The organism is Bradyrhizobium sp. SZCCHNS1022 (genome assembly GCF_032484835.1).
Classification (GTDB): domain Bacteria; phylum Pseudomonadota; class Alphaproteobacteria; order Rhizobiales; family Xanthobacteraceae; genus Bradyrhizobium.
In genome coordinates, this window is sequence record NZ_JAUETT010000003.1 from 230687 (window position 1) to 346029 (window position 115343).

The 115343-nt window shown below is 60.2% G+C and carries 118 protein-coding genes and 1 pseudogene (1 of these 119 cut by a window edge); 35 read left to right on the plus strand and 84 right to left on the minus strand.

The annotated features are described in order from the left end of the window. Positions 1-2932, minus strand: partial view of an autotransporter domain-containing protein gene (locus QX071_RS20495; RefSeq protein ID WP_315704492.1) — the 5' portion only. Its footprint begins 392 nt before the window's first position; the window shows 2932 of its 3324 coding nt (coding positions 1-2932); its start codon is at positions 2930-2932; its stop codon lies beyond the left edge, outside the window. A gap of 295 nt (positions 2933-3227) precedes the next feature. Between QX071_RS20495 and QX071_RS20500 the strand changes: the two genes are divergently transcribed. Then, positions 3228-4265 (plus strand): TIGR03032 family protein, encoded by a 1038-nt coding sequence (locus QX071_RS20500; protein ID WP_315730625.1) that lies wholly within the window; start codon positions 3228-3230, stop codon positions 4263-4265. A gap of 745 nt (positions 4266-5010) precedes the next feature. On the opposite strand, the gene QX071_RS20505 is transcribed toward QX071_RS20500, so the two are convergent. From QX071_RS20505 to QX071_RS20515, 3 genes and pseudogenes are all read right to left on the minus strand, one after another. Beyond that, the gene (locus tag QX071_RS20505) at positions 5011-5793 is read right to left on the minus strand and encodes an enoyl-CoA hydratase/isomerase family protein (RefSeq protein ID WP_315704494.1); all 783 of its coding nucleotides are present in this window, start codon (positions 5791-5793) and stop codon (positions 5011-5013) included. A 76-nt stretch (positions 5794-5869) separates the two neighbouring features. Continuing rightward, positions 5870-6604: pseudogene (locus tag QX071_RS20510) on the minus strand (esterase/lipase family protein); the annotation flags it as partial. 8 nt (positions 6605-6612) lie between these two features. Next, a complete protein-coding gene (locus QX071_RS20515; protein ID WP_315704495.1) occupies positions 6613-10032 on the minus strand; it encodes an acyl-[ACP]--phospholipid O-acyltransferase in 3420 nt (1139 codons plus the stop codon). A 232-nt stretch (positions 10033-10264) separates the two neighbouring features. On the opposite strand from QX071_RS20515, the gene QX071_RS20520 reads away from it, so the two are divergent. Continuing rightward, positions 10265-10567, plus strand: coding sequence for a hypothetical protein (locus QX071_RS20520; protein ID WP_315704496.1), 303 nt, complete (start codon positions 10265-10267; stop codon positions 10565-10567). Between the two features lie 167 nt (positions 10568-10734). On the opposite strand, the gene QX071_RS20525 is transcribed toward QX071_RS20520, so the two are convergent. Next, complete coding sequence (locus QX071_RS20525) at positions 10735-12822, minus strand: molybdopterin oxidoreductase family protein (protein WP_315704497.1); 2088 nt, start codon at positions 12820-12822, stop codon at positions 10735-10737. A 525-nt stretch (positions 12823-13347) separates the two neighbouring features. Between QX071_RS20525 and QX071_RS20530 the strand changes: the two genes are divergently transcribed. The 8 genes from QX071_RS20530 to QX071_RS20565 all read left to right on the plus strand — a co-directional run bounded on the left by QX071_RS20530 (position 13348) and on the right by QX071_RS20565 (position 22002). Further along, positions 13348-14034 carry a GntR family transcriptional regulator gene (locus QX071_RS20530; protein WP_315704950.1) on the plus strand — a complete coding sequence of 229 codons (687 nt, stop codon included), beginning with the start codon at positions 13348-13350 and terminating at the stop codon, positions 14032-14034. Between the two features lie 68 nt (positions 14035-14102). After that, the gene (gene dctP, locus QX071_RS20535; protein ID WP_315727712.1) at positions 14103-15101 is read left to right on the plus strand and encodes a TRAP transporter substrate-binding protein DctP; all 999 of its coding nucleotides are present in this window, start codon (positions 14103-14105) and stop codon (positions 15099-15101) included. Positions 15102-15149: 48 nt separating this feature from the next. Then, positions 15150-15662 (plus strand): TRAP transporter small permease, encoded by a 513-nt coding sequence (locus QX071_RS20540; protein ID WP_315704499.1) that lies wholly within the window; start codon positions 15150-15152, stop codon positions 15660-15662. 18 nt (positions 15663-15680) lie between these two features. Next, positions 15681-16970, plus strand: a complete 1290-nt coding sequence (locus QX071_RS20545; protein WP_315704500.1) for a TRAP transporter large permease — start codon at positions 15681-15683, stop codon at positions 16968-16970. 402 nt (positions 16971-17372) lie between these two features. Next, entirely contained in the window at positions 17373-18632 is a 1260-nt protein-coding gene (locus tag QX071_RS20550) for an ABC transporter substrate-binding protein (protein ID WP_315704501.1), read from the plus strand. An 84-nt stretch (positions 18633-18716) separates the two neighbouring features. Beyond that, positions 18717-19592, plus strand: a complete 876-nt coding sequence (locus QX071_RS20555; RefSeq protein ID WP_315704502.1) for a branched-chain amino acid ABC transporter permease — start codon at positions 18717-18719, stop codon at positions 19590-19592. Between the two features lie 2 nt (positions 19593-19594). Further along, positions 19595-20521, plus strand: coding sequence for a branched-chain amino acid ABC transporter permease (locus QX071_RS20560; protein ID WP_315704503.1), 927 nt, complete (start codon positions 19595-19597; stop codon positions 20519-20521). Next, complete coding sequence (locus QX071_RS20565) at positions 20518-22002, plus strand: ATP-binding cassette domain-containing protein (RefSeq protein ID WP_315704504.1); 1485 nt, start codon at positions 20518-20520, stop codon at positions 22000-22002. The genes QX071_RS20560 and QX071_RS20565 overlap by 4 nt, the downstream gene beginning before the upstream one ends. Positions 22003-22012: 10 nt before the next feature. On the opposite strand, the gene QX071_RS20570 is transcribed toward QX071_RS20565, so the two are convergent. The 3 genes from QX071_RS20570 to QX071_RS20580 all read right to left on the minus strand — a co-directional run bounded on the left by QX071_RS20570 (position 22013) and on the right by QX071_RS20580 (position 24057). Then, complete coding sequence (locus QX071_RS20570) at positions 22013-22744, minus strand: Crp/Fnr family transcriptional regulator (RefSeq protein WP_315704951.1); 732 nt, start codon at positions 22742-22744, stop codon at positions 22013-22015. 372 nt (positions 22745-23116) lie between these two features. Continuing rightward, entirely contained in the window at positions 23117-23248 is a 132-nt protein-coding gene (locus tag QX071_RS20575; RefSeq protein WP_315704505.1) for a hypothetical protein, read from the minus strand. A 95-nt stretch (positions 23249-23343) separates the two neighbouring features. Then, positions 23344-24057, minus strand: coding sequence for a helix-turn-helix domain-containing protein (locus QX071_RS20580; RefSeq protein ID WP_315704506.1), 714 nt, complete (start codon positions 24055-24057; stop codon positions 23344-23346). Positions 24058-24196: 139 nt separating this feature from the next. On the opposite strand from QX071_RS20580, the gene QX071_RS20585 reads away from it, so the two are divergent. Further along, positions 24197-24514, plus strand: coding sequence for a cytochrome c (locus QX071_RS20585; protein WP_315704507.1), 318 nt, complete (start codon positions 24197-24199; stop codon positions 24512-24514). A gap of 83 nt (positions 24515-24597) precedes the next feature. Here the strand turns inward: QX071_RS20585 and QX071_RS20590 are convergent, their stop codons facing one another. The 3 genes from QX071_RS20590 to QX071_RS20600 are packed head-to-tail and all read right to left on the minus strand — an operon-like array spanning position 24598 to position 27623. Further along, positions 24598-25701: an ABC-type transport auxiliary lipoprotein family protein gene (locus QX071_RS20590; protein WP_315704508.1), complete on the minus strand. Its 1104-nt coding sequence runs from the start codon at positions 25699-25701 to the stop codon at positions 24598-24600. A 3-nt stretch (positions 25702-25704) separates the two neighbouring features. Then, complete coding sequence (locus tag QX071_RS20595) at positions 25705-26484, minus strand: ABC transporter ATP-binding protein (protein WP_315704509.1); 780 nt, start codon at positions 26482-26484, stop codon at positions 25705-25707. 2 nt (positions 26485-26486) lie between these two features. Beyond that, positions 26487-27623, minus strand: coding sequence for an ABC transporter permease (locus tag QX071_RS20600; RefSeq protein WP_315704510.1), 1137 nt, complete (start codon positions 27621-27623; stop codon positions 26487-26489). 173 nt (positions 27624-27796) lie between these two features. Here QX071_RS20600 and QX071_RS20605 point away from each other — a divergent pair, with 173 nt between their 5' ends. Together QX071_RS20605 and QX071_RS20610 are read left to right on the plus strand one after the other, a co-directional pair. Further along, positions 27797-28072, plus strand: coding sequence for a hypothetical protein (locus QX071_RS20605; RefSeq protein WP_315704511.1), 276 nt, complete (start codon positions 27797-27799; stop codon positions 28070-28072). Further along, positions 28073-28546: a phage holin family protein gene (locus QX071_RS20610; protein ID WP_315704512.1), complete on the plus strand. Its 474-nt coding sequence runs from the start codon at positions 28073-28075 to the stop codon at positions 28544-28546. It begins immediately after the preceding gene. A gap of 36 nt (positions 28547-28582) precedes the next feature. Here the strand turns inward: QX071_RS20610 and QX071_RS20615 are convergent, their stop codons facing one another. After that, positions 28583-31276 (minus strand): bifunctional acetate--CoA ligase family protein/GNAT family N-acetyltransferase, encoded by a 2694-nt coding sequence (locus QX071_RS20615; protein WP_315704513.1) that lies wholly within the window; start codon positions 31274-31276, stop codon positions 28583-28585. Between the two features lie 267 nt (positions 31277-31543). Between QX071_RS20615 and QX071_RS20620 the strand changes: the two genes are divergently transcribed. Both QX071_RS20620 and QX071_RS20625 read left to right on the plus strand, forming a co-directional pair. Then, positions 31544-32533, plus strand: a complete 990-nt coding sequence (locus QX071_RS20620) for a zinc-dependent alcohol dehydrogenase family protein (protein WP_315704514.1) — start codon at positions 31544-31546, stop codon at positions 32531-32533. 4 nt (positions 32534-32537) lie between these two features. Next, positions 32538-34070, plus strand: a complete 1533-nt coding sequence (locus QX071_RS20625) for an AAA family ATPase (protein ID WP_315704952.1) — start codon at positions 32538-32540, stop codon at positions 34068-34070. A 27-nt stretch (positions 34071-34097) separates the two neighbouring features. Here QX071_RS20625 and QX071_RS20630 read toward each other — a convergent pair whose 3' ends face one another. Together QX071_RS20630 and QX071_RS20635 are read right to left on the minus strand one after the other, a co-directional pair. Next, positions 34098-35858: a PHA/PHB synthase family protein gene (locus tag QX071_RS20630; protein ID WP_315704953.1), complete on the minus strand. Its 1761-nt coding sequence runs from the start codon at positions 35856-35858 to the stop codon at positions 34098-34100. Between the two features lie 135 nt (positions 35859-35993). Continuing rightward, a complete protein-coding gene (locus QX071_RS20635; RefSeq protein ID WP_315704515.1) occupies positions 35994-36371 on the minus strand; it encodes a hypothetical protein in 378 nt (125 codons plus the stop codon). A 164-nt stretch (positions 36372-36535) separates the two neighbouring features. Between QX071_RS20635 and QX071_RS20640 the strand changes: the two genes are divergently transcribed. Next, positions 36536-37264 (plus strand): CBS domain-containing protein, encoded by a 729-nt coding sequence (locus tag QX071_RS20640; protein ID WP_315704516.1) that lies wholly within the window; start codon positions 36536-36538, stop codon positions 37262-37264. Between the two features lie 38 nt (positions 37265-37302). Here the strand turns inward: QX071_RS20640 and QX071_RS20645 are convergent, their stop codons facing one another. The 44 genes from QX071_RS20645 to QX071_RS20860 form a co-directional block, all read right to left on the minus strand. After that, positions 37303-38145, minus strand: coding sequence for a phosphodiesterase (locus QX071_RS20645; protein ID WP_315704517.1), 843 nt, complete (start codon positions 38143-38145; stop codon positions 37303-37305). Positions 38146-38149: 4 nt separating this feature from the next. Further along, positions 38150-39214, minus strand: a complete 1065-nt coding sequence (locus QX071_RS20650) for an ABC transporter ATP-binding protein (protein WP_315704518.1) — start codon at positions 39212-39214, stop codon at positions 38150-38152. Further along, positions 39211-39996, minus strand: a complete 786-nt coding sequence (locus QX071_RS20655) for an ABC transporter permease (protein WP_315704954.1) — start codon at positions 39994-39996, stop codon at positions 39211-39213. Before QX071_RS20655 ends, QX071_RS20650 begins: the two co-directional genes overlap by 4 nt. 4 nt (positions 39997-40000) lie before the next feature. Next, positions 40001-40816, minus strand: a complete 816-nt coding sequence (locus QX071_RS20660) for an ABC transporter permease (protein WP_315704519.1) — start codon at positions 40814-40816, stop codon at positions 40001-40003. Between the two features lie 52 nt (positions 40817-40868). Beyond that, positions 40869-41876 carry an ABC transporter substrate-binding protein gene (locus tag QX071_RS20665; RefSeq protein ID WP_315704520.1) on the minus strand — a complete coding sequence of 336 codons (1008 nt, stop codon included), beginning with the start codon at positions 41874-41876 and terminating at the stop codon, positions 40869-40871. 173 nt (positions 41877-42049) lie between these two features. After that, the gene (locus QX071_RS20670) at positions 42050-42616 is read right to left on the minus strand and encodes a flavin reductase family protein (protein WP_315704521.1); all 567 of its coding nucleotides are present in this window, start codon (positions 42614-42616) and stop codon (positions 42050-42052) included. Positions 42617-42625: 9 nt separating this feature from the next. Then, entirely contained in the window at positions 42626-43846 is a 1221-nt protein-coding gene (locus tag QX071_RS20675; RefSeq protein ID WP_315704522.1) for an acyl-CoA dehydrogenase family protein, read from the minus strand. A 138-nt stretch (positions 43847-43984) separates the two neighbouring features. Then, entirely contained in the window at positions 43985-45256 is a 1272-nt protein-coding gene (locus tag QX071_RS20680) for a CoA transferase (RefSeq protein ID WP_315704523.1), read from the minus strand. 181 nt (positions 45257-45437) lie between these two features. After that, positions 45438-45887, minus strand: coding sequence for a GNAT family N-acetyltransferase (locus QX071_RS20685; protein ID WP_315704524.1), 450 nt, complete (start codon positions 45885-45887; stop codon positions 45438-45440). Positions 45888-45918: 31 nt separating this feature from the next. After that, entirely contained in the window at positions 45919-46218 is a 300-nt protein-coding gene (locus QX071_RS20690; RefSeq protein ID WP_315704525.1) for a hypothetical protein, read from the minus strand. Then, on the minus strand, positions 46215-46598 hold the full coding sequence (locus QX071_RS20695; protein ID WP_315704526.1) for a hypothetical protein: 384 nt from the start codon (positions 46596-46598) through the stop codon (positions 46215-46217). The genes QX071_RS20690 and QX071_RS20695 overlap by 4 nt, the downstream gene beginning before the upstream one ends. A gap of 1 nt (position 46599) precedes the next feature. Next, positions 46600-46842, minus strand: a complete 243-nt coding sequence (locus QX071_RS20700) for a hypothetical protein (RefSeq protein ID WP_315704955.1) — start codon at positions 46840-46842, stop codon at positions 46600-46602. Positions 46843-46845: 3 nt separating this feature from the next. Next, positions 46846-47010: a hypothetical protein gene (locus tag QX071_RS20705; protein ID WP_315704527.1), complete on the minus strand. Its 165-nt coding sequence runs from the start codon at positions 47008-47010 to the stop codon at positions 46846-46848. Continuing rightward, a complete protein-coding gene (locus QX071_RS20710; protein WP_315704528.1) occupies positions 47007-47711 on the minus strand; it encodes a hypothetical protein in 705 nt (234 codons plus the stop codon). The genes QX071_RS20705 and QX071_RS20710 overlap by 4 nt, the downstream gene beginning before the upstream one ends. 913 nt (positions 47712-48624) lie before the next feature. Then, positions 48625-49641, minus strand: coding sequence for a phage tail protein (locus tag QX071_RS20715; protein ID WP_315704529.1), 1017 nt, complete (start codon positions 49639-49641; stop codon positions 48625-48627). A 129-nt stretch (positions 49642-49770) separates the two neighbouring features. Then, the gene (locus QX071_RS20720; protein ID WP_315704530.1) at positions 49771-49974 is read right to left on the minus strand and encodes a hypothetical protein; all 204 of its coding nucleotides are present in this window, start codon (positions 49972-49974) and stop codon (positions 49771-49773) included. Next, a complete protein-coding gene (locus QX071_RS20725) occupies positions 49943-50425 on the minus strand; it encodes a hypothetical protein (RefSeq protein ID WP_315704531.1) in 483 nt (160 codons plus the stop codon). Before QX071_RS20725 ends, QX071_RS20720 begins: the two co-directional genes overlap by 32 nt. An 8-nt stretch (positions 50426-50433) precedes the next feature. Continuing rightward, a complete protein-coding gene (locus QX071_RS20730) occupies positions 50434-50700 on the minus strand; it encodes a hypothetical protein (protein WP_315704532.1) in 267 nt (88 codons plus the stop codon). 25 nt (positions 50701-50725) lie between these two features. Then, positions 50726-51331 carry a hypothetical protein gene (locus QX071_RS20735; RefSeq protein ID WP_315704533.1) on the minus strand — a complete coding sequence of 202 codons (606 nt, stop codon included), beginning with the start codon at positions 51329-51331 and terminating at the stop codon, positions 50726-50728. A gap of 364 nt (positions 51332-51695) precedes the next feature. Further along, positions 51696-52154 carry a hypothetical protein gene (locus tag QX071_RS20740; RefSeq protein WP_315704534.1) on the minus strand — a complete coding sequence of 153 codons (459 nt, stop codon included), beginning with the start codon at positions 52152-52154 and terminating at the stop codon, positions 51696-51698. A 123-nt stretch (positions 52155-52277) separates the two neighbouring features. Further along, positions 52278-53489 (minus strand): hypothetical protein, encoded by a 1212-nt coding sequence (locus QX071_RS20745; RefSeq protein ID WP_315704535.1) that lies wholly within the window; start codon positions 53487-53489, stop codon positions 52278-52280. 69 nt (positions 53490-53558) lie between these two features. Then, positions 53559-54416 carry a tail fiber domain-containing protein gene (locus tag QX071_RS20750; protein WP_315704536.1) on the minus strand — a complete coding sequence of 286 codons (858 nt, stop codon included), beginning with the start codon at positions 54414-54416 and terminating at the stop codon, positions 53559-53561. 1203 nt (positions 54417-55619) lie between these two features. Then, positions 55620-56012 (minus strand): hypothetical protein, encoded by a 393-nt coding sequence (locus QX071_RS20755; protein WP_315704537.1) that lies wholly within the window; start codon positions 56010-56012, stop codon positions 55620-55622. Between the two features lie 187 nt (positions 56013-56199). Continuing rightward, complete coding sequence (locus QX071_RS20760; RefSeq protein WP_315727700.1) at positions 56200-56625, minus strand: hypothetical protein; 426 nt, start codon at positions 56623-56625, stop codon at positions 56200-56202. Beyond that, a complete protein-coding gene (locus QX071_RS20765; RefSeq protein ID WP_315704539.1) occupies positions 56615-56851 on the minus strand; it encodes a hypothetical protein in 237 nt (78 codons plus the stop codon). Before QX071_RS20765 ends, QX071_RS20760 begins: the two co-directional genes overlap by 11 nt. A gap of 55 nt (positions 56852-56906) precedes the next feature. Next, entirely contained in the window at positions 56907-57743 is an 837-nt protein-coding gene (locus QX071_RS20770) for a hypothetical protein (RefSeq protein ID WP_315704540.1), read from the minus strand. 244 nt (positions 57744-57987) lie between these two features. Then, entirely contained in the window at positions 57988-58302 is a 315-nt protein-coding gene (locus QX071_RS20775; protein WP_315704541.1) for a hypothetical protein, read from the minus strand. Continuing rightward, the gene (locus QX071_RS20780; RefSeq protein WP_315704542.1) at positions 58299-59771 is read right to left on the minus strand and encodes a hypothetical protein; all 1473 of its coding nucleotides are present in this window, start codon (positions 59769-59771) and stop codon (positions 58299-58301) included. Before QX071_RS20780 ends, QX071_RS20775 begins: the two co-directional genes overlap by 4 nt. 105 nt (positions 59772-59876) lie before the next feature. After that, complete coding sequence (locus tag QX071_RS20785) at positions 59877-60482, minus strand: hypothetical protein (RefSeq protein WP_315704543.1); 606 nt, start codon at positions 60480-60482, stop codon at positions 59877-59879. Further along, positions 60482-61516 (minus strand): hypothetical protein, encoded by a 1035-nt coding sequence (locus tag QX071_RS20790; RefSeq protein WP_315704544.1) that lies wholly within the window; start codon positions 61514-61516, stop codon positions 60482-60484. Before QX071_RS20790 ends, QX071_RS20785 begins: the two co-directional genes overlap by 1 nt. 1 nt (position 61517) lies before the next feature. After that, on the minus strand, positions 61518-61949 hold the full coding sequence (locus QX071_RS20795) for a hypothetical protein (protein ID WP_315704545.1): 432 nt from the start codon (positions 61947-61949) through the stop codon (positions 61518-61520). Positions 61950-61975: 26 nt separating this feature from the next. Further along, on the minus strand, positions 61976-62629 hold the full coding sequence (locus QX071_RS20800) for a hypothetical protein (RefSeq protein ID WP_315704546.1): 654 nt from the start codon (positions 62627-62629) through the stop codon (positions 61976-61978). Beyond that, a complete protein-coding gene (locus QX071_RS20805) occupies positions 62626-62958 on the minus strand; it encodes a hypothetical protein (RefSeq protein ID WP_315704547.1) in 333 nt (110 codons plus the stop codon). The genes QX071_RS20800 and QX071_RS20805 overlap by 4 nt, the downstream gene beginning before the upstream one ends. Continuing rightward, positions 62958-63269 carry a hypothetical protein gene (locus tag QX071_RS20810; protein ID WP_315704548.1) on the minus strand — a complete coding sequence of 104 codons (312 nt, stop codon included), beginning with the start codon at positions 63267-63269 and terminating at the stop codon, positions 62958-62960. Before QX071_RS20810 ends, QX071_RS20805 begins: the two co-directional genes overlap by 1 nt. Position 63270: 1 nt before the next feature. Then, positions 63271-63633, minus strand: a complete 363-nt coding sequence (locus tag QX071_RS20815) for a hypothetical protein (protein WP_315704549.1) — start codon at positions 63631-63633, stop codon at positions 63271-63273. A gap of 70 nt (positions 63634-63703) precedes the next feature. Further along, positions 63704-64660, minus strand: a complete 957-nt coding sequence (locus tag QX071_RS20820; protein WP_315704550.1) for a DUF5309 domain-containing protein — start codon at positions 64658-64660, stop codon at positions 63704-63706. An 840-nt stretch (positions 64661-65500) separates the two neighbouring features. Further along, complete coding sequence (locus tag QX071_RS20825) at positions 65501-65923, minus strand: hypothetical protein (RefSeq protein ID WP_315704551.1); 423 nt, start codon at positions 65921-65923, stop codon at positions 65501-65503. Positions 65924-66350: 427 nt separating this feature from the next. Beyond that, on the minus strand, positions 66351-66920 hold the full coding sequence (locus tag QX071_RS20830) for a hypothetical protein (RefSeq protein WP_315704552.1): 570 nt from the start codon (positions 66918-66920) through the stop codon (positions 66351-66353). A gap of 233 nt (positions 66921-67153) precedes the next feature. Next, the gene (locus QX071_RS20835; protein WP_315704553.1) at positions 67154-67435 is read right to left on the minus strand and encodes a hypothetical protein; all 282 of its coding nucleotides are present in this window, start codon (positions 67433-67435) and stop codon (positions 67154-67156) included. 7 nt (positions 67436-67442) lie between these two features. After that, positions 67443-69107, minus strand: coding sequence for a hypothetical protein (locus QX071_RS20840; RefSeq protein WP_315704554.1), 1665 nt, complete (start codon positions 69105-69107; stop codon positions 67443-67445). Positions 69108-69155: 48 nt separating this feature from the next. Continuing rightward, positions 69156-70187, minus strand: coding sequence for a hypothetical protein (locus QX071_RS20845; protein ID WP_315704555.1), 1032 nt, complete (start codon positions 70185-70187; stop codon positions 69156-69158). After that, positions 70184-70750: a hypothetical protein gene (locus tag QX071_RS20850; protein ID WP_315704556.1), complete on the minus strand. Its 567-nt coding sequence runs from the start codon at positions 70748-70750 to the stop codon at positions 70184-70186. Before QX071_RS20850 ends, QX071_RS20845 begins: the two co-directional genes overlap by 4 nt. Positions 70751-70793: 43 nt before the next feature. After that, positions 70794-71117, minus strand: a complete 324-nt coding sequence (locus QX071_RS20855) for a hypothetical protein (protein ID WP_315704557.1) — start codon at positions 71115-71117, stop codon at positions 70794-70796. Between the two features lie 213 nt (positions 71118-71330). Then, positions 71331-71681 (minus strand): hypothetical protein, encoded by a 351-nt coding sequence (locus QX071_RS20860; protein ID WP_315747640.1) that lies wholly within the window; start codon positions 71679-71681, stop codon positions 71331-71333. 560 nt (positions 71682-72241) lie between these two features. Here QX071_RS20860 and QX071_RS20865 point away from each other — a divergent pair. Continuing rightward, complete coding sequence (locus QX071_RS20865; protein WP_315704559.1) at positions 72242-72547, plus strand: hypothetical protein; 306 nt, start codon at positions 72242-72244, stop codon at positions 72545-72547. Between the two features lie 763 nt (positions 72548-73310). On the opposite strand, the gene QX071_RS20870 is transcribed toward QX071_RS20865, so the two are convergent. The 5 genes from QX071_RS20870 to QX071_RS20890 form a co-directional block, all read right to left on the minus strand. Next, the gene (locus QX071_RS20870; protein WP_315704560.1) at positions 73311-73886 is read right to left on the minus strand and encodes a hypothetical protein; all 576 of its coding nucleotides are present in this window, start codon (positions 73884-73886) and stop codon (positions 73311-73313) included. Between the two features lie 314 nt (positions 73887-74200). Next, positions 74201-74776, minus strand: a complete 576-nt coding sequence (locus QX071_RS20875) for a hypothetical protein (protein WP_315704561.1) — start codon at positions 74774-74776, stop codon at positions 74201-74203. Positions 74777-74820: 44 nt separating this feature from the next. Further along, a complete protein-coding gene (locus tag QX071_RS20880; RefSeq protein WP_315704562.1) occupies positions 74821-75279 on the minus strand; it encodes a hypothetical protein in 459 nt (152 codons plus the stop codon). A gap of 98 nt (positions 75280-75377) precedes the next feature. After that, complete coding sequence (locus tag QX071_RS20885) at positions 75378-75812, minus strand: hypothetical protein (RefSeq protein WP_315704563.1); 435 nt, start codon at positions 75810-75812, stop codon at positions 75378-75380. 278 nt (positions 75813-76090) lie between these two features. Next, the gene (locus tag QX071_RS20890; protein WP_315704956.1) at positions 76091-76987 is read right to left on the minus strand and encodes a M23 family metallopeptidase; all 897 of its coding nucleotides are present in this window, start codon (positions 76985-76987) and stop codon (positions 76091-76093) included. A 179-nt stretch (positions 76988-77166) separates the two neighbouring features. Here QX071_RS20890 and QX071_RS20895 point away from each other — a divergent pair, with 179 nt between their 5' ends. Continuing rightward, complete coding sequence (locus tag QX071_RS20895; protein ID WP_315704564.1) at positions 77167-77721, plus strand: hypothetical protein; 555 nt, start codon at positions 77167-77169, stop codon at positions 77719-77721. Here the strand turns inward: QX071_RS20895 and QX071_RS20900 are convergent. The 5 genes from QX071_RS20900 to QX071_RS20920 form a co-directional block, all read right to left on the minus strand. Then, positions 77658-78398: a hypothetical protein gene (locus QX071_RS20900; RefSeq protein WP_315704565.1), complete on the minus strand. Its 741-nt coding sequence runs from the start codon at positions 78396-78398 to the stop codon at positions 77658-77660. The two genes, QX071_RS20895 and QX071_RS20900, sit on opposite strands and share 64 nt — an antisense overlap. A 66-nt stretch (positions 78399-78464) precedes the next feature. Next, positions 78465-79751, minus strand: coding sequence for a PBSX family phage terminase large subunit (locus QX071_RS20905; RefSeq protein WP_315704566.1), 1287 nt, complete (start codon positions 79749-79751; stop codon positions 78465-78467). 107 nt (positions 79752-79858) lie between these two features. Beyond that, positions 79859-80917, minus strand: coding sequence for a hypothetical protein (locus QX071_RS20910; protein WP_315704567.1), 1059 nt, complete (start codon positions 80915-80917; stop codon positions 79859-79861). Between the two features lie 137 nt (positions 80918-81054). Further along, on the minus strand, positions 81055-81402 hold the full coding sequence (locus tag QX071_RS20915) for a hypothetical protein (protein WP_315704568.1): 348 nt from the start codon (positions 81400-81402) through the stop codon (positions 81055-81057). Positions 81403-81884: 482 nt separating this feature from the next. Further along, positions 81885-82157 (minus strand): hypothetical protein, encoded by a 273-nt coding sequence (locus QX071_RS20920; RefSeq protein WP_315704569.1) that lies wholly within the window; start codon positions 82155-82157, stop codon positions 81885-81887. Between the two features lie 737 nt (positions 82158-82894). Here QX071_RS20920 and QX071_RS20925 point away from each other — a divergent pair. Further along, complete coding sequence (locus tag QX071_RS20925; protein WP_315704570.1) at positions 82895-83080, plus strand: hypothetical protein; 186 nt, start codon at positions 82895-82897, stop codon at positions 83078-83080. 99 nt (positions 83081-83179) lie between these two features. Here the strand turns inward: QX071_RS20925 and QX071_RS20930 are convergent, their stop codons facing one another. After that, complete coding sequence (locus QX071_RS20930; RefSeq protein ID WP_315704571.1) at positions 83180-86977, minus strand: ATP-binding protein; 3798 nt, start codon at positions 86975-86977, stop codon at positions 83180-83182. A 233-nt stretch (positions 86978-87210) separates the two neighbouring features. Between QX071_RS20930 and QX071_RS20935 the strand changes: the two genes are divergently transcribed. Together QX071_RS20935 and QX071_RS20940 are read left to right on the plus strand one after the other, a co-directional pair. Then, the gene (locus QX071_RS20935; protein ID WP_315727695.1) at positions 87211-88515 is read left to right on the plus strand and encodes a divalent metal cation transporter; all 1305 of its coding nucleotides are present in this window, start codon (positions 87211-87213) and stop codon (positions 88513-88515) included. A 199-nt stretch (positions 88516-88714) separates the two neighbouring features. Further along, on the plus strand, positions 88715-90364 hold the full coding sequence (locus QX071_RS20940) for an NAD-dependent malic enzyme (RefSeq protein WP_409997622.1): 1650 nt from the start codon (positions 88715-88717) through the stop codon (positions 90362-90364). A 59-nt stretch (positions 90365-90423) separates the two neighbouring features. Here QX071_RS20940 and QX071_RS20945 read toward each other — a convergent pair whose 3' ends face one another. From QX071_RS20945 to QX071_RS20955, 3 genes are all read right to left on the minus strand, one after another. Beyond that, on the minus strand, positions 90424-92253 hold the full coding sequence (locus QX071_RS20945; protein WP_315704573.1) for a potassium transporter Kup: 1830 nt from the start codon (positions 92251-92253) through the stop codon (positions 90424-90426). 173 nt (positions 92254-92426) lie between these two features. Beyond that, complete coding sequence (locus QX071_RS20950; RefSeq protein ID WP_315704574.1) at positions 92427-93620, minus strand: DUF1501 domain-containing protein; 1194 nt, start codon at positions 93618-93620, stop codon at positions 92427-92429. Positions 93621-93642: 22 nt separating this feature from the next. Beyond that, positions 93643-95157 (minus strand): DUF1800 domain-containing protein, encoded by a 1515-nt coding sequence (locus tag QX071_RS20955; RefSeq protein WP_315704575.1) that lies wholly within the window; start codon positions 95155-95157, stop codon positions 93643-93645. A gap of 268 nt (positions 95158-95425) precedes the next feature. On the opposite strand from QX071_RS20955, the gene QX071_RS20960 reads away from it, so the two are divergent. Beyond that, entirely contained in the window at positions 95426-96244 is an 819-nt protein-coding gene (locus QX071_RS20960; protein ID WP_315704576.1) for a transporter, read from the plus strand. An 18-nt stretch (positions 96245-96262) separates the two neighbouring features. On the opposite strand, the gene rocF is transcribed toward QX071_RS20960, so the two are convergent. Next, complete coding sequence (gene rocF, locus QX071_RS20965) at positions 96263-97240, minus strand: arginase (RefSeq protein ID WP_315704577.1); 978 nt, start codon at positions 97238-97240, stop codon at positions 96263-96265. A 232-nt stretch (positions 97241-97472) separates the two neighbouring features. Between rocF and QX071_RS20970 the strand changes: the two genes are divergently transcribed. Next, positions 97473-97733, plus strand: coding sequence for a hypothetical protein (locus QX071_RS20970; protein ID WP_315704578.1), 261 nt, complete (start codon positions 97473-97475; stop codon positions 97731-97733). Positions 97734-97748: 15 nt separating this feature from the next. Here the strand turns inward: QX071_RS20970 and QX071_RS20975 are convergent, their stop codons facing one another. Next, the gene (locus QX071_RS20975) at positions 97749-98900 is read right to left on the minus strand and encodes an OpgC domain-containing protein (RefSeq protein ID WP_315704579.1); all 1152 of its coding nucleotides are present in this window, start codon (positions 98898-98900) and stop codon (positions 97749-97751) included. Between the two features lie 228 nt (positions 98901-99128). On the opposite strand from QX071_RS20975, the gene QX071_RS20980 reads away from it, so the two are divergent. Then, entirely contained in the window at positions 99129-99377 is a 249-nt protein-coding gene (locus QX071_RS20980; protein WP_315704580.1) for a hypothetical protein, read from the plus strand. Between the two features lie 503 nt (positions 99378-99880). Next, complete coding sequence (locus QX071_RS20985) at positions 99881-100201, plus strand: cytochrome c (RefSeq protein ID WP_315704958.1); 321 nt, start codon at positions 99881-99883, stop codon at positions 100199-100201. 82 nt (positions 100202-100283) lie between these two features. Here QX071_RS20985 and QX071_RS20990 read toward each other — a convergent pair whose 3' ends face one another. Beyond that, on the minus strand, positions 100284-100637 hold the full coding sequence (locus tag QX071_RS20990) for a phasin (RefSeq protein WP_315704581.1): 354 nt from the start codon (positions 100635-100637) through the stop codon (positions 100284-100286). A gap of 101 nt (positions 100638-100738) precedes the next feature. Further along, the gene (locus QX071_RS20995) at positions 100739-101752 is read right to left on the minus strand and encodes a GlxA family transcriptional regulator (protein WP_315704582.1); all 1014 of its coding nucleotides are present in this window, start codon (positions 101750-101752) and stop codon (positions 100739-100741) included. A 65-nt stretch (positions 101753-101817) separates the two neighbouring features. Between QX071_RS20995 and QX071_RS21000 the strand changes: the two genes are divergently transcribed. The 4 genes from QX071_RS21000 to QX071_RS21015 all read left to right on the plus strand — a co-directional run bounded on the left by QX071_RS21000 (position 101818) and on the right by QX071_RS21015 (position 104911). Beyond that, entirely contained in the window at positions 101818-102528 is a 711-nt protein-coding gene (locus QX071_RS21000) for a hypothetical protein (protein ID WP_315704583.1), read from the plus strand. Then, positions 102528-103820 carry an MFS transporter gene (locus tag QX071_RS21005; RefSeq protein WP_315704584.1) on the plus strand — a complete coding sequence of 431 codons (1293 nt, stop codon included), beginning with the start codon at positions 102528-102530 and terminating at the stop codon, positions 103818-103820. Before QX071_RS21000 ends, QX071_RS21005 begins: the two co-directional genes overlap by 1 nt. A 111-nt stretch (positions 103821-103931) precedes the next feature. Next, positions 103932-104594 (plus strand): YqcI/YcgG family protein, encoded by a 663-nt coding sequence (locus QX071_RS21010; protein ID WP_315704585.1) that lies wholly within the window; start codon positions 103932-103934, stop codon positions 104592-104594. Further along, on the plus strand, positions 104591-104911 hold the full coding sequence (locus tag QX071_RS21015; RefSeq protein ID WP_315704586.1) for a cupin domain-containing protein: 321 nt from the start codon (positions 104591-104593) through the stop codon (positions 104909-104911). Before QX071_RS21010 ends, QX071_RS21015 begins: the two co-directional genes overlap by 4 nt. Positions 104912-104922: 11 nt before the next feature. Here the strand turns inward: QX071_RS21015 and QX071_RS21020 are convergent, their stop codons facing one another. After that, entirely contained in the window at positions 104923-105105 is a 183-nt protein-coding gene (locus QX071_RS21020) for a hypothetical protein (RefSeq protein WP_315704587.1), read from the minus strand. A gap of 25 nt (positions 105106-105130) precedes the next feature. On the opposite strand from QX071_RS21020, the gene QX071_RS21025 reads away from it, so the two are divergent. Next, positions 105131-105316: a hypothetical protein gene (locus QX071_RS21025; RefSeq protein ID WP_315704588.1), complete on the plus strand. Its 186-nt coding sequence runs from the start codon at positions 105131-105133 to the stop codon at positions 105314-105316. Between the two features lie 223 nt (positions 105317-105539). Next, the gene (locus QX071_RS34100) at positions 105540-105773 is read left to right on the plus strand and encodes a DUF6894 family protein (RefSeq protein ID WP_409997627.1); all 234 of its coding nucleotides are present in this window, start codon (positions 105540-105542) and stop codon (positions 105771-105773) included. A 63-nt stretch (positions 105774-105836) separates the two neighbouring features. On the opposite strand, the gene QX071_RS21035 is transcribed toward QX071_RS34100, so the two are convergent. Beyond that, positions 105837-106199, minus strand: a complete 363-nt coding sequence (locus QX071_RS21035) for an isoprenylcysteine carboxylmethyltransferase family protein (RefSeq protein WP_315704590.1) — start codon at positions 106197-106199, stop codon at positions 105837-105839. Between the two features lie 99 nt (positions 106200-106298). Here QX071_RS21035 and QX071_RS21040 point away from each other — a divergent pair. Then, a protein-coding gene (locus QX071_RS21040) for an IS5 family transposase (protein WP_315704591.1) occupies positions 106299-107062 on the plus strand; the annotation gives its coding sequence in 2 pieces (ribosomal slippage) (positions 106299-106623 and positions 106623-107062; 765 coding nt in all). Here the strand turns inward: QX071_RS21040 and QX071_RS21045 are convergent. Together QX071_RS21045 and QX071_RS21050 are read right to left on the minus strand one after the other, a co-directional pair. Then, complete coding sequence (locus tag QX071_RS21045; RefSeq protein ID WP_315704592.1) at positions 107021-107350, minus strand: hypothetical protein; 330 nt, start codon at positions 107348-107350, stop codon at positions 107021-107023. The two genes, QX071_RS21040 and QX071_RS21045, sit on opposite strands and share 42 nt — an antisense overlap. A 57-nt stretch (positions 107351-107407) precedes the next feature. Further along, complete coding sequence (locus tag QX071_RS21050) at positions 107408-108460, minus strand: hypothetical protein (RefSeq protein ID WP_315704593.1); 1053 nt, start codon at positions 108458-108460, stop codon at positions 107408-107410. 235 nt (positions 108461-108695) lie between these two features. Here QX071_RS21050 and bamA point away from each other — a divergent pair, with 235 nt between their 5' ends. Continuing rightward, positions 108696-111023 carry an outer membrane protein assembly factor BamA gene (gene bamA, locus QX071_RS21055; RefSeq protein WP_409977800.1) on the plus strand — a complete coding sequence of 776 codons (2328 nt, stop codon included), beginning with the start codon at positions 108696-108698 and terminating at the stop codon, positions 111021-111023. A 67-nt stretch (positions 111024-111090) separates the two neighbouring features. Here the strand turns inward: bamA and QX071_RS21060 are convergent, their stop codons facing one another. The 3 genes from QX071_RS21060 to QX071_RS21070 all read right to left on the minus strand — a co-directional run bounded on the left by QX071_RS21060 (position 111091) and on the right by QX071_RS21070 (position 113015). Continuing rightward, positions 111091-111486: a hypothetical protein gene (locus QX071_RS21060; protein WP_315704595.1), complete on the minus strand. Its 396-nt coding sequence runs from the start codon at positions 111484-111486 to the stop codon at positions 111091-111093. Between the two features lie 351 nt (positions 111487-111837). Next, entirely contained in the window at positions 111838-112437 is a 600-nt protein-coding gene (locus QX071_RS21065) for a DUF6456 domain-containing protein (RefSeq protein WP_315704596.1), read from the minus strand. 56 nt (positions 112438-112493) lie between these two features. Continuing rightward, positions 112494-113015: a GcrA family cell cycle regulator gene (locus QX071_RS21070; RefSeq protein WP_315704597.1), complete on the minus strand. Its 522-nt coding sequence runs from the start codon at positions 113013-113015 to the stop codon at positions 112494-112496. A 151-nt stretch (positions 113016-113166) separates the two neighbouring features. Between QX071_RS21070 and QX071_RS21075 the strand changes: the two genes are divergently transcribed. After that, the gene (locus tag QX071_RS21075; RefSeq protein ID WP_315704598.1) at positions 113167-113799 is read left to right on the plus strand and encodes an XRE family transcriptional regulator; all 633 of its coding nucleotides are present in this window, start codon (positions 113167-113169) and stop codon (positions 113797-113799) included. A 161-nt stretch (positions 113800-113960) separates the two neighbouring features. Further along, a complete protein-coding gene (locus tag QX071_RS21080) occupies positions 113961-114236 on the plus strand; it encodes a hypothetical protein (protein ID WP_315704599.1) in 276 nt (91 codons plus the stop codon). 72 nt (positions 114237-114308) lie between these two features. Here the strand turns inward: QX071_RS21080 and QX071_RS21085 are convergent, their stop codons facing one another. Next, the gene (locus QX071_RS21085; protein WP_315704600.1) at positions 114309-115283 is read right to left on the minus strand and encodes a quinone oxidoreductase; all 975 of its coding nucleotides are present in this window, start codon (positions 115281-115283) and stop codon (positions 114309-114311) included. Positions 115284-115343 lie beyond the last annotated feature (60 nt).

Genomic DNA, 115343 nt, shown 5'->3' on the forward strand with positions numbered 1-115343 from the left:
TCCATGACCAACCTGCGAATGGTTCCACAAGAGCATCCGCGAGATTTAGACCATACCCGATCTCACCAAATAATTGTGAGCTGAGCGCGCCATAGCGCCCGGTCGCCTGTTCGAGAAAACCCGGATAGCTGATCGCGCGAGCGCTCCCAATCGTGCTGAAGCTCAGAAGTGCCCCTGATCGGATCTTCCAGGCCCCCACGCCGAAACCTGAATAGACGCCCAGATATGCGCTATCGACATCGGCCGAGCTCGCACGGACATCGATACTGGTCCTCGAATTGGTGTAGCCGACTGCGACGCCTGCCCGCCAGCTGTCGTCCAGCCTCCCGTCGACTCCGCTGAAGAAACCGCTCAGGCGTCGGCTCATACCAGCAGCATTCCCATCGCCGTGAAGCGCGCCCCAAGCCCCCACTCCCTGGGCCCACCAGGCAATGTCCCGCGATGTGGACGCGTTGGCCAACGACGGAATGCTGTCGGCCCGGAAAACGCGCCTGCCCGTATCGGCGTAGGCCAGATCTTTCGGCGAGGATGGATCGATGTCGCCGTAGGCCACCGCCGGACCTTCGGAGCCGAAACTCGCAAACGGCCCAAAACGGTCCTCGAAGGAAGTTTGACGCAAGCGTCCGAGGACGGCGTCCCGGGCGTAATAACCGTCTTCGACAACAGACGTCCGTGCGCTGGCATGAAGTTCGCCCGACAGCGCGTCGAACGCCTGCTGCGCGCCGGCCGTCGTCTGGAAGATCACGCTGCCGAAAAGCGGGCTGTCCGGCGAACTTTGCTGGAGAGCCGTGGCTACGGCCATTTGGTTTGCCGTCCGCGCGACGCTCGGAAAGAACGTCGACTGGCTCAACGAAAGGAACACGTTGTTGGCATCATAACTCAGGCTGGGAAACAGGAACGCAAAATTGCTGCTCACCCCAGAGAAGGCACCACTGATGCCATTGGCTGCACTGAGGATGGTGTAGGTGGTACGGAAGGCATAGGTACCGGTTTGCGGCAGGACGACGACATTGCCATTGAGGCTTGCCGCGCCGGTCGCCACGATCCGATCTGCGACCCCGCTGGCGTTGGCCTCGACTTCGTAGGTGGAGCCCGAAGCAAAGGATACGTTGCCGGAGACATTGAGCGTTCCGATCGAGTTGCCTGGAGCAACGACTCCGCTGCTTGCGACACCGAGGCCACCGATCGTGCCACTGCCCATGAGCCGGGCCCCGGAGTTGACGAGCACGGACGATGCAAGCTCCCCCGTGACGTCCAATATCCCGCTGTTGACCAGCGTCGGACCGGTATAGCTACTGTGTCCGTTCAGGATCAGCGTCCCGCTGCCGTTTTGCTCGACGGCACCCGAGCCCGAGATCGATCCGCCGAAGGTGTAGTTGTCGGAACGATTGAAGGCCAAGATACCGTTGTCGGTCACGTCACCGACGATCGAGCCGCTGGTGCCGCCATTGCCGAGTTGCAGCGTTCCGGCGCTGACGGTGGTGCCGCCCGTATAAGTGTTCGAGCCGGTGAAGATGGTCGTGCCGGAGCCTAACTGTTGGAATGCTCCGGTCCCGGAAGCGACACCGCCGAAGGTGTAGCTGTCGGAACGATTGATCGCAAAAATGCCGTTGTTGCTGACGTTGCCGCCGATCGAACCGCTGGTGCCGCCATTGCCGAGTTGCAGCGCGCCGCTATTCACGGCGAATGAGGCGTTTGGCATGTCACCATCGACCTCGAGCAGACCACCATTCACGCTGAAGCTGGAAATGAGAGAGTTAGTGCCGGTAAGGGTCCAGTGGCTGCTGCCCTCCTTGAGAAACGTCCCAAAGCCCTGATATTGCAGGCTGGAGCCGATCGCTGCGACGTCGAAGCTCGCGGTGCCGGTCCCGCCCAGCGCGAGGGTATCGCTGCCGCCGCCGAGAACGTTGCCGTTGATCACAGCGGTTGGATCAAGCTCTAACCTGTTCCCCGAACCGTGAAATCGAACTGCACCAGCAGCACCGCCATTAAGCGTACCAGCCACGGTCAGAGTGGTGGGGCTGACGACGAGACTCGACGTATCAATGGCGAAACTATTCGCCCCCGTACCATTGGAGGTCACGTGGCTTCCGGCATTGACCGTAATCGCAATCGATCCGCCTGTTCCACTTCTCGCATAGATGCCCCGGGCATTGCTTCCGGTGACGTCGCCGGCGACAGTAATGTCTACTGCGCCGTTGCCATCACTCTGCGCAAATATCCCGGTCTCCTGGCTGCTCACGGTCGTTCCGGCGGCTGTTGTCACCGTGACATTTGCGTTCCCTCTCGCGAGGAGGGCGAAATCGGTGCCCGTCGTGCCGACAGCCGTGACGTCGCCATTGGCCGTCACTGTCGTCGATCCCGTTCCGTAGTTGCGGCTCAGAATGCCGTATCGGGCGCCACTGACGTTGGAGCCTGCGCCGGTCGTCACGCTCAGATCGGTGCCGAAATTGATCGCCACGATTCCGCGCGATACCGCGGTTGTACCCGTGCTGACGACATCGCCATTGGTCGTGATGCTGAGCGCGCCGGTACCCTGGTTGCGGCCCCGAATGCCGTAATTGAGGGCGGTGATATTGCCGTTGGTGTTGACTGTGATGCTGCCCGGAACGCCGGCTGTCGTCGTCATATTGAGTCCGTTACCGTTGGTCGCGGTAAACGGAGAGAAGTTCGTATCGGTGTATGAAAGGTCGCCGGCGCCAGTGATCGTCAGGGCATTCGAGGAAACGGTCGTAATGCGGAAGCCCGACAACGCAGTCACGTGAGCGTTGGCGCCCGAAATCGTCTGGGCGGTGCTGGCCCCCGAGCATTCCCAATTGGAGCCGCCCACGTTGGCGCAAGCAGAGTAGGCCCGGCGACTATAGCCGAAGACTGCGCCCATCAGCATCGAAGACGACAGCACGAACTGCCGGCATAGAGACCGATCGGACAAGCGCCGCCCTCCTCCTTTGGGGTGGGAAATTCAACCTTTATATGTCAAAACTAAATAGACAACCAGTAGACGATTCCATATCGACCAGAGGGTCTTGAGCGGTCCCGCCTTTTCGAGGCGCTCACCTTGGACGCGCTGAAGAGGCCCTATCTCTTGTCGGGGTTCACTGCCGTTTGGAGCAGCGTCCATGGGCCATCGTGACGATACACCGACATTCGAATCAAACGAGATTCTGCCCGCCGATCGCGCTCCCGCGGACCAGGGCCAAGCTGGCACGCAGGCAATTCGGTATTCCATGTCGCCCGGACTGCCCGACTTTCTCGGTTCTCACCGCATCGCCATCGCAGGTTCGTCCTATCAATCCGGCAAGTTCTATCTGCTTGGCCAGAACGCCGACGGCGGGCTCTTGGTCCATGAGCGCCTCTTTCACAAGGCCATGGGACTCTGCATCGCGGACAGAGACACGATCCTGCTCGCCACGATGTTCCAGATCTTGAAGTTCAAGAACGTACTTGCGCCCGGGCAACGGATCAACGATCTGCACGATGCCTGCTATGTCCCGCGCCAGATCTTCACCACCGGCGAGCTCGATGCTCATGACGTCGGGGTGCTGAGCGATGGCCGCATCGTCTTCGTCAACACGCTTTACAACTGTCTTGCCTCTACATCGGAACGGCACAGCTTCACGCCGATTTGGAAGCCTTCCTTCATTTCGAAGATCGTCAAGGAGGACCGATGTCACCTGAACGGACTTGCCATCGAAGACGGCGTCCCCCGCTACGTTACGGCGATCAGCAGGTCGGACACCGTCGATGGCTGGCGCGACCGCCGCGCCGATGGCGGCATCGTTGTCGACGTGCATTCCAATGAGATAGTGATCGGCGGTCTCTCGATGCCTCACTCTCCCCGCCTTTATCGCGGGAGGCTATGGGTGCTTAATTCGGGTACCGGCGAGATCGGATGGATCGAACGATCAGCAGCAGGCGCAAAGTTCCACGTCCTGGCGTTTTGTCCCGGCTTCGTGCGCGGGCTCGCGTTTTTCGGCGACTACGCCTTCGTTGGCTTATCGAAGCCTCGCTACGAGCGTTTCGAGGGTCTCGCACTGGATCGCAGGTTAGCCGAGACCGATTCCGAACCATGGTGCGGAATCCAATTGATCAATCTCGACACCGGTACCTGCGAGAACTGGTTTCGAATCGATGGGGCAGTAACCGAATTCTACGATCTAGGCGTGGTGCCGGACGTGGTACGACCAATGGCGATCGGCTTCGCCACCAATGAGATCCTCGACTTCATCACCCACGATCCGATTGATCCCGCTCAGCGCGCTTAACCCACCGCCGAAGCGACCGCTTGGGATTGGGTCCTCGCGCCACGCATCAAGTTGCGAGCCAGCCGGGAACGCGCGCTGGCCGAAGATGGCGCGCAATTTTGCCCGTCGTGCCAATGTGTCGCACGATTTTCGAGTTGCGTCGTCGGGCAAATCACCGGCAGATTCTCCTGCGTCTCGGCCCTTTCAAGAGGGGCGCATCGCGATCGTCACGAGTGTTGGGTCCGGGATGCGATGGCTGCCGTTTCATCAGGCGCATTTGCGCAAGACGACTGATGCGACGGCGGACGGCGAAATCGTGTGGTCCTGATACCCCGACGCTGGTATCCCGCCCAACGCGCCTCGCGCGTTGTCGCGGACGCGACGAAGCTTTGCTTCGCGCGGATATGGTGGCCAACAAGCCCGGCGCACCAGGGAGATCACGTATAAGCCGTAAGCCCATCGCGCAGGGAAGGCCGGAGCATCGGCTGAAACCTGTGGTGACCGCCGCGTGCATTTTCTTTCGCACGCGGGCCATGGGTATCAGCGGATACCCGGCCTTCCCTGCGCCCTCTTCATTTCAGAGGGCGATGACGACCAGCACGGCTCGGACATTTGTGTCGCGAGATCGTGGACGTGCGTCTGCTCGGCTGTTTGACAATTGAAATCGCAACATTGATTGCTCGTCATTGCGGGGAGCGAAGCGACGAACAATCCAGATTATTTGCTCGGCCTCGATTGCTGCGCGTCGCCCGCAATGGTGATGCTCTCACTTCCCTGTCCACACCGGCTTGCGCTTCTCGGCGAAGGCCTTCAACCCTTCCCTGGCGTCCTCGGTCATCGCCAAAAGCGCGATCTGGCTTTCGGTGTAGGCGATCGCTTCGTCGAACGACATCGCGGCGATCGCGCGCATGGCATATTTTCCGCGGCGGATCGCGGTCGGCGACTTGTCGACGATGCGGGAAATCAGCCACTCCACCTTGGCATCGAGTTCGGCCGCAGGCACGACGTAATTGAGCAGCCCCGCGGCCTGTGCCGTCCTCGCATCGAACGGCTCGCCGGTCAGCGCCCATTCGTTGATCAGGCGCGGCGGCGCGATCCGCTGCAAAAGGCTCAAGACCTGCATCGGGAACACGCCGACCTTCACCTCGGGCAGGCCGAAGACGACGTTGTCGGCAGCCACCGCCATGTCGGTCATGCAGAGAAGACCCATGCCCCCGGCCATGCAGACGCCGCCGACCCGGGCGATCGCCGGCTTGGTCGCATTCTGCGACAGCCGCAAGAGGTCGGCGTAGTCGACATTGGGCCGGGAGAAATCCATCGCGAACGCCGCACCGGAGTTCTGCAGATCGGCGCCGGCGCAGAACGCCTTCTCGCCCGCGCCGGTCAGGACGATGATGCGGACGTCCGGATCGTCATGGGCCTGGCGATAGCCTTGCGCGATCCCGGTGATCACCTCGCCGTTGAGCGCGTTGCGCTTGTCCGGACGATTAATGGTGATCCAGAGAGCCTGTCCGCGCTTGTCGAGGATCACGCTTGGCGTGTCGGTCATGGCCTTGCCTATCTGCTGCTATCCGGAAGCGGAATTGTCGCCGGATAGCGACATCGAGCAAGGAAAACTTGCGCCAGGTCGCCGCGGGCCGGCCGATCTCGCGCTGGCCGGCGCGCCAGGTCGGGCGGCCGCGCTCGAACCGGCCGTCGCGCAGGAACGCGATCGTCTGCCGGAGCGCGGCCGGGTGCAGCAGCAGGCCCATATGCGAGGCCTTGACCGTGGTGTGGTCGGCCATGTCGGCGAGCTTGCAGCTCTCCACCGACACCCGGCCGTCATTCGGCCAGGGCAGCAGGAACAAGGCCGAGATCGGATCGAGAAAACGGTTACCGGCGATGACGCCGACCTCGTAGTCGAGCGGCGGCAAGGAGGCCAGGGTCACGTGCTGGGTGGTCAGCAACTGCAGGCCGGCGGGGCCGAAATATCTGCGATAGAGCGCGATGTCCTTCAGACGATCGGCGATCTCGCTGCCGCCATTCGGAGTACCGAGCATGACCACGCGGCCGAGCCGCGCCGGCCGGTGCCTTGCGATGTAGACCCGCGCGAGCAGCCCGCCCATCGAATGGGTGACGAAATGAACGGGCCCGCGCAGGTTCGCCGCAAAGCCTGCGATCGCCGGATGGATGTCCTCGGCGAGCTCTTCGAGCGGCTTCTTACGACTCTCATAATCCAGATTGAGTGTCGCAAAGCCCGCGCGCTGCAACGCTCTTTCCAGCCGTCGGAGCATCAAGGAGCGGCCGGCGATGCCATGCAGCAGGACCACCCCCGCGGTGCAGGGGCTCTCCTGTCGATCTCGTCGGCGCAATGATGCCATTGATGCCATCAGGCGACTTCCCGCTCCACCGGCTCAGGCGTAGCGCTGCCTGCAGCGGACTCCGCGAGCGCCTTCGCCGCAACATAGTCGGTCTTGCCGCTCCCAAGCAGCGGCACCTTGTCGACCACCATCACAGTTGCGGGAACGGCGAGCTCGGGCGCGCCTTGCGCCTTGGCCTGGCGTTGCATCGCGCTGCGCTCGGCTTGCTTCTCCGTGGTGAGCAGCACGATGCGCTCGCCCTTGCGCTCATCGGGAATCGACACCGCGACCGAGATCGCCTGCGGCCACACCGTGGCAGCGATCTGCTCGACCACCGACAGCGACACCATTTCGCCCGCGATCTTGGCAAAGCGCTTGGCACGGCCCTTGATGGTGATGAAGCCCTGCGCATCGATGGTGACGATGTCGCCGGTGTCGTGCCAGCCTTCGGGCAGAGCTTCCAGCACGCCGGGATTTTCGGCGCGCAAGTAACCGAGCATCACGTTCGGACCTCGCACCGACAGTCGGCCGCCCTCCTCGATCCCTGGCACCTTGTCCAGCCGGTATTCCATCAGCGGCGACAGCCGGCCGACGGTGCCGACGCGATTGGCCATCGGCGTGTTCATCGCCAGCACCGGCGCGGTCTCCGTGACACCATAGCCTTCGAGCACGCGAATGCCGTAGCGCTCCATATAGACCTGCCGGGTGCGGTCCTTGACCGGCTCGGCGCCGGCGATCACCAGCCGGAGCGTGCGGAAATCGTAGGAATGCGCCGAGCGCGCATAGCCGGTCAGGAACGTGTCGGTGCCGAACAGGATGGTGGCGCCGGTCTGATAGATCAGCTCTGGCACGATCCGGTAATGCAGCGGCGATGGGTACATATAGATCGGGATACCCGCCAAGATGGGCATCATCATGCCGCCGGTGAGGCCAAAAGAGTGGAACACGGGCAGCACGTTGAAGACGAGGTCGGTGGCGTTGGCATCGACGCGGGCGAGCGCCTGCGCCGCATTGGCCAGGATGTTGCGGTGGGACAGCACGACGCCCTTCGGCGTGCCCTCCGAGCCCGAGGTGAACAGGACCACGGCCGGATGGCTGGCATTGCGGGCGACGCGCGGATGAATGCCGTCGGCGAAACCCTTGATCTTGTCGAGGAGACCGACCGAAGCTCTGATGTCCTCCAGATAGACCAGCCGCGCCTGGCCTTCGATCGCGGCGATCAGCTTGTCGAGCTTGCCCTTCTCGATGAAGGCGCGCGAGGTCAGCACCGTCGTCACCTGCGCCGCCTTCATCGCGGCGAGCACGTTCACGGGGCCCGCCGAAAAGTTCAGCATCGCGGGCACCCGGCCGATCGATTGCAGCGCCATGAACACGACTGCAACGCCCGCCGAGTTCGGCAGCAGCACGCCGACATTTTCGCCGACGATCGTCCCCTGTTCCAGCTTCCGGCTCAGCACCTGGGCGCCGAGCAGCAGCTTGCGGTAGGTCAGCTTGGTGCCGAGCGGATCCTGGATCAGCACCTTGCCGGTGTCGCGGTCGCGATAGGCATGCGCCAGCGCCTCGAACAGCGTCTGGTCGAGCATCGCGTTCTTGACCATCGCATCGATCATGACGTCCTGCAGCGCAGCTCCTGCCGCATTGCGCCGGGTCTTTCCTTTGAGAGACTCGTCGACCTCGAGCTTCACCGGCGGCAGGATCGTAACGGTCACCTTCGGGAACCAGGAGCGTTTAATCTGGCCGTGCTTGAGATAGCTGAGATGCGAGCGCTGCGCGCCCTCGATGCGCACCGGCACGACCACCGCATCCGCCTTGTCGGCGATCATCGCGGTGCCATCGTAGACCTTCATCAACGAACCGGACACGGTGATGCGCCCCTCTGGAAAGATCACCACCGGCTCGCTCGCTGCAACCAGCTTGATCAGATCGCGCGCGCCGAGCGGCTTGGTCGGATCGATGGTGATGTGACGGACCATCTTCAGGAAGATCTTCGCCCACCATGCCTGCGCAATGCCCGTGTCCACCGCGAAGGTGGCGTCGATTGGCAGGATGGCGTGCAAGAGCGGCCCGTCGATCAGGCTGACATGATTGGGCGCGATCAGCATGCGCGTTCCCGCGGCCGGCAGGTTTTCCAGGCCTCTCACCTCTGTGCGAAACAGCGTCCGGAACAGCAGCGCGCCGAAATCGCGCACGCCTTCCTTGCCCCATTTGTTCAGCACGAACCAGACCGAGCCGAAACTGGCCAGTGCCAATCCGAAAAAGATCCAGGCAATCGAGAGGCCCGCTGCCTGCAGACCCGCGACGAACAGCGAGCCGACCACCATGAACGCCGCCTGCAGGATATTGCCCGCAGCGATCACCCGCGCGCGTTCGGAGGGCGCCGACCAGGCCTGCACGGCCGCGAACGCCGGCACCACGAACAGGCCGCCGCCGAAGGCGAACAGCGCGAAGTCGATCACCATGCGCAGGCCGGCCCAGGAGCCGATGAAGGCGAGCGGCGTGATGTCCTTCGCGGTTTCGGTCGTGCCGATGGCCCAGGACAGGTCGAGCCCGAGCACGCCCATGATGATGGCGCCGATCGGCACCAGCGCCAGGTTCGGCCTGACATGGCTGAGCTGGGCGGCAAACAGCGAGCCGATCGCAATGCCGATCGCGAAGATCGCAAGGCAGAGCGTGACGACGCCCTCCGTGCCGCCGACGACACCCTTGATCAGCGCTGGCAACAGCGACAGCACGACCGCGCCGGCAAGCCAAAACCAGGACACGATCACCATGCCGTCCCACAGCCGCGGCTCGGCATAGAGCGACTTCAGGAGGTGCGAGGTCGACGTCCACGGATTGGCGGTGACCCGCAACTCGGGCGCGGACGGCGCGGTGTGCGGGATCTGCGCGGCAGAGGCCCACGAGATCAGCGCGAGGCCGATGACCGCGAGCGACACCCAGCCCATATGCGAAGATCCGGAGACCAGCTGGCCGCCGGCGATGGTGCCGATCAGGATCGCGAGGAAGGTTGCACCCTCGACCAGCGCGTTGCCGGTCGCCAGTTCGCCGACAGTGAGCTGATCCGGCAACATCGCGTATTTCACTGGCCCGAACAGGGCGGCGATGATGCCGAACATCCCGAGCGCGACGAACAGAAGCGGGACCGAGTGCATGAAGAAGCCGAGCGCCGCGAAGCCGGCAGCAAAGATCTCGGCGAACTTCAAACGGCGGGCCACGACGCCCTTGACGTATTTGTCCGCAAGCTCACCGCCGAGACCGGACAGGATGAAGAAGGGGAAGATGAAGACCGCACCCGCGACCGTGACCAGCGCATCGCCATGCGCGGCGACCGCGCCATAGAGCAGCATGATGACGAGCGCATTCTTGAGGACGTTATCGTTGAGCGCCGAGCAGAACTGCGCCCAGAACAACGGGGCAAAGCGACGCGACGACATCAGCTGCTTGATCATTGTCATTTCCTGGTGTGCTGCGGGCGACGCCGCGAAACGGGATGCTGTGAACGTTGATGATCAAAGGAACGACTTTCCGGGCTTACAATGCCCGGGCTCGATGACGGACGCGCAAGCAAGCCGGGCTCGACGATGCCACGAAGCGGTGTGCGAAAGCCTTCGCCGCGGCCCGCGAACTGCTCAGCGGGCGCGGGATGTGGGGACATGGTAACCGGTTGTTTGCGCATGAGAGATGGATTTGAAGTTGTCAGGTCAGTTGGCTCAGATAGTGAAAGCAGCCCGACCGAGCGCGGCGGCGGGATCGGTGCCCGTCCCGAGCCGCGGCTCGATACAGCCCTGCGCCAGCCTGCCGGTCGGCGCGCCGCGCGGCCATGAGACCGGCGACATCGCAGGCCTCGGCGACCCGCTCGATCGGAGCCGTCACAATGTGAGACACGATCCGGCTGAAACCGTTCACCAGAGCGAGGGTATCGGCTGCAAAAAGATGCGGGATGCGGACGACACGGGTTTGCATCGTGGGAATCTCCAGATTTGAGCGCTGCTCAAATCTATTTACCGCGAAATTGAGCAACGCTCAAGAGATTTGTTTCTGCAATAGAAGATCGCCTAGCATGAGCGCGGCTCAGCGCGCAGGCGCCGGACGAAGTCGAGCCAAGCCGTTGAATAGAAACTATTTTTTTGAACTAGAAGTGACGAGCCTTGCTAAATCACCGCCTTGCGCAGCCAGACCTTGTTGTCGTGGAACGCCGCACCGCCGATCGGGGCGACCGTATCGGCTCCCGTAAGGCTATTGATGCCGCGGCCGCCGATATGAGCGCGATTGGGGTGAATCGATTCTGCGATCAGCACGCCGCGTCGTACGCCCTCAAACAGGCGCGCTGTCAGCGTGGTCTCACCCCGGGCGTTGCCAAGCCTCACCGCCTCGCCGTCGGCGATGTCGAGCGCGGCCGCGTCCAGCGGATGGATCATCACCGAGGGCGCCCCTTCCCTCGCCTGCGAGGACGGCGTTTCGTTGAAGGTGGTGTTGAGGAAGGAGCGCGACGGGCTGGTCGCTAGCCTAAACGGATGGTCCGCATCGGTCTCCTCGGTCACCGCCCACTGGTCCGGCAACGACGGCATCCGTTCCGGGTTGCCCATGATCCGGCCGACGGGCGGGCGCGTCCAATCCGCCCTGAAATGGAACTTGCCGTCCTTGTGCGCGAAGCCGTCGAGATAATGCGAGGTGCGAAAATCCGGCTGCAGATCGCGCCAGATGTCGGCTTCGAGCCCGGCGATATCGCCGTGTCCGCTCTTCTTCAGAGTCACGTCGATCAATTCGCGCGGCGTCATCTCAAAACCAGGATGAACGGCCCTGAGCCGCCGCGCCAGCCCCTGTAAGACTTCGTGGTTCGAGCGGCACTCGCCGGGCGGCTCGATCAGCTTCGGACCGACCGAAATGTGCTGATGGCCGCCGCCGTAATAAAGATCGTCGTGCTCCATGAACATCGTCGCCGGCAGCACGATGTCGGCCATCTGCGCGGTCTCGGTCATGAACTGCTCGTGGACCGCAACGAACAAGTCTTCGCGTGCAAAACCCTGCCGCACCAGGTTCTGCTCGGGCGCGACGGTCACCGGATTGGTGTTCTGGATCAGCATCGCCCTGACCGGCGAACCGCCGCACAGCGCCTGGCTGTCGCCGGTCAGAATGCGCCCGACCAGCGACTGATCCAGAATGCGCGTTCCGTGATCGATCGCATCATGGCCTTCGATGATGGATTCGTCGAATCGCCAAAGCGCGGCGTTGTTGAAGAAGGCGCCGCCGCCCTCATATTGCCACGCACCGGTCACCGCGGGGATGCACGACGCCGCATGCATCTGCGTGGCTCCATTGCGGCTGCGGGTGAAGCCATAGCCCAGCCGGAAGAAGGTGCGCTTGGTCTCGCCGACCGCGCGTGCAAACGCCTCGATCTCCGCCACCGGCACACCGCAAATGGAAGAGGCCCATTCCGGCGTGCGCGTCTTCAAATGCGCTTCGAGTTCTGCCGGACAGTCGGTGTAACGGTCCATATAAGCGCGATCGGCATAACCGTCGCGAAATAGTACGTGCATGACGCCGCAGGCAAAGGCGCCATCGGTGCCCGGACGCAGAATGATCTTGATGTCAGCCTGCTTCATCGTGTCGTTGTCGTAGATGTCGACGGCCGCAATCTTCGCACCGCGCTCCTTTCGGGCGCGAGAGGCATGGGTCATGACGTTGACCTGCGTGTTCACGGGATTGGTGCCCCAGATCACGATCAGATCGGAGACACCCATCTCCCGCGGATCGACGCCGGCGATCTTGCCGGTGCCGACGGCAAAGCCGACGCGTGCGACATTGGCGCAGATCGTCGAGTAGAAGCGCGAATACTTCTTCACATGGGTCAGACGGTTGATGCCGAGCCGCATGACCAGGCCCATCGTGCCGGCGTAGTAGTACGGCCATACGGATTCCGCGCCGAAACCGCGCTCAGCTCCGATAAAGCGTGCTGCAATCTCGTCCAACGCCTCGTCCCAGGAGATGCGCGCGAACTGGCCGGAGCCCTTCGGACCAGTGCGCCGCAGCGGATGCATCAGCCGCTCGGGATGGTGGATGCGCTCGGCATATCGCGCAACCTTGGCGCAGACGACACCGGCCGTATAGGTCTGCCGCTTCGAACCGCGCACCCGACCGATCGTGTTCCGATCGAGCACCTCGACGTCGAGTGCACAGGCCGACGGACAATCATGCGGACAGGTCGAATGACGGATCTGAATGCGAGGCTGCTGGTTCATGCCGTGATTGTTAACACCGAATTTCGTCTCGACCGAGTGCATTCGCGAGGCACTCGCATGAACAAAACGCAGGCGTCGTCGCGCCTACGACTCGGAACCTCGAACGAGGACATGTAGCGCGGGAGCGTACATCGATCATTGCGTCGCAGCGTCCAAGTCGGCGAACTGGTCGAGCGCTCTCCGGCCACCTCAACGCCCAACGCGCTGCCGATCACACATTTCGTGGTGCCAGAGGCAAGCTGCACAAGCCTCGGTCGACGCGCAGAGCGGACATCGAGCATGGCCTCCCGTCGAGCAAGGCTTCCCGAGACTGGAGCCGACGGTGCACATAGCGCCAAGCACGACTCGATTCTCCCAGAAATCGAACAGCCCGCAGCCGTCGGCTCCCATTCCCTCCAGCCCGCAAGGGTGGTGATTTTCGTTGCCAAGCGAAATTCATATACTAATATATCAATTGAGGAAACGCACATGATCGCCCGAGCGCCAAGGAAATTGGCCCCTGCCCCACGACCGATATCCGCCCGCGTGCGCCGCAACGAGCGGCCGCGGGGAACGAGGGCATCGTCCCAGATCTACTCCGATCTGAGGGCAGAATTGGTTTCGCTTGCCCGCCGCCCGGGCGAGATCATCTCGGAATCCCAGATCGCGACGGCCTATGGCGTCAGCCGAACCCCCGTTCGCGAGGCGATCCTGAAGCTTGCGGACGAGGGACTCGTCGAAATCTTCCCACAATCCGGCATTTTTGTCTCACGCATTCCGATCGCGGCGCTGCCGGAGGCCATCATCATTCGGAAAGCGCTGGAGGAAACCACTGCGCGGATGGCTGCCGAACGCGTGACCTCGAGTCAGTTGTTGAACCTGCATGCGATCCTCGAGCGACAGCGCGAGGCCGACACAGCGAGAGATCGCGAAGCATTCCACCAGGCAGATGAACTCTTTCATGCGGCCATTGCAGAGATCGCCGGCTACCCCGGAATCTGGACCCTGATCCAGCAGGTCAAAGTCCATGTCGATCGCTATCGCAGGCTTACGCTGCCTCAGGCAGGCCGCATGACCGAGGTGATTGCGGAACATGAGCCGATCCTGACCGCAATAGAAGCTCGCCACCCGAACGCCGCTCAGCTTGCGATGGCGCGCCATCTGGATCGTCTGCTCGGAGATATTTCCGCCATCCAGACGGTCAATCCGGAGTTTTTCGACCGATCGACGTAAGTCTCACGTGCCGAGAACCGCGAATCCAATGATTGCGGCTCAAACACCATAGTCCTGGGAGGGACGCCATGAAACGACGCGACTTCATCAAGCTGAGCGTTGGACTGACCACTGCAGCCACGCTCCCCCCACTTTCATCCGCGCTGGCGCAGTCCAAGGCGATTCTCAAGACCTCCGACGTGCAGCCTCCCGGCTATCCCACCGTCGCCGCAACAGAAAATCTCGGAAAGAAGCTGGCAGCCGCGACCAACGGCCGTCTGTCGATCCAAATGTATCCGTCCGCTCAACTCGGCGGCGAGAAGGAGACCATCGAGCAAACCCAGATCGGCGCGATCCAGATGTTACGCGTCAGTGCGGGCGCGCTCGGCCCCATCGTCGACGAGATCAACGTCGTCAACATGCCCTTCCTGTTCAAGAGCATCGAACATTCCGAGAAGATGATGGACGGCCCGGTCGGACAGGATCTTCTCGACCGGATCAGCGCCAATCCGAGCGCAAATCTCGTGGCGCTGTGCTGGATGAATTCGGGCGCGCGGAGCATCTACAACACCAAGCGGCCGATCAAATCGATCGAGGATATCAAAGGACTGAAGATCCGCGTGATCGGCAATCCGATCTTCATCGACATGATGAATGCCCTCGGCGGCAATGGCATAGCCATGGGATACGATCAGGTCTTCAGCGCATTGCAGACCGGCGTCATCGATGGCGCCGAGAACAACCCGCCCAGCTATGTCTTCTCCAACCACTATACGGCGGCGAAGTATTACTCGCTCACCGAGCATCTCGTCATTCCAGAAGTGCTCGTCTTCTCCAAGAGAGCGTGGACCTCGCTCTCCCCCGACGATCAGACCCTGATCAAAAAATTCGCCCGCGAGGCCCAGATGGAAGAGCGCGAATTATGGAAGGCCTATGAGCGTCAGGCCATGGAGAAGGCCAAGGCCGCCGGCTGCGAGATCAACGAGATCCCGGACAAGGCGCCGTTTCAGGCCGCGGTGAAGCCGGTGTGGGACAAATATGGTCCCAAATATCAGGAGATGATCAAGCGCATCCAGGCGATCGCGTAAGGCAACGCGGGCATTGTTTGCCAAAAAGACAAACAAGGAGAACGAGCTATGGCCGCTCTATATCGGCGGGCAATGGATGCACTTTATCTCGCCTGCGTGATCGTCGGTGCCACGGCATTGGTGCTGATCTCGGCTGTCATCCCGTATGCGGTTTTCACCCGCTACGTTCTGAACAGCGCCGCGTCATGGCCGGAGCCTTTGGCCGTGTTGCTGACGATCCTGTTGACTTTCATCGGCGCGGCGGCGGGCTACAGGCTCAATCTGCATATGAGCCTGTCCTACTTTGCCGATCAGCTGCCGACGCCTTGGCGTCGGGGTCTCGACATCATCGTGCAACTACTGATGGCCCTCATTGCGATCTTCATGATCGTCTGGGGCGAGCGGCTCGTCGAGGTCACCTGGCAGAACACCATCGCCGACTTCCCGTTCCTCTCGGTCGGCGTGACCTATCTGCCTATCCCGATCGGAGGGCTCTGCCTGCTCTTCTTCATCATCGAGCGGATATTCATCGGCATTCCGCCCGATCCGATCCCCCATAGCGATCGCGCGTCCTTCGATTAGGTCCGCAGAGAGAGATCCATGGATATTTTCATCCTGCTCGCGACGATGCTGGTCTGCTTCTTGATCGGAATGCCCATTGCGTATTCGCTCGCGCTTGCGGCCATCGTCGGCGCGCTCTGGATCGGCATTCCGCTCGAAGCGGTGATGCTGAAGGTCTCCGATGGCGTCAGCAAGGTCGCCATGCTGACAATTCCGTTCTTCGTGCTGGCAGGCGCCATCATGGCGGAAGGCGGCATGGCACGGCGGCTGGTCGCGTTCGCCGACGTGCTGGTCGGATTAACGCGACTTCGCGGCGGATTGTCGATCGTGAACGTGCTTGCGACCACATTCCTGAGCGGCATTTCCGGATCTGCGGTGGCAGATACGTCTGCGATCGGCTCGGTGATGATTCCTCAGATGGAGCGCTCCGGCTATCCGCGGGTGTTTGCCACCAATCTCACCATCAGTTCGTCCGTGCAGGCGCTGCTTGTGCCGCCAAGCCACAACGCCGTGCTCTATTCACTCGCAACCGGCGGCACGATCTCGATTAGCGCGCTGTTCGTGGCAGGCGTCTTTCCGGGGCTGCTGCTCGGCTTCTCGCTGATCCTGCTCTGCCTCGTGATCGCCTACCGCGAGCGTCATCCGACCGGGCATGTGGTGGCCACAAAGGATGCGATCAGGATCACGATCGACGCCGCCTGGGGGTTGATCACTCTGGTCATCATTCTTGGCGGCATCCTCGGGGGCGTCTTCACCGCGATCGAGGCCGGCGCGGTTGCCTGTCTCTGGGCTTTCTTTGTCACGATGTTCATCTATCGCGATTACCGCTGGCGCGATCTACCGGTTCTGCTCCACCGGACCCTACGCACCATCGCGATGGTCATGACCCTGATCGCCTGTGCCTCCGCCGTCGGCTACATCATGGCGCTCACCCAGATGCCGGCGAAGATGACGCAGTTCTTCCTGTCGATTTCGAGCAACAAATATGTGATCCTGTTCCTGATCAACATTCTCCTGCTGCTGCTCGGCACTTTGGTCGACATGGCGCCATCGATCTTGATCGCCACGCCGATTCTGCTTCCGGTGATGCAAAATTTCGGCGTCGATCCGGTTCATTTCGGAATGATCATGCTGCTGAACCTCGGGATTGGCCTGTGTCACCCGCCTGTCGGAGCCATCCTGTTCGTCGGCTGTGCCGTCGGCAAGGTGAGCATCGAGCAGGTCATGCGCCGGATCTGGCCATTTTACGCCGTGATGTTCCTGGTGCTGATGGCGGTGACCTACATCCCTCAGATATCGCTGTGGCTGCCGCGGCAGGTGCTGCACTGACACTGTGGCTCAAGATATCGCGACCATGTTGCGGGCGCCTTGCTGGCAGCATCGTCTCGGCCTTAGTGTCGCTCCCGATACTGCCTGAAACAAAACGCTGACGGCCGGCGCCGAACGCACGCGAGGGGCAGTGGTGCCGATAGAGCTTAGGGCGGTTCGATGGCCCGCAGACCGATCGACACGTCGGGCCGTTGCAGAACGATGTGCGAACCGGCCCGCCCGCCATCCATCCGAAGATCCGACACGTTGATCAGCAGCAGGGCCTCGCGGCCATAGATTATCGGGGGTTAAGTTCTGCTCACGGCCGAGGTCGGTTGCGCTGCGGCAATTTCCGTGACGCTTGCTGATCTCGCAAGCGGCGCTACAATGAAGAAAAACAAGTGAAATTCCAGGGAGAGAAATATGACGAAGGTTTCCCGCATTGCATTATCGTGGTCGGGGTGCGGCTTGCTCGCGCTGAGTGCAGCTGGTTTTCTGGGCGCGGCCTTGAGCCCTGCCAGGGCAGCCGATGCGCTTAAAATCGGCGTGATCGCAGAAGCGCAGGCCATCGCCGGCGCGTCCATCCCGCAGGCGGCGCAGATGGCGGCCGATGAGATCAACGCCAAGGGCGGTGTCGATGGGCGGAAGATCGAGATCGTCACTTATGACAATCACTCCTCCTCCGCCGATTCGGTTCGCGCGTTCCAGCGCGCGGTCAACGAAGACAAAGTCAATATCGTCATCGCAAGCTATATCAGCGAGGTGGTGCTGGCACTTGAGCCCTGGGCGTCCCGGCTGAAAACGCCGTTCATTACGCCGGGCGCGGCATCGAACGAGATCAGCAAGAGCGTGCATGCGGACTACGAGAAAAACAAATATACCTTTCATGGGTACCTGACGTCTGCGGCACTCGCGCAGTCCGTTTGCGACGCGGCCAAGGAACTCCTGGTCGACGGCAAGCACATGACGTCGGCCGTCATCATGAGCGAGGACGCCGCCTGGACCAAGCCGCTCGACGTTGGCTACGAGGAATGTCTACCGAAGATCGGGCTGAAGGTCCTTGACCACATCCGCTTCTCGCCTGACACCACCGACTTCACGCCGATCTTCAATAAGATCGAAGCGGCCAAGCCGGACGTGATCATCACCGGCATCTCTCACGTCGGCGTCCAACCCACCGTGCAGTGGAAGAATCAGCAGGTTCCGATCCCGATGTTCGGAATCAGCTCGCAGGCGACCAACTCTACCTTCGGCAAGGACACCAATGATGCCGCCAACGGCGTGCTCTATCAGGGTGTTTCCGGCACCGGTGTGGCCGTCACCCCGAAGTCCGTTCCCTTCTCGGAGGGCTTCAAGGCCAAATACGGCAACTACCCTTCTTACGCCGGTTACACGGCCTATGACGAGGTCTACTACATTGCCGACGCGGTCAAGCGGGCGGGCTCGACTGATGCCGACAAAATGGTCGAAGCGCTGGAGAAGACCGACTGGGAGGGGACGATCGGCCGCGTGCAATTCTACGGCAAGGATGATCCGTTCACGCATTCGATCAAATACGGCAAAGGCTTGATCACCGGGCTGATGCTGCAGTGGCAGGACGGACAGCAGGTTGCGGTCTGGCCCAAGGAGATCGCGAAGTCACCCATGAAGTTCCCGAGCTTCATCAAGGTCACCTCGAACTGATATCCAGCGCTATCCCGCTCCGATCGGGGCGGGACATTTTTGCCTCTCCTCTTGAAGACAGCTCTGCTGTCTCAGCCCAGGTCCATGCGTGCACTCCAGATCCTGATCGACGGCTTTGCCGTCAGTGCGCTCTATGCGCTAGGCGCAACCGGATTCACCCTGATCTTCGGTGTATCCGGGGTGCTTAACCTGTCCCACGGCGCCATCATGGTGCTCGCTGCCGTGGCGGCCTGGGCCGCCGCGAGCATTCTTCATACCGGCACCTACGCCGGCGCATTGATCGGCATCTTGGCCGCACTGATCGCGGCCTTCGCCACCTATTTTGCGGTCGTGCAACCAATCCAGCGGTCTCGGCGCATTCCGAATGAAGAGAAGGAGATCTTTGTCCTGACCGGGACCCTGCTCTGGGGCATCATGATCCAGGAGCTGATTGCCTATTTCTTTACGAACAATGCCAAAACCGTGTTGCCGATCGTCGAGGGCGTGGTCGATATCTTGGGCGTACGAACACCCAGCAATGAGATCTTCACCGCCATCGTCTGCTGTCTGGTCATCGCGCTACTCTGGGCGTTGGTGAATCGGACCCGCACGGGAAAGGCTGTGCTCGCGGCGTCCATGAATCCGCGCGGCGTGACGCTGCTCGGTCTCGAACTGACCAACATCTATATCGTGGTCTGGGCGATCTATGGTGTGCTGGCCGGCATCGCCGGCGTGCTGCTGGGGATGTTTCTTGGCGTCAGTTCCTATAGCGTCGGTCCGTTGACGGCGAGCGCCTTTTCGATCGTGGTGCTGGGTGGGCTCGGCAGCGTATCGGGATCCTTGATCGCCGCTTTCGTCGTGGGTTATCTCGAGACCTTGACGGCCTACCTGGTCTCGCCCGCTTACCGCACCATCCCTGCTCTGCTGCTCCTCGTTTTCGTGATGTATATCCGGCCGCAAGGCCTGCTCGGGAGGCGATGAGCATGTCGGGATTCTTCACATCACGCCTGTTCGTGATCTCGCTCGTCGTCGTTCTCGTCGCAGCAACCTTGCCGCTCTACGTCTCCGGCTACGTACTTGGCCTGCTGACCGTCGCTTATTACTTCGGCGTTTTCGCGATGGCTTGGGATCTGCTGTTCGGCTTCGCCGGCGAGGTCAATTTCGGCCCGACTTTCCTGATCGGCGTCGGCGCCTATACTGCCGGCATCGTCAACAACCAATATGGCTGGTCGGTTTACGTGTGTATCGTGCTGGGAGCCATCGCATCGGTCATCGCGGGATTTGTCCTGGCGCTGCCGGCGCTGCGAGTCCGCGGTCCCTATTTCGGCCTAACGACCCTGGTTGCCGTGCTGATGCTGCAGAATTTTGTCGTAGTGTTCGCCGACCTTACCGGCGGTGAGATCGGCTTGACGATCCCCGACGTCATTACCATCAGTGCCAATGCCAATTACTGGATCGCTCTCGGATTCATGACGATCAGCGCGGCGATCCTCTATGGACTGTCGCAATCGCCGCTCGGCCTGGTGCTGCAGGCCAGTGGACAAGACCCTGTTCAGGCGGGCGCGCTCGGCTTCAATATCGTGAAGCACAAGCTGTTCGCCTTTATCGTCAGCGCGTTCTTTTCCGGCCTATCAGGTGCGCTTTTGGTGTTCTACTTCGGCACCGCCTCGGTCGGAACCGTGGTCGACGTCGCCGTCGGCGTCAACGTGATTGTCGCCGCAGTGCTTGGCGGCCGACGGACCGTTCTGGGAGCCGCGCTCGGGGCAATCTTCCTGATCGTCGCCGGCGAGTTTCTGCGACCAACAGGAGAGCTCGCAACCTTTATCGTGTCTTTCGTGGCGCTGCTGGTCGTCCTGTTCTTCCCGGGCGGCTTCCTCGGCGCGGCCCTGTCTCGGGAGGCGCGCTCGTGACGGATGCAGGCACAACTTCGACGGCGCCCCTTCAGGTACGCGGCCTCGTGAAGCGCTATGGCGGATTGACCGCGGTGAAGAACCTCAATTTCGATCTGCATGCCGGACAGATCCTGGGGCTGATCGGGCCGAACGGCTCCGGCAAGTCGACGGCAATGAAATCGATCATGGGGATCGAACGGCCGACCGCCGGTGAGGTCATTTTCCAAGGAGAGAACGTCGCGGGTTTGCCGGCGCACAAGATCGCGCGAAAAGGCTTCGGCACGGTGTTCCAGCATTCGCGACCGCTGAACCGACAGACCGTTCTGGAAAACATATTGGTTGCGCTGCTGCCGGACAGCCTCTTGATGCTGTTTCCGGACAAGCAACTGACCGAACGGGCCAAGTGGATCGCGGACCGCGTCGGTCTTGGCGCGGTCATGAACCGGCGCCCGCCGACGTTGCCCTTTGCCGACCTTCGACGTCTTGAACTCGCGAAAGCGATCGCGCGCGAGCCCAAAGTCGTGCTCGTGGATGAGCCGTTCGCTGGCCTCACGATGGCTGAGGTCGGCACCTTCTCGGCTTTGATTCGTAGTTTTCGCGACGAGGGCCGCGCGGTGCTGCTGGTCGACCACAATGTAAAGAGCGTGGCAGCGCTGGTTGACCAAGTGCTCGCGATGTATCTTGGGGAAGAGATCGCCTTCGGGCGCGCCGAGGATGTCATGCGTAACGAAACGGTCCGCCGGGTTTATCTAGGTGGCGCGATCGAAACGTCAGCGCGCCCCGAGGTCAGCTTCAAGGACAAGGTCCCAGCATTGGAGGTGAAGAATCTCAGTGTCGTCTATGGCAAGGCCCAGGCCCTGGACGATGTCTCGATCCACGTCCATCATGGCGAATTCGTTTCCATTGTCGGTCTCAACGGCGCCGGAAAGACCACGCTGTTCAACGCCATCTCTGGCTTCCTGCCCTATAGCGGCGACGTCATTCGTGACGGCGCCCCGTTGCGCGGGATCAGCCCGGCGCGGATCGCGCGCGAGGGCATCGTGCAATGCCCGGAATCGCGCGAGCTGTTCGGCGAAATGACCGTGCGCGAAAATCTCGATCTCGGAGGCCAGCATCTTTCAGATCAAGAGCGGGCTCAGCAGCTGAGTTGGCTATTCGAGCTATTTCCGATTTTGAAGGATCGACAAAGCCAGCTTGCACAGACGCTTTCTGGAGGCGAGCAGCAAATGCTGGCCATCGGCCGCGCACTGATGATGCAGCCCAAGGTCCTGATCCTCGACGAACCGACGCTCGGGCTTGCGCCCGTCATCCTCGAGCAACTCTCCAAGGCTCTGGAAAAGCTGCGACAGACGACCCCGATCACAGTCGTCTTGGGAGAACAGAACGTCACCTTCGCACTTCCGCATGCGGATCGGGTCTATGTATTGGAGCACGCCCGCATCGTCTGGGAGGGCGATCCCGGCCGCTTCGCACTGGAAGCCGGCGCGGGCTATTTGTAATAGTCCGCGCTTACGCTTCGTGCTTTGAACCGGCCTCGGCCAAGGCCCGGAGCGGCTCCGGATTCAAGAGGACGATGGCGCCATGCTCGAGCCGGACCCAGTTGCGGGCTGCCCAAGCGCGCAGCTGCTTGTTGATACTTTCCCGGGTCATGCCGACCATTTCGCTGATTTCCTGCTGGGTGATCGCAATGGTCCGGCTGCCAGGTTCGAGCTTGCGCTTCTCGGTCAGGCCAAGCAGGGCGCTTGCGAGACGACGAGGCAAATCCTGCAGAATGAGCTGCTCGACCTGATCGCTGGTCCAGCGCAATCGATCGCACAAGAGCTCAATGAACTTCATGGCGAGTGCAGGCTGGCTTCTCACGAACGGCAAAAAATCGCGGCGATCAATGACAAAGATCTCGCAATTGGTGTTGGCCGTCGCATCGGCGGTCCGCTCCCCGCCATCGAGCACGGCGACCTCACCGAACAGTTCACCCGCGCTGATCAGGTTCAGGATTGCGTTCCGGCCGTCCGGCGACGACACGCTGATCTTGACGGTGCCGCTGATGACCGCATAGAGGCTGTTGCCCGAATCGCCTTTGGAAAAGATCGCGGCACCGCGCCTCAGCGTGGTGGGCTTGGCGTACCGACAAAGCTGGTCAAGCGCATCGGCCTCCAGGTCACGAAAAATCGGATGCTGGCGGAGCACAGAGAGTTTGCCGCTTGCAGAAGGCCGAGAGACCCCCTTCTTTTCGTCAATCACGCCGTTCCTCCAGCATCGGATCGCCGACCGGAAGATATTACCGTGACGCTGGCGGGGTGCTGACCCAAGGACGCAAGACAGGACGATTTGGTCACGCCAACAGCCATCGAACAAGCGGGAGGAAGCCGAAACTCTCAGGCCAGCAAGAGTGCCTGTTCGTTCCGCCTTTCGTACCGCTTCGGAATACGACAGATCGGCACAGGGAATCCGCCACAGTACAGCCGAGACCAAAGTAGTAAGCAATATGCCAGACACCTATAAGATGTCTTCTCGACAATGTCGATGCTGCTCCGCAGGCTGCGAAGGCCTCCTTAGGCGGCTGATGCCCGGCCAGGGCAGTCCTCCACCATCTCAGATGCGCGCTACGAGCGCCTATTTCCGACCTGAGATATCCTTCTTCAACTTCAGCGGGCTGGTCTGCGAATCGGCCCAGGCCAGCACTGCAGCGAACGCCACGAACACGGCCAATACGGCCAGACTGACCACCAAAGCGTCGAAAGGCATGCCTCTCCCTCCCCTTGAGTTTGGAGCATTGTCCTTTCGACAGCCGCTTAGGTCTTTGATCCGGATCAAACCGGAGCCAGCCGTCCCCCGCCCGATCAGGCCGCGGCGAGCGCTTCGGCGCGGGCAGGATCGCGCAGGCAGACGCCTCCTGGCACGATCTCGATGATCCCTTCTCTCTCGAGCTTGGTGAACGTCCGGCTCACCGTTTCGATCGTCAGGCCGAGGTAATCTGCGATGTCCTGCCGGCTCATTGGCAAGGGAACGATATCCGATATCCCCCTGAGTTCGGCGAGACGATCCCGCCAGCCCACGAGGAAGATGGCGACCTTCTCCTCTGCCGAACGACGTCCAAGCAAAACCATGTGGTCACGGGCTTGATTCAGCTCCTGGACGGTCAGATCGTTCATGCGCCGCAACAAGTTCGGCTTGTCGTCCGCAAAACGCGCGAACGGTGTCTTGGCGAACTGGCAGACTGTTACCGGACCGATTGCATCCGCCGAAAAGCAGTGTCGCTGCTCGGTCGTCATGCCTACGAAGTCGCCGGGAAGGGCGAACCCAACGATCTGCCTTCGCCCGTCGGGCAGAAGCTTGTAAAGTCGTACCACTCCGTCAAGCACATTGTAGAAATATGACGTCGTATCTTCCTGCGTAAATACGGTCTCACAGCTCGCGAACTGAACCCGTCGGCTCAGTTGTTCGAACTCCCGCATCTCCACCTTGTCCAGCGACGCACAGAGGCTGAATTGCCGCACAGCGCAGTCGGTACAGGCCTGCCCATTCGGGTCGACCGCAACCAGGGACATCTTCATGCATTGCTCCGAACGGCCGAGCCACCAACGTTTGCGGCATTCTAACCGATCATCCGCTCGGCAGTTGATGCAAATCAAATCGCCTCGCGTTGGGCCCAATATCTTGAGTTGAGGCGACCCTGCCGCCAACGGATTGCGAATGCTGCGCCTCACCTCGTGTCAGATTCTTCTGACCCTTGCCCTACTGTCTCCGGCTCTGGCTGCCCACACCGCGGAGCAACGCGGACGGACCTATGCGCAAGCCCATTGCGCAAGATGTCACGCGATCGGCAGGACGGGCGACAGCCCCCTCAAACCCGCGCCGCCCTTCCGCACGCTACACCAACGCTACCCTGTCGAATCGCTCAGCGAGGCCTTGGCGGAAGGAATTGTGACCGGTCACCCTGTGATGCCGCAATTTAAGCTCGCACCGGAGCAGATTCACGACTTGCTGTCCTATCTGAAGACCCTCGAATAACAGCGAGGAGTACGAAGCGCCCTCGCTGCCGTCTCATGATGCGGGCTTCGGAAGCAAAGCGCTAGCCCCCGAGCAAGTCCGGTCTAAAGCGCCTGTGTCGTCCACGCGATAACATCCTTGGCGAGACGGCCAAACGCGCCGTCAAAGCCGGAAACGGCCGCCGCCGGATCGAGCTCGCCGACTTTTTGGCTTTGCTCGAACAACCGCGAAGCGATCACCTTTCCATTCTTGTCGACCAGTCGTGCGGATACGCCGATTTCGGCGACGGGCTCGAGCTCGGTCGAGATCCGGAAGCGTCGGACATCAATCAAGAGCTGATAATCCGGCTGGCCGACGTCGGTACTCCGGAGCGGCGCGTGCGCGACGTCGAAGTTCTCAAAACTATCGATCAGCCGTGCCTGCAACAGCTTTGGAATGCTGTCAGCCCAGAGAAACTCGGCAAAGGCCGGATAATCTTTAGCCGGGAAGAACAGCATGCGCTGCGTCTGCAGCATGGCAACGGCCGTGGGTTCCGGGATCGCCAGCTGGCCTTTCCATATCTTGGTAGGACGCCCAAGATCACTCGGCGCCTGCAGATCATAGGTCACCTTCTGGGCTGGTGTGCCACCTCCGGTCAGCTTCTCAAGCCCGGCGACGATACCATCGAGTTTCCCGGTATTGCGCGCCAGCCCATCCGAGAACGTTTTGAAATTCCCGATGGTGTCCTTCAACGGTCCGGCATTTTCAGCGAGCACGGCGTCGACCCGGCGCAACGCATCCCTCGCAGCCTGCGTCATACTCTGGCCAGCTCCTGGCTCTGCGATCAAGGTCGGGATTGGACCGGACACCGTTACGAGCGTACCGCCCTCCAGGGCGATCACCGGAACGCCTGTCAAGCCCTGGAATTCGAGACCGACTTTGGTGTCCGCCCGGACCGGCGTCGCAGAAGCTACAGAGATCGTGGCGTTGACACGGCGTGGGTCCTCCGGTGCGAGCCCCAACTGGGTAACCTCTCCGACGCGGATCCCATTGAAGAGAACGGCGGCACCGACGAGCAATCCTGGGACCGAGCCCTCGAATTGCACATGATAGCTGGTCCGAGGCCCCAGTCCGCCGGTGTTGTTGAGCCAATAGACGAAGCCAAAAACGGCGACAATAGCGGCAAGAACGAAAGCGCCAATCACGGCAAAGGGAGCGCGGGTTTCCATCTCTCAACTCACTTTCGGTTGCAGCATCTGGGAACGCTTGCCGTGAAAATAGGCCTTCACCCAGGGATGCTCTGAAAGCAACAGCTCGCGCATCGGCCCGACCGCAACGATTTTGCCATCCGCAAGCGCCGCGACTCGATCGCAGACGACGTTCAGGCTCGCAAGATCATGGGTGACCATGAAAACCGTCAATCCCAGAGTTTTCTGCAGCGTCTTTATCAGCGCATCAAAATCGCCCGCCGAAATAGGATCGAGGCCCGATGTCGGCTCATCAAGGAACACGATTGCGGGATCGAGGGCGAGCGCGCGCGCCAGTGCAACACGCTTGGTCATACCGCCCGAGAGTTCAGCTGGAAATTTTTCGCCGTCCTCCGGGGTCAGGCCAACCATCTCGAGCTTCGCCGTTGCGATCTCATCCATCAATGACTGCGACATTTGAAGACTTTCCCGCAGCGGGAATTGGATATTTTGCCTGACGGTGAGCGATGAAAACAACGCTCCCTGCTGAAAGAGAATGCCCCAACGTCCCGCAACATCTTCCCTGTTCTGCCGCGCAGCAGCGCCGACAGGGATTCCCATCACTTCGATCGTTCCGCTTCGGCGTGGGATCAGACCGATGATCGTACGCATCAACACCGATTTGCCTCCGCCCGACGCACCGACCAGACCGAGGATTTCCCCCTTACGCACATCGAGTGAAAGATGGTCGAGAACGATCTGCCGTCCGAAGCCGACCACTAGATCGCTGACGTGAATGGCGACGGCTACTGCACTCTGCTCCATGGCTACATCCCGATGGACGCGAAGAAGACCGCAAACAGGCCATCGAGCACGATCACCAAGAAGATCGACTTTACGACCGAGGTCGTAGTCTGCAGACCGAGCGATTCGGCACTGCCCTTGACGCGCAACCCCTCGCTGCATGCAACGATGCCGATGACAAGAGCCATGAACGGCGCCTTGTACATGCCGACCTCGAAATGCGTGAGAGAGATCGCATCATGAAGCCTGGCAATGTAGATAGCCGGCGCCATGCCACCATAGAACTGCGCCACAAGACCTCCACCGTAAAGCGCTGCCATAGATCCGATGAAGGTCAGTATCGGAAGGGTCAGGATCAAAGCGACCACACGAGGCAGGATCAGCACCTCGATAGGGTCAAGGCCCATCGTCAGCAATGCATCGATCTCCTCACGCATCTTCATCGAGCCGAGCTCGGCCGTGTAAGCGCTGCCGGAGCGCCCTGCCACCATGATCGCCACGATTAGAACCCCGAGTTCTCGCAGAACCAGAATCCCCACCATGTCGACGACATAGGACTCGGCACCGAAGCGGCGAAAATGGAAGATTCCCTGCTGGGCGATGATCGCGCCGATCAGAAATGTGATCAGCATGATGATCGGGATCGCCTGCCAGCCGATCCGGTACATTTGATACACAAGCGACGTCAGTCGCAGCGAGCGCGGACGACGCAGCACGTTCGCCGTCGCCAGGAACAGCGATCCCAGCATCTCGAGAAACACAGCAAACTCGCTGACCGCCCCGATGCTGGATCGCCCCAGATCATCAAGCTTGGCCGCTATAGGAGATGCCTTGGGCGGGCTCACAACGGGCTCCCGGTTGACCCGCCGGACCTCCTCGATCAAGCCAACGTAATTGTCGGCAATCCCTACCATCTCGACGCCGCGTCCAACTGAACCGAGCCGCCGCGACAGCTTCTCTAAGAGCCAAGCGCCGAGCGTATCGAGTTCGCTTACGCCTTTCAGGTCCATCTTGACCGCCACAGGACGATCGGTGTCGGCCGCGACCGAATTCGTCAGGCGTTCAAGCACGGAGACATTTGCGGCGGTCCATGCGCCGCTCGGACGAAGCTCGAGCAAGCTTCCTGCGGCCTCAGCCGTCAATACTGGTTGGGTACCCAAAACGATGTCCTTCCCTCGCCTGAGGCCCGCGAGACCTCTTCCTTCCTAAGGTGCCTTCGAACACCAAAATTGACCTAGCTCAAACCGCCTTGCCAGTGACGCTGATTGAGCCAGATCAATCCCTGCACCGCAACACCTCCTAGCATTAGCAGGTGCAATGGGATCGGCGACCAATGTTCGATGCGAGCGCAATCAAAGATGAGCTGCAAGCCCTCAAGAAAGACCTCGCTGACGCCTTGTCAAAAAGGGGAGCATCCCTTCGCGAAAAGTCAGACGAAGAGGTGAGATCGGTGGCCGCCCAGATGAAGTCTACATTCCAAGAGCTGAGCGACGCACTGGAGCAGGAGGAAGCTCAGCTCGAAAAGCTCGTCAGTCAACATCCGATCGCATCACTTGGCTCCGCTCTCGCACTCGGCGTGGTCATTGGCCTGCTATTCAGGAGAAGTTAGGTGAACACGGACAACGTCGTCAATCATTTGCGCGTCCTCTGGCGGACGGACAGGATCATCGCCGATATCCGCCTTCGTCACCTGCTCTGGGGCTTCGGCTTGCGAGCACTTGCCGCTCTCCTTGCGGTATTCGGGCTTCTGATGTTCGAGCTAGCAGCGTATTTCTGGCTGATCCAGATCTGGTCTGCCATCACAGCGGCTGCCGTCTTAGGTGCCATCGACGTCGCTATTGCGGTAATCCTACTTGCGTTCGCCGCCCGCTCGCCTTCGGGACGCGAGCTCGAGCTTGCCAACGAAATTCACGGAGCTTCGATCGAAGCGTTACAATTCGAGGCACGAGCGTTTCAGTCCAACGTCGCTGGCGCCTTGAACAATCCTTTGGACGTCCTTGTACCGCATCTGCTCGTGCCGCTGATCGGCATCATCATAAGAACTTTGAGAGGCCACTCTTCCAGCGGCGCTAGCCACCCCTGATTGCCCGTCCCGTCCAAACGACATGCGAAGATCACGTCACAACCTTAGTCGTACGTTACAGAGATCGTGCTCCATGGGATCCGGCTTCACCTCGAACCCGAGCTGACGGCACATATCGAGCATGATGATGTTTTCCTGCAGCACGTCGCCCGAAATCATCTTGAGCCCTTCCGATTTTGCATACTCGATGATCAGCTGCATCAGGGCCCAGCCGAGCCCTTTCCCCTTCAAATCCGAGCGAAGCAAGATCGCATACTCACCGCTCTCATAGATCGAGTCGGAGTGAATGCGCACAACCCCAACCAATTCGTGGGTGGCTTCGTCGAAGGCAACGAACGCCATCGCTCGGGCATAGTCCAGCTGCGTCAATCTCGCGATGAATTCGTGGGTGAACTCCTTCATCGGGGCGAAGAAACGCAACCGCAGATCTTCACCGGTCACGTGTTTCAGAAATTCGTGGATCAGCGGCTCATCTTCCGGACGAATGGGACGAGCAAAAATCCGCCAGCCGTCCTTGATCTGAAGGTGACGCTCCCACTGGGTCGGATAGGCCCGAACAGCGAAATTCGATGGACCAGATCCCTTGAACTTCGGCTGCACCTTGCCGATCACTACGCGTGCATCGACCGCCAACACACCACTCTCGTCGGCCAACAACGGATTGATGTCGAGTTCGCGGACGTCCGGGAGATCGGCCGCCAGCTGAGCCAGCTTGACCAAGAGCAATGCGACCGCGTCCGGCTTGACCGCGGGAACATCCCGATAGCTGCGCAGCAACCGAGAGACCCGGGTACGCTCGATCAGATCGCGCGCCAAGTGCAGGTCCAGCGGCGGCAAAGCCAACGCCTTGTCGTTGATGATCTCGACCGCGGTTCCACCACGGCCAAACACAACGACCGTGCCGAAGGTGGGATCGTCGGCAAGCCCCATGATCAGCTCACGGGCCTTGGCGCGCACCACCATAGCCTGCACGATCACACCCGAAATCCGCGCATCCGGGCGAAGCTTCTTGGCTCGCTCCATGATGTCGAGCGCAGCCGTGCGGACCGCCTGCGGCGTCGTCAAATTGAGCACCACGCCGCCGACATCGGACTTGTGCACGATATCACGAGAGAGGACCTTCAATACCACTGTCGCGCCTTGACTAAATAACTCCGTCGCATAGTCGACCGCAGCATCAACATCGGCCGCGGCGAACGTTTGGACCATCGGAATGTCGTAGGCACCGAGCAGCCGCTTGATTTCGACCGGATCAAGCCAAGTCCTTCCGTCGGCCAATGCCGCGGAGATAATGCTGCGAGCGGTCTCGATATCCGGGACAAAGGAGTCCGGCATAGCCGGAGGCACCGCCGCGAGCGCCTCCACGACTTCCCGGTGACGAACCAGATGCATGAAGCCACGAACGGCATCGTCTTCCGTCGGGTAATTTGGGATCGACGCGCTGCTCAGGGTTTCCACGATGGCCTGGTCCGCGCCGATCCAGGCAGCGAGAACCGGCTTCGCCCAGCGTCGGTGCTGCTTACGGTATCCGCTCACCAATTCAGTGATCGTCACCGCGATCTGTTCGGCAGACGCGATCGCAGTCTGAACATTCATGACCAGTACAGCGTCATTGTTCTGATCGGCTAACAACACCTCGAGAGCGGCAGTGTAACGGGCAGCATCCGCGTCACCGACGATGTCGACCGGATTCGATCCAGACCAGGTCGGCGGCAGCACGGCATTGAGCTTCCCGAGGCTCTCAGACGAAACGACTGCGGCAATTCCTCCGAGTTCGACAAGGCGATCGACGGCAAGCACCCCGATTCCTCCTCCGTTGGTAAGGATGGCGAGACGCTTTCCCGTCGGCGATTCGACTCGTCCCAGCGTCTCCGCGCAATCGAACAATTCGCGCAAGTCGGAAACGCGCAAAATGCCAGCCCGTCGGAAGGCCGCATCATAAACGGCATCCGCCCCCGCAAGCGCACCGGTATGGGTCGCGGCAGCCATCGCCCCCGGCACGCCCCGGCCCGATTTGACGACCACGACCGGCTTGATCCTCGCGGCGGCCCGCGCCGCGGACATGAACTTCCGAGCGTCGTTGATGGATTCGATGTAGAGCAGGATCGCGCGGGTCTTGCCGTCCAATGCGAAATAATCCAGCAAGTCGGCGACATCGACATCGAGTTGATCACCGATCGAGACGATGCCAGAAAAGCCGACATCGCGCTGGGCCGCCCAATCCACCATCCCCGCGGCAATCGCCCCCGATTGTGATATCAGGGCGAGGCTGCCGGCGCAGGGCATGTGCGCCGCGAAACTTGCATTCAGGCCGACGTCCGGCATCATGATGCCCATGCAATTGGGCCCAACAAGACGCATGCCGTGCTTTTGAGCGGCTCGTTCCGCCTGCTCGGCCAAAGAACCCGGACCATGCCCGAGTCCGGAAGTGATGATCAGCGCTCCGGCAGTTCCCAGCCCCCCTGCCTGGTCGATCAACTCTGAAACAAATGCGCGAGGTGCGGTAATGACGATCAATTCCGGAACGAACGCCAATTGATCGAGACTCCGCGCCGCGGTAACGCCCGCGATTTCGCCATAACGCGGATTGACCAGCCCGAGGTTGCCTTTGAACCCGGACTTCCTGATGTTTTCGAGGATAGCTCGCCCGACGGAATTTCGGCGCGGACTTGCACCAATCAACGCGATCGAACGCGGCGACAGCACATTTTTGAGGCGATAGGTCGACATGAGCGAAGCATCCGACAATTAACCAAGCGGGTTTGGTGTTGGCTCTTGAAACGACTCACAACCCGAACCGTTCACCTCCCGGCTCGACATCATAATCCAGCATGGTGTTCGGGCTTGTGAACGATGCATAATGCCGCGAGCCGTTTGGCGGCGCCTTGAGCCATCATGTCATCATCGACATGGTTCCGCCTAGTACCTTGACAGATGTCAAAGGCAGATTGCGGCCGTCATTCTACTGGAGGATCCCAGTCACCTGGAGGTCGATCCATGCGTGCCATGGTGCTACGAAGAGAGGGCGGCCCTCTTCAACTCGAGGATCGAGCAGATCCCACCCCCGCCCCAGGTGAGATCCGCGTGAGGGTCAACGCCTGTGGGGTATGTCGGACCGACTTGCATGTGTTGGATAACGAACTGCCCAACATTAGATATCCGATCGTGCTGGGGCATGAAATCGTCGGACGCGTCGATCTGATCGGGCCAGGCGTGACGACGCATCGGCTCGGCGAGCGAGTTGGCGTCCCCTGGCTGGGACATACGTGCGGGGTTTGCCGTTTCTGCAGGGACGGCATGGAAAACCTCTGTGATCGTCCGTTGTTCACCGGCTATACGCGCGACGGCGGCTTTGCCACTCATACGATTGCAGATGCGCGCTACGCGTTCCCGCTTGGCGAAGGCGACAACGATGTCGCAATCGCTCCGCTTTTATGCGCCGGGCTGATCGGGTGGCGCTCACTCGTGATGGCGGGCAAGGCGGATCGCCTTGGCATCTATGGCTTTGGTGCGGCTGGCCACATCGTCACTCAGGTGGCGCGCTGGCAAGGCCGCCAAATCTACGCCTTCACCCGCAAGGGCGACGAAGCCGCCCAGAATCTCGCCCTTGAGCTTGGCGCCACATGGGCGGGCGCATCGGGTGAACTTCCGGATGAGCCACTGGACGCCGCCATTATCTATGCGCCTGCCGGAGAGCTGGTTCCCCTCGCGCTGCGCGCGGTCCGGAAGGGAGGTCGCGTGGTTTGTGCAGGCATCCACATGAGTGACCTGCCCAGCTTCCCCTATCGGCTGTTGTGGGGAGAACGACAGCTCGTCTCTGTGGCCAACCTGACTCGCCACGACGGTTTGGATTTCCTGAAAGTAGCCTTCCAAGCTCGCGTCCGTACCCACACCACGCCCTATCCGCTCGTGGAAGCAAATGAGGTGCTAGCCAAGTTGAAGCGCGGTGAAATCCTGGGTGCCGCCGTTCTTGTACCGGACGAATAGCATGATGCCGTCGTCATCTCCGAATGCGTTGCAAGAGGCCGTGCTAGCCTTTCTTGGCGATCCAGCACGGCATCCCCATGTCCATCGTATCGACACACATGCGGCTTCGGTGTTCCTGGAAGGTGATCGCGCCCTCAAAATCAAACGCGCCGTTTGGTTTCCATTTCTTGATTATTCCACTTTGGAAAAACGTAAGGCCGCGTGTGAGGACGAACTTCGCATCAACAAGCCCTTTGCTCCGGAGATTTATCGCCGCGTGGTCGGCATCATGCGGGCGGAGAACGGCTCGCTTTCGATCGGTGGGCCCGGAACGCCCGTCGAATATGCCGTGGAAATGACTCGCTTCGACGAAAACTGTACTTTTGACCACCTCGCCGCGCAGGGAGAGGTGAGTTCTGTGCTCGCCGAGCGCACGGCCGAGGCGATCGCGGCGTCGCACGACGTAGCCGTCCCGCGACCCGCCGAACCGTGGATCGCTTCGATTCCAACGATCATCCAAGCGTATGTCGAAGCATTTAAGGCCGTTCCTTGGTTCGCATCGAGCGAGATCGACGAACTGACCGAGATGTCACAGTCGACATTCACTCATCTGAAGCCCATGCTGGAAGATCGCGGCCGGCGGGGCTACGTCCGGCGCTGCCATGGCGACCTTCACTTGGCCAACATCGTCCTGGTCGGAGATAAACCTGTCCTGTTCGACGCAATCGAATTTGACGAGCGGATCGCCTCCATCGATGTTCTCTACGATCTTGCTTTTCCGTTGATGGACCTGGTCCAGTACGATCAGCGGGCCGCCGCCAATCACCTGCTCAATCGTTATCTCGCGGTCACGCCAATCGATCATCTCGACGGCCTCGCCGCGCTCCCGCTGTTCATGTCGATGCGGTCGGCCATCCGAGCTGAGGTTCTGCTCGCGCAGCTCGATCGAGCCGGCTCCGACCACGCCGGCATTCTCGAGGCAGCAACGCGCTATTTCCAACTCGCGCGGCGTCTGATCCATCCGGCCGCCCCGGCTCTCATCGCTGTTGGGGGGCTCTCAGGGACTGGCAAGTCCGTCTTGGCGCGCGCAATTGCTCCCTCCCTTACACCCCCACCAGGTGCTATCGTGTTACGTACTGACGTCCTTCGCAAGCAGCTATTCGGTGCACGCGAGACGGATCGTCTGCCGCCCGAGGCATACTCAGCAGACACGAGTCGGAGAGTCTATGATCTTCTCACAGAGCGCGCCGGCCGCGTCCTGGCACAGGGCTTTTCCGTTGTGGTCGATGCGGTCTTTGCTCGAGAGGACGAACGGACATCGGTGGCCGGTTTGGCCCGGCAAATGAAGATTGCATTTTCCGGATTTTTTCTGGTGGCGGATTTGGCGGTGCGCCAGGCACGCATCGGCGCGCGTCGGGCCGACGCCTCCGATGCGACGCCGAAGATCGCCGAACTGCAGGAACAATACGATGTCGGCCCCCTTGATTGGCCGATCATCGATGCGTCCGGAACAGCGGAGACGACACTTGCGCAGTGTCGAGCTCAGCTTCCACGATAGCAACGCCGCTCCGCTTGCGCGACTTCGTCACGTATGTACGTAATCTCCCGGTGCCTCGGGTAAATCGTCCGATACACCGGCGACGCCCATGGAGGGCGGATCGCAAGGCTGGCCCGATCGGGCATTAAGCCAGCCGATCCACTCGGGCCACCAAGCTCCCTCGACACGAGGCGTCGTCCGCTGCCATTCATCCGGACCGAGATAAGGTGCGTCCGCCAGCTTGGTCCTTACTTGATAGAAGTGGCCGGATTCGCTCGGCGGCGCGACAATACCGGCGTTGTGCCCACCGCTTGTCAATATGAATGTCACGTCCGCATCCACCTCATAGTGGATCTTGTAGGCGGACCTCCACGGCGCCACGTGATCACGGATGGTCCCTACCACGAACATCGGCGTGTGAATGTCGGACAGCGCGATCGGCCGACCATCCACCGCATAACGACCTTCGGCGAGATCGTTGTGCAGGAACAAATTCCGCAGATACTCCGAGTGCATCCGGTATGGCAGCCGGGTCGCGTCTGCATTCCAGGCCATGAGATCGCTCGGATGCACCCGCTCGCCCATCAGATAATCTCGCGACACCCGCGACCAGACCAGATCGTTGGAGCGAAGCAGTTGGAACGCGCCCGCCATTTGTGTAGTGTCCAGATAGCCGCGCTCCCACATCATGTCTTCCAAGAAGGCAACCTGACTTTCATTGATGAACAGCGTGAGCTCGCCGGCTTCGGTAAAGTCCGTTTGTGCAGCCAAGAGCGTGATCGATCTGAGCCGATTGTCACCGTCACGCGCCATCGCGGCACTCGTGATCGCCAGCAAAGTGCCGCCCAAGCAGTAGCCTAGCGCGTGGACGCGTCGTCTGGGCAGGATAAGCCCGATCATGTCAAGCGCCGCCTTGACGCCAAGTGTCCTATAATCATCGAAAGCGATATCACGATCCCCGGCACCGGGATTACGCCAGGAGATCATGAACACCGTGAAACCTTGCCCAGTGAGATATTTCACAAGCGAGTTATGAGGCGACAGGTCGAGGATGTAATATTTCATGATCCACGCCGGCACGATCAGGAACGGCTCTGGCCGCACCTGTTCGGTCGTCGGACTGTATTGAATGAGCTCGATCAGTTCGTTCCGATAGATTACCTTGCCCGGCGAGACTGCGACGGTCTTGCCGACGACGAACTCCGGCTCTCCCGTCCCCGGCGCACTTGAGGCCAACAGCTGCAGCAGGTCACTGCACCAGTTCTGCCAGCCAAAAACGAAATTCTCACCGCCGGTCTGAAACGCTTTCTGCAGGACTTCGGGATTGCTCCATGGGAAGTTAGACGGGGCGAACATGTCAAGGACCTGCCGCACCGAAAACTCGACAACCGCTTCGTTCGCGGCCGCGACACCCCGAACGCCCGTTGTCGCGTTATGCCACCACTGCTCGCCCAGCAAGAAGGCTTGGGCGAGCAAATTGAATGGTTCCGTTTCCCATTCAGGCTTCATGAACCTGTGGTCGGTCGGCTTGGGCCTAACCAAATCCCAGGGTCTCCGCTCGGGAGCGGCATAATGGAGTGCTCGCTGAAGCAGCTTGTTGCTGGAACGCATGGCATCACGAACGTTTTCGATTTGACGCTGGGGCGCTGCGGCGAGATGGGAAGCCCAATCGAGATACGCCATCGATAGCGCGACCGGCGAAATACCGTTCGTCAGGCGCGCAAGTGTCGCACTGAACGCCTTGTCCAATTCGTGGTCTTCATGGCCGGACGCGTTTGAATCAAGATCGCGCGGCTGAGCTTCGGCCAACGCCGGCTCGTTTGGGCTGACGAACTCTGTGGGATGAGGTGAAGGTAAAGCGGCTGCACCGGCTTGGAGCGAGACGACTGGCGGCTGCACGAGCGTCTTTTCCTTCAATTCTGGTTGAATGGGCACACTAGCGGTTCAATTCTGTCCTGCCTGTCCCCGCACGGCCGCTAACTTGAGGCTTGCATCAATCATTCGCTGACCATGTCTGAAAAGTCGCTCGCAATCGCGCCGTAGGAATTCGATCTGATGCTGACCGCACTCTTGCAGCATCGTCTGAATGCCGTTCACGGAGTGTGCGCCGGCAGTCTTTGAAATGAACTCCATAAACAGGTGGGTTTCGGTGCGTGTCCGGTCCAATAGCTCGTTGCCGGCGAAAACAAGTTCTTCCAGCACAATGCGTTGGACGCCAAAGAACACGTCCAACATTTGTCTATTGGAGCTTGCAACGCGTTCTGAAATATCGACCGCCACCGGATCACTGCCGGCGGCACGAGTCTCGGAAAGCTCAGGCATTAGAAACCTCCACCTCCCCGGCTGGGGCCTAATGTCTATCAGGACGCGGGGGAAGCCACATTGCGCTGCGTCAAGCGCGCTTCCGGCCGACGATTGACCTGCATCAAGCGGCATCAACGCGGGCGGGCTACCCTTCAAAAAAGGTTCGAACGTCGGAGCTTTCCATGCGCGCCCATCAGATTATGACCCGCCCCGTCATTACCGTTACACCCGAGACCTCAATCGTAGAAGCTGCAAATGTCATGTTGCAGCGGCACGTCAGCGGCCTGCCCGTGGTCGACGGCGGTGGCAAGCTCGTCGGCGTGGTCTCGGAAGGGGACTTCATCCGCCGCAGTGAAATTGGCACGGGACGCAAGCGCGGCCGGTGGCTTCGATTCATCCTCGGCCCGGGCAAGTCCGCCGCTGACTTTGTTCATGAGCACGGTCGAAAGGTATCGGAAGTCATGACCAAGACGCCTTTGACCATCACGGAGGATACGGCGCTGGCCGAGATCGTGGACATCATGGAAAAGAACCACGTCAAGCGCTTGCCCGTGACGCGGGGAGACTTGGTCGTCGGCATCGTTTCCCGCGCAAACCTGCTTCAGGCAGTTGCCTCATTAGCTCGCCAGGTGCCGGACCCGACCGCCGATGATGATCACATTCGCAACCGAGTAATCGACACTCTAGAGAAGAACGATTGGTGCCCGTTCGGCCTGAGCGTGATCGTCAAGGACGGCATCGTGCATCTCAGTGGTGTCATCACCGAGGAGCGCTCACGCCAAGCAGCGATGGTCGCGGCGGAAAACGTCGACGGCGTCAAGAAGGTTCACGACCACCTCTGCTGGGTCGATACCATGTCCGGCATGTACCTGAATTCACCGGAGGACGACGAGATGGCGAAGGCCAGCTAGCGACGTCAATGAGATCCGGCGTATTAAAATACCGGAGATTAGTCGATCAACTTGCCATCAGGCCCGAAGAATGGATGGGGTCCATCGAACTCCCCGATCGGAACATGATGGGTCACGGTGCCCCCAAAGCCCTCCCCGGGTTGCCAGATATGAAGATGGAAGGCCGGCGGCTCGATCTTGAATGACGGGGCACGAAGCTCTGCCACGTCGAGATCGACTGCATGGTTTGGCGCTGGGCAGATCGTACAGGCAACGCCGGCAAACGTCGTCAGTGTTGACCGATGAACGTGACCGCATCCAATTCGCTGCAGACGTTGTTGACGTCTTACGATGGATGCAAGATCCGCCGGATTGCGCAGATTCTGCCGATCCATATGCCAGATCCCGGTCGCGAACGGAGGATGGTGCAGAAATGCGAGAGCGGGACGCTCCGTCGAAGTCAATAGCATCGCCTCGAGCCAGTCGCAGGTCTGGCTATCGAGTTCGCCGTGTGGATGGCCTGGCACGCTCGAATCCAGCAAAATGATGTCCAAGCCCTCTACGTCATAGCGCTGATTGAGCGGCCCGGAGGGGAATGCATATGAACGATCCGGGAATACGGATCGCATGAGTTCCCGAGAATCGTGGTTACCCGGAACGGCTACGAACGGAATCTCCAGTTTCGCGAGCAAGAGGGCGAGATGCTGATACTCCTGCTCTGTCGGAGTGTCGGCGAGATCGCCAGAAATGACCACGAGATCAATCCTGGGCTCGAAGCGATTAAGCGCCGCGATGCAGCGCACGAGCGCTGCGGACGTATCAACGCGCCGGTAGGCGAGCCGCCCAGGCGACTTGATATGCAGGTCGGAGATCTGGGCAATCAAGACCGGTCGATCTGACATCTGGTCACCGCTGGTCTAAAGGCAGCAAACGTATGGCGTCGGGCGCAACTGCAATCCCGATCCGTTCTCCAACGCTAACCTGGACTGTATTAGGGGCATCGACCACGAGAGGCTTGTCCGTGACATCGCAAACGACGATCCGCTGCCGGTCTCCCGTAAAACGAACGCTCTCGATCATTCCATTCAGGGCCGCAGCTCCCGGCGCCACGATGCCGATGGCTTCCGGACGTACCATCGCAATGGCTACAGCCATATCATCTGCTCCCTTGACCGGCTGCCGACCGCCACGGAGAATCAGTTTTCCACCTTCAATGGGAGCTTCGACAATGTTCGCCGCTCCGACGAATTCGGCAACGAAGCGATCCGCCGGGGTAAAATAGATCTCGCGCGGCGATCCGACCTGGGCAATGGCGCCCTTGCGCATCACCACCACGCGATCGCCGAGCTCCATGGCTTCGGCTTGATCATGTGTGACGTAGATCGCGGTGATGCCAAGGGTCCGGAGCAATCGATTGAGCTCGCTTCGCAGACGCTCGCGCAGCGCCGCATCCAGAGCCGTCAAGGGCTCGTCGAGCAGCAGGACGCTTGGCCGAATCGCGACCGCACGTGCCAATGCGACGCGCTGACGTTGACCGCCGGACAACTGCTCGATCCGGCGATCTTCGAGGCCCGAGATGTTGGTCAATTCCATCAATTCGGCCACACGCGCAGTCCGTTCGGATTTCGCGACACCGCGAATCTTCAAACCGTACCCGATATTTTCGGCGACCGTCATATTCGGGAACAGCGCATAGGATTGAAACACCATGCCGACGTTGCGCCGCTCGATCGGCAGACCTGTCAGGTCCTTGCCGTCGAACAGCACGCGTCCACCGAGGTCCGGAGTTTCCAACCCCGCGATGATGCGCAACAACGTCGTTTTGCCACATCCCGAAGGCCCGAGCAGCACGAGCGTTTCACCACTTGCAATGTCGAGCGACGTCGGCTCGAGCGCGCGAGTTCCGTCCGCGTAGGTCTTCGCGCAGCTCTCGACCCGAAGCGACACGCCATGTCCAACGACGGGATTCACCGCGCCCCTCCTCTTTCAGCGAGCCATTGCATAGCAACCAAGAGGGGTATGATCATGATGAAGAAAACCAATGTATAGGCCGAAGCCACTTCCAGCCGCATGGAGGCGTAACTGTCCGCAAGCCCGATCGGCAGCGTCTTGGTCAAGGGCGTGTGCAGCATCCATGTCAGATTGAACTCGCCGAGGGACAGCGTCACCACCATCAAACTACCGGCCAGAATTCCAGGGGACGCATTTGGGACGATGACATCGCAGAAACGTCGCCACGGCGACGCGCCGAGCGACGCCGCACCTTCGTCGAGCGTCTTGATATCGACGGTTGCGAAGATCGCCATCACCGATCGAACCATGAACGGCATCGTGAAGATGACGTGCCCCACCAGAATGAACAGCCAGGATCGACGAAAGTCGCCGAAGCCGCCATAGGTCAGCAGAAGCGCCAGGGCGAGCGCAAGCCCTGGAATCGCCACGGGAAGCGTAATGACCTCTTCGATCGCTCGCGACAGCCGGCCGCCGCGAACATAGAGCGCATAGGCGGCGGGAACGCCAGCGAGCAGCGTAGCGGCCAATGTTCCGAAGGCGATGACAAACGACAACAGGATGGTGCCCGCATAGAGCTCCCACACTTGGGTAACCCATTGCAGCGTGACGCCGGATCGAATGCCGCGGAAATAATTGTTAGTGACGCCTGCAGTAATCGAGAGACACGCTGGCACAACGAGAAACGCCGCGACGAGCAGTGTAAAGAGAAGCTGAGCAGCAAAGATGGCGCGATTCCGCACGGCATCAACCCGCGGCAGCAACGGCATTGCCGCTGAACGATCGGGCCAGCGCCAGGATCAGCCAAGTAATCACGCCCAATCCGACTGACAGCGCGGCTGAGGTGGCCAGATTTCCGGCCAGTGTGAACTCTGTATAGATCAGCATCGGCAGCACATCGATATTGGTCGCAAGCGTGAAGGCGGTGCCGAATGCACCCATGGCAGTTGCAAACGCGATAGCACCCGAGGCGATCAGCGCCGGCATCAAAGCCGGCAGCACGACGTCACGTTGTACGGCCCACGGCCCTGCCCCGAGCGACCGCGCCGCCTCTTCCAGAGCGGGATCGAGCTTTTGCACGGCCGCCATGATCGTTAGAATCACCCGCGGAATCGAAAAATAGAGATAGCCTAAAAACAGGCCGTAGATCGAATAGGCGAAAACGAGCTTGTCTCCGATCAGGCGGCTCGACAAATCGCCGACTACACCTTGGCGGCCGGCAAGCAGGATGATCATAAAGCCGACGACAACGCCAGGAAACGCCAACGGAAAGGTCAAGAAGGCGACCAACAAGGACCGGCCAGGAAAGCGATGCCGCTGCAGAAATATTCCGGCGATCGTTGCCACCGCCAAGGTTACCATCGTGGTGATCGCAGCAAGTATCAGAGTGTTCACGAGAGTACTGCGATAGCGCGGTTCGGCCAAAATGGAGAAGTATTCTGCCAGCCCGTTTGGACCTTCGGCCCCGGTGACGAGAAGTTGCGCCATCGGCAACAGAAAGAAAGCTGCCGTCAAGACACTCAACGGCAGCAAGCAAAGCCAAACAAAGGATCGATGCGACATGCGACAACGGTGCCCTGATTGAGCTCAAACTAGGGCAGCTGATTCTGCCACCTTACCTGACCTCGTCGAGATATCGCTCAACGAAGCCCTTTTGTGCATTTTCCATTTCGCCCCAATCGACGCTCTTGGCCCGCGCATAATCGGCGTCCGGCAGGAATTTGCTCTTTACCGACTCGGGGAGATCAATCGGGCGCGCCGGGCGCAGATAGGCATTGGTCCAGATCGCCTGCCCCTTATCGGACAAGAGATAGTCCAGAACCTTCTTCGCCTTTTCCTTGTCCGGAGCGTTCTTCACCAGGCCGACAACATAAGGGAACATGACTGATCCCTCACAGGGAATCACAAACTCAAAGTTCCCCTTCTCGGAATATTTGGCGCGATAGGCGTTGAAATCATAATCGAGCAGGATCGGCATTTCGCCCGAGACAACGCGGGCATAGGAAGTCTGCTTGGGCACGATCGGATCGTTCTTACGCAGTTCCTTGAAATAGCTGATTGCCGGGTCGAAATTGGTGGCAGATCCGCCAAGCGCAAGATTGACTGCGACAGCGCCGACATAACCCACAGCTGCGGAGCTCGGATCCAGGTACCCGACCATTCCCTTGTAGTCGGGCTTGAGCAGGTCCTTCCAGCACGCCGGCACCGGCTTCCCGCCAAGCGCATCCTTGTTCACGAACAGGCCCAGCGTGCCGGAGTGGATCGTTGTCCAATATCCGTCCCGATCTTTGAGGCCGGCAGGAACCTGGTCCCAATGCGCCGGCTTATATGGCTCCAACGCATCCTGCGCTTTGGCTTTCATACCGAACGTGACACCGAAATAGCCGATATCTCCGACCGGATTGCTCTTCTCCGCAAGAATCTGAGCCAATGCCTGCCCCGAGTTCTTGTTGTCGTGCGGAATGTCATAGCCGAGGTCGGCCTTGATGGATTTGAGCATGGAAGCCCAATCGGCCCATTCCGGCGGACAATTGTAGCAAATGACGTCTGCCGCCTTGGCCGATTGCCAGGGCGCCAGGACGGCCAGGGCGAACAGAACGACGATGAAGCGGATGACATTCATGAACTAAGGACTCCGTGGCTCCGGCATCTCAGCCAGTGACGGTTTCCCCTAAAGGGCGCACATGAAGGATTTGCGACACAATCCTTTGATGTCTTGGATAAAACAACTATCTGAACGTGCTACACTCCCAAGTCATACAAAGCGCAGGCGGAGCTCTCCGAGGCAGCGGGCGATCAAGCTTCATCCATGTTGCGTTCGTCGGTAGCCTCGAAGCGGCCGAAGCGGCCGCGCACAAACAAAAGCGGCTCGGTCGGACTATAGGAATATGCTTCCACCGCGCCGAGAAATATCACGTGGTCTCCACCATAATACCGGCCGACCGATCGACACTGGAAATTCGCGACGCTTTCCTTGAGTACCGGTGCTCTTCCAAGGCCGGGACTCCACTCGACCCCGATGAATTTATCTTCGGATGACTTGGCGAACTTGTTCGCCAGCGCCTGCTGCGATGTCCCCAAGACATTGACGGTAAAATGACTTGCGTTCTGAAACACGTTCAGACTGGAGGAATAGAGCAGCAGGCTCCAGAGGACCAGGGGCGGATTGAGCGACACCGACGCAAACGAGTTGCAGGTCAATCCGTATGGTCGGCCGGCCGCGTCGGCCGCAGTGATGATCGTGACGCCTGTTCCATAAGCCCCAAGCGCGTTGCGAAAATCCCGTGCGTCGATTGGTGAACTATCGCTAGCGAGTTCTTTCGCTGGATCAGGCACAACTGGACACTTCGGCGTATCGTTCATCCTGCCGTCTCACAGCGTCAGGTTATCGGAGGGCAGACCGAGCACCACCCGACCATAGCTGGTCCCAGCTGCGTCGAAGTTAAATGCAATATGGGAATTGATCGCGTGTGCATCGCGAAACCGCCGCTGCAGCACTCCACTCGTGAACAACCCTCGCGCGCCGCTCGCCGCAAACAGCAGGGAGACGGCCTCTGTGCATAGATTGACGGCATAAGCTCCGTCACGCCGATACCGCGTCTTGGTCATCATGTCCGGAATGATGCCTCGCCGCGCATCCTCCATGGCACGGGTGCAGCTCGCTCGCATAATCATGCGGGCTGTATCTATCTTAGCGGATGCTTCGGCAATTTTTAGTTGCGTGCTCTGGAGGTCACTGAGCTTTGCCCTATTGTAGGTCGACGCGCGATGCCGCGCACCGTCGATATAGTCCTCAAGACATGCCTGAGCGTTGCCGAGGGCAACGCCCGAAATGGCAAAGGGAAATAGCGAGAACACTGGCAACCGGTACAGCGGGCTGGGATTGAGGCCGCTACCTGGGGATATTCCGCCGGCGAGACTGTTCACCCCGATTGTCATCTCGTCGGCGACAAAGGCATCCCGCACTTCGACATCGTTGGAGCCAGTTCCCCTCAGCCCGGCTGCATTCCAGGTATCAAGGATGTTGTAGTCTGCCCGTGGCAAAAGAAAAATGCGATATTCCACGCCGTCTGCCTCGTCCTCGGAGGAGACTACACTTGCCAGCATATTCCACTGACACGAGGCAACGCCAGACGACAACGGCCAACTTCCGCGCAATTCGTAGCCGCCATTCACTTTCTTGGCCCGGCCCGCTGGGAAGATAAAAGAAGAGGCGATCAACGTATTGGCGTCATCGCCCCAAATCCGATCCTGTGCCCGCGGATCGAACATCGCCAACATCCAGTGGTGGCTCGCCAGGTTGGCGACATTCCAAGCCACCGATGCATCCGCGCGTGCAAGCAAATCCGCACAATCGACCAATGCGACGTAATCCAGCTCACGGCCACCGACCCGCTTTGGCTGCAGGATTCGGAACAACCCGGCTTCCAGGAGATCCTGTTCGGTCTCGGGGGGCACGCGACGCAGCTCTTCGGTTCGTTCGGCACGTTCACGAAGCAATGGCAAGAGTGCCATCGCCCGCGCTTCGACGGGCGCAAAGGCATCCGGTCGCTCATCGCCCTGATACGAGCTTGGCTGCTGCTTGGTCGTCATCCCGAACGTGCTCCGCGAACGGTCCATCATCTCGTTTCAGGCGATACCAATTGCGACCATCGCATTTTGATCCGTTATCACACGGTTGGCAATTCGTGCAGCGGTTCGAATCTGCGATTCCTCAGTCGGATTCTCCAGTCAGAACGCGCTGTCACGCGTCTGGACTCGTCCGAAAGCGCCTGCTCGCTGCAGCGCCGCAATGCAGCAATCATCATAGCCCAAGATCGTCTTTAAGACCTCGGTCGTATGTTGCCCCAAGGTCGGGGCTGCCATGGGTTCGACCGGTGGCGTCAGACTCATACTGATCGCCGGTTCAATATTAGGAACTCTGCCCGCTGTGTGGTGCGGAATCTGGCAAACCCGACCGCGCCCCCGCACTTCCGGTGCCTCGAACGCCTCCGCGATGGTGCGGAGATAGCCGGCGGGAATGTGGGCCTGCTTCAGTTTTGTCATCCATGTTTCAAGATGGTCTATCGCGAAAATCTCGGCGAAAATCGCGCGCAGCTTCTCTTTGTTCAGCGATCGCGACTTGCGCGTGGCAAACTGCGGATCGTCGAGCAGATCAGGGCGGTCAAGCACTTCCGTGACCAGCCTCCGATAGAGGCGGTCGTTGGCGCAGGCGATGTAAAGGGGGCCATCGGAGGCTTCATACACACCGACTGTAGGTGATCCGTTCGGGGAGTTGCCAAAACGCCCCGGATTGAATCCACTGAGCAGGTACGCCATGCCGTAGAAGCTCGTCATGTTCATCGCGACGTCGAAAAGAGCGACATCCACGTGCTGCCCTCGCCCGAGCCGTTCGCGAGCAAGCAGCGCCAATAGAATCGCGTTGCAGGCGGACATGCCCGTCGCGAGGTCAATGACAGGAGGTCCCGTCCGCACCGGCGGACCATCCGCAAACCCATTGAGGGACATGAAGCCACTCTCGGCCTGGGTGATCGGATCAAAACCCGGTCGCGACGCAAATTGTCCCGAACGGCCGTACGCTGAAATCGAGCAATAGACGAGACCTGGATTGTTTGCGGAAACGGTTGCGTAGTCCAGGCCGAACTTGTCCATGATTCCAGTGGAAAAATTCTCGACCACCACGTCGGCCCTCTCGATCAGATCGCGCGCAATGTCCCTGGCCTTCGGCACCGCTAGGTCCATTGTCATCGCGCGTTTGTTGCGATTGAGGCTGAGGAACGCCGCGCTCTCGCCTACAACCTCCGCGTGTTCGTAGGCTCGCGTATCGTCTCCTTCTTCGGGGTGCTCGATCTTGATGACATCAGCACCGAAATCGCCCAACATTTGCGTGCAGACTGGCCCCGCCACGACCCGCGTGAAGTCGATTACGAGCATCCCGTCCAGGGCCGTCGGCGCGTCCTTTCGGCGAGGTGACCGTTCTGGCAATGGCACTTTGGTGACCATGCGTCTCGCTCCTTCCGTCGAACTCATTGTCGATCATCTTCGTGATCTTCAGCATGGCGCAGCAGAGCCCTATCGATCATTCAGAAGGGCCGCTGTAGCGTGTCGTTAGCTCAACCGGGCACACAAAAAAAGGCCCGGCGGCCTTGGCCGCCGGGCATGACCTTTGCTGCACTGCAATCTTTCATCGAACGGAGCACTCAAAGGGCTCGATCAGCTTGCGCCAGTAGAGCGTACTCGACCAACCCCAGGGTGACTGTGGGCGAAACAGTCGATAGCCGCCGCGGATCAAGTTGTTCGCAGAGATGACGTTGTCCGTCGTGTCGGACACGATGCAGGACCACCCGTTCCGCCGCCCGCGCCACTCAGCCGCGCGCATCAGCCTGAGTTGGAGACCACGACCGCAATGCTCTCTTGCTACTCCAACCCGGCAGAAATAGCCGGCTTCCGATCCTATTGATGAGGGAACGAGACCGGCAAACGCAACGGGAACGCCCTGCTCGTATGCGATCCACCAATGCCCGGCATCGAAGTCAGGCAGCGGCGCCCTGTCAAGGAAGGTTTGGCGATGAAGATCAGCGAGACTGTCGGCAACATCTTCATCGCAAGCGTCTACTTCGCGGATATGATACATCTGAAATCCTTGACCTTGCCCGCCTTATCGATCACTTCCCAATGATGACCTTGATGCCGAGCCATACCGCTCCAACAAAGCCCGTTACGATGACGGTGATGACCGCCTTGAACGTGTAGCTCTGGGCTTGCTCGACGCTCTTGCGCCATCGACGAAGATGCTGGAAATCAGCTCGCAACTCTTTGCGGTCCTCCTCCTCGATGCCAAAGGATGTCAGAATCGTCACGATTGCCCGAAGGACGACCGCGTCGATCTCCTCACGTTGCAGCCTGTGCTGTTCGGCCAGGGTCTCGGCGACGATGGCTTTGATATCTTCTTGGATAACGCTCATCGCCGAATGATTCTCGCAACGTTTTCGAAGCCGCGCTTAGCGAAATAGAACGATATGACGAGATTTGCGGTCACCGACACGAATCCCGCAAGCGGCTCCGTAGTCCCGAACCCAAGCACCTTGTCCCACACCAGGAGTTTTGCGAAATAGATCGCCACGCAATAACCGATCAGCTTGTCCGGCTCATACCAATGACCGATTTCCGCCTCGCGATATCGCAGGATTGCGTTCGACTCGGAGACCTGTGCCGCAATCTCGGAAGCCGCAAGATCGGCCGCGATCTTGGCTTCAGTGTTACCCGCATTCAGCTTGGCTTGATAGGCATCGATCAGCCCCTTGATCACCGGACCGCCGAGAAAGCTCACGATTGTCATCCACATGTCAGCCTCCCTTCTTCAAGGATCGCGCGCGCGCCAAGATCGTGATCAGCGAGATCACGAGGAGAATGCGGCCAGTCGTCCTGGCATCGCCGACTGCAGAATTGATCTGGTCCTTGATGTTGGGATCACCGAGCGCATCGCCGACACTATCGATCAGGGACATGAAGCCGCCGATCAAGGCGAGCGTGTAGCCCCATGCGATGGTCAGAGAATGCAGACAGGCCGCCTTGATTTTTGGCCACATCAATCAGGCCCTTCGGATCAAAGCTGCGAGCGCCTTCGCCGCGCCGGCAAGCCTGGTCGCTAACGCGTTGGCTCCGATCGAGAGCGCCAGGAGTCTGCTCTTGAAGGACCAGACCAGTGCGCCGCCCGCCGCGACACCAAGACAGAATGCAGAGCCAAATTCGATCATGTCGTTCTCCTTCCGAAGATGGATTTCATCAAGGCAACAAAAAAGGCTCCGATGGAGCCTTTGGCCGGGTTCGAAATGGATATCTGAGGCGATATGGGCGGCGGATCCGCCGACGAGTGGGGTCGAACCGAGGCCGTCTCCGAAGGCGGAAACGTGATGCTCGGATCAAGCCCCATCATGGCCATCAGCAGACCTGCGCAACCGAGCTGCCGGTCCACCGCCACCGGATCGTAAACGCCGTCGCGAACGTATTTTCCGGCACGATATTGATTCGTGCCCGCCCATACATACGGCGACGGAACGCCCCGACGGGCATAGCCGAGACCATTATACTGCTCGAGCAGGGTCAGAGCGCCCGCGACTGACCAGTCCTTCCAGCGTGCCGCGTGCGGAGGGCAGTTGACCAGCGCGTCGACAGCTGCCTCTTCCCAGGATCCGAAAGGCCCTCGGCCGGCCGGCACATGGACTGAGACCTTGTTCCAGGGATCCCCTTGGGCCAGGGAGCCTCCCCAGCTTTGTGAGCACTCGCGCTCGTGAATAACGGCGATCACCGGCCAGGGGACACGGGTAACCTTCTCAACCGCTTGATAGCGGGCCTTCTTGGCTACCATACGTTGAGCGACTGATACAAAATCTCGCACCGGCTTTGCTTTGTTCCAGCGGCAGGCGTTAGCGTCGGTCAGCAGTGAAGGGTTGAGCATTTGCAATCCATAACGAGAAAGCCGCCCAATTCGCGGCTGCGTACTTGTTCGCGACGAGGTCGTGTGATTGCCTCGCGCGTCTTCGGTTTGTGAATAGGAGGGCGGCAACCGTGACGAGCATAATACTTGGAGCAAGTAGCATGGTCGGCTATCATATCGCCAAATAGGTTCGCTGAGCTATTTAAGTCTCGCGTAAACCTCCCCCCGATGGATCGCCGCTGATCTTGGGCGACCAGACACAATCCGCTTCCCGGAGTCGCAAGTCATCTACTGTGACAGCAGTCCTGTAGCGTTCTCAAAAGCTATGCCAGAAATACTTCGCCCTGGGCCGCGGCGGGTAATCGTGATCACGTCAACGAGCACCTTCACCAACCTATAGATTAGGAAGATGAGCGCGAGCGCGAAGACATGGTCGATCTGCGCGCCGCAGAGCATCGCACCATGCGCGCGTGCGAAAGCGCAGAGGCGGAATGGACGAACCTACATCCTACTCTAATCTATAGAAGGGCCGAGACCGCATTGTTCCGCAGATCGGGCACATCGTTCGCCGGCTACGCGTTATGCCCCTTACGGAGATGGCACTGGCTTGCGGTGGCCAGTACACGCTGAGGACCAAGCGCTGGACGCAATTTCTGCGACGAAGTCCGCAACTGCGCCCAATCGTTACTTTTGCACAATGGGGTAGACGTTCACTTATCGCGAAATGATCGGCCACATCTTCGTTGGGCTTTGGCTATCGCGCTGGCTTGCGCCACTGCCGCCGTTCGTCCGAAAGCAGCATTTGCAGCTGCGAAACCGCTATACCGAGCCATTATCGCCCCGAATGGGCGACCGCATGTTGAAGGATCTTGCTTTCGATTCGTCGAACGCTGCGACTACTTTCTAATGAGTACTCGTCGATTTCTCTCGCTATTCAGATAATCCGCACGATATAGTTGCACAATATAGTTGGCTGAACGATGTTGTGCGCTGCGCCGCCGCCCTGGCTGTAGGTCGTATCCAGTCCGTTCGCACTGTTCACCCGAACACCCGTTCCACTTGGTGCGGTGTTGCCGCCGACTGGGATGCCGTAACCTCCACCACCGCCAACACCTCCCGGCCCCCCGCCCGGAGAGAAAAAGTTGCTTGCCGAGTGCGCGTGCCCAGGATCGTAAATGCTCGCGCTGTGAAAGTGTGACGGAATCTCAGCCACGGTTAGCGTGTGCGCATCTTCGCCTCCGGCCCCTCCAAGACTGTGGCGAAGTCCCGCCAGACTTCCGTTGACCAGCCGATTTGCGGTCGTTCCCCCCATATTGTCCGGACGCGCCGTGACGCGTCCCCGCAGATCGGGTAAATTGAACGTCGTCGATCCGTCCCCGCCGCCATAGGTCGTCCCGACCAGTGCAAAGAGCGCGGCATAAGTCGCACGGCTGATTGCCTGACCGTAGGGGAACGCAAACGAGCTGTTCGGCGCGGTCGGCCCCCAGAAGTCAAGACCGGCGGCCAGCGGGATGTTGTACGGATTGCCGTAGAACCCGTGCAGATAGAACACTCCATCGGTCTGATTATAGACCGCAAGATACGGCGTTCCCTGCAGGATCGTACCGGCCAGCAACTCAGCATTCGGCGCACTCCGCAACGGCTTGGCGCCGAGCGAGTCGACGTTCAATGTCACGGTTGCACCGTTGGTCGTGTGCGGCGTGAACGCGATCATCTGGCCGTTGAGATGTACGAGCGTATCGAATTGCTGATAGCTCACGAGCGTATAAGCGGTGCTTGTGCCCGAGGTGACGGTCGCACCTGAGATATCGTCGCGATATTTAGCGGTTGCCGCCATCATCGCCCGGGCTGAGTCGTTGATGCTCGAAGGCACCTGCCCTTCGGACCAGTTGATCGTGGGATCGGCTGTAGCATCTGCGGAGGCCGTCTGTGACCATCTGTAGAGCGTCATGTCATTCCTCAAAGAAAAGCGGCGATCCCACTTGAGGATCGCCGCCGGCGCCATCGCCTGTTGTCACTGGAGCATGCAAGGCGCGCGTCAGGATAGACCGAATGAGCGCCGGAGCGACGTTGCCGTCGCTCATTGCTCCCGGTTGAGTTCGAGATATTGCGCGCACGCGCAGCTCGGCGCACGCGCGGTCAGCAGATTGCGGATCACGCCGCTCGGCACCCCCGGACTGTCCTGGGCGACCGCCGCGACGCGCGCCTCGATCACCGCTTCGATTTCGGCGCGGATGGCCTTGATACGCTCTTCAAGGGATGGGCTGTTGCGAGGTGTCTTCATGAGATCCGCTGCTTTCTTCCGATATTGATGCATGTTGGATGGCTGCCAATTTCTGCCTGGCTGCAGCCGCTTGGTTCTGCGCGCGCCGCAAAGCCCTCTCCCGCGCCGCCTCGTGCCCCACGATGAAGGCCTGGAGGTCATATGGCAGCGTTTTGAAGCGCGCTTTGCGATCGGCCGGCCAGGAGCGTGGCGGTGCGATCCCGCTCAGTTCGTTGATTGCGGAGACGACCGGCTCGCTCAACGTCGGATCGGCGAGCCCCTTGGAGGTGTGCAGCCTGGAGATGTCCTGCAACGCCGGCCAAAGCTGTGCAATGCCGAGTCCTGCACAATCCCGCACGAAGCTGGCGACGGTGGCTGGCGCGGCTGGACAAAACATCGCTCCCTCGCGTGCGCACCAGCGGGCGAACAAGGGTGCACACTGCTGACGCGCCCGCGCCAGCGCCTCCAGCACGGGATTGATCATCGGCCCGCGTTGCGAAGCGCCGCGTGGACGCTGCCCATGTTGCGCCGAAGCTCGAGCATTCGCGCATGGCGTCGCAAGTCGCCAGGGCTTGCCTCGATACCCTCACGCAATTCGGCATCGAAACTCTCGAGTGCCGCGACACGCTTCTGCAGACCGTAAAGCGCGAAATTTTCCGCGATCCGCTCAAGCGACATCGGCTGACCATAAAGATTTCCGGTGATAGAGTCTGAGCGCTCGATGAAGTTGCGGCGTTCGTCAGGCATGAGAAATCTCCGAAAGAGAGCGAAATCAACGAGGAGAGAAAAAGATCGGCGGCGGCGTTTTGAACTCTGGCCGGAGCTCTGCCGGCGCAGCATCAGGCCTTTGGAATTGGGAGGGCAGTTGTTTGCTCATGTTCGCAACCGCGTTCATTTCGTCCATTGGATAATCATATTCGAACGGCTTTAGAGGAGGATTCAATTTCATGAAAACATTCGAATCAACTCCCGACCAGAGACTCCCAGCACCGAGCTCATTGACCGTCGGAAAAATTCCTGTTCCATAGCCTTGCGTAACGACGTACAGATCATCACCCTCCTGGACAATTTTGCGAAATACGTTGCCCGGATGAAGCAAGTGATCCGGCAGAGTCGTATTCACGATCGTGAGCCGGTCCGGATCGACCAGTTGTCGTACTGGTCCAATGCCAGGAATTTCAACGGTACCTCCATCAACACTCTTGACTCTTTGAAACGGCGTCGCATGCCAAGACAACGCTTCAAAGGCCTGCTCTGGTGTGTGTCCTCGGGAGATGCTGCCCACCCAAGTCTTTGTTGAGTACTGATGAGGCCCGCTCGGAATAGTGATCTCAGCTCCGCCGCTGAACGGAATTGTACGGCGGATCGGTGATTGCATTACAGCATCCATATTAGCTCCAAAGAATGATTTCTGGGAAAGCCAATCCAACAGATCGGGACAAATCTGAGCAGCGTGCAACCGCGACTAACTACGATTTTAAGGATGATACGATTGGCCGATGACAATGCACGCGGCCCGAATCAAGGCACGTTGATACGCGACTTCAGCGCCGTGCGTGATCGGTTCGGCGCCCGCCTATAGAATCGTGAAGAAATCGATTGCGGCGTATCAGATCGGCAATATGCGATCGAGCTGCCCTAACGCGTCGCCCGCAGAACGCCCCCCCGCAAAGGTCCTCAATCTCTCTGCAAGAACTGCACTTAAGCGCATCACCTGCACGTAAGAGCGCGTCAGGTTCAATTCATCCTGCGGGAGCACACCGACATACGAACCTTCTCATGAGCCTTGCCACAAGGCGAAGTGCCAAGACAAAAAACAAGGGAATGAAGTTCGTAATTGCCAAACACGCGATGTACAAAACAACAATTGATATTTTATGATTCAAGTTCCTGGATTGGTACATCAGCGTAATAAAGGTCGCTCCGCACACAACGAAAAGGATGTTTGCGATTGCGATTGTGAGTGCAGCCTTCAGAACAGCTCGAGGCCGCCAATTCACAAGCTCCAGCGAGAGCACTGCGGTCTCCGCCAAGAACAGACAGACCAAATGGAGTATCGAGAATCCCACTCCAACGCTTACGAAGGGGATGATCGGCGCAAGGTATAACGAGATGAGCAGCACGACAAAGATGACCAAAGCCACCTTGATCAGCATATCGAGGACGGCAAACACGAGCCATTCGCCCACGCTGAAATTCATGGTTGCACCGTCGAAACGAACCCCAACTTGGGACTGATGATAATCATCATATAGAACAAAAAGAGAACGGTGTCAACGGCCGAACGCTGCTGGCTATGGCACGAGCTTCTCTCTCCGCGCACATCACGACCGATTCGCTCTGCGTGCCTGGTAAAGCGAGACGGCATCCTTGAGGTCGCCTGACGACGACAGCCGTGCATTCAATGCTCGCACATCGGCCCGCTCGCGTTCGGCAGAGCTCGCCGCGACGCCGGGACGCACGACAGGCGGGACCGGACGCGCCGCAATCGCATCCTTGGACTTCATCATGAGGCGGTACTTGGCCGCGTCATACATCATCCGCTGGAAGGTGGCGTGGCGCATCAACGGCTCGGTATGAAATAGCCGATTGAGCTCGGCCGGTTCGATTCCGCTCTGCTTAGCGGCAGCCATGATCTCTGCCGCGACCGCCTGCCGCACCCCCTTGGGCTCATCTTTCAGCATGACCTCAAGCCGCGCGTCCTCGCCTTGCGCGAACTTCTGGAAATTTTGCCGCTCCATCTCGGCCTGGTGCTGCTGCGCGTGAGCCTGTTGCGTACGCAACTGTTCGGACGCGGCAACTGCGGACTGGACACGGGCGAACTTGGCCGGCTCTTCGCGCGACATCTTCTCAAGCGCGGCTGGAATATGGTCGGGCGCCATGCCTGAAAATTCCGGAAATTGGCCGAGAAAGTTCGCCTGCGCGAGTTGCATCGCCGCCGCAAGGCCATCGCGATAACTTTGTCTCGCCTTTTCCGCCTCACCGATTTTCTCCTCGATGGCCTGCAGCACCTGCGGATGCTGCAGTGCCTTTTCGAGCTCGGTCGCAATCTCATCGGAGGAATGACCATCGCGCGAGGGTCTTCCGGGCCAGCCGCTTTCAGGGGCTTGCGCCGTCGCTCCATCGTCGCCTTGGCCGTCCGGATGCTTGAACCCATAGAAGTCCGCGGCTGTTGCATCATTGGCTTGGACGGCCTGACGTAGTGCATCGACGCGTTGCGCGGTTTCCTCAGCCTCCCCTGCTTGAGCAGCGCGCCTGTCCGCCGCCCTGCCCCGCGCATGGTCGCGCGCCGCGCGCGCCAGGGTCACGGCTTCAGTTGGTGCCGCGCGCTCACCTTTGGCATCGACATATTCCCTGACGGTCAAAGGTTGGTGCGCCTCAGTGAGGCGCCCCGCGGCCTCACGCAGCGCCGCGTTGTCGCCGTCGATTGGTGCGTGCTCCTGCCCCTTCTCCGGATCGTGCATCGGCGTGTAGCCTGCATTCGCGAGATCGAAGGCGACACCTGTCAGTTTGGACTCGATTTCGGAAGTCGTCATTGTGCATCCATTGCAATAGAGCTCATTCGCCACATCGGCTTTCGCAGATCTGCCGCTACGCCGGCGCCCTCAGCCTTTCGGCTTGAGCGCGCCGATGAGGCTACCGATCCCGCCAGCGATCGTGGCGAATTGATCGACGCCGGACTTTTCCTGGACCGTTGTGCCCGTGCTGTTGCTCTGCTGGCCAAGTCCCGCGATTGGCGTTCCAATCTGCGCGAGCAGCTGCAATGTCTGCAATGGGATGCCGCGCCGTTGCGCTTCTTCGGCGAGCGTGGCATTGGCACCATAGTTCTGCGCGTCCAGCGCTGACTGCGCAGCGGTCACGCCCTGCCCTTGGTTTGCGAGATATTGCTGCTGCATGCCAGCCAGCGTATTGACTGTGGTGTTGCCGGCGCCGTAGAGCGAATTGGCGGCTGCGAGCTGGTTGGTGACATCCTGGTTATATTGCGCGGCGATGACCGGCGCTTCGGCCGCGGCGATCCCCCGACCATAAGCCATCTGGTTCGCACCGCTGAAGTCGCGGCCTGCGGCGGCAAACTGCCCGTTCACTGAGTTGCCCACGTCAGTCTGGATCTGCGCGAGCTGCGCGGTGAGCGCCGGATTGTTGCCGATCATGCTGCCATTGGCGTAGGGCGTCAGGTAGTTCTGCAGCGTCGACAGGTTCGCTTGCACGTTCGGCGCCTGCGCCGTAGCGCCGCCGCCATTGAGCAGCGACTGCGCATAATTGCCGATCTGCCCGGCATAGGGATTACCCTGGGCGGCGTTGCTCTGCAGTGTATTGAGCGCGCCGGTCTCTGCGCTGGTCAGCCCGCTGTTGCTCACGCCGCTACTCAGCTGCGACAAGATTCCCTGGAGCAACGGCTGCGCCGGCTGCCAGGGGGCTGTTTGCGATTGCTGGGTGGTCGTACTGGTGGACTGCCCGCCCATTGGCGAATCTCCTTTCTAAAGATCAACTATTGTCGACGCAGACGCGTGCTCGATCGCAGCGCCACGGCGCCGGCTGCTCAAAGATGTCGGTGTCAACAGAATTGCGATAAGGGTCGAGATCGCCCAGAGCGGATTTCAGCAGCTATCGACCGCCAACTGCATTGCTTGTCGAAACAGAAGGAACAGCCGGCGCGCCGAATTCGAACACGGACTTTGGATTATTGGTCTCGGCAGGAGCGCTCGGATTTGCGTCGTTTTGCCTCAGATAGACTTGCCGCGACGCCAGAAATCAGGCAGGCGGCGCCGACGTCAGCTAGTCAACGGGCCGCGGCCGTCCTGCAACAAGCGCCGAACCGTCGGATGACGTCGCTCCTAAATAGTGATCAACGAACTTTTCCTTCGTCCAACGCCGCCCATTCACGAGTCTCGTACTGCTCTTCACTCATATCAATGATCTATTACAGATTCTGCCGACACAACGGAGTCTTCGAATACGACGCCGCAGTTTGAAAGCCGCATCAAAGCCCTCACATGTCACTTCTGGGACTCACCAACAGTTTCGCCTTCGAGCAAGGCTTCCCAAACAATCACCCCCGACCAGGCAAACGTCTTGGTTGCATGGCAACACGATTCGACACTGCTGAAATCAATGACGTGTGGCCTTGAGCCCCCGGAGGAGTCGCAAAAAAAGCGGGCTCTCGAAAGATGCATCATCGCTCGATCGAACATCTGTCAAGCCAGACGCGATACCGGTGGCCGGCATTAATCGCCACACGCGGGAGGAGATGCGGAACGTGATCTGCGAAAACTTACGTACCGGTCGGCGGACCGAATGGCTGGATACTGTGCCGGCTGGACTACGACGTCGACCAGAAAGATCGTAGCGGCGGTTGAGCAAGCAGTTCGGTCAGCTGACCATATTTCCTGGTATTTCCTGGGCGGTGCTTCAGCCTTCACCCTCGACCCAGCCATCCGATTGTTATCTTTGTCAATCCGTCATCGGTGTCCGCCGTCTACGCAGCGGATCCCGCCACGCATCGCGAAGGCGCCGCGCCTTAACGATAGACTTGACTAGAGCGGAGATAGCGAACCTGGTTTCTTGACTGCCCTGTATCAATCTCCTTGGTGGCTTGAGCTGGGAAAATCGGAGCTGCCTCGGCAGGCCAACTTGGCTTAGATACCGGTGCTTGCCGCGACGACCTTTCAACCCGCTTCGCCGCCCAATTCCGAAGATCGTTGCCCGGCAAAGTGAGCCAGGTAAAGATTTCCCGGAGTGACGGGCAGCCCTGCCCGTGTGAGCATAGTGGCATTTTCGCGAGTATAGGCTTCCGTCATTTCGCGCGACAGCTCCGGATTCGCCCGGAGAGCAAGCAGTTCCTGAGGCGTGCCCTTGATCTCTGGATGATACCGGCGCAGCATGTCTAGCCATGTGCCCGCGATAAATTGACCAAGGCCGCTTGCCGACGAGTTTGGATTCTTTGCATTTGCCTTACCAGAACTCTCGGCTCCCACGATTTGATTAGTCAGTTCCGATGAGGAATAGCTATTTGAAATTTGCTTCGTCAGTTGGCCTTGCTGTTCCTGTTGCCCCTGCAATCTGCCGATCAAATCCTGCTGGGGCTGAACGGCGCCTCGGGACTGTAGTTGGGCACGCCGCCTGGATTAGGACCTGCATCCGGCACTGCCGAATTCGGCTGCAACATGCCTTGAAAAAGGCCGACCAGCCCGCCGGCACCTTGAGATCCATGGGTCTGCGGGTCGAATTCATAATCTCTCCAGCCCATTATTCTATCTCCTTGTCCATGATGACATGTCGCTGCCTATAGCCGTCGAGCGCGCGCAGCCAGCCTTTGCGCCCGAAGACGCGCACAGACCTGCAGCCTTCGGCTTTCGCATAAGCCTCGATGCCGGCGATCAGCGGCAACCACCGCGCCATACCCTTGCCTTCACAGGCGGTGATGACGCAAACCTTGCCGGCATCCGTGAGCTGCAGGCTGGTCGTGGCGACCGCGTCGATCGCAATTGCGCTGCTGAGCGCCAGCCACAGCAGCGAGCGGCCGGCCAGAACGTCGCGCTCGATGTCAGCAAAGGCTGAAAGGCCAGTACGCCGAATGGCACGCTGCAGACGCGAGGCCACCAGCGGCCAGGCGCATTGAACATGGTCAGGACTGACACAGGCCAGTTCAGCCGAGGACCGTTCAGCCAACATATGCATTGCACACCGAAGATCCGTCGCAATGCTCGCTAGCGCCATTGGCCAGATCGATGTAAATAAGGCCAAACGGCATTGCGATTTTTTCAAATGATATCAACGAATCGACTTTCTTCTTGTCGATCGTCACGACCACGATTCGAAGGTGATTTTGGGGATAATCATCCCCAGCGCCGGAGAGCGATGGCAGTCCGTCATGAACACCTCTGACAGCGCGGATCATCGGCGGATATTGATAAGCGCCAAACGTGGGTACTGAAAGTGTTAGATTCGATCCACTAGCGCAGCTTGTATCTTTTGACCTTCTTAGGAGGCGGCCTATCTAGCGGGTTTCCACCGCATATCTCCCTGACTAACCCCCTCACACAATCATTGACGTCCCATTTCGTCCCATCCGTTTTTTTATACGGACCTGAACCAGTAAGACCTTTCCAACCATCTGCAAATGCCTTAGCGCAGTCTTCACGTGCCTGCTTCAATTCGGCAGCACATTCAGGATCATCTTCAGTTCCCGAAAGAATGCGGTTCAAAATATCAGGATAGCGCTTCAAAAATTGCCAAGTTGCCCAGTTTCCAGGGCTTGCCTCGGTAGGCAGCGGCCAGATCTGCGAGCCTGAAGTAATCGCTCGTCCTGGAACGAGACGGCAGGCTGGTCCGGCCGGCGTTGCCTCCGAAGGAGCTGGATTGTTTGAGTCCGGCTGAACACCGTTTCCTAAGCGCCGCCACAACTCCGACCACGGCAGGGTGACCGCCGCAACGCGATCCGGTGGCGGCGGTGTATCAAGTGATTGATTTCCCACGAATTCCGAATTTGGCATTCTCCGTCGACTCACCAGCTGTCGAAAATTCGGGTCCTGCGATGGAGCGGAGGCTCCTTCGTCCAACAGGCCGGTAGGATTCGGCGTGGCTTGGCCATCGTTCGCCCGATCGAACAGACGTTTAGGACCGCTGCTAGCTGCCTCTTGAGGCGAAGCCGTTCCATCGAGGACGCCGTTCGGTGCCAGCCCTTGCTGAAGCATCACTTGCTGCAGAAGTCCGGGCAGACCACCTGCACCTCGATAATCTGAGATCGGCACAGAAGGGGCGTAGGGCGTACGAAAAAATGCATTTTGCATGAATCAACTTCTCTTCTGAAAATGAGTGCAGGAATGCAGACGAGCTTCCGCGATGCGGTCGAGCCAGCCGCGGGCCAAGGCCGAGATGTCGTGGAGCGCTTCAGGTCGAAGCCAACAATGAGATGCAGATTTTCGCTCTGCGAACTGGGCGCGACTTCCGCCAGTTCCCTGGCAAGCCCGGACTATCCAATGGGACCATCAAGCCGTGCGCTGGAAACTACACGTCGGTCGGAAATACAGATACTCAACCAAGGAGCGCATACAGAAACGTTCGCCCCGCTGTCGCGCTGTTGGCGTGGGTAATTGTGAAAGTCCCGTTCGCGACCGCACTCACATACATCGTGCCGTTGCCGAGCTCAGTTGCGGCAACCGCAGTGGCCGGCGTGAGGATCGGCGTCGAGCCAGCAGCGCAGTTCTTGTCGGTGACCACGGTGTTCGAGGCACCGGTCACGAGCGTGACGCTGCCGACCGCGTTGGAGCGTCCGGCGGCGAGTTGCTGCAGCGCCAGTACGATCTTCTTCAGGTCGGTTTCGGTAATGCCCGGGACAAAGGCGGTCATTGCGTGCCACTCGTCGTCAGGTCAGGTACGAAGCCGGCGCAGAAGCTCCAGGATGTGGCCGCCGGAATGCGCACCTTGAAGCGCGAATAACGGGTCTCGCGCCGGATGTCACAGCGCCCGGTCCTAGCATTCACCAACACCTCCGCGCCGGCGAGCGCCGGCGCGGACGGCGTATCGCGGAAGGAGACGGATCCGAAAAGCGTCGCCGCGTCGGTGACCGGACGAAAACCTCGGATCATGATCCGGCTCTCGTCGGTCCCCTGCTCCGCGCTCTCGATGATCGCCTCGAGACTGGCGCCTCGAAAGAAACCCAGCACGTGCCCAGACGAGAACTGCGCGATTTCCGGCTGTACCGCCGTGGCGTAAGCATCAAGGCTCAGAGTCATGGCGTCGATTGAGGACGAGATGCTATCGAGATTTTCCAGCGTCAGTCCTGTCTGCGACATGCCGAGCAGATACTCGCCGCTCGCCTGCACCGCGAAGAAGCGATCCAGTAGGAAATCGTAACCGAGGATCTTGTCGTAGGCGCCGATCGCGCCCGAGATCGACTTGTAGGCCCAATAGACCCGCGTCGAGCGCGGGTCAGCAGCTCCGATGAAAAGCTGCAAATTGCCCTTGTCGAGATCGCCCAGGAAGGTGCGATCCACCTTCTCGCGTCCGACCTGTTCTGGCACACCGCCGGGCTCGATCTTGTGAAAGCCCTGGCCGGCGTAGAAGAAGATGCGCTCGCCGGCGCGGATGATTGAATACGGCGCATAGAGGCCCTTGTCCTGGGTGATGCGGTCGATCTGGAAGATGATCGGCGAACCGGGAACGTAGGACATGCGGCGGATCGCCTGGTCCTGAAAGATGATACCGGACTCGCCGCCGGCAACGCCGCGCACGATGCCACCATCCGGAAAATCCTGATGATCGGAGCCGGCGGTCAGCCCGTCCCACGATGTCGCAGAGTTGAAGTTGTTCAGGCCCGACCATTGGATACGATACGGCGTCGACAATAGCCCTGAGAGCACCAGAAACCGTCCGACGACGCTGATATAAGCTGCTTGGGGCGGCGAGCCCAAAGCATTGTCGAACGAGGTCGAAGCTGTGAGGTCGAAAATTTGCAGCAGCGCATTTGCCTGCGTTGCAAAAACGAAATTCCCGGTTTGCGCGAACTGCCACTGTGCCGAAGACGACAGCTGCGAATAGGCCGCGCCACTTTTCGAAACGTCGGCCCAGGTGAAGTCGGTATTGTTGAGTTTGTAGAGCCTATCTGCCGTGCCAGCAAAGGTCACGACCGTTCCGTCCGACTTCAACGCATAGAAGGCGCCGCGACAGGCCGCCGGCAAGGCCGATGTATAGGGTGTGAACGACGGAAAGGGCCCATAGCCGTCACCGCGCGGTATCACGTTTTGAACGTTGCGCGTGGCCTGCCCTTCATAGTCGCTGACGTCGGGGCGATAGTCGCCGAAAGCAAGAAGCGCCATTGTTTGCTCGCATCATTTAAGGTTGGGTCAGCGGGGCGTCGGCGGCGGCTGATCGCGGACGATGGCCGGCCAAGGTAGAGCGTGGAGCTCGGAACAAGACGGACGCTAGTTTTTCACCCAACTTCCCGGGGGGTCCTGGACTTTGGTCCAGGAGTCTTTCCCTTCCACGGCGATTGACCAGTCACCAGCGGGAGCGACGCCAGATGTCCATCCACTTTCAGGAACGCGGCCTCCGACCCAAGAAGCCCCGTGAGAGGGCAGCGGAAACCAAGCCTCATAGCCACGCGCAAACGCGGCTTCCGCGCCGCTGACGTTCCAATTTCCGCAATTCGCCGTGGTCGCCACGCCCAATGTCGAGACGGGTGCGGCAATCGCATAGTTCGTGCCACTGACCACATATGCGGTGGCAAAGCTGCCGGCATTGCAGATGCTCGCAAAGCTGCCCGTTATTGGCGACAGTGGAATGCCAAAAGCGGCTGCGTTCCCCGTCGCGCGATAGGAAACGCTCAATAGCGAAAACCAAGACGCGAATGCCGCGGCTCTTCCGCCGAGTCCGAAGGATGCCGCGACGGCGGATTGCGCGGTGCTCATGTTCGTCGTAGGCCCGCTGACGGCGTAACTCCCCGACAGCGCAGGAAGCGCAGCCGTTTGCAATGGAGGAAGCTGGCCGAGAGCCAAACGGCCAAGCGCATCCGATCCGAGCAGCGACATCAGTAATACTCGTCGATGACGATGATACCCGAACCACCGCTTGCGCCGCTATTGCCAGACGTTCCCGAAGCGCCGCCGCCGCCGCCCGCACCTACAGCGTAGGAGTAGGAAACCGCAGGAGAGACAATCAGCTTCTCAGTGTAGCCAGCCCCAGCACCGCCACCTCCGCTATAGCCGGTGGCGGCTGCCGGACCGCCGGCCCCTCCCGCGCCGGCACCAGGCATAACGCCTGGAAGGCCGCCGGCATTGGGCCACCCCCCGGGCGAACCAGGGCCGAAAAATGAGCCGCCCCCCTGCCCCCCAATGGCCGCGCCTTGAGGGCCTGCGCCAGCACCAACGCTTGCGGCGCCATAGGAGCCGCTTAACCCCCAATCCCCACCGGAGTAGGCGCCCCCATTGGACGTTGGGCCACCTGAGCCGGATCCACCAGCGCCCCCATTGGCAACCATCGAACCGAACGTCGTGTTGCCACCGGCACCAGCCGAAGACCCATTGCCGGAGCTATTTGAGCTTCCGCCGCTGCCACCACCACCTCCACACATTCGTACGAAGATGGCCTTACATCCCGCCTTGGTCGTATAAGTGCCCGATGCACTGGTAATGACCGTGCGCGTCCAATTTCCAGGTGTCGCCGCGGCCGCGATATTGGATCGTGCCTGGGCCTGCTGCGCAGTCGTGAAGCTGTTCGCGGCCTCGATCGAAATCAGGTCCTCCGCCAGCGCCACCACCGCAATGAGCGCTGGCGCGGCGGCGAAATTGATCTTCGCCCCGGAGCCTCCCTGTTTTGTCCCCGTCCCCGCGGAATTGTACAGCACGGTGGCCCGCGCAAACGTGTTCGTCGCCGAACTGTATGCGCCCGAGGCATACTCCCATTGGGTGAGATCGGCGCTCTGCGCGCGCACGACATAGACCGTCCCATTGACGGCATTTGCCTGAATCGGGCCTTGATAGCCGCCGACGGTCGAAAAGTAGGTCCAGTCGGACGTACCGCCGGTGGTCGGCACGAATCCGCAATTGTTGATGAATGCTGCCATGTCAGGTAATCGTCAGAACGCCGTTGACGAGATCGGTGTTCACCGTAAAGGTATTGCCGTTCGTCAGCGTGAGCGGCGTTCCATAGTCCCACCAACCGATGAGCGGCTGAGTCGCTGATGTGGCGTTGTAGAGCACGGCATATTGGAACGGACCGATCGATCCTCCCGCGGCCGTCCAGGATGGCTGCGTACCGGCGGTGAACTTGAATACGCCGGATGTTTGTCCACCCGTGATCGAGCCGATCGAGGCGCCGCCCGCTGTATAGCCGTTGCCTGCCGTAAGATCGGCCGGCGTATTGTAGATCGTGTTGGTCACCACCGGAGCCGTGCTGGTCAAATAGACCTTGAACACATGAGCGGTGCCGGTCTTCATGTTGTGCAATCCGTTGGCGACGTCCTGCACGAAGCAATTGAACTTGTTGAATGCTGCCATCTTGCGCCCCGTTGGAATATCTGGCGTTAGAATGTCTGGCCGGACACGTGCACTGCCATGGGTCCCGCGTTGAAGGTGGATGCCAAGCCGAGGTTGTTGAGCTCGGCGAGGGCACTGCTCAAGCCGAGCCCCCAGGTTTGGATCCGGGCGTCTTCTTTGATGTAAGGCGCGGATTCCAGCAGAGTCCCATAGAGGTAGAGGTCCGGCGCCAACGCCAGCAGCCAGTTCGTGCCGCTGGATGCAAGCGGTGGCACGGCCTGCCGATACACCATCTCGATCGTGTACGCGGCGTCGGGCGTCGGTGCGAGTTCGAGCTCATTGCCAAGGACCGTGAAGTAGCGCGGCCGCGCGGGGACGTTCGAGATCCCAAAGCGATATTCGTCGATCTGGACCCCGGATTTAAACTCCAGGCACGGCTTGCCGGTCACGCTCGCCAGCCGGATGCGGCGCATCGATTGAAAATCCGACGGCAGCGCAACGAATTCCGGCTCGCTGGATCTCAGATCGATCACAGCGATTGCGCGGCGCTCCATCTGGCGCACGAACAATTGACGATTGAACTTGGCTTCCGCCAGTTGGACGAAGCTCGGAATCCGCGCGATCAATGTCGTATCCTGATCGCGGGCAAGATATTCGGTCACCGCAGATTGCAGCGATGCATAGTCGGAGATGAGGGTCACGGACGTTCCGCCTTCCAGCCCGCCTGTAACGCAGGTCTGTCTGTGCGCAGATAGGCCCAATCCGGATCATTGAGCTTTTTCTGCACGATTTGGTCGAACTCAGGCGTGAACATGCGAAGGGTGGTATTGCCCTTCGCATGCTCTTCATTCAGCCATCTGAGATAGATGACGTTTGGGATGCGCGCGACGTGCCGGCCCCAATCGCTGTACTGCTCGTCGCGTCGCGCTTCCTTGTTCCATCGCAGGATCGGTGCGACGTCCTGAGCATGTTCGATTGCAAGGCCTTTGCCGTCGCTGTCGAGATGAGGTCGGATGAGGACCCCGCTCATCACGACACCTCCGTTACCCAGAGCGTGCCCGCCGTAGCGGTGACCAGGCCGTTGGTCGCCGCCTTGATCGCGGCGATATTCTGACCGGGACTCACTGTGACGAATTCGACGGTATTGGCCGGAAGGAATACGTCCGCTAGCGTCGCAGTCTGCGCGCCATCGCCGATCCGGTAACAGCAGGCGGCATTGGCCGCGAGCCGGAGTTGATAGGTTGCCGAGCCGAGTTTGTTGGTCGCGCCGACACTGCCGTCAAACGCAATCACTTGCGTCGTACCAATGCGCGACGATGGCTGCTTCGGAAAGAATGACATCTCAGGCTCCCTTGACCGAGAGCGAGAAATGCATCGGCACGGACGTTCCGGACGCGCCAGACGGTGTCAGCACGATCACATCGTCCTCGTTGAGATAGGTCGGTGACGGAGGCACAACGTAAAACAGCTGGCCGGCGGCCGAGCCGGACTGCGGGACGGCGAAGCTCGCAACGTTGACCGAGTTGACCGAGACGATAACGGTTCCGTCGGCCGTCGTGATTGCGCCGCCGAGAATTCCGGCCACCTTGACGAGGCGGCAGCGGAACGGTGCGCGCACATAGGCGGCCACAGGCGACGAGCCGCAGGACGGCGTGTAAGCCGTCAGATCGGCCGTGTCCAAGGTTCGATTGCCAGGAAGCGGCATGGCGAGGTCTCTCCAAAAGAATGGGGCGGCCGATGCGGCCGCCCCGGACAGAAATGCTGGATTGCAGGAATCAAGAGGCGGTGTTGTCGAACACGCCGCCGCTCGCCTTTTCATTACGAGCGACCAGCGCATATTCGGCGAGGATCTGCCGGCGCTCGGAGTCGCCGGTTTTGGCCAGCGGGATCGAGATCATATTGCGGCCGTTGAGATAGGCGACCGCCCACTTATCCATCTCGAGCACCAGCACGTCACGGGGGCGCTGAAACCGCGAGGCGACGACCTTGAGCTTGCCGAAATCAGACTCATAGGCATCCACCGAGGCGACGATCTTCTTCGATTTGGCCTCCTCGATCGCGGTGGAGCGGCCGGTAAAGGTCGAAAACACCTGCTTGTTGAAGGCCCCGGTCAGGATCGTGCCGGGCTTGCCGCCATTGATCCAGATCGAGGACAATACGGTCTTGAGCCGAGCCTCGGTAAACGCGACCTGCGTGCCGTCGGTCCTGGTTCCGGTTCCATCCGATGCGGCCGGATCCGCGCCAGAAGCGCCCTTTGACGTATTGGAGACGATCCATGACAACGCCGACGCCGTCTTTCGCGGCGTCGTCGTGTTGCCGATGATCTTGGCCTGATTGGTGCCGCATAGAATGGTTTCGAGATCGCGCTTGAGTTCGAGGCCCTTCAGCATCTCCTGATAGGCGAGTTCGTTATCGCGGCCGGCGTGATCGACCGCCTGCTGCGTCCCGGACACGCGCGCGACCTTGTAGGAGATCTGGCACTGGTTTCCGAGACGAACTGTCGGCGTGGTCGCGTTGGTGTTCGGATCATCACCTTCGAGCTGGGCGTTGGTGTTGTCCGGTGCAGCGAGCGCCTGGGTCTGCCACTCGTGATTGACGGCGGTCGCCTTCTCCTTGTCGACACCGCTCATGAAGGGCGTGTCCACCGGATCGATGCGGTAGATGATGTCGCTGAGATCTTCGCGATTGCCAACCGCCTGGTAGGTCACGAAGGTTGAGGTAGGTGTAGTCATGGATGATCCTTTTGATCTCGATCGCCAATCAGGCGCTGCTCGCACGACGTGTCGAGATAACGCCACTTGGCGCCTGAGTTAGCGCTAAGAGAGACACTGAATTGGTGTTTGCCTGGATCTCGACGGCCCGATTGCGCGGCGACAAAGGTCCGGTTCGGCGTGACGAGATATCTTCGCCGTGGCGCCCGGATCGCGATCGGGGGTCGGCGTTGCTGATCGAACCACGTCGCTGCCGTGCTCGCCGCTCCGAGGTGTACAGCGTGCGAGACCGACATGACATTGGACGTCATCTCAACCTCGCGAAAAAGCCCGCGGTCGGGTTCCGACGCGGGCTATCGAAGTCTTGCGATGTTGGAATTATGCAGGTGATTTGCCCGACGTGTCAACGGCATTCATTTTGGCTGGGTGGCGCCGAACAGCGCATTCGGCACGCGACTGCTGATCTGTGCTGTCTTCCGCTCTGGAACGAACGAAGATTATCTCCCGCGAGGGACCGGTCAACTCGCCGAGTGCAGATACTGGGTCGCTTATCGAAGAACAGCACCGTTGCTCTCAGCGAACAAGGCATCGCGACTGATCGCCGCCAACCGAGCTCAGATCAACTAAGACTGCAATCGCGAGCTGAGATATCGGACTGGCTTATTCTGTTGCGGCGGCCATCTCGGTGGTGACGGCTCGTCCGGATTGACGCCGGCAAGAGCGTCGCTGAAGAGCACGATGTCGTCGCCAGCTCCTAGCTGGGCAGGTGCGCCCCCGCGGCTACATTCAAAACGGGCGATTGCAACATTAGTAGCTCAGCCGCGCGCTGAGATAGCGAACCGGGCCAGGCTGACTAGGTGGCTAAGTCGGGGGTGTCGGCTCATCCGGGTTCACACCCGTGATTGTTTCCATTGCTGGAGAGACGCCACCTCCATCGCCAATGACATTCGGATCACTATCCAACTGCCCGCGATAGCCATAGCTGTTGAACGGAGACGGCAGACGGCGCGCGGCCATGCCAGCCGCGTAACCCTGGGCGATATTGGCTTCATTGACCTTCGACAATCCCCATTTTCCGTTTGTATCGACGTCAGACTTGAGGACTCTTTTACTAAAGATGTTATGCATCCCTCCGCCAAACTGAGCGAGTTCTTGCGGCAATCCAGCCGCACCCGTAACGTACCCAAAATGATCGGAAGCTGCACCGATATAAGCGCGCACAAATGAATTATCAGGAATACCCCAACGCGGATTCCGCTGCAGCTCCTCGGGACCACCGGCCAAAAATCCCGCATCATAAGTCCGAGCGTTCCGCCTGGAATACCTAGCCGATGAATGGCATCGAGCCTGGCAGCGGCATCTCGAGCCGCTTGCTCCGTATAGTTTTTTGGCACAACAATATAGTTGTTCTGGTTCGCTATCCTTCCATCTGTTTGATTGCTACCTCCAGCGTCCGAGTACAAATTCGCCCATTGTGAGCCGCCCGGCACGGGATCGATTACATACATTCCATTTCGAACGAGGAATCTTGAAGGAACTTAACCAGTGATCCTACCTGTCCCTCTTTGATCTTCAGCAGCTGAATAAAAGGTTCGATCTGTCACGTCGGCCTCCTGGAATGATACGTTTGAACTGGCCACAGCACAGCACGCGGAAATTCACAAGGCTTCCCACGGCAAGCAGTGACGACGACATCAGTTGGATTAGCTACTCAACCCTTTCCGTCGAGAAGACCGACGACTACGGCGTAGTAGTTTCCGAACAGGTGATAAGCGGTCCGATCGCGCTCCACTGTCGCCTCTTCGGTTTCCGCAGACATCACCTTCTTCCATTCGAGGGTTCTCTTGGAGGGCGGCAAGATGAATTCACCAATCGTATCGTAGACGACGTAGTCAAAATAATCGCCACGATCGAATCCTTCGCAGAAGCCGACAGTCTGAGTCGCGCCATTCTCGACAAAGTCCGAAAGTCGACATTGGGACAGGTAGTTCGCCGCCAGCTTGGTTCTCGCGTAAAACCCCAGGGTCCTGAGCCATTCACGTGTTTGCGGAACGCCCGCGAAGGGAAGGACGAGCAGAAACCATGTCAGCGCGAAAACGGCGCTCCACTTCTTCTTTCTGTAGAAGAGCGCTTCGATTGACAGGCAAGCGAGTGGAATCACGAATAGAAGACTGGCGAAGAACAGCCAGACCAGGAGAGCCGGAACGAAAAAGTAGCAGAACATCCCACCATAAACATCGAGCAAGGGCACGGCGATCGAAATAAGCCTGAACCAGTTCATCTTGCCTTCCTGCATCGCGCGACAATCTCTTCCGGGGTTGCGATCGGCAACAGAGCCCGGCCTTCAGCTGAAGAACTCGGCTGTTCGGATAAGACCCACAGTATAGCCGTCGGCTATGGTTGCGCGGCTTTGTTTCGAGAGAGCTAATAAGATCTGCCCGCCCTCTCGCACTATAGAACAAAGAAAGAACGCGTCAACAATGTCCTCGGTCAGGGGACCGGATACGGTGTCGCTCAAAAAATGCCAAACCGCCTCTTGCGCTCCGCGACATCTGCGAGCTCCTTCAGCTCCGCCCGCGCCAGCTTGCCGTTTGCAATGACCGATGCGAGATGATCGCGCACCTTGCCGACGATGTTGATCGCTAGAAACAGCTTCTCTCGACCGGCGGCATCGTCGATGACTGTGCGGCGCCAGGCAGAGACATAGCCTGTCTCGAGCGCCACGAACGCTTCAGATAGCAACTCGTCGTCCAGCAAGGCTTGTGCACGCGCGGCCTTTGCTGCCGCACGCTGCAATATATTTTCATCTGTCATCGGCCCGTTCCGTCCTGTCGAGGGTCTGCAACTTGGTTTGGCGCGCCTCTGCTGCCGCTCCGAGCGCAGCCTCTGCGAGTCGCATTTCGTTCTCGGCCTGGGCTTGCTGGCGCTTCTGCGCCTCTGCCAGAGACTTCAAATGCGCATCGAGCAGCGCGATCTTGGCGTCCAGGCCTGCCTTGATCTTCGCGAGCTCGATCTCGGCCTGCATCTTGATCTGCTGGTGGACCATGTCGTTCTGGGCCTGCTGCTGCGCAAGCTGCGCCCTTTGGGCAGCGATCGCCTGCTCCGTCTGCAGCTTGGCCTGCGCCGCCATGATCTTCGGATCCGGCGGCGGCTGTGGTGGCGCCGGTGGTGGATTCAAGAGCTGGCCGGTCTGCGGGTTGATCGCGGTGGGATCGTTGAAGAAGCGGCTCGGATTCTTATGTCCCATGATCCGCGTCAATTCAGCCGCGGTGTTATAGAGTTCGCGATCGCTGACGAGGTTGACCTTGCCGGCCATGGCAAGCTCCTTCTGCACATTCGCGATCGCCATGGTTTGTGCGAATTGCTGGGCCTTACCGCCGGAGCCCAGGCCGACATTAATGGTCATGTCGTCGCGTGTCCTCCAGGCGCGCGGATCGACGCTGACCCAACTGTTGCGAAGCCGTACGGTCTGCTGCTGCTGGCCGTGCTTGCAGATCGTGGCATGGAGGAGCGCGAAGATGTCGCGCACCCCCTCGGCCATGATGCGCGCGATCAGCTTGATCCGCATCTGCGAGGCCGAGAACACCTGCGCTACCGCGGTGGCGGACTGGTTTTGCAGCGCATTGGCGTCGATGCCCTGCGCCTGCTTCGACAGGCCGGTGCGGGTCTCGAGCTCGGCATCGATATATTGCAGCATCGGATAGATCGAGGTGGTGATGTCAGGCACCACCTGCCAGTTCAACCCGCCCGAGGTCTTGGTGCGCACCACGCCCCCGGGTCGCGAGACCAGGAGGTCGTCGAGCGTATTCGGCCCTGCATTCGCCTCCGCCACTTCGACGCGAGGATTGTTGTGCAGATACAGATTATCCAGCGCGCCGCGCTTGAGCGCAGTCTTCTCCCGCTGCAGCGGCATCACGAGATCGGCGATCGAGCGGCCGAAGAAGCGGTGGGTCATCGGCACCGGCGTGGTCGCGGCGAACGGAATGGCGTCGAACGGCGTGACGCACTCCTTGCCGTCCTTCCGCAGGATCTCGGCCTGATCGCCGCCGGTGATCACCTGGTACAAGCACGGCCTGCCCTCGCCCTCATAGTCCATCCGCACATAGTGTTCTGTGATGCGCACGAGCCTGGCCGCCGAATTCGTCGCGCTCGACGACAGGCGCAAGTGCTCGTCGACCGTGTCGCGGGCCAGCGTCTCGATCTCGGTCGTCCCGGTGTAGTCGCTGAGCGACCTGATCTGCTCGGCATCGAAGCCTTCTCCGATCAGCTGCGACTCGGTCTTGGTGACGACCTCGTGGAAGCAGTAGTTGCAATCGCGGATCGAGCGCGCGCCGCGCTCGATCCCGAATTCCTCCGGCGGCACGCCCATCACCCGGGCCTGCGCGAACTTGCGCGTGGTCACGATGGTTACGTCGTGCGTGATCGGAGCCGGCACCGGCTGCGGCGCCAACGGCAGAGACATTGTCATGATGATGAGCTCGTCAGAAGATGGAGTAAAGAATGCCGCGCTCGGCGATCAACGGCTTCCGCCCTCGCCCGCATTGTTGCGCATGTAGTCCTGGATCATGCCGAGCAGACCACCTGCCGGCGGTTGGAATCCTGTTGGATCTGACGGATCGCCGCCGTTGACCGATGCGATGAGGCCGGGTAGCCCGCCGGCCGACGAATCTGAGGTCGGCGGGTGATAGTGAGTTCGAGCAGGGAACGACAAGTCAAACGGCGCCCCGGCGGGGATAACCGAGGGTTGAAAGGGCGACGGCCAATTTGGACCGGAGGAAGCAGCACCGGCCGACGGAGCGAAACCACCGGCCGGTGTCGGGCCGGCAGCTGGAGCCAGTTGCGCACTCGACCTATTGGCCCGGGGTGCCGCATCCGTCCGCGGCTGACCGACACCTGGCTCCGGAAACCCGTACTCAAAAACATTGTTGCGGCTCGGCACACCGGCTGCCGCTGCGGAGTCCCGCACGGACTCATAGTTCCAGACTCGAGGGGCAGGCAGAGCCGGAGCCTGTGGAGGAACTTTGGGTAGAGGAATATACGCCCAAGGATCCTGCGACTTCCACCACGGAGCGATCGATGATCGTTTCTGAGGAGCAATTTCCAGGTTATTCCACCAATCACCAATAGCGTTTCCGTCGCCGATATGACCCGCAGTACCGCCTTGAAGATGTTCAATACCGGGATTGCCCTCCCGCCAAACCCAAGGCTGATCTGATCCGGGCCAAGACCCGTACGAGCCCGCAAGCCCGTCGTTGAATTGCCTAATAGCGGAACCTGCGCCTCGAGCAGCAACGTTGGGCTTACGGATCGTAAGCCCCAACAGCGCCTGCCCTATTGATCCTACAAAACCAGCCAATTTAAAGCCGTCGACGGCGGGACTATACAAGCCTGCTTTCGAGTCCGCCAACCATGACTTCAACGGTTGGTCACCGTACGAGAGCACTTTCCCATTGAAATCCACAAAACGATAGCTTTGATAGTAGTATCCATCTTTCGGGTTTTTGACCGGCTCTGCAAACTGCAAATATCCGTGAGCAGCTTCACTCATTGCAACCTCTTGCCCGTAAACGTTTCCCACTTGTCCACCTGCGGTCTTGCCAACCCCACAAGCGCAAGCGTGAACAGATCGCGCGCCGCGACCTGCCGATTGAAGACGTAAATGTTCTTGTTGACGCAGTAGCTTGCCATCATTGATCCGTCGGGATCTCGCTTGCACACCGCAATCGAGACAAGATATTGAGCGGCATCGCCATTAAAAGTGACCGCGGGGTCTCCGTCGGACAATATGGATGCAGTCAGGCCCCATCGACACGCCGTATAGTCGGCGTTGATCATAACCTCCTTTATCGACAATCTATTAGCGACCTCCGTCGTCATGCTGTCATCCCAGTATTCTTTTCGATCAAAAACAACTTTGCGGGGATCAATCGACAAGCAGCTAAGTCCGCTAACAGTAAACTCTTTGTAATTCACAGATACGGCCGCAAATAGCTCGTTCGGATTTGATCCCACGCCGAGCGCATACAGCGCTATCGCCAAGCCAACCGCGAGTACGGCGGCCGCGCCCCAGAACCTTTCAATCCCTGCCATCGGAATTGGGTGCTGAATCATGATCTGACTAGAGCCTCCTTGAGCCAGCCGTCGTTGGATGAGTTCAGACGAAAGCCTGCATCAACAAGGTAAGGGCGAAGAACCCGATCAGAAAAATGACAAATCCAATGAAGCCAGCGATCGTCTCTTCAATCTCGATGTGACCGGTCCCGTCGCTGCGGTAGCCAAGCACATTGAAGCTCTTCTGGGCAGAATTGAGCGGCTGCACATGGACTCTGCCGAACGAAACCAGCGGGAGAACGAGCCGCGCGACGGTGTATCCGAGCGCCTCGATCATGGCGTCAAAGATGCCTATAGGACGTCCGGCAAGCACCAAGAGCGCGCCCACGACGACGAACGCAAACCCTGTCACGATCAAGGTGAACAAGAGAACGTCCTTCGAAGCGTTGACTGAGCTAACTACCAATTAGAACAAATCAAGAATTTTGTCAAACGCCTCCAGCCCAGCCATCACGCAAATCCGTGCATTGTGACAATGCTGCGCACCCGCATGATGCGAGCCGGTGGATTGAAGCCAGAAACCAAGGGAGTGACCATTTCGATGAGACCATTGGGTCTAGGTGAGGTTGGCCGGCTCCGATCAGCGCGCTCCGCTCTCGACGGGATTATCGCGCATGTAGTCCTGGATCATGCCGAGCAGGCCACCGGCCCGCGGCTGGAATTGCGCCGGGTCGGACGGATCGCTTCCGGTGACCGACGCGATCAAGCCGGGGAGACCACCAGGCGCGTTTGGGGATACATCCGGTAAATAAGGTACGGGTGTCGCGCGCCCAGCGAAGGACGAACCTGAGCCGGGGCTTGCAGTTGCTGCGCTCGGCGGCCCGAACTGCCCCTTCAGATAGTCGGACGCCCAGGGCGCGACGCCAGCCCCCAGAGGTCCCTGCGACGGCGCTCGCATATAGGGCAACGGCTGTTCGGCGGAAGGCGCCACCCTTGCAATGCCGCTTTGGAGAGTCCGCGCAAAGGGAGAGAGTTCGTCCAGCGGACCCATTGCAGGAGGAAAGATGTATGTATTGATGAGATCGGCGATCTGAGCAGGGCTGTACGTCTTCGTGAGGGCAGGAGAGGCGTTTGGCGACCCAATCCCCCACTCCACGGCAATTTCTTTTGCTTTCCCGGGAGAAAACCACCCGTCCGGCGTGGCACCATTGACGCTGACGGAAGGAATTCCCACGGATACATTTCCGGTAATCCCTTTCCCGAGAGTGTCCTTGGACGATAGCCCCGGACGCAAATGAACCCAATGAGCTCCAAATCCTGGTATCCCAAAAGACCTAGTCACCGTGAAAGGCGGCGCGCCTGGGGCGCCTGGATTCCAATAATAAGTCCCACCCAGGCGACCAAACAGCGTTGGAAGCGACACTGAAATCCCGTCCGCGCGCAGGTTTCCATTCTTGTTGACCGACAATTCTTCCTCCATATTTAGACGAGACGACCGAAAGGCACCTTGCAGATCGGCTCACCGCCTCGGAATCTTCTTCGGATCTAACTATGATGAGTCCGTTTCCAGACTTGATCGTGCTCGCCTGGTTGCTTGGGATACTTGCGATTGCCCACAGAGCACGCGCGCTGCTTTATCGCGCCCTGAAACATCCGACTTCCGACGCAGGATCCGCTGATTTTTCCCGATTTGGATTCATCAAATTAGCCATCCATATCGATCCGTCCAAGCTGACCGAAGCAGGTCGCCCACTCCTCTCGAGGGCACAGTGGGCCGAACGAATTCTCTCCCTTTGGGTGATCGATGTCCCGCTGTTTATTTTGATTCCGCTCCTCTCGCCTCCTTTGCATCCGTGATGAAGCAGTCTGACCGGCCGGTCCATCGGCGCCGCAATTGGCTGCCAGGTGATTTTTGAAAACTGCTCTCGTGTGCTATTGGAGCTGGATCGGCAGGCTCGCGAGGTCCCCAATAAGGTTGGTGGTCGCGCATGACATGATGCATCTCTGCTCGTGGCAGACGTGCCCTTCTGCGGGCACCTGTTCCGAACACGCCTTCTTCAGCAGCAGACGACCTCAACGGCCTTGAATCCCGGCTGGATCGGTCCGCATGTACTCCTGGGTCATGCCGAAGAGACCTCCCGCAGGAGGCAGAAAATGCGAGGGATCGGAATGGGCGTTGCCGTTGACCGACGCGATCAGACCAGGAAGACCTTTCGAGGTCGGTTCAAAAGGGCCGGTTGGAGATTGATTTTGTGAGAGCGCCGCCGATATCGAACCAACACGGGCCCCGGAGTTGCTCGCCGCGCCATAAGAAGCTGCAAAACCAAGCCCCCGTTCTCCGGCTCAATTGCGCTACGCTTGCCCGGGGCAGGTGCGCTGGATGGAGCAGAAGATGGGACCCGGTTCACGGTCACAGCGAAATCGGCAAAGCCCGCCGATGGGCCAGTCCAAGGCGCACCGCTCCCCGTTGGCGCAACAAATTTGAGAGGATACCGTTAAACGATGGATCGATCCTTTGACCCTGGCGGGTAACGATCAGCTTTCCTGTCGTCAGCGCATCTAGAACGAGATCTTGAATTTGATCTCTATTCAAATTATCAGTTGATCTTCTCAGAATACTTCACCCGATGGCTTTTGGCTCCGGCTGAAACTGGCTGTTCACGCTGTGCGCGACGATTTTCATCGCGCCATCGGATTCAACGACGGCCTGTGCCAATAGCGCGAACTGATCCTCGCTGAGATCGTAGTAGGTCTCGCGGCTTTCCTCCTCGCGCTCCTCCCACCACACTTTGACAACGCCAACCTTGGACAATAGCGCGTCCTTGATGAAGGAGTAGAGGATCATGAAGCCGGGATTCTGCTGCATGAAGACGTGATTGACGTAGTCCGTCTCCTGGGCAGCCGCGGCCTCATCCTCCGGCCCGACCGGCTCGAAGCGGACCACCTCGTCGGAGCCGGCAAAGATATCCATCAGATGCGGCATCAACCCCTCGACGGTGTCGGCGACGTCGGTCGAAACCGCGCGAGAGCGGCCGTCCTGCACCGGCATGTCCTTGCGCATATCGCCGAGATAATAATCTATGGCATCGGCGCGTTCCTCCGCTAGCCGTGCAGCGGAAATGGCGGCGAGCGCATCGGCCTTTTCCGACGCCAGCATGGCCTTCAGATCGGAGATCGACATTTTCGGCATGTTCATCACCTTTCAAAACTAGATATCGAATTCCGCGCACGAATTCAAAATACGACGGTCGATCCGCAACTTGAAACGCTGCGGCGCGAGGTCGCGATCGACGAGGAGCAGCTCGCGCTCTGCAGGAATGACCGCCTGTTACAGGCGATCAGAAAACAACACTCAATGAATGAAGCAGTCCAGCAGACACCGTATTGATTGTCGCCGGAGTATACGGTGCACCACATGTAGCCACGCGCACGAGACCGGTCGGTTCTGTCGGAATATCGATGATCCCCAAGGACCGAATAACCAATTCAAAACGATCTATGGCCGATGCTCTAGCCAGACGGGTTCGGTAGACGTCCGGAAGGATAAACCAACCGACTCGAAAGGCGCCGGTACGCGTTCGGATTCTGGCTGTCCAATGCCGGTTCCGGCCTTTCGGCCGAGACGTTCAGATCACTCCTCGGATTTTTCCACGGCACCGGCGGAGCGTACGGACGTCCAAATGGATCAATCTCTATGATATTTTGATCTTGCGTCTTAGGGATACGCTCGGTTGGCAATTCGATCGACTTGTCCCTTTGATCGTTTGGATCGCTCCAGTCCGTCGCTGGAGCGAATGCATCATTGAATTTCTTTAGCTCCCTCAGCACGTCTCCCATGATGTTGTTGGGATCGTTCAATTGCTTGCTGAAGCTTTCGACGGAACCATACAAACCTTTAAGGTCATCCATTAATGCGTCTGGATTTTTCTTGATTCCCTCTGGATAGTACGAGCTCGGTCCATTGATGATATCGTCAAGCTGCTTTCCGACCATCCCGAAAATCCGTGATCGGTCCCCCTCCCCAATGCTCGGAGCATTTGGCGGTGATAGTGGAGCTTGTTCGATGATGCTTCTGCTGTCGGTCATATCAAATTGATCCTATCAATAATGATAGGCGCTAGACCGCATGCCTAGCGCGGGTGAGAAAACGTGAGATAGATCATTCCAATGCGTTCGTTCCAGGAAAACGGGTTCCGCACGAACTCGTCCCGCTCTCTCATGACACGCCGATAGATCGGCACTCGCAACAAACCGGTTGTGAGTTTCGCATGGAATTGTTCGGCAGCCTCGTTCGTATAACAACAGCCGGGCGGCCCCAGAACATTCATATCCATTGTCGGAAGACCCGTGGTGTCGGGACGGACAACGATTTTGATCATCAGACCGGCCGCGCGGATTTCGCAAACGCGCTCATAGCTGCAGTTCTCTAGTTTTCCTGTGTCCGTCTTTCCAGCCGCGTCGATCGCGTAGTTGAGGACGAAGTCTTCAGCCCAAGCAGCCGCATTCGTCACCGTCAACAGCGCCAGCAGCATGACCATGCGCAAGGCGGCAAGAGAGCAGATAGCGCGCAACCGCGATCCTCTAGTCATGGTTCGATCCGTCTGCACCTGTTACGTATCCAATGCGGCAAGAGCCCCGCTTCACTTCGCAACCGTCGCTGTCGAGCGAACTTTGGATTCGAAGACCCCTAGCCATCTCTCGATACTCCAACAATCCGCTGCGCAACGATGAGCACGAGATTAGTCAGCCGATGCGCCCCCCACAACAGAAACACGATGAGGGAGAAGACGCCGAGGGACGCCCCAAGATCGGCCACGGTGAACTCGGCCAAGGCTCCGCGGCCGTACATCAAGACACGCAAGCTGTCGTCGGTTCGCGACATCAAGATCGTCAGGAGAAGAAGCGCGTAAGAAAGCGTCACCACGGGAGAGCGGCGGAAAACAGCCAAAACAAAGATCGGGGCCAGCCAGATGCAGTGCATGAAGACATCTGGGTGGCCCCATTTCCCCCATCGGAAATCCACGGGATAGCTGACAAGGTCGGTCAGCACCAACCACGTCACCAGGCATGCGCAGGCGACGATGAAAGCCGCGGAGGAGATCCGGTCGCGATCCCATTTCATCAGGTTTTCGCTTGCCTAGTTGAGCTGTCTTCCCGCGGAGGTTGGCAACTCTGTTTAAGGACCTCACGACGAACAAATCAAGAACATCAGAGGACAACAGATTTGTCAACTGCTCGCTTGAACGCCGCCTTAGCCGCACGCGATGCGGAGCGCGAGCCGGCCGATCGAAACCCCAATGACACAACACACGGCGGGGGCATCGTTATGCGCGCATAGCGAGCTCTTCCGACGAGATCACCATCAGTACGGACCGAATCGAGCACGCTCCGGAAGACACCTCACTTATTCCAACTCGCAGGCTTGTGCCGGAGCGCAGCCCAGTCCTCTAGCCCCGGCGTCGCGCCTCCGAAGATCGGCGGCGGGAATGGATAATCGGGCATCGGCTCGCCGGTGACGATGCCGAGCGGTCTGGCGGACTGAGGCGGCGGCGAGAGTTGCTGATAGGGCGACAGCGGCCCGTTCGTTCCGCCTGCAGACGCCCAACTTCCAAAACGGTCATCGAATGAGGGGGCACGATCCATCGGCGGGAGTTGATTGGGCTTGGTCCCGACGACATCCACGTTCAGACCAGAAACAGCCGGCGAGCTCGCCGGGCGCGAGCGCAGAATCCGGACCGCATTTCCTTCCGGCGGAGCAGGGGTTCGTCCCGGAGCCGCGTCGTCTGCCTGATGGGCGTCGACCAATTGCGAGCCATAGCGCGGGCCGGCGTCCGGCGTATCGCCGAAGTCACGATCGGCCGCCGGACCAAGCTCGCGTCGATATTGGAGATAGTCCTGCAGATAGGCTGGAGCGTAAGGAGCGGGGTCGATGGGGCCTTTCCGCTCCCAATAGTCCGCCGGATCAATAACCTTACCGGTAGGATCTTTCAATTGATAGTGAACGTGAAAGTCACCACCTTCAATTCCTCGCCGTCTCACTCCGGTGTTGCCCATCGTTCCGATCAATTGTCCGGCAAGCACAGGGTCCCCAACCGAAACATGCTGACGCTGCGTATGGAGGATTTCGTGGACGTAGCCATCTGCGTCTTGAATTGCGATCGTTCCATAGCCTCCTTCCCCCGCATTGATCACCTTACCCGTAACTGGTGACCGAAGCGCCGGATGGCTCGTGTTGAATCTCGATTGCTGCCCCCCCCAACATAGTTGAAATCCACGCCACGATGAGGATTCGTCGATCCTGGTGGACGATTGGTCGCTCCGAAGGGGCTCGTCGTATGCGGCGAATACGTTCTTTGCGTCTTTTCATCTTTCATCAATGGCAGCACGCGCCGCATGATATCGTCCCATGACATCTCGGTTTCCTGTGTTTGAGCTGCACCGCTTGAACGAGATCACCTGCGCTCGCCTGATAACGATTGCGCAATTTTGTATTAGAAGTTACCTTCCTACTACTTGATGCACGACAACTGGTGCTGGAGGCGTACTTGCGGATGCATTACATATTCCTAGCTCTCGCTTTGATGACCAGCACGGGCGCTGCAGCTTATGCGCAGGACGGTTCAAAGCCTCCACCGCAGAAATGGCGCCCGAAGGATGGCATATACGCGGTCCCGGGTCCTGACCACGCAGCCCGGTGCGGGGATCAGGCCGAAGCTTACGTCGAGCTTGGCGAGAACTTTATTGGCGGTAGCGAATATGGCTGCGCCATACGGAAGATCACCGACCTGGCGCCTGGGCGCATGAAGCTCGAAGCGTTGTGTGATGACGCCCAGACCGGAAAATCGAAGAATGAGTTGATCCTACTGAAACGAATCGACGATAATATTTTTTCCTGGAGCCAAATCACCCGTGGGGCCAGCGCCGCTGGCGTGAAGTTCGCCTACTGCCCCGAAGACGCACAGCGCACCTATCGAGAAAACTCCGCGCGAGCCAAAGAAGAGCAAACCAAGGAGCCGGCGCAGAGGCGCTGATCGCAACTCCGACGTGGAGCGCCGGAGGCGAGAGCCGCTCCACGGTGGGCTTCATTTTTGAAATTTGCTCTCGTTGAGACGTGCGTAATATCTGTGAACCAGATTGATGTTGCCCCTGTATTTGATCTCAGGCAGAGTGCAAACTCGCTGAGCGTTGAGGGACTCAATCTCCTCGCTTTTTTTCTTTCGCAGACATGCTCCGGTCTAGCTTCGTGCGAGCCACGCGAAGTCTTATCAACGGGCTCTCTGCCGACGTATTTTTTCGTCACCCGATCATAGCCGGAAAAGACCAACAGAACGTCGGCGCGAATTGTCTTGTATTCGTCATATCCCGCGAGCCCATGCCTCTTAGCAACGGTGTCCAGCTTTGCCGTTGTCTCCGGGCCGGTCTTGTAAAATCCGTCCTGACTGTTTTCTCTGATCTCGTCTACCTCGTCTGCGGAATCGAGCAGGCCCAAGATCTGCTTTTCAGTTAGCGGCATCTGCACAAATTCGATACACGACTTTTTCACCTCATTTTGCGTCGCGACCACCTTGCCTTGCGCAGGCGAGGTCTGAGCGTGGACCGCGAAACCAAAATTGAGCGTCAGAACACACACGGACAGTGCGAGGGGCGCTCGCCGGATGAACGATATCATGCGAAAATCGGCATTTGCATCGGTGCTTCTCCAATCCATCTTACGTGATGTCCATTGACCAGCGCAATTCACCCGTGAAGTCGCGTCCGCGAGCTGGTCGGACCGTCACCGCCAGCCTGCGTCCTGATAGCGGATCGGCCGGTTGAAGCTGAGAACCCGGCCCGGCGCCTCATAACAGATTGCCATCAGCCCGAGCGCGTCGGCGGCGTGCGAGGACCAGTCGTGCTCGGGACCTAATCCAATGTTACGCGCCTCGTCCTTGCGCTCGTGGTAGAATCCGAGCGCCTCGCGGCCTGCCTCGGTGGTCGCTTCGTTGAACCAGAGCTGCGGGCCGAGGCGACGCAGAGCCTCGATCCGCATCATCGCAGCGCCCCTGCCCTGGTTCTTCACCGGCGGCTCGACGGCAAATCCTGCCTCGCGCAGATGATCCTCATAGCGCTTGCCGGTGACGCTGTTTGTCGTCACGCCGTCATGCGGCAGATAGAGGATCGCGTCCTGATAGCCCCTTGAGCGCAGCCAATTGACGTGGAAGGCGAGCACCTGACCGACCGCCTCGTAATAGTCCAGCACGCGGATCTCGTTACCAACCCACTGGGTAATCCAGATCGTGAAGGCGTCGGCGGTCGCGCCGGCGCCGCCGATATCGATGAAGCCGCGCAACGGCAGCAGCGGATCGGCCGACACCTTGCCGATCCGCGACTCGCGCTTGGCTTGCGCCAGCAAATCCGCGAAATAGGCTCCTTCGAAGGCCCGCACGTAGTCGCCCTCCCAGATGTGATCGTAGCGGTCGGGATAGAGCGCGAGATCCAGCCGCCGCTCCTCCTCCAACACGGCTGGAAACCACGGATTGTCGCGCCAATTTGCCTTGACCAGGATTGCACCGTCAGGCTTGCGCCCGCGCAGGAAATCATCAATAGCGTCGGACTTGCGACGTGGATTCCACGAAGCCCAGAGCTCTGAGCCGGCGGCACGGATGGTCGGCCGCAGCAGCGACAGCGAGCGTGCGCTCAATGTCTGCGCTTCGTCGATCCAGGCGATGCGGAAGCCTTCCAACGATTTGATCGAATCCGCCGTGTGATCCTGCATCCCGCGGAAGATGATGAGACCATCGCCGGGCGTTGCGATCTTATCGCTGTAGAGCTTGAAGCCGTGGCCGAGACGAAGGCCCGCGATCTTGTTCTCGATCAGCCGTTTCGACGATTGCGCTAGGGTGCGCTGTGCCTCTCGGATGCAAACAGCAAGCGTGCCGCGCTCGGCCTGGCATGTCTCCACCAGCAGCTCACCGAAAAAATGCGATTTGCCCGAGCCGCGGCCCCCGAAGGCGGCCTTGTAGCGCGCCGGCTGCAGCAGCGGCTCGAATACTTTCGCCGTCGGAATACGTAACGTGGACAAGGGCGCCTCGTTCCAAGTGTTCAGCGGAGCGTCTCGAAGGACCCCGACAACGATAGCTCGTCCCCCTATCGGCCTTCACGAACCTGGGGCCATTCCCATCCACGCAATCACCGCTGCATCAGCGGCTTGATCCAACGCGAGAACCAGTCGCTCATGTCGTCTCCGGACGACGTCGATGGATCGTAGCCCCCGAACATCGGAGGAGCGGGGTAGACCGGCAGCGGCCGGCCGCCAGAGGCCGCCTCCGAGCCGACAGATGAGTTGAGCCCTCGCTGCATCTGCGCCGGAACAACGGGCGCCGCTTGAGGAGGCGCAGCCCAGCCCCCAAAGCGTTGGTCGAACGATGCCGAAGGCGGCGGTGACTGCGCCGAGTCTGGCGCAAACGGAACGGCGGAGGTGCCTGTATCGAAAACGGACGCGCCTGACGGACTGACCTGCCGGCCGCGCAAATAGCGATCCGGAGGCCGACGCTCACCTGATCCAGCTGACTGCCGAAGACTGGATGACTCAGAGGCTTCCGGCAAATTCGACCATTTCCCATACCGGTCATCGAACGTGGGGGACGCCCCCTGATCGTAAATCGGTCCACTCGGAAGATGACCATTCCGCTCCGACGGCGTATCGTATCCACCGCCGACGAATGCGTAGTCCTGCTGCACGCCGCGAAGCGATTGAGGAATAGCGGCTGGCCTCCCGGCGCCGTCGATCATAAACTTCGATCTTGGATTATCGATCAAGGTCTTTTCAACATCCGAGAGATACTGACTGCTGCGCAATGGAGACAGGTACAAGAGGTCGCTACCTAGACCGGCAGCTTCCATGATCCGGTTGACCATCGCCGTGCAAACATTCGCATCTGCTACGTTATAGTTTCCGCTGGAAGAGCTAATGCGCTGAATTTCGTTCAGAGCTTGTGTCGCCTGCTCCTCGGTTATCGGTACCGTGAACGTCTTATGCGCAGCGCCGGCGACACTGGAAAAATCGGCTGGAGGTGTCTGACCAGGGGCAAGTGAGTGAACGTCGAATTTTCCATAACTCCAAGGCGAGTAGTGGCGCTGGGGACCAAACCCCGCGTAGGTTTGTTTAGAAGGCTCGTTGACGACGACCGCTGCGTGACCTGGAATATTCGGATTGATCTGAATCGTCAAAGAATATCGAGGCGCCATGTTTTTCATCCTCAATTATTGCGCCTGTATTGGGTCCGTGAGGCTCCCGAAGATCGCTCCGCGTAAACGTTCTTCGCCGCCCCTTTATGCTCCAATCCAAGTCAAACCGGCAGCGGCAAGCAGCCGAATTACCCTAGCTAACGCTTATGCCAGTCTGGGATGTCCTCGGATTCCCGCTCCTCGCTGGCTCCGCGCAACCGCGATCCAGCGCTGCACGTCCAGCCAACGAAGTACGAGATGACGCAGCTTTCCAAGTAATAAGCCGGAATGCTATTCAGCCAAGAGTCGATCGAAAATGGGAAATCACCCGATCCCAGTAACATTCCTAGCCCGGCCCAAAACAAGGCCGCCGGGAAGACCGCGATGGTGGCCAAGAAGACGCTGGCCTTCAGACCGGAGAAGAAGGCCCAGCCGAAGAATACGGCAAAATGCAGCGTATAGATTGCGCAGGCGATGAGACCACCCTTATTAGATCGTACGGTCATCGTCGGCCCTCGGCTGCAATGAGTCCGTTTCGAGATATGTGATCAAGCTCTCGTCTAGGCGCGCCAATGGGCGCGCCGACCAGTCGTATCAGAATCTGCCAAGACACGTTGAGCCCCCAACCAAAGAGATACAGGATAATATAGCAAGGCACCATTCATCCAGGAATCGGCCGGGAACGGCGGATCATGAAGACCAAGGCCAGACCAAACAAATCCAAGGAAAACGCCGCCGTGCAGGACTGCAAGCCCAGCCAGCACAATGCTCGACTTGAGGCCCGCGAAACGCCCAAGAGTGCTAAACAGCAGATAATGCACCGTATAGAGGCCAGAGGCGACAAGACCTCTCTTATTCAGCCGCACGCTAAGCTCCCGCACCGGACCTGTTAAAGACAACCTGGAACAAAATAGGAGCATGAACAACTACAATCTTCGATTGACGGGAGCGACGATGACCGCCGCGTGTCGGCGCGGGGCCACTGCGTTCAGTCTACGTCGTCTGGCTCGCTGTCGCTCTCCCCCTGTTCAGGACAAACGATCACCCGTTCGATGCGATGGATCAGTTCGAGCGCCCCATCCTCACCGTTCTGCAGTGCCTGCGGCGGCTTGCCCCAGCCGCGATCGAGGAGTGCGGTTGCTGCCGAGACGCGTGCCGCATGGCTTGCGTCCTTCGATCTCATAACGCCGGCTAGGGCAAGGATTGCGGATCGGGTGTGGCTGCGCGCGAGAGAGCGAATGTCGGTAAGCGTCTTGGCCATATCTTTTCGATGTCAGATGGAGAAGGCGAGCGAGAGATGATCGTCGACGGGCTCACGGCAGCGCGTCGCAGACGGCCAGAAGGACGAGCCCAACCAGCGCGAGAGAGATCAAGTAAGCGGTCATTGAGCCTCACTCTTGCGGAAACAAAGATGCGGCAGACCGCGTCGAACGCGATCGTTTCGGGCGCGAACCCTATCCCCCTGGATCGAGGGACCGCGGCGGCGCCAGCCAGCATCGGCGCGCCGCAGGCCAGCCCGTTCGCGCGGACCGGCCAGTATTGCACGTCACGTCAAGACAGAGACTTGTACGTGGCGGGCTTGAGATTCGGACGACGATGCGCGCGAGCAGCAAAGATCTGTTCAGGCGTCCTGCTATGCGGGCCGCCGTCCGATTGGAAATGTTGGTCAACAAAAAGCCCGCAGCCGGTTTGCCGGTGCGGGCTCTGATCACCTGATCGATGATCGCGTCGATAATGCCATCATGCTGGTGATTTGCCCGACATGTCAAACTTTAACGAAATGCCGCCAATCGATGCAGCGCGCCAAAAACCAGTGCAACAATTTCTCGGCGCGACAAGCAAAAAGCCCGCGGCCGTTTCGCGGCGCGGGCTCTATAATGTTTTCGATGATGTCAAAATGCTCCTGATTTGCCCGACGAGTCAAGCGCCGTTTTCGACATCGCATTGTCCTTAGCCCGACGGGCACCATTAGCGACGAAGCCGGAAGGAGGCCTCGAGATGTATGCCGTTGCGGCCATTCTGGCCACTCTGTCCGCGTTGCTCTATGCAGCCGGCCAGCACCAGCTCGGCTCAGCCAGCTCCGATGTTTGCCAGTATGGCGGCCTGTTCTGTGACAAGCCGCACTACGTGTTCGCCGGCGCAGTGCTTGCTGCGGTGTGGGGCAAGTTCGTCAGCATGCGCTAGCGTCCATCGGGACCGCTCGCGCTCCTCCATTACAGTTCATGCATCCTGCTTCGAATGGCGCTGCAGGACCGCTTGGTTCCTTCAACGCCCGCGGCGCCATCAGGGAGAGGACGGCCTCGCGCGACGGCCCGCGAGCGCGTGGCGCAAGGCACGGGACAGATCATCGATCGAATATGGTTTTTGAATCAGCTCGAAACCATGCTCATTGTTTTGCGCGAGGACATGACTGTAGCCGCTATTGAGCACGACCGGAATGGTCGGAAGCCGCCGGCGAATCTCATTGCCTAGCGTAACACCGTCCATGCCGGGCATGACGATATCAGTCAGAACAACGTCAAAGCCGGTCGGATTCTCATCCAAGAGCCGGAGCGCCTCGGCCGCGTTCCTCGCGAGCACGGTGCGATAGCCGAGTTCCAGGAGCAGCTGCGTCGAGAATTCGCCCACGTCCAGATTGTCCTCGATCACCAGCACATTCCAACTCGTATCGACATCCTCAGCGTCCCGCGCGTTATCCTGGTGCGGCTCGATCGCCTTGATGCTCAACGGCAGATGGAGCGTGAGCGCCGTTCCGTGACCTACTTCGCTCTCGACATGAATCCAGCCACCGGACTGATGAACGAAGCCATAGACCTGCGATAGGCCGAGGCCGGTTCCACGACCCACATCCTTGGTCGTGAAGAAGGGCTCGAATATGCGGTCGATCTGGTCGGCCGGAATGCCGCATCCGGTGTCGCTGATCGTGATCCTGGCGAAGGCCCCCGTTGCCTGCTGGTCCGGTCCACGTTCTTGGTCGGCCCGGATCGTCAGTATGCCCTGCCCGCTCATCGCGTCGCGCGCATTGGCGACCAGATTGACGAGAGTGGTCTCGAACTGATTCATGTCGACATCGATCGGCAATGGCCGGTCTGCGACATTGAGCTCGAGTATCGCGGGCGACCCGAGCACGGTCCTCAGCATGTCGCCAATACCCTCCAGATGCGCGGCCGCATCGAACACCTGCCGCTCTACCGGCTTGCGGCGGGCGAAGGTCAGCAACTGGCCGGTGAGTTTAGCCGCACGATCCGCGGTGTCGGAGATAGCATCGATATAGCGCCTCATCCGCTCCGGCGGCAGGTCGCGTCGACGCAGGAGATCCGCCGACGACCTGATCACGGTGAGAAGGTTGTTGAAGTCATGGGCAACCCCGCCGGTAAGCTGCCCGATCGCTTCCATCTTCTGCGCCTGGCGGAACGCTTCCTCTGCCTTTCGCCGCTCGGTCAGCTCGACTGCTTCCGGGACGAGGACCAAGACATTGCCGCGCTCGTCGCGAACGGGGCGCATCTGAAAATCGAACCAGCGCCAACCACCGACCGGCAGGTTGACATGAAGATCGTGACGAATGGATTGACCTCCGGCAACCGTAGCTACTGCAGTGCGGATGATGTTCGACGCGTGCGGAGTGCCGGCAAACCACGGCGTCTCCCAGAACGGCATGCCCGCAATCTCGTCCAAGCATTTGCCGATCGCCGAGAGCGCGGTGGCATTGGCATCGCGCACGGTACCGTCGGTGGACAGGAGAATCTGGAACGTATAGCTGGTCTCGAAGATCGTCCGTAGCCGCGCCTCCTTCGCCTGCAGCTCCGCCGTGCGCTCGGCGACCTGGATTTCGAGCTGCTCATTCAGACCGCGCAGCGCTTTCTCCGCCTTGCCCCTCACGCGCGCGAGATCGATATTGGCGTGGACGCGGGCCAGCAACTCACGGGCGCTGAACGGCTTGCTGAGATAATCACTGGCGCCGGCGTCAAGCCCTTCGACTTTGGCCTCCTCGCCCGCGCGCGCCGACAACATGATCACGGGAACGTCGTGCAGCAGGCGGTCGCTTCGTAACGCCTTCAGCAAGCCGAAGCCATCGAGGCCTGGCATCATGACATCGGTCAACACCAGATCCGGACGCCGGCGCCTCGCCGCCTCCAGTGCCGCCCAGCCGTCAGCAACCGCTTCGACCTCGTAGGCTCCGCCAAGCAGCCGCCGAACGTAGCCGCGCATATCCGGATTGTCGTCGGCGAGCAGAATTCGATTCTGCTTCCGCTCAATCGGAAAGCCCAGCCCAAGATCATCCGAAGAGGACGGGTGAGGCGCTTCGAGGCGAGGATCACCTTCCAGCCATCCAAGAGCCTCGTCGATATAAGCCTGGGCGCGCATGTTGGCCGAATTTGGCGCGCTTGATTCCACCAGGCGGTCTGACGGCAAATGCGACGATCCGAATGGAATCGTTACCGTGAATATGGAGCCATGCTCGAGCTCACTTTCGGCCCGGATCGTGCCGCCGTGAAGCTTGACCAGTTCCTGGACCAAGGCGAGGCCGATGCCGCTCCCTTCGTATGACCGCCCGCGCGCTCCCTCAACCCGACGGAAGCGCTCGAACAGATGCGGCAGCTCGGCGCAAGGAATGCCCGTGCCGGTATCGCGAACCTTGATCTCGGCATGGCGCCGGTCCTCTGCGAGCCCGATCGCAACAACGATCTCGCCCTCGAAGGTAAACTTGAACGCGTTCGAGACCAGATTGAGGACGATCTTCTCCCACATGTTGCGGTCAACAAAGACCGGCTCCGGCAGAGGCGCGGCATCGATCCTTAGACGCAAGCCTGCCCGGTCCGTTGCGGAGCGGAAGTTTGAGGCAAGCTCCGCCGTGAATCCCGCCAGATCGACAGGCTCATAATTCGCCAACACCCGCCCCGCCTCGATCCGCGAGAAATCGAGCAGGGTATTGACCAGCTTCAACAGGCGAATGCCGTTGCGGTGAACCACTTCCAGAACCGCCCTTTCGTCCGCACCGAGCTCGGGCCGCTCGCGGGCCAGGATGTCCTCCAGCGGGCTCAGCATGAGCGTCAGCGGGGTTCGGAATTCGTGGCTGACATTGGAGAAGAACGCGGTCTTGGCGCGATCCAATTCGGCAAGAGCCTCCGAGCGGCGACGCTCCGCTTCATAGGCGCCGCCATTGCTGACAGCAGCAGCAATCTGACTGGCGACCAAACCGAGAAAACCGGCATAGGCTTCGTCATACGGCCGGAAAGGATTGAGACCGGCGATTACAAAGCCGCAAGGCGCAGCTTCGCCACTCGACAGGATCGGAAGCAGCACGGCTTGATCCGGCGGCTGACGCCAACCTCCGCTCGGAAAGTCCGAACCGAACCGCCGCGACAAGTCATGGACCGCCACGGGCGAAAGCTGCTGGAGCGCTTCCGCCACCGGCCACATCCCGCAGCCGGCTGTAGGCAACGTCGGTTCGACCGCAGGATGATCCTGATCGATGCCGCTGAGCGCTGCGAGACGAGCGACATCCCCGCTCGGCTCGATTATATAGATCATCGCAAATGGCAGATCACGGAGATCGTAGGTCAACGCCCGCGCGCTGCGCAGGCAGGCCTCATCGACACTGCGGGCTTCTGCCGCTGCACTCGCCAGTTCCCGCAGCAGCGACAACTGGCGCTCGCTGATCACGCGCTGGGTGTCATCGGTATTCGCACAAAAGATCCCTCCCGGAGATCCGTCGTCGTCAGGAATCGGACTGTAGGAAAACGTGTAGTAGGTCTCTTCCGGAAAGCCGTTGCGCTCCATGATCAGGAGCTGGGCCTCACTGTAGGTCCCCTCGTCGCCTCCGCTCGCCTTTGCCCGCAGCGGGCCAATGTCATCCCAGATCTCGCGCCAGACCATCGACGTCTGACGACCGAGTGCCCAAGGGTGCTTGCCGCTGATGATGGCCTTGTAGGGATCGTTGTAAAGATAGACCAGATCCTTGCCCCAGCCGATCCAGATCGGCTGTCGAGACGTGAGCATGATTCGCACTGCGGTCTTAAGACTCTGTGGCCACGTCTCCGGCGGTCCGATTGAGGTGTTCCCCCAATCGAACTCCAGCATCAGGCTCGCCAGTTCGCTTCCGCCCGAAAAAAGCCGCTCGCGTTCGGCAACGCGGCCCGTCTCGTTTTCCGTTTCCAGCTCTTGTCCTGGCAGTCGCGTAACCGGCAAGCAGGACCCCTGTGCTACATACTCCTCGTGAAGCGCAACGCCAAAGCGGCAACCACGGTTCCACGCATGGGAACAAATCGAGAGCGGCCGACTTGGCTCGATGACAGCAGCGGGGGTAACGAGCGGTGACCATCTTTCCGGCAGCGGAAGCGAGCAAACCGAAAACGTCGAGATGGAGTCTGCTGCGCCTGCTGGGGCCCGGCTTAGTGACCGGCGCTGCAGACGACGATCCGTCAGGCATCGCGACCTATTCACAAGCTGGCGCGCAGTTTGGCTACGGCTTGCTGTGGACCGTCTTCCTCACCACCCCCTTCATGATTGCGATCCAACTGGTCAGCGCCCGCATTGGCAGGGTCACCGGCAAAGGCCTTGCGGCAAATGTCATGGAGATCGCGCCGCGCTGGGCCGTCCTGGGACTTGTGTTTCTGCTGGTCGGCGCCAACACCTTCAACATCGCAGCCGACATCGCCGCAATGGCCGAGTCATTGTCGCTGGTGATCGGAGGATTGAATCACGAGCACGCGCTGATCTTCGCGGCGACGTCGACCCTGCTCCAAGTCTTCGTGCCGTATCGGCGCTACGCACCAATCCTGAAGTTTCTGACACTCACCCTCTTCGCATATGTCGCGACCGCGCTTATGGTCGACGTGCCCTGGAGCCAGGCACTGCTTGCCGCGATCTGGCCCCGGCCGTCGATCAATGCGGACTATTTCCTGATGGTCGTTGCCGTCCTCGGTACCACGATCAGCCCATACCTCTTCTTCTGGCAGGCCTCGCAAGAGGTCGAGGAGATGAACCAAGGCAAGATCGATCCGCCGCTTCGCCACCAACACCGGAAGGACCATCCCGAACTGCGACGAATCAGGGTGGACACCACGGTGGGTATGATTTTCTCCAATGCGATTGCCTTTTTCATCATCCTGACGACGGCAACCGTCCTGCACGCGCATGGGGTGACGAACATCAATTCCGCGACCGAGGCCGCCGAAGCCTTGCGTCCACTGGCCGGCGATTTCACCTTCCTGCTGTTCGCGCTCGGCATCGTCGGCACCGGCATGCTCGCGATTCCGGTTCTGGCGGGATCGGCCGCCTACGGCGTGGCAGAGGCCTTCGGCTGGCGCGCGAGTCTGGAAGCCAGGGCGCCGGAAGCGGTGGGCTTCTACGCCATCATTGCAGCTGCGACGGCGATCGGCTTCGGGCTTGGCTTCACCGGCATTGACGCGATTCACATGCTGGTCTGGAGCGCCGTCCTCAACGGAATCGTTGCCGTGCCGATCATGACAATGATGATGATGATCGTTTCCAATCGCGAGCTGATGGGACGTTTCCGAGCCCGCCGATGGCTGATCGGCCTCGGATGGGTCGGTACCGCGATCATGGCCCTCGCCGTGCTGGCCCTGCTCTGGTCCTTTACGTCGGGACAGTCTTAGCTCGCCCTCCCCCTCAATCGCGCCGCTCTCGGTCGCACTGCGCGCCGACGCAGCCGCACAATCACATTGATGCACTGCGGCAACGCTTTTGTGGTAACACGCAGGCTTCGTCGCCCTTCCTGCACCGCAATTGATTTCAGTCAACGCGGAGGCGCTCCGGGAGAACGACGGTCAAAAGAGAACGCTTGCGGAGAGAACCTTGACACAACCACAACGCATCAGCGCACATAGCATCTCAACCTATGTGCCGCGCGGACTTGCGCTGCTGCGCGATCCCCTGCTCAACAAGGGCACCGGCTTCACCGACCAGGAGCGCGATGCGCTAGGCTTGCGCGGCTTTCTTCCCGCTGGCGTGCTGTCGATGCAGGCCCAGGCCGAGCGAATCCTGGTCAATCTGCGCAGCCTGTCGAGCGATCTCGAGAAATACGTCGCGCTGAACGCGCTCCATGATCGTAACGAGGCGCTGTTCTTCCGTGTCGTCTGCGACCACATCGACGAGATTCAGCCGCTGATCTACACACCGACTGTGGGCCTGGCGTGCCAGAAATACGGGTTGATCTTCCAGCGCCCACGCGGCCTGTTCATCTCCGCAAAAGATCGCGGTCACATTGCCGAGATCCTCGGGAATTGGCCTTATCGCGCCAAGCTGATCGTCGTCACCGACGGAGAACGCATCCTCGGCCTCGGTGATCTCGGCGCCAACGGCATGGGCATTCCTGTCGGCAAATTGTCGCTCTATTCGGCCTGCGCCGGCATCCATCCGGAGCTCTGCCTTCCCGTGATGCTCGACGTCGGCACCAACAACGAAGAGCTGCTGAACGACCCCTACTACATCGGCCTGCGCCAGAAGCGCGTGACCGGTCCGGCCTACGACGAGTTGGTCGAGGAATTCATGACCGCGGCGCGCGCAGCTTTCCCGGGCGTGCTGATCCAGTTCGAGGACTTTGCCAACCACTCTGCGTTCAAACTACTGCACAAATATCGCGACGACGCCTGCGTCTTCAACGACGACATTCAAGGCACTGCGGCGGTTGCGCTGGCCGGCCTGTTCTCTGCGTTGCGTATCAGCGGTGGCAAGCTAAGCGACCAGCGCGTCCTGTTTCTGGGTGCCGGTGAAGCCGCGACCGGCATCGCCGATCTCGTGGTTTCCGCCATGAGAGCCGAAGGCCTGTCCGAAGCGGATGCGTTGCGACGCAACTGGCTGGTGGATTCCCGAGGTCTCGTGGTGAAGGGCCGTGAGAATCTCGGTGGGCATAAGTTGCGCTATGCACATGATCATGCGCCGATCACGGATTTCCTGGCTGCAATCAGGGAGCTCAAGCCGACCGCGATCGTCGGGGTCGCGGCGGTCGGCGGCGCCTTCACGCCTGAGGTGTTGCAGACCATGGCCGAGTTGAACGAGCGCCCCATCATATTTGCGCTTTCCAACCCGACCTCGAAAGCCGAATGCTCCGCCGAAACGGCCTATCGGCACACCGGTGGTCGTGCCCTGTTCGCTTGCGGCAGTCCGTATGAGCCAGTCAAGCTCGACGGCCAGACCTTCGTGCCGCGGCAGGGCAATAACTCCTACATCTTCCCCGGCGTCGGCCTTGGCGTGATCGCGAGTGGCGCAAGGCTTGTTACCGACGAGATGTTCATGGCCGCCGCTCACACCCTGGCCAACTGCGTCACGGGCGCCGACCTTGCGCAGGGCAGTCTGTACCCAGCCTTGCCGCGAATTCGCGAGGTCTCCGCGCATATTGCCGCCGCGGTCGTGAACGTGGCCTATCAGAGCAGCCTTGCGCAGGGCCAAGCGCCGAATGATTTGCTCGGATTTGTCGAGTCGCAGATGTACGATCCGCGCTACTGAGCGGGGGATCGGCCCACGGTCAGAATAGTCCGGGCGCAACAGCGCTCGGACTATTCCATTCAGATTGCGACCTGACGGCCGATCTCCACGACGCAGTCGTGAGGCAGGCTGAAGAAGTCGCTGACATGGACCGCATTGCGCTCCATCACCGCGAAGAGCCGCTCCTGCCAGGCGGGCAGGCCCATGCCGTCCTCCCGCCCGATCACCGTTTCATGTCCCACATAATAGGTCACATCGCCTAGATCGACGGTGCACCCGAGCATCTTGCTGGCGACGACCAGTTCGGGAATATGGGGGCGCTCCATGAAGCCGAAACGGGCTTCGGCTCGCCAGAAATTCGGCGCGATTTCAGTGACCGTCAATCGCCGGCTCGATGCGACCCAGGGCACGGACAGGATTTCCACCCGCAGCACGAACAAATGCTCATGCAGCGCGCGGTTGTGTCTGACGTGCCAGAGCATGACGGGCGGCGTGTCTCTCTCGGTCCGCGTCAGAAACACAGCTGTACCTGGAACACGCGGAATTCGCTTTTGCTCGATGTCGGCCATGAATTGCGCGACCGGAATCAGCGCCTCGTGCATGCGCGCCGATACCGCGGCGGCGCCGCGATGCCATATCCACATGATGCCGTAGACGGCAGTCGCAAGCAGCAAGGGTATATATCCGCCTTCCGCGATCTTGGTGAGATTGGCGAGGAAGAATGCGCTGTCGATGGCAAGAAACGCGCCGGCAACCGAACCCGCGGCGAGCAAGCTCCAATGCCAGATCTCCCGCATCGCGATGAACAGCAATGCCGAGGTCATCAGCATGGTCAGCGACACGGCGATGCCGTAGGCTGAAGCCAGGTTGTCGGACTTGCGGAACGTGAGCGTCAGCCCGATCGTCACGATCATGAGGAGCCAATTGACGACCCCGACATAGATCTGGCCGTAACCTTCGGACGAGGTCTGCTTGATCCAGAGCCGCGGCATCCAGCCAAGCTGGATCGCCTGCCGCGTCATCGAGAATGCGCCGGTGATGATCGATTGGCTGGCAATGATGGTCGCCACCGTGGCCAGTGCGACGAGCGGCAGCAACAGGGCACCTGGACAGAGCCGATAGAAGATATTGCCATCCATCGGCGTTCCGTCGAGCACCAGCGCAGCCTGCCCCGCATAGTTCAGGATGAGGCTTGGAAAAACGATTGCAAACCAAGCCAGCTTGATCGGGCCCGCACCGAAATGCCCCATATCGGCATAGAGGGCCTCGGCTCCGGTGACGCACAGGAACACGGCGCCTAGCACGAGGAAGCCTGTGGCTCCGCTCGAGAACAGGTAGGAAAGGCCGTAAAGCGGATTGACCGCGGCGAGAACGCCGGGATGCTTCACGATGCCGGCTGCTCCCATGAGCGCAATGGTCGCAAACCAGACCAGCATGACCGGCCCGAAGAACCGACCGATGCTCGCCGTCCCGCGCGACTGGATCGCGAACAGACCAAGCAAGATGACGACCGCTGCCGGCACGATATAGGGCTGCAGCGCGGGCGTCGCCATCTCCACGCCTTCCAGTGCTGAGAGCACCGAGATCGCCGGAGTGATGGCGCCATCACCGTAGATGAGTGCTGCGCCGAACAGGCCGACCGCCACGATGGTGGGGCGACGTTGCCGCTTCACCCCCAGCAAAGCCATCAGGGCCAGGATGCCGCCCTCGCCGTCGTTGTCGACGCGCATCGCGAACATCACATATTTCACCGTCGTGATGACAAACAGCGTCCAGAACACCAGGGACAAGGCGCCCAGCACCGCACCCCGGTCGACAGCATGGCCGGCCGTGCCAAGAATGGTCTTGAACGTATAGAGCGGACTGGTCCCGATGTCGCCGAATACGACACCCAGCGCGGACAGCGCCATCAGACTGAGCCGCCCCTGTGGGGCCTGACGACCCGTGCGATCTGGAGTTTCTGACTGGTTTTCGCTCACTGCCGATCCGAAGCTGATGTGCCGCACTGTGTGGTCGCGTGGGCTTCATATCGCGGGATTGTATCGGGCGCGATACGTCGGCGCAGGAAGTTTGAGCATAACACTCAAACGACGCCCAGTTCTGCCGGACGTACGCCGGGGAAAATTCGCGCCACGGCAGCGGTGTCGAGGCCATAGATGCGCTGGAACAGGTTCGCGAACATAGCGCGATAATCGGTCAAGACCGGCAAATCGCGATTCTGGAACAGGGCTGCCTGCTCCACCTTGACCTGCTCGCCAACAATGCGACCACCATTGATGCCGCCGCCCAGGACCCAATAGACAGAGCCGTGACCATGGTCGGTGCCTCGGTCCCCATTCTCACGGAAGGTGCGCCCGAACTCGGAAATGACGATGACAACCGTATCACGCCATCCGCCCGAGCCGATTTCTTCAGAAAATCCGGCAAGCCCACGGCCGAGTTCGCCGATCCGATCAGCGAGGTAGCCGGTTGCCGCGCCTTGATTGACATGGGTGTCCCAACCGCCCACGTCGACAAAACCGAGATTGTACTGCTCGCGCATCAAACGGCCGATCCTGCGCGCCGACAGCTCGAAACCACGCGGCGATACTGCGCCGCGATTGGCGGCCGCCATTTCCTCGGAGATGGAGCGGTAGACGTCGTCGCGCACCTTGAAGCCCTCGGCGACGGAGGCCGCAAGATCGGTGTGGAGATACATCTCCCTGATCAATTGCGCCTGGCGATCGTCGACGCCGGGCTTGCCGACGCTGTTCAGCGCGATGTTGGGCACTTGGCCCTGACCGCGGAAAATCAGCGGCAACTGCTCGGTGAAGGATATCGGCCGGGCGCGTGTCAGCTCAGTCGCCAGCCGGCTCATGAAGCCAGAGCGATAATCGCGTGACCCGCCTGCCGATTGACCAAGCTCGATGGTGTCCTGGGTCTCGAAATGGCTTCTGGTCAGATCGTCGCTCGATCCCGCGAACGGAACGAAAGCGATCTCCCGCTTGGCCCACATCGGATGGATGCTCTCTCGCAAGGAGGGATGCAGCCCCCACTCGGAGGACAGCGAGAGTGCCGCATTCGGATTTCCTACGTCCGGCTTTGCGATGTTCAGCGTCGGACGCGAACCGTAATAGAAATCGCTCGAGATCGGAACGACGACATTGGCGGCGTCATAGGCGCCGCGAAGGAAGACGACCAGCAGCCGTGTTTGGCTGGCCGGCGCCGCCCAAACGCGTCCGGCAACCGTGAGGGGTGCCATTGCGGCAAAGCTCTTGATCAGCTCACGACGGTTCATCACGGTCTCCCGCACGATCAATTCAGCGCATGAACTCAGGCGACGACAGAAACAGCGTGTTCCAGTCTTGCGGCGAAATCGCCTGATTCAAAGCCGCTTGAGTCGTCGGTGTAAGCGTCTGCTTCAGGCCCTCGAAATAGAGCGCGTTCTGCAATTGTGGAAAAGCAGGCCGCTCGACAGCATTCGGACCGTCCGGCTTGAACAGCCCAGCCGATCCCGAGCCGATCTGCCGCGCGATCTCGAACCGAACCATCATCTGTCCAGGCCCGTTCCATGACGTCGAGGTGAGCGCATAACCGTCGGGTGTTTCGTGATTGAACAGGCCTTCGCCCAGGCGATTCAGCCAAGCTTGGATTGGCGCGGTGTTGAGCACGACCTTGTCGTCATAAGCGAGCCTCACCGCCGACAAGACATATTCTACGGAGTCCTTGAAGTGCGCGCCGGATTTCAGTGACGCTGCAAATTCCGGCGAATGGACCATGGTGCCGAGAACGGCGGCGATATCCCCGTCGCTCGTCCTGAACGCCTGCGCCATCTTCTGCACCAGCGCTTCGGGCGGGCTGTCCGCGACGAAATAGGTCGCGAGCTGGCGCGACAGATGTGTGGCCGTGGCGGGATGATGCACCAGGATATCCAGCGCCTCGTCGACCTCCGCAAGACCCCGCCCTTTGATCTGATGACCAAGAAAGATCTTGTCGCTGTAATCATGCCGCCCGGGATTGAATTCGAAAGCGCCCTCCCGCACCAGCTGCGGCTGCAACTCAGGCTTCAGCTTCGGATCTTCGGGCTTCAGATCAATGCCGACGCCGGTCAAGATCTTTGCCAGCGCCTCGACATCCGCCTGCGTGTAGCCGGAGCCGACGCCCATCGTATGCAGCTCCATCAGCTCACGCGCGTAGTTCTCGTTGAGATGCCCTGCGGCATTCTCGGCGTTATCGAGATATCGCAGCATTGCGGGGTGATGGAGCGTCGCGGCGAGCAGGTCCCGAAACTTGCCGAGGGCATAGGGACGAATGGCATGATCCTGGTAGTCGCCGAGCAGGACTCTGATGTTGCCCTTGTATTGATGCACGTTGAAATGGTTGAACCAGAACCACGTCATCCGCTCGCGCAACTGGTCGGGCGCATAGAGCGCGCGCAGGATGGTCCGGGCCGCCGCCTGTTTCGCGCGGTCGTTCATCGCCTGCTGATAAACCTGTTGCGCGGCCTTCTTCTGCTCGGGGTCAGCGACCTGGTTGGCGCTCTTCGCTTGCTGTTCGAACGCCACCGCAATGTCGAACGGAAATTTGTGCACGTCCGGCATCGCTTCGATCTGAGCCTTCACGTCCGATGGCAGAGCCGGCTCTGCCGCCGGATGCAGTTGCTCCTGCAACCAATGCTCGGTCCCGACGGCGTGAAGCTGCTCGGCGCCGGAAGCATTCGCGCCCCATGTCAGGCGATCGAGCAAAGCGAGATCGAAAGCCGAAATGTCCCCGGCCTGCGCCGATAGGCCTGCGCTCGACAAGCCGCACAGCGCAAGAGCCGCGGACACAACCATCGGTCGCCATACCCTTGCCCGGACGGTCTTGGATGACGTGCCGCTTGGCCGCATTCTCACCCCCAATCGCAATTCGATCCAATTTTGGACAGAACCGTCTGAATATCGTCTGAATGCAGCATGCAGAGTCCGACTTCTCCGGTCACGAGATTTGGAGAAAGTTCGGCCTGCAGCTTGCTTCGCGTATGATGGAATCAGGCCATGGCCTTGGCGCTTGGGGGCGAGCGTGAGACCGATTTATCCGAGACCTTCGAAATCATTCATCCAGATGAATTTCACGCCATTTCTGGCGGGGTTTCTTCTCCTCGGCATCACCGATGCGCGGGCCGACGCATGCCCGACAACTGCCGACGAGCTCACAACCGACCGCCCGGATGTGACGAATTCCAGCATCGTGGTGCCGACCGGCAGCTTCCAAAGCGAGAACGGCGTGAACATGACCTCCGGGGATGGCGGTCGCACCCTTGACGGCACGAACACCCGCTGGCGGTTTGGCCTAGCGCACTGCCTCGAGGTGTTCGTGGACCTTCCGACCTATGTCGGCAAAGTCCGCGGATCTGCAGCCTCGGGCTTCACCGATGTCGCGCCGGGCCTCAAATGGCAGGTGAGCCCGGTACCGGGAAAGGTCGATCTCTCATTCGTGGTTGGCGCCGGACTTCCGACCGGAACTGCCGAGATCGCCGGCCGCGGCACGCAGCCTTACCTGCAGATGCCCTGGTCGGTTGAGCTGCGTGACGGCTGGGGTATCAGCGGCATGTTCACCGAGTTCTTCCGCCCTTCCGAGACCGATATCAAACGCGTCACCGAGGCCACCTTCGTGCTGGAGAAGAAGCTGAACGAGAGGCTCAGTCTCTTCACCGAATATGTCGGCGACTACCCTGAGCACGCGGGCCCCGTTCAGCTGATCAATTCCGGCGGGCTCTATCATCTCAGTCCGGCCGAGCAGATCGACTTTCACGTTGCGTTTGGCCTCAATCACAACTCTCCGACTTATATCGTCGGGATCGGCTATTCGTTCCGGATCGATGGATTGTTCGGAGGCGCACGCGATCTGCGCCGCGCAAGCCTGGAGTACAACCTTCGTTGACCCGCGATCGCCAAGAGCTCAGTGGTCGGGGACGATCGCATTGCTCGGGGTCGGTCTGTCCGTGATCTGCTGGCCGAACAAACTGCCGATCAGCTCGACGGCGATGCGAGCCGTCTTGCCGCGCTCGTCAAGGAACGGGTTGAGCTCGACGATATCGAGCGATCGCACCAGGCCCGAGTCGTGGAGCATCTCCATGACCAGATGCGCTTCGCGATAGGTCACCCCGCCGGGCACCGTGGTTCCGACCCCAGGCGCCAGCTCCGGATCGAGAAAGTCGACGTCGAAGCTGACGTGCAGGACGCCGTTGCGCGCGCGAACTCTTTCGATGATCCCCCTCATCAAGACGCCGACGCCGAACTCGTCGATCGCCCGCATATCGGCGATGCTGATATTGCGGGAACGCAGCAGCTCCTTCTCCAGCCTGTCGATCGAGCGTGTGCCGAACAGTTCCAGCCGCTCGGGCGCAAGACATGCGCGCGGCGTGTCGCCCAGCAAACCGTCCAGGCCGGGCTCGCCACAGAGAAAAGCGGCCGACATGCCATGCATGTTGGCCGTGATCGTCGTCGCCGGCGTATTGTAGTCGGCATGGGCATCCAGCCAAAGGACGCACAACTCGCGCCCTACCTCCTGCCAATGGCGCGCAACGCCGGCTACGGATCCCATCGACAGCGAATGATCACCGCCAAGGAACACGGGGACCGCACCGGTTTGCGCAAGCTCATAACCGCGGTGCGCCAGGAGGCGCGACCAACGCTGGATCTCGCGATAGTGCTTGGCATTGGGCGGCGGTGGATCGCTGCCGTCAACCAGATCGGCGATGGCGACGTCGCCATAGTCGGTCACATGGAGGTCCAGGCTCTCGAGCAGCGGCACCAAGCCGGCCGTGCGCAGCGCGGCCGGCCCCATCAAGGTGCCGCGAACTGAGGCACCGAGATCGATCGGCGCCCCAAGGACGGCGATGCGATTGGGGAGTGCCGTGTTGCTTGCATTGGTCACCGCGCAATCCTCCGTCCAGTTCGATGAGGATACCAACGCTCATCAAGATTCGTTGGCCCTGCTCGCCCGATAATCACGGATTTCTCCCTGCCTCGAGTTTTGCTGGAACCAAAATCATCAACGGGCATTTTCTCGCCATGGTCGTCGCTGCGGTTGATCCGAGCGGCTGACGTATGGCCGAAGGCGACGGCCTCAGGAGCCGCCCCAAGAGGCAGATGAAAGCATATATCACGTGAGTACCGAACCATTCGAACCCAATCCACAACCGGGCGTGGCCGAACGCGCGCTGGATACCGCGACCGATATGTCCCGCTCGCTGGACGAAATGATCGGAACGTTGCGGGCAGCCGTCGATCGCCTCAATCAGACGATGACAGAGGCACGACGGCCCGGGACGGCGCTGTCGGCGATCAGCACCATCACGCGCGAAGCTCCGCTGGCAAGCCTGTTCGTCGCCTTTCTGTTCGGCATCGCCGTGGCGCGACGCCGTTGATCCCAGGCGGACGACTCAGAACAGGCTGGGCCCGCGGCGGTCGAGCTGAGCTTCCCGGGTGAGCAGCGTAGCTGCCAGAATCATCGTGGCGATCCCGCCCAAGCTGATCGCGACCTGCATCAGGAAGCTGCTGGACACCTCTGCCAACAGAACCTGCCCGAGAAATGCCAACAGAACACCCAGGCAATAGATCGACAGCGAATTTTCACCGCAACGGATCATCGCCGTCGTCAACGGCGTGATCGCGCCGTGCCATTGTGGCGGCGCCAGCCGCGCGACGACAAGCGCCAGAGCCAAGAAGTGCAGCAGCCGTACCGGCGCCAAATGGCTCTTGTAGATCGGATAGATCAGCTTCGCGATCGACGACGGGACCAAGCCTTCCAGGCTCGAAAATTCCCAGCTCAACGCCACGGCGAGGCTGACCAGCAGATAAGCGAAAGCGAACAGAAGCAATAGCCGCGACCGTAGGATCGGCCGCACGCGTGGAGCTCCCTCGAAGGCGAACCAACCACCGATCACGAACAGGAATTGCCAAGCGAACGGGTTGAAATAGAGCTCGCCGCTCGGCCAGGCCGGAAAATGCCATTCGAACAGCTGCACCATCATGTAGACCGCAAAGGACAGGAGCAGCGTTGCCGTTGCGCTCTGGATCATCAACCACAGCAACAGTGGAAACGTCAGGTGCAGCAGCGCAAAGGTCAAGAGAATGTCGGTATTGACGGGGGCGTATTGCAGCATCGCGACATGAACGATGGCCGAACCGGGATCGCGAAAGAAAAAGCCGGTATTAGTATCGTCGAGGTAGCGCGTTCCCCCACCGACGACCCAGACCAGCGCGAAATAGGCAATCAGCAACACCAAGAACGCTGCATAAATTTCCCAAGCCCGGCGCAGCGAACGGATCGCTGTGGTGGCCCAACCTTGCTCGCGCAACGCTCCGCCATAGGCGAGCATGCAGGTATAACCGGAAACGAAAACGAAGATCTCGGATGTATCGCTGAAGCCATAATTGCGCAGGGTCAACCAAGCCAGCGAATTGTCCGGAACATGGTCGATGAAAATGAACCATAGCGCCAGTCCGCGGCAGGCATCGAGCCGCAAATCGCGGTGATGCTTGCCGGCATGAACCGCAGGCCCATCCGCAGTCCATGGACGAAGACCGGTCACGGTCACGCTCCCCTCTGCCCGAGATGCATCTTGCCGAGTCTCGGACGTCGACTGCAATCGATGCTTTCAAATACCAACGACCTCAGCGGCCTCTCTCAACAACACAAGAACAAATCGTGCACCCAGAGAAACACACCCAAAGATTGTCTATTTACCGTATTTACCCGGATTGATTGCATGTGTACGAGAAGCTGATTTGGAGCCGAAGCGGTCGAGGGGGGTTTTTCCGTGATCCATCGCGGGGTCGAATATACGGTTCTTGCAACGGCGGAACCGGACATTTGGGAATGGCGGTACGAGCTCGGCGGCCAAATCAAAACCGGTCGAACGCAGACGAGGCTCGCAGAGCTTGCCGCACGCCGGGTGCGGTCCAAGATCGATGCGGCTCTCCGCGCCGAGCGGGGGGCACCTTCTTTGTCCACGCCATCGCCATATCGCTCCGATCTCTCCGACGGCCGTTCGCAGTCTCTGCCCTGAGTCCAAGACCCTGGGTCCAAGGCGGCAGCGCAACGCCGTCCGCCGCTGTCGAATAGGAACCGGCGCGAGGCCGGCAGTCGTTGAGACAGATCAAGGTCTTCCGTCCGTGATCTGCAATGATTCCGCTCGAAGATCATACAGTTGCACCGGTGCGTAAAGCCTTGCGCTACCGGCTGGCAAGTCGTCCCCGACGGGCGGAGGAGCCTTGATGCCACATGCGGCCGAACAGCTGAGCTCCGCGTCGAACGAGCCGTCCGTGATCAGACGGCTGTGGTCGCTGGTGCGATCGATCGCGGCGCGGATTGACCTGTCGCATTTTCCACGCTCCTGTTGCGGCTGATAACCACTCGTATCGTATCTCCAACAGCGCTCTCGTCCGCCCCCCTGTCTCCTTTGACGGCTTTGCTATTGCCGGCCTGACCGGACGTACCACGGTTGTCAGGGCGGCCTCCGCCAAGCTCGACGGGCGGCCTTGAGCACCCGCAACCGATAGGACTATGCTGATGCCCGCCCTTCCAACAAAGATCCTGATCATCACCCTTGCTGCCGCCGCATTTGGACTGCGCCCAGGCTATGCCGCCGATGCGGACCATGGAGCAGATTTGGCCAAGCGGTGGTGCGCCTCCTGTCACCTGGTGGATACAGCGCAAAAGCAGGCGAGCGCCGACGTGCCGACATTTGCAGAGATCGCACAACGGTCGGACTTCACCGCGGAGAAGGTTGCGTTCTTTCTGCTCGACCCGCATCCGAAGATGCCGAATTTCCCGTTAAACCGAATCGAAGCCGGCGACATTGCCGCCTATATCGCCTCTCTTCGCAAATAGGACGGCGCAGGGAGCTCCGCGCCCGGCGAAGTGCGTCCGTGACACTTCGCCGCACGCGATGCCGCGGTGATGACATCCCGGCTTAGGGCTGCTTGTCGCCCGGCTTGGTCGAGGCAGACATCATGCTCGACGTGATCGTCCGCATGTGTTCGCCGGCATTGCTGAACTGGGTGCGCAGAAACTCCGATTGGATCCGCATCGCCTCCTCCAGTTCGGTCGCATGGACCAATTTGCGCGCGTGCTCGAAGGCGCTTTTCATGTTCTGCTCGGTGAGCGAGAGCGCTTGCTTCGATATGTCCGCCGCCGGTCCTGGTACCGCTGAGATCGACTTGCCGGCTGCGTCAAAGAACATCTGGAATGCCTTCTCGGCCTGCTCGATCGTCTTCTCGGCAAGGTCACGCAGTTCAGTCGGAACTTCCAGTTTCGGTTGGCTCATGGTCGCTGTCCTCCGCTGAGAAGATCCAATTATCATATCTGCGCGGATATCGTGTCACCAATCCGGAGTTCGGATTCATAGCGAATATCAGGGCCGTCACACTAGCCGGAAAACCGTCTGCGGTATTCCGACGGCGAGACGCCGAGGTGGCGGAGGAAAGCCCGGCGCATGCGTTCGTCATCGCCAAACCCCGCGCGCTTGGCCACCTCGAGCACGTTGCCGATCTGACGGCTTTCCAGCAGAAGTCGCGCAGTTTCGACCCGCAATGCTTCCACGCTGCTGGCCGGGGTCATCCCCGTGCGATTGAGATAAGTGCGGGCGAAGGTTCGGGGCGTCATCCCGGCCTTTGCCGCCAGCGTTTCCACGCGCAGGTCGCTCGCGATATTCTCGATCATCCAGGCGTGGAGCGCGCTGAAGCGGCCCTCTACGTCGGATGCCTGCGCCGCCAGGACGGTCGAGAACTGGCTCTGTCCGCCGGGACGCTTGAGGAATACGACCAGCCGCCGCGCAATATCGAGCGCGATCGTGTGACCGAAATCCTCCTCGATCATCGCCAGAGCCAGATCGATCCCTGCACTGACGCCGGCTGACGACCACACTCGCCCGTCCTGAACGAAGATCGCGTCAGGTTCGACCGTGATGTTCGGAAAGCTGTCCTGGAGGCGCGGACAATAACGCCAATGCGTCGCGGCACGCTTTCCATCCAAAGCGCCAGCCCAGGCCAGCGCGAAGGCGCCAAGGCAGACCGAGGCGATCCGGCGCGCCCCCGGCAGGGTGCGCGATATCCACTTCATGAGGACATCGTCCTGCCGCAGCTTCCAGATCCCCGGGCCTCCGGGGATCAGCAGGGTGTCGACTTGGTACGGCTTCACGCTCGCGATCGGCACCGTGTCGATCATCATACCGACGTCCGTCGGCACCAGGCCGCCCGATCTCGACACGTAATTCAGCGCGTAGTTCGGGCCCGGCAACTCGATCTCGCTGAGCTCGGCAAAGACCTGGGCCGGGCCTGAGATGTCGAGCAGCGTCACCCCGGGAAACGCGACGATCGCCACCTGACGCATCGGCGGCTTCTGAGGCGGGGAGCGCGATGACTTGGCAGGATTCGAGGGCATATTGTCCTTTAAGCCATCGGATGGCGGCCTGTATAGCTCGACGTGAGAGAGCTGGAGTTGCTGCCATGTCGCGCAAACTGGACGGTCGATACCAGACGATCGCCTCGCCCTGGGACGATTACGCCGTTTACAGCTTTCCGAACGCTTCCGAAGTCGAGCCCGCCGATCGACAGCCGATGATGGATGCGATGAATGCAATCATCGCCGTTAACTGGAAAGCAACCGAGCCGCATTGGAGCGCAGCATCCTCGCCGTTCGACCGCGGCTATGGCCTCATTCTGGTCTACGACCATTCCGGGCTCGTCGCGTTTTCAGTCTATCGTACGATGCGCATCGCGAACCGCGTGGCCATTTACCGCAGCGGTACCGAAGTTCTTCCGCCGCACCAAGGGCGCGGCCTGTATGGATTCTTCACCTCGCAGGTCTTGAGGAACGCGGATTCCGCGGATGCGGACGCTCCCATTCTTTATGGATGGCGGACCCGCAACCCGATCGTCTGGGCGGCCAACGCCAAGATCTGTGAAAAGGTCGCCCCCTCCTTGCTCGGCGACGCGCCGGATCCACAATTGCAGGCGGCGTGCATCGAAATGTGCGCGACGCTCTATCCGGGCAAGCAGCTCGAGGTTCCCGGCATGATCATGCGCGGCGCCTACGGCCACATCGAACATCACCGCCAGGACTATCGCGGCGCAGCATCACTGATCGATGCCGCCATGACGCGCCTGATCCCGGACTCCGCCGACGCGCTGTTCTCGGTCGGCTACGCGAGGCTGTGATGGCAACGCCTGGGCAACAAGCGATCCTCGCATCTCCCATCCGGCTCATCGATCGTGCCTATCTTGCGTGGGCCACTGTTGCGGTCGCTTATGCGATCGCATTCCTGCAGCGCGTGTCCCCTCAGACGATCGGTCTGAACTTCATGCGCGACTTCGGCACCGATGCTTCGGGCGTGGCGCTACTCGCGTCCAGCTACTTCTGGGGCTACACCGTGATGCAGATCCCGGCGGGGCTCTTGGTGGACCGCTACGGCGTCAAGCGCGTCGTGCTTTGCAGCATGGCAGCCTCCGCACTCGGCAGCGCCGCCTTCGCCCTGTCGCCCACACTCCTCGACGTCTTCATTGCACGGCTGATCGTCGCCTGCGGTGACGCCCTGGTCTTCACGGCCTTGCTCAAGCTCGTGGCACAGAGCTTCGCCGACGAGCGTTTCGGGTTCATGTCCGGCATTTCCCAGGTGTCCGGCTATGTCGGCGGCGTGGTCGCAACGACACCGTTGGCCGTTGCGGTCAGCGGCTTCGGATGGCGCGCCTGCTTCATCTTCATCGCCTGCATCGGCGCCGCCAACCTGGCCTGCGCGTCAGTCGCGGTAAAGCCTGCGCCGACGGCGCACACCGGCAAGACGCTGAAGAGTGTGTTGCTCGCGAGCTGGCAGGCGCTCGGCGCCAGCGCCAATTGGGGTTGCGCGATGACCTTCGCCTCCCATTTCGCCGTGGTGACGACACTATCCGGCGTCTGGGGCATCCCCATGGTCGCGCACTATTTCAATATTACGCCGTCGGCCGCGGGAACGCCGCTGCTTGCCTTCATGGTCGGCAATGCGCTCGGCTCGATCTTTCTCGGCCATACAGCGGACAAGACCGAGTCGCTGGACGGTGCGCTCATTTGGATCTGCCTGCTTCGGATGCTGTTCATCGCGATGCTGCTGCCGGCGCTCGCCCACACCTTCGGCCTGATCTACGTCGGGACGGTGTTTGCGGCACTGGGGCTGGTCGCCGGCGGCACCGTTCCGCTGGTGCTGAAATGTACGAAACGTCTCTACACCGCGGAGCTGATCGGGGTCGGGGCATCGGTGAATACGACGTCGGCGGGCATCTTCGCCGGCCTTGCCCAACCGGTGATCGCGCTGGCGATGATGACGGCGAGCGGGCTCGCCCCCGCGGCGATCCATTCAACGCGCATCGCGGCGAATGACGCCGGCTACGTCGCGCTGATCGTAATTCTGTTGCTCATGTCCCTGCCCGGCATCGCGGGGCCGCTGCTGATCCGGCGCAAGTTGATACTTCGTGCGTAGTCAAACAGAGGGGTCGGTATGTCGCGTTTGTATTTGCAAAAAGACGGGGTCCGCTCGAACTACCCGGTTAGCAGCTGGCAGAGCGTATTGTTTTCCGAATTTGAAGCTCAGATGAGCAGCGAAGCGCGTCCATTTCCCTGTGTATTCGGCGTCACCGGATATCGTCAGGATCAGCTCCGCTATCTCTTTCTCGATCCGTTCGACGTCAACGTTCTTGGTGAACAGCTCGCACTGTTCGTCTCCGAAAGTCGCTCACACGGCCCCAATACGTCGCTGCTGCTGTTCACCCGGCCGCGGCCCGTTCAGACCATGGATGCCTATTATCGGAAATTCTGGCTCACGCTGGATCAACTCGCTCGCATCGACAAGAGCCCGTGGCCCGCGGCCATTCCGGAAGCTGTCGATCATCCGATGTGGGAATTCTCGTTCGCAGGCGAGCCGATCTTCGTGGTCTGCAGCACGCCGGCCCATGTGATGCGCCAAAGCCGGCGCTCCAGCGCATTCATGATGACGTTCCAGCCGCGCTGGGTGTTCGACAAGATCCTGGGAACCGACAAGGCGGCAGCAGCGGCTTTCGGTGAGGTCCGCAAGCGGCTGGTTCCGTTCGATACGACGAGCCCCTCGCCGCTGCTCGGCCGCTACGGCCATCAGGAAGGGCGGGAATACAAGCAGTACTTCCTCTACGACGACAATCAGGCGCCGCCCGCCTGTCCGTTCCACAAACTTGCCCAGACCAAGACCTCGACCATCAAAGATACGGAGCAAGCCGCATGACCCAGATCATCGCTGGAACCAGGACTGATTTCTCGATCGATCCGGACATTCTCGCACTGCTTCCCGAGCAGGGCTGCATCGAGCTGCAGCACGATGCGGCCGGCAAGGTTCACGCCTTCCACACCCACCCGGTCGACGAAATTCTCGTCGTGATCAGGGGCCGATTGAACTTCAAATGGAATGGCGGAGAGCGGGTTTGCAATCCCGGCGACAAGATACTGCTACCGGCCGGGACACTGCATGAATCAGAGGCGCTGGAGGATGCGATCTACGCGATCGCGACGCGTCCGCCGGCAAGCCTGACCGTCGGACACTGATGCCGTCCGCGTCAGGAGAAGGGACGATCGGATTCGGGATCGGTCGAGAGCCGCTCGACCATTTCGATCACCTCGAAACGCTGGCTCGGCGCCAGCTTCAGGAACGCCTTCAAAAGCCGAAGGCTTTCCACTGCTTCGCTCGATGGGGCTCCGAGCTTGTTGTGCAGCTCCGCGATGATCGTGGGATTCTTCATCTCGCACCTTTGACGGGGAACGGTAATGGCAGTTCTTAGCAAACGTGAAGGCCTAGCACGCAAAGTCGATACTGCAGCCATTGAAGCTGAACGTCTCGGCTTGACAACGGCGACCTTGATCCTTCGGATGGCGCGTTTGGAAATCGACCGCGCGGAACCCGATGAGGTTGAAAGTATGCCAGCGAACAACTCCAGCAGCAAGCCGAACTGACCGGCAGGTCGGTTCGTGTTGGCAGCTTTTGAGCTATCTGGCAGCTTCTGGTCACCGAAGCCAGCAAAATTGGTCGATTACGGTGCTGATCGACCGGATTTTGGTACCGTTACGCTTGTCCGGCGTGTCCCAGGGCCTTAATCATTTCTGCGGAACGACATTGGGTTGCGGACGCGGCGGCGACGCAGCTCCGCTGTCGGGATTTACGGCTGCAGGAAATGCCATGCGGACCTACTTTTTTGACATGAAGGACGGCATTCCGACCAGGGATAGCACCGGCCTTACGTTCGCTACCCACGCCGGAGCCATCGAGCACAGCCGGAATCTGGCGCGCAGGTTGCGCCATGATCCTCGAATTACCAACCGGACGCTCTCCGTCGTCGTGGTCGATGAGTCCGGTACCGAGATCCACCGCGAGCCAGTTTACCCGATGGCAGCCGACGCCACCGTCAGCTGACGGCCTTTGGTGATTGGGAGCTTCGCTCCGGGAAATTGGCGAATTCGGTGGCCTGTGCTGGCCCTACCACAGCCACGGCACCAGCCGGTACCTCACCCTGCTCTGATAGGCCCGATAGCCGGGCAGATTCAGCCCCAGAAATCGCTCCTCGTCCAATAGCCGCCAGATCAGAAACGGAACGATGGTGCCGATGGTGAGCAGCCCCCACCACGATCCCAGCGCGATGGGAATTCCGGCCAGCAGAATCAGCGCGGCGGCATACATCGGATGGCGCACGATGGCGTATGGTCCGGTGGAAATGACCCTTTGATCGTTAGCAACCTCGATCGTCGCGGCAGCAAAACTGCTTTCCCGAAAGACCAGAAAAATGCCGGCAAAGCTGAGCAGGACAAGCGCGTCGCCGCCGACAGCGACCGGCGGCGCCATGTGGGACAGATCAAAACGGTGATCTAGGTTCTGTACTCATAAAGGGATTCCGTTAGCTGGCGAACAGTGATTCACTCCCGCAGAGATTTGGGGGGTGGGATGGCGCGGTTCGATCTGAGCGACGGAGAATGGGCTTTGATCAAGCCTCTATTGCCGAACAAGTCTCGCGGCGTCGCGCGAGTGGATGACCGGCGGGTCCTTAACGGCATTTTCTATGTGCTTCGAACGGGTTCGCCCTGGCGCGACCTCCCGGAGCGCTACGGTCCTTACACGACGGTCTATAACCGCTTTAATCGCTGGGCCAAGGCAGGCGTTTGGCTGCGGGTTTTCGAGACCCTGGCGGCCCGCTCGCCGCACTCGATGGCGCTGATCGACAGTTCAATCATCCGGGCTCACCAGCACGCTGCCGGGGGTAAAAAGGGGGCGAAGATCACGCCATCGGCCGTTCTCGTGGAGGACTGAGCACCAAGATCAACGCCGTCGTCGATGAGAATGGGTTGCCGGTTCGGTTGATGCTTACCCCCGGTCAGGCTCACGACTTGCGCGCTGCGTCGTTTCTGCTGGAAGGCCTCAAATGCCGCGATGTCGTCGCCGATCGTGGCTATGACGCCGATGCTCTCCTCCACATGATCCGGGCCAGCGGTGCCAAGGCTCATATTCCTTCAACCAGCCAGCGAGTGATCCAACGCTCTGTCAGCCGCCGCATCTATCGCCAGCGCAACCTGGTCGAGCGCTTCTTCTGCAAGCTCAAGCATTTCAGACGTATCGCCACCCGCTTCGACAAGCTCGCATGCAACTTCCTCGCTGCGGTCGCACTCGCCTCAGCGCGCCTCTGGACTAGAGTTTATGAGTCCACGCCCTAGCCCGGAGACCACGATGAGCCCGATAAACCCCACGGAGATGACCGCCATGATCAGCCGCTGGGCGGGCTCCTTCTCGGCAAAAGGTCCCCCCCTCATGCGACGCTCCAACAGCGCCCTGTCCCTTCTCAACAGGTCCAGCGTCATCGCGAGCGAGGCGGCAAAATAGACCAGAAGAAATAGCCACCCCTGCCAGTAATGCACCGTCCCTGCCGCCGCGAAGATCAAGCTCGCCATCACGACGATCAAAATCGCCAGGCTTGCAAATGCTTTTCGACCAAGGGCAGACATAGCGCAGCATACCATGATCGCTGGCCGGTTCGAGCCCGCTTCGCGCGAGCATCGCGACTATTGCTGCTTCTCCCAAAACGACAGCAGTCCCTGTGACGCAGAACCGCCGATGACGCAGGGAATCCCGACGGCGACTTGCCCGAGCGCAGCAGCCGATACGCAGCCGAGTGCAACCGCACCGACACCGAGTTGGCCCCAAAAATCAAGATTGCGGCGGGCATCGGATCCCTTGGTCTTGAGTTCCTCGACGGCGGCAATGGCATCCTTGCGGACAGCACCAAGCTGGACCGTGTCGGCCGCCTCTACCACCTCGGCCAAAGGCGCCTTGATCGGCTCCGACTGACGCGCAAGCTCGCCCCGCAAATAGTCACGCAGTTCGCCGTCGCGCACGGCATAGCTTGCCAGCGTATACCGCGCCATGCTGCCGATGCTCAACTTGTCCACGGTGTCGCGGCTCTTCGACCACGGTAACAGCTGCATGATGCGCTGGATCGGCACGTGCGACCCGGTCGCGAAATAATAGCCCCACAACGTGTCGAGCAGATCCTGATTGCCGGCAAAGCTCAGCCTGGTGTCGATCTTGCGTTCTTCCTTGGCAAAGGGATTTCGCGTGAACGCGCCACGCAACTTGTCAAGCACGCCCGGCTTCGGCTCCTCCAAGGGAATCTCGAGGAGCGTCGGCTGCGTTCCGTTCAGATAGCCCTCGATCATCACCCGCCGCGCCGGCAGGCGAGGCGCAACCTTGCGCATTAAATTGCGCCAGTCGGGCAGACCGGAATACGCGATCGCACGAACGATGACCCATTCATCCTCCGGCGGCACCGGAAAGAACCCGTTGACGAGCTGCTCGGCCTTCGCAGGATTTGAGCCGATCGCACCGGCGATGAATCCGAGATAGATCCCGGCATTCTCTGGTTCCTTGAACGTCTGGGAGTGAAACAGGACCCGCACGGCGGCCGGCACGTGAGCGTAATCCGGCTTGGTGCGATAGTTGTAGATCCACTGCTGAACGACGGCGAGCGACGCACGCGGATCGATTTCCGGCGTAACTGCAGCACCGGCCGGTTGGACAACAAGGCTCGCAAGGATCGCAAGAACAACGTAGCGCATGTGCTGCTCCGACGAAGGCGCCTCGGGCCTTGTCATGTCGGCGGCCCGGACGAGTAGGCGTTAGCGCAGCGACGCATTGCTCCCGCACTGCGACGATTCTGCGACGGCACGCCTCTCCATCGCGTCGAATTCGTGATGCCGTTCACAATTGCGCAACTTGCCCGTGTTCGACATCCTTTCGCCCCGCGCGGCTCCTTGCATCTACAAGTCGTTCAAGCAGGCACGGGCTGCACGTATGAACCTTCGGAGCTTGCCAAGCTGCGGTTCCAAGCCACGATCGTTGGCTGCGCTGCTTCTGGTCGCGACCATGAGCACATTCGCCGCATCCGGGACAGGAATTGCCGCACAGAGCACGATCGCCGTCGAGGGCAATCGCCGCATCGAGGCGGATACGGTACGCACCTATTTTCATCCCGATAGCAGCGGACACTATGACGCCGCCGCGCTCGACGCCGGCCTGAAGGCTCTGATCGCGACCGGCCTGTTCGACAATGTCACCCTCGAGCACGCAGGCGAACGGATCGTCGTCCATCTCACAGAGGCCAAGGTGCTCGACCGCGTGGCCTTCGAAGGCAATAAGAAGATCAAGGACGCCGATCTCGCTGCCGCCGTTCAGTCTAAACCGCGCGGCGGCCTGCAACGTGCCACCGTGCAAGGCGACGTCAACCGCATCATCGAGACCTATCGCCGCGTAGGGCGTGACGACGTGCGCGTCGTTCCCGAAATCATCGATCGCGGTAACGATCGGGTCGATCTCGTCTACAGCATCACCGAAGGCAAGAAGACGCCGGTGCGGAAGGTCGACTTCGTCGGCAACACGGCATTCGGCGCACGACAGCTCCGAGCCGTGATCAAGACCTCTGCCAGCAACATCCTGAGTTTCCTCACCGGCGGCGACGTATATGACGCGGATCGGCTCAACGAAGACCGCGAATTGCTCCGGCAATATTACCGCAAGCACGGCTATGCCGATGCGGCGGTGACCAAGGCAGACGCCGAGTTCGACCCCGCGAGCAACGGTTTCAACATCACTTTCGTCATTGACGAAGGCACGATCTATCAATTCGGCGACGTCGACCTGAGTTGCAACGTTCCCGGGCTCGACTGCAATCGGCTCCGCGACCGACTGCTCGTCCGCCGCGACACGCTGTTCGACGCCAGCAAGCTCGACAAGACCACGGAGGCGCTTACCACCGAAATGGCCAAGCTCGGCTTTCCGTTCGCACAAGCGGAGCCGCGGATCGCACGCGACGTGCCTGCGCAGCGCGCCAATGTCACTTTCGTGATCGACCAGGGACGGCGCGCCTATGTCGAGCGCATCGAGATTCACGGCAACAGCCGCACCCGGGATTACGTGATCCGGCGCGAATTCGATTTCGGTGAAGGCGACGCTTACAACAAGACTCTGATCGATCGCGCAGAACGGCGGCTGAAGAACCTGAACTACTTCAAGACCGTCAATATCTCGACGAGGCCAGGCTCCGCGCCTGACCGGGTCGTGCTTGATGTCGAGACGACCGATCAGTCGACCGGCGACTTCAACATTTCCGGCGGCTATTCGACCACCGACGGGCTACTGGCGGAAGTGAAGGTCGGCGACCGTAACGTGCTGGGCAGCGGCAACGCCGTCCAGGCTTCGGTCACCTACGGCCAATATGCGCGTGGCGCAGACCTCTCGGTGTCGGCCCCCTACAGTCTCGGCCGCGCAACGACAGGCGCAGAGGCCTTCGACCGACAGACGACGGTCAGTCCTTACCAGTCCTACGGTAGCAATACTTACGGCGGCACCTTGACCCTCGGCACGCCCGTAACCGAGCAGACCAACGTGCTCTGGCGCTACTCCCTCTACGATCAGAATGTCACGCTCGCGCCAACCGCCTCGAATGCGACCGTATCCCTCCCGGTGCGGCAAGCCGCTGCGGCTGGGCGACAACTCGTCTCGTCGGTCGGCGACACGGTCGCGTTCAACACGCTGGACAACAATACGATGCCCACCAGCGGCATCCGGTCTCAGCTCAGCCAGGACCTGGCCGGTCTTGGCGGCGACGTGCGCTTCTTGCGGACGACCGAGGACGTCAGCTACTATCATGCGCTCTCCAATGACCTCACTGGCATGGTCCGGGCCCAAGGTGGCTACATCACGGGCTGGGGTGGCCAGCAGGCGCCGCTGCTGAACAGTTTTTTCGGCGGCCCGAATTTGGTGCGGGGCTTTGCGCCGAACGGGTTCGGCCCGCGCGACCTGACGCCTGGCTCGACGATGGATAATGTCGGCGGCAGCCTATACTGGGCGACGACCGCCGAATTGCAGAGTGGCATCCCAGGTCTTCCCCAGGAATATGGCTTGAAGGCCTCGGCCTTTGTCGATGCCGGCAGCGTGTTCGGATATCGCGGCCCGACCCAATCTGTTCAGGTCGCGGACAAGAACGTCGTCCGATCGTCGGTCGGGGTCGGGCTGACCTGGGCCTCCCCCTTTGGGCCCCTCACAGTCGACTATGCGGTGCCCCTGAGTAAAGCGGCCTACGACGTCGTACAGCCGCTCCACTTCGGCGCGGGCGGATTTTAGTCGCCCAGCGCAGACTTCGCACTCCTGCGGGCATACGCTACCGGCCCGCGGGAAGCGCCAAACCTGTTCACCACGGGTAGTAGTAGGGATAAGCGCGCGGCCCGTAATAGTAAGGATACGGCGCGTAGTAAACCGGCGGTCCATAATAGTAGCCAGGTCCATAGTAGTAATAGCCGCCATACCGGTTGGCCGCGGCAATCGCACCGATGGTGCCGATCATTGCGCCCATGACCGCAAGGCCGGCCGCCGGATTGCTCCGATAGTAGTAACGGCGGTAGCGCCGGCGCGCGCTGAAATCCGTCGCGTCACTGCGTGCGCTCACTGCGATGCTTTGCTTGGCTGCTTGACCCGAGTTGCGCGCGAATGCCATCGGCGGCTCGAAAACGGTGAGCGCCATCGTTGCGACGATCGCAATCGTCAGAGGACGGCGTGTCGAAGAGAGTCGTTCTTTGCGGCTGAACATGGCAACTTCCCTTGTCAGACGGACGATAAATCGGCGGTAGCTCTTTGATACGCCAGCCCAAGGACGGCTGCTTGACGTGGGTCAATGCGGACCGCAGGGGGCGAGAGATACTTAATTTGTTCGGCAAGATCGTCGAGTGATGGCTCGCGGCCGTTGTCTATGCCGGTGAATGACGTCGGCCGATGGCGATCTCGCTCCGACGTCCGATCTGTGCGGCCTTCGGCGACGACGAAGGCGGCGCGGCACATAGCTGTTTGCACCGCACCGCACCACCAGGGGCGCCGATCTAAGGTCCCCACGCGCCCCGGGGCAAAATCGAAACCTGCTCGAGCAGCCGAGCGACAACATATGCTAGCGGCTGGTCGGCCCACGGACTGCGCAGGCGGACAGAGGCTTCTTGGGGACACGTTCGGTCGCAAAACCATAGACCAGCGCCAGGCGGTCCAGGCATTCGCGCAATCGCCGCGCGAAATAGTCGTTCCAGCGTTGGCTACACAGATCGCGCTTCTGTCCGACCTGCTCCATGCTCAGGCCCTGCACCAGCACATCGTGGACGATGGCCGCTCCGTCGGCACCGAGCTCCCGCTCGGCGCGGTTCAGCCGCAACACCGCCTGACGCTGGCCTTCGGTGATGGGCTCGCGGCCCTGCGCACCATCGATATGCTCTCGGGACGGATCGATAGCCCGCGGCCCGCGCTCCGCACGCTCCCAGTCATTCTGGAATGCGCGGCCGCCACGGTACTGCGCATCATCGATCTGTCGATGCGAATGCAGCCGCCCGAGAGGATCGTTACGTATCGAGCGGAGCGCCACGATCTTCTCGCCCGCCTCCAGCGCCAAGGGGTCATCGATCTCGACCGTCGCCACCTCGGCGTTGAATGGCAGGTCGCTCGCGCGACGATCATGGACCTTCGAAATACGATGGGATTTATTACGTCTGGCGCGTGCCATCACGAATCTCCGATGAACAGATGAGATTGGACTGATGCGGAAAAGGGGGCGACGTATTACGCAGCCGCAACCAGCCGCAGAACCACCGGCGTCGGCGGCCGCTCAACCTGGCCCTCCGGGTTGCGCGTGAGATGGAAGTGCGGCGTGCAGTAGCAGGACCCCGGCTGCCGCGGATGGCCGCAGAACGTGATCGGCTCGCCATCCCTGTCTCCGCCGTACGGATAACGGCAATCTCCCGGCTGGAGATCATCGAAAGAAATCAGCCGCGGGCTGATCCCCACGCAGCGCAGTTGCGCCGGCTTCCTGCCCTCGCTTGCAGGCCGCGGCCGAACCGAGCCGACCGGCCGGCACTCCGGACGTGGCCGCGCGCAGCGGGGCTTGAGTTGGGGTCCCCTCTCCTTGCCGATCTCGGGCCGCGCCAGCGCCATCCGCTTGGCGCGACCCAATATGGCGCTGCGCGTATAAGTCGTTCCAAATCTTGCGTTAATCTCTTTCGTGATCTCGCCATACGACATGCCCTTGGCATGCAGATCCCGCAGCGCTTCGGAGTGTCGCAGCGGCCAGTCGCTCGATTGCATCCCTCGCCTCTTCTTCTTCGCTCCGACGTTGCATTCAGCAGCATCGCCAAGCACCGCTTGAATTTCCGATATTCCGAAGAAAAAGTCAAGCTTGAATTCTGATAATCGGAAATGTATCCTTCCCGCGGGATTCGCAAGCGAGGACAAGACAATGCTGGACGTCACCATGATCGAGCGTGGGCTGGAAAAGCCGGGGAAGACCAAAGGCGGGCTTGCCCGCGCCATGGGCGTGCGCCCCGGCGCCGTCTCCGAAATCCTTTCGGGACAACGGCTGATCAAGGCGGCCGAGATCGGCCTGATCATCGATTATCTCGAACTGAATGCCGTGCCGATCATGGGACGGGTCGGCGCCGGGGCGGTGATCGAGCCGGAATATGAGCAAGTTCCGGCCGAGGGCCTGGGCGAGGTCGCTGTGCCCTTTCCAATCTCGGAAGAGACGATCGCCTTCGAAGTGACGGGCGATTCGATGCTGCCGAAATATGAGAACGGGGACGTCATCGTCGTCTATCGCGAACAGCGGCACCCGCTGTCGAGTTTCTACGGCGAAGAGGCCGTCGTGCGGCTGAAGACCGGCGAACGCTATCTGAAGACCATCGAGCGGGGGAAGTCGCCCTCCGTGGTGAACCTCATCAGTTTCAACGCCAAGCCGATCATCGGCGTAAAGCTCGAATGGATCGGCGAAATCTGCGTCACGCTGCCGCGCGGCCAGATCGCGCGGATGCGGTCGAAGACCGCGTCCCGAACCCGGCAGGCCAAGTCGGCCGGCAAGGCCTCAAGCAGATAAAGCGCCCTGAAGCAGATGGGGAATAGCTTGCATGCTCGCTTGGGCACAGGTCTCAGCCTGTGCCCCTGCTTCCGGACGTCCGAATTTCGCGCTTGACAAAATTCTGATTTTCGGAAATTATGGCAGTTACAGCCGGAAGGTCCGAAGGTGAATTGCTCTGCATGCAATATTTTGTCGTGATGATCGACTACGGGCGGCGCGGACGCGAAGCCGTGGTCGATCCCGAGATGACGCGGCGTGACGTGGTCGCGCGCATCGCGTCCGGGGAATATTCCAATATCAGCTTCATTCACGAGGTCGTCGACCGATCGGTCGAAGATGTGACGACCGACATCCTCTCGGAAGCGGCTCTCCCGGAGATCGAGCAGGACGAGGCCGATCTGCAGGCTGCAAAGTTCGATTATCTGCGCGATCTTCGCAAGCACGAGCGGGCGTGACCCCTGGCGCTCGCCCGGAAGGCTCAGTACCGGCGGCGCCACCGGATGCGCCGCCGCTTACCTGCATTGCAATCAAACCAGAAGCACGGTTGATCCCGTCGTCTTGCGGGCAGCGAGATCAGCGTGGGCCCTGGCCGCATCCTTGAGCGGGTAGGTTTGATGAACTTCGATTTTCACCGCACCGGACTGGACGACGTCGAACAGTTCCTTGGCCATTGCGACCAGATTGTCGCGCTTTGCTGCGTAGGTGAACAAGGTCGGCCTGGTCACGAACAATGAGCCCTTCTGCGCCAGCAAGCCAAGGTTGAGCGGCTCGACCGCGCCGGAGGATTGGCCGAACAGGACCGCAACGCCGAGCGGAGCCAGGCAGTCCAGCGATTTCAGGAAGGTGTCCTTGCCGACGGAATCATAGACGACCGGCACTTTCTTGCCGCCGGTGATCTCATCCACCCGCTTCACGAAGTCCTCGCGGGTGTAGACGATCGTATGCCCACAGCCATGCGCCTGGGCCAGTCTGGCCTTATCATCGCTCGAGACAGTACCGATAACGGTTGCGCCGAGATGTTTGGCCCACTGGCTGAGGATCAAGCCTACCCCACCCGCCACGGCGTGCAGCAGGATGGTGTCCCCCGCCTTCACGCGATAGGTCTGCCGGATCAAATACTGCACGGTGAGACCCTTGAGCATCATGGCCGCCGCCGTCTTGTCGTCGATCGCATCGGGCAGCTTGAGCAGGCTGGCGGCTGGGATCAGCCGTGCTTCGGCATAGGCCCCGAGCGGAGATGAACCGTAAGCGACACGATCGCCGGCCTTAAGGTCAGTGACGCCTTCTCCCACCGCCTCGACCACGCCTGCGGCCTCGCTGCCGAGGCCGCTCGGCAACTGAGCGGGATAAAGGCCGGAGCGGTTGTAGATGTCGACGAAATTGAGCCCGACCGCCGTGTGGCGGATGCGTGCCTCACCCGGACCGGGCTTGCCGACCTCGACCTCCTCCCATTGAAGCACCTCGGGTCCGCCTGCTTGATGAAATCGGATGGCATGCGTCATGCGTTACTCCCTTCGAGTTAATCCTGTATCAGCCGACGTTCGCAGTTGCGGTACGACGCT

Bases quoted from the DNA above. Each gene is read 5' to 3' on its own strand.
- bamA (WP_409977800.1), top strand. From the start codon at position 108,696: ATGAACCTTCGGAGCTTGCCAAGCTGCGGTTCCAAGCCACGATCGTTG.
- QX071_RS20695 (WP_315704526.1), bottom strand. From the start codon at position 46,598: ATGTGGATGACAATCGTGAGCTTTCTCGGCGGTCCGGTGATCAAGGGG.
- QX071_RS20720 (WP_315704530.1), bottom strand. From the start codon at position 49,974: ATGAAGACACCTCGCAACAGCCCATCCCTTGAAGAGCGTATCAAGGCC.
- QX071_RS20990 (WP_315704581.1), bottom strand. From the start codon at position 100,637: ATGAGCCAACCGAAACTGGAAGTTCCGACTGAACTGCGTGACCTTGCC.
- QX071_RS20925 (WP_315704570.1), top strand. From the start codon at position 82,895: ATGTATGCCGTTGCGGCCATTCTGGCCACTCTGTCCGCGTTGCTCTAT.
- QX071_RS20745 (WP_315704535.1), bottom strand. From the start codon at position 53,489: ATGACGACTTCCGAAATCGAGTCCAAACTGACAGGTGTCGCCTTCGAT.
- QX071_RS21035 (WP_315704590.1), bottom strand. From the start codon at position 106,199: ATGGCGCCGCCGGTCGCTGTCGGCGGCGACGCGCTTGTCCTGCTCAGC.
- QX071_RS21060 (WP_315704595.1), bottom strand. From the start codon at position 111,486: ATGTTCAGCCGCAAAGAACGACTCTCTTCGACACGCCGTCCTCTGACG.
- QX071_RS20515 (WP_315704495.1), bottom strand. From the start codon at position 10,032: ATGATCAAGCAGCTGATGTCGTCGCGTCGCTTTGCCCCGTTGTTCTGG.
- QX071_RS20705 (WP_315704527.1), bottom strand. From the start codon at position 47,010: ATGATCGAATTTGGCTCTGCATTCTGTCTTGGTGTCGCGGCGGGCGGC.
- QX071_RS21085 (WP_315704600.1), bottom strand. From the start codon at position 115,283: ATGACGCATGCCATCCGATTTCATCAAGCAGGCGGACCCGAGGTGCTT.
- QX071_RS20950 (WP_315704574.1), bottom strand. From the start codon at position 93,620: ATGAACCGTCGTGAGCTGATCAAGAGCTTTGCCGCAATGGCACCCCTC.
- QX071_RS20505 (WP_315704494.1), bottom strand. From the start codon at position 5,793: ATGACCGACACGCCAAGCGTGATCCTCGACAAGCGCGGACAGGCTCTC.
- QX071_RS20670 (WP_315704521.1), bottom strand. From the start codon at position 42,616: ATGAACGATACGCCGAAGTGTCCAGTTGTGCCTGATCCAGCGAAAGAA.
- QX071_RS20685 (WP_315704524.1), bottom strand. From the start codon at position 45,887: ATGTATCATATCCGCGAAGTAGACGCTTGCGATGAAGATGTTGCCGAC.
- QX071_RS20760 (WP_315727700.1), bottom strand. From the start codon at position 56,625: ATGTTGGCTGAACGGTCCTCGGCTGAACTGGCCTGTGTCAGTCCTGAC.
- QX071_RS20595 (WP_315704509.1), bottom strand. From the start codon at position 26,484: ATGGAGCAGAGTGCAGTAGCCGTCGCCATTCACGTCAGCGATCTAGTG.
- QX071_RS20915 (WP_315704568.1), bottom strand. From the start codon at position 81,402: ATGACCGTACGATCTAATAAGGGTGGTCTCATCGCCTGCGCAATCTAT.
- QX071_RS20740 (WP_315704534.1), bottom strand. From the start codon at position 52,154: ATGAATTTCAGCGTGGGCGAATGGCTCGTGTTTGCCGTCCTCGATATG.
- QX071_RS20790 (WP_315704544.1), bottom strand. From the start codon at position 61,516: ATGGCAGCATTCATCAACAATTGCGGATTCGTGCCGACCACCGGCGGT.
- QX071_RS20920 (WP_315704569.1), bottom strand. From the start codon at position 82,157: ATGGCCAAGACGCTTACCGACATTCGCTCTCTCGCGCGCAGCCACACC.
- QX071_RS20880 (WP_315704562.1), bottom strand. From the start codon at position 75,279: ATGACTAGAGGATCGCGGTTGCGCGCTATCTGCTCTCTTGCCGCCTTG.
- QX071_RS20560 (WP_315704503.1), top strand. From the start codon at position 19,595: ATGTCGGGATTCTTCACATCACGCCTGTTCGTGATCTCGCTCGTCGTC.
- QX071_RS20585 (WP_315704507.1), top strand. From the start codon at position 24,197: ATGCTGCGCCTCACCTCGTGTCAGATTCTTCTGACCCTTGCCCTACTG.
- QX071_RS20635 (WP_315704515.1), bottom strand. From the start codon at position 36,371: ATGCCTGAGCTTTCCGAGACTCGTGCCGCCGGCAGTGATCCGGTGGCG.
- QX071_RS20775 (WP_315704541.1), bottom strand. From the start codon at position 58,302: ATGACCGCCTTTGTCCCGGGCATTACCGAAACCGACCTGAAGAAGATC.
- QX071_RS20710 (WP_315704528.1), bottom strand. From the start codon at position 47,711: ATGCTCAACCCTTCACTGCTGACCGACGCTAACGCCTGCCGCTGGAAC.
- QX071_RS21010 (WP_315704585.1), top strand. From the start codon at position 103,932: ATGAGCAGCGAAGCGCGTCCATTTCCCTGTGTATTCGGCGTCACCGGA.
- QX071_RS20640 (WP_315704516.1), top strand. From the start codon at position 36,536: ATGCGCGCCCATCAGATTATGACCCGCCCCGTCATTACCGTTACACCC.
- QX071_RS20615 (WP_315704513.1), bottom strand. From the start codon at position 31,276: ATGTCGACCTATCGCCTCAAAAATGTGCTGTCGCCGCGTTCGATCGCG.
- QX071_RS20945 (WP_315704573.1), bottom strand. From the start codon at position 92,253: ATGGCGCTGTCCGCGCTGGGTGTCGTATTCGGCGACATCGGGACCAGT.
- QX071_RS20795 (WP_315704545.1), bottom strand. From the start codon at position 61,949: ATGGCAGCATTCAACAAGTTCAATTGCTTCGTGCAGGACGTCGCCAAC.
- QX071_RS20645 (WP_315704517.1), bottom strand. From the start codon at position 38,145: ATGTCAGATCGACCGGTCTTGATTGCCCAGATCTCCGACCTGCATATC.
- QX071_RS21065 (WP_315704596.1), bottom strand. From the start codon at position 112,437: ATGGCACGCGCCAGACGTAATAAATCCCATCGTATTTCGAAGGTCCAT.
- QX071_RS20660 (WP_315704519.1), bottom strand. From the start codon at position 40,816: ATGTCGCATCGATCCTTTGTTTGGCTTTGCTTGCTGCCGTTGAGTGTC.
- QX071_RS20715 (WP_315704529.1), bottom strand. From the start codon at position 49,641: ATGACGCTCTACAGATGGTCACAGACGGCCTCCGCAGATGCTACAGCC.
- QX071_RS20620 (WP_315704514.1), top strand. From the start codon at position 31,544: ATGCGTGCCATGGTGCTACGAAGAGAGGGCGGCCCTCTTCAACTCGAG.
- QX071_RS21075 (WP_315704598.1), top strand. From the start codon at position 113,167: ATGCTGGACGTCACCATGATCGAGCGTGGGCTGGAAAAGCCGGGGAAG.
- QX071_RS20930 (WP_315704571.1), bottom strand. From the start codon at position 86,977: ATGCTGGAGTTCGATTGGGGGAACACCTCAATCGGACCGCCGGAGACG.
- QX071_RS21000 (WP_315704583.1), top strand. From the start codon at position 101,818: ATGTCGCGCAAACTGGACGGTCGATACCAGACGATCGCCTCGCCCTGG.
- QX071_RS20525 (WP_315704497.1), bottom strand. From the start codon at position 12,822: ATGAACCAGCAGCCTCGCATTCAGATCCGTCATTCGACCTGTCCGCAT.
- QX071_RS20690 (WP_315704525.1), bottom strand. From the start codon at position 46,218: ATGAGCGTTATCCAAGAAGATATCAAAGCCATCGTCGCCGAGACCCTG.
- QX071_RS21045 (WP_315704592.1), bottom strand. From the start codon at position 107,350: ATGTCTGCCCTTGGTCGAAAAGCATTTGCAAGCCTGGCGATTTTGATC.
- QX071_RS20700 (WP_315704955.1), bottom strand. From the start codon at position 46,842: ATGTGGCCAAAAATCAAGGCGGCCTGTCTGCATTCTCTGACCATCGCA.
- QX071_RS20545 (WP_315704500.1), top strand. From the start codon at position 15,681: ATGGATATTTTCATCCTGCTCGCGACGATGCTGGTCTGCTTCTTGATC.
- QX071_RS20960 (WP_315704576.1), top strand. From the start codon at position 95,426: ATGAATTTCACGCCATTTCTGGCGGGGTTTCTTCTCCTCGGCATCACC.
- QX071_RS20850 (WP_315704556.1), bottom strand. From the start codon at position 70,750: ATGATTCAGCACCCAATTCCGATGGCAGGGATTGAAAGGTTCTGGGGC.
- QX071_RS20810 (WP_315704548.1), bottom strand. From the start codon at position 63,269: ATGTCATTCTTTCCGAAGCAGCCATCGTCGCGCATTGGTACGACGCAA.
- QX071_RS20520 (WP_315704496.1), top strand. From the start codon at position 10,265: ATGGATTTGAAGTTGTCAGGTCAGTTGGCTCAGATAGTGAAAGCAGCC.
- QX071_RS20865 (WP_315704559.1), top strand. From the start codon at position 72,242: ATGATGAGTCCGTTTCCAGACTTGATCGTGCTCGCCTGGTTGCTTGGG.
- QX071_RS21015 (WP_315704586.1), top strand. From the start codon at position 104,591: ATGACCCAGATCATCGCTGGAACCAGGACTGATTTCTCGATCGATCCG.
- QX071_RS20845 (WP_315704555.1), bottom strand. From the start codon at position 70,187: ATGAGTGAAGCTGCTCACGGATATTTGCAGTTTGCAGAGCCGGTCAAA.
- QX071_RS20885 (WP_315704563.1), bottom strand. From the start codon at position 75,812: ATGAAATGGGATCGCGACCGGATCTCCTCCGCGGCTTTCATCGTCGCC.
- QX071_RS20580 (WP_315704506.1), bottom strand. From the start codon at position 24,057: ATGAAGATGTCCCTGGTTGCGGTCGACCCGAATGGGCAGGCCTGTACC.
- QX071_RS20680 (WP_315704523.1), bottom strand. From the start codon at position 45,256: ATGGTCACCAAAGTGCCATTGCCAGAACGGTCACCTCGCCGAAAGGAC.
- QX071_RS20985 (WP_315704958.1), top strand. From the start codon at position 99,881: ATGCCCGCCCTTCCAACAAAGATCCTGATCATCACCCTTGCTGCCGCC.
- QX071_RS20590 (WP_315704508.1), bottom strand. From the start codon at position 25,701: ATGGAAACCCGCGCTCCCTTTGCCGTGATTGGCGCTTTCGTTCTTGCC.
- QX071_RS20910 (WP_315704567.1), bottom strand. From the start codon at position 80,917: ATGGCGCCTCGATATTCTTTGACGATTCAGATCAATCCGAATATTCCA.
- QX071_RS20605 (WP_315704511.1), top strand. From the start codon at position 27,797: ATGTTCGATGCGAGCGCAATCAAAGATGAGCTGCAAGCCCTCAAGAAA.
- QX071_RS20785 (WP_315704543.1), bottom strand. From the start codon at position 60,482: ATGTCGCTGCTCGGATCGGATGCGCTTGGCCGTTTGGCTCTCGGCCAG.
- QX071_RS20500 (WP_315730625.1), top strand. From the start codon at position 3,228: ATGTCGCCCGGACTGCCCGACTTTCTCGGTTCTCACCGCATCGCCATC.
- QX071_RS20625 (WP_315704952.1), top strand. From the start codon at position 32,538: ATGCCGTCGTCATCTCCGAATGCGTTGCAAGAGGCCGTGCTAGCCTTT.
- QX071_RS20750 (WP_315704536.1), bottom strand. From the start codon at position 54,416: ATGGGCGGGCAGTCCACCAGTACGACCACCCAGCAATCGCAAACAGCC.
- QX071_RS20815 (WP_315704549.1), bottom strand. From the start codon at position 63,633: ATGCCGCTTCCTGGCAATCGAACCTTGGACACGGCCGATCTGACGGCT.
- dctP (WP_315727712.1), top strand. From the start codon at position 14,103: ATGAAACGACGCGACTTCATCAAGCTGAGCGTTGGACTGACCACTGCA.
- QX071_RS20830 (WP_315704552.1), bottom strand. From the start codon at position 66,920: ATGAACTGGTTCAGGCTTATTTCGATCGCCGTGCCCTTGCTCGATGTT.
- QX071_RS20730 (WP_315704532.1), bottom strand. From the start codon at position 50,700: ATGCCTGACGAACGCCGCAACTTCATCGAGCGCTCAGACTCTATCACC.
- QX071_RS21005 (WP_315704584.1), top strand. From the start codon at position 102,528: ATGGCAACGCCTGGGCAACAAGCGATCCTCGCATCTCCCATCCGGCTC.
- QX071_RS20820 (WP_315704550.1), bottom strand. From the start codon at position 64,660: ATGACTACACCTACCTCAACCTTCGTGACCTACCAGGCGGTTGGCAAT.
- QX071_RS20665 (WP_315704520.1), bottom strand. From the start codon at position 41,876: ATGAATGTCATCCGCTTCATCGTCGTTCTGTTCGCCCTGGCCGTCCTG.
- QX071_RS20780 (WP_315704542.1), bottom strand. From the start codon at position 59,771: ATGGCGCTTCTTGCTTTCGGCGACTATCGCCCCGACGTCAGCGACTAT.
- QX071_RS34100 (WP_409997627.1), top strand. From the start codon at position 105,540: ATGCGGACCTACTTTTTTGACATGAAGGACGGCATTCCGACCAGGGAT.
- QX071_RS20555 (WP_315704502.1), top strand. From the start codon at position 18,717: ATGCGTGCACTCCAGATCCTGATCGACGGCTTTGCCGTCAGTGCGCTC.
- QX071_RS20875 (WP_315704561.1), bottom strand. From the start codon at position 74,776: ATGACCGACAGCAGAAGCATCATCGAACAAGCTCCACTATCACCGCCA.
- QX071_RS20735 (WP_315704533.1), bottom strand. From the start codon at position 51,331: ATGCAATCACCGATCCGCCGTACAATTCCGTTCAGCGGCGGAGCTGAG.
- QX071_RS20955 (WP_315704575.1), bottom strand. From the start codon at position 95,157: ATGGTTGTGTCCGCGGCTCTTGCGCTGTGCGGCTTGTCGAGCGCAGGC.
- QX071_RS20550 (WP_315704501.1), top strand. From the start codon at position 17,373: ATGACGAAGGTTTCCCGCATTGCATTATCGTGGTCGGGGTGCGGCTTG.
- QX071_RS20770 (WP_315704540.1), bottom strand. From the start codon at position 57,743: ATGCAAAATGCATTTTTTCGTACGCCCTACGCCCCTTCTGTGCCGATC.
- QX071_RS21050 (WP_315704593.1), bottom strand. From the start codon at position 108,460: ATGCGCTACGTTGTTCTTGCGATCCTTGCGAGCCTTGTTGTCCAACCG.
- QX071_RS20900 (WP_315704565.1), bottom strand. From the start codon at position 78,398: ATGGATTGGAGAAGCACCGATGCAAATGCCGATTTTCGCATGATATCG.
- QX071_RS21020 (WP_315704587.1), bottom strand. From the start codon at position 105,105: ATGAAGAATCCCACGATCATCGCGGAGCTGCACAACAAGCTCGGAGCC.
- QX071_RS20805 (WP_315704547.1), bottom strand. From the start codon at position 62,958: ATGAGCGGGGTCCTCATCCGACCTCATCTCGACAGCGACGGCAAAGGC.
- QX071_RS20540 (WP_315704499.1), top strand. From the start codon at position 15,150: ATGGCCGCTCTATATCGGCGGGCAATGGATGCACTTTATCTCGCCTGC.
- QX071_RS20675 (WP_315704522.1), bottom strand. From the start codon at position 43,846: ATGACGACCAAGCAGCAGCCAAGCTCGTATCAGGGCGATGAGCGACCG.
- QX071_RS21080 (WP_315704599.1), top strand. From the start codon at position 113,961: ATGCAATATTTTGTCGTGATGATCGACTACGGGCGGCGCGGACGCGAA.
- QX071_RS20995 (WP_315704582.1), bottom strand. From the start codon at position 101,752: ATGCCCTCGAATCCTGCCAAGTCATCGCGCTCCCCGCCTCAGAAGCCG.
- QX071_RS20765 (WP_315704539.1), bottom strand. From the start codon at position 56,851: ATGATCCGCGCTGTCAGAGGTGTTCATGACGGACTGCCATCGCTCTCC.
- QX071_RS21070 (WP_315704597.1), bottom strand. From the start codon at position 113,015: ATGCAATCGAGCGACTGGCCGCTGCGACACTCCGAAGCGCTGCGGGAT.
- QX071_RS21025 (WP_315704588.1), top strand. From the start codon at position 105,131: ATGGCAGTTCTTAGCAAACGTGAAGGCCTAGCACGCAAAGTCGATACT.
- QX071_RS20575 (WP_315704505.1), bottom strand. From the start codon at position 23,248: ATGCCTTTCGACGCTTTGGTGGTCAGTCTGGCCGTATTGGCCGTGTTC.
- QX071_RS20870 (WP_315704560.1), bottom strand. From the start codon at position 73,886: ATGAACATGCCGAAAATGTCGATCTCCGATCTGAAGGCCATGCTGGCG.
- QX071_RS20840 (WP_315704554.1), bottom strand. From the start codon at position 69,107: ATGACAATGTCTCTGCCGTTGGCGCCGCAGCCGGTGCCGGCTCCGATC.